The 115,343-nt window shown below is 39.1% G+C and carries 95 protein-coding genes (2 of these 95 cut by a window edge); 55 read left to right on the plus strand and 40 right to left on the minus strand.

All coding sequences use genetic code 11. The annotated features are described in order from the left end of the window. From GSQ84_RS01470 to GSQ84_RS01485, 4 genes are all read left to right on the plus strand, one after another. Positions 1-874 carry the 3' portion of a TlpA disulfide reductase family protein gene (locus GSQ84_RS01470; protein ID WP_158795480.1) on the plus strand. The gene continues 293 nt to the left of window position 1, outside the view, so 874 of the gene's 1,167 nt are visible here — the last part of the coding sequence; its start codon lies beyond the left edge, outside the window; the stop codon is at positions 872-874. Positions 875-892: 18 nt separating this feature from the next. Beyond that, positions 893-1,087: a DUF5808 domain-containing protein gene (locus tag GSQ84_RS01475; protein ID WP_158795481.1), complete on the plus strand. Its 195-nt coding sequence runs from the start codon at positions 893-895 to the stop codon at positions 1,085-1,087. 92 nt (positions 1,088-1,179) lie between these two features. Next, positions 1,180-2,151: a sugar phosphate isomerase/epimerase gene (locus GSQ84_RS01480; RefSeq protein ID WP_158795482.1), complete on the plus strand. Its 972-nt coding sequence runs from the start codon at positions 1,180-1,182 to the stop codon at positions 2,149-2,151. 11 nt (positions 2,152-2,162) lie between these two features. Beyond that, entirely contained in the window at positions 2,163-3,065 is a 903-nt protein-coding gene (locus tag GSQ84_RS01485) for a Nif3-like dinuclear metal center hexameric protein (protein WP_158795483.1), read from the plus strand. A 90-nt stretch (positions 3,066-3,155) separates the two neighbouring features. On the opposite strand, the gene GSQ84_RS01490 is transcribed toward GSQ84_RS01485, so the two are convergent. Next, entirely contained in the window at positions 3,156-4,124 is a 969-nt protein-coding gene (locus tag GSQ84_RS01490) for an alpha/beta fold hydrolase (protein ID WP_158795484.1), read from the minus strand. A 101-nt stretch (positions 4,125-4,225) separates the two neighbouring features. On the opposite strand from GSQ84_RS01490, the gene GSQ84_RS01495 reads away from it, so the two are divergent. Both GSQ84_RS01495 and GSQ84_RS01500 read left to right on the plus strand, forming a co-directional pair. Further along, positions 4,226-5,110, plus strand: coding sequence for a LysR family transcriptional regulator (locus GSQ84_RS01495; RefSeq protein ID WP_158795485.1), 885 nt, complete (start codon positions 4,226-4,228; stop codon positions 5,108-5,110). Positions 5,111-5,178: 68 nt separating this feature from the next. Beyond that, complete coding sequence (locus GSQ84_RS01500) at positions 5,179-5,922, plus strand: SRPBCC family protein (RefSeq protein WP_158795486.1); 744 nt, start codon at positions 5,179-5,181, stop codon at positions 5,920-5,922. A 97-nt stretch (positions 5,923-6,019) separates the two neighbouring features. Here the strand turns inward: GSQ84_RS01500 and GSQ84_RS01505 are convergent, their stop codons facing one another. Further along, a complete protein-coding gene (locus tag GSQ84_RS01505) occupies positions 6,020-6,814 on the minus strand; it encodes an SDR family oxidoreductase (RefSeq protein ID WP_158795487.1) in 795 nt (264 codons plus the stop codon). A gap of 238 nt (positions 6,815-7,052) precedes the next feature. Between GSQ84_RS01505 and GSQ84_RS01510 the strand changes: the two genes are divergently transcribed. The 4 genes from GSQ84_RS01510 to GSQ84_RS01525 all read left to right on the plus strand — a co-directional run bounded on the left by GSQ84_RS01510 (position 7,053) and on the right by GSQ84_RS01525 (position 13,815). After that, entirely contained in the window at positions 7,053-8,177 is a 1,125-nt protein-coding gene (locus GSQ84_RS01510; RefSeq protein WP_158795488.1) for a GAF domain-containing protein, read from the plus strand. A 137-nt stretch (positions 8,178-8,314) separates the two neighbouring features. Continuing rightward, the gene (locus tag GSQ84_RS01515; RefSeq protein ID WP_158795489.1) at positions 8,315-11,242 is read left to right on the plus strand and encodes an ATP-binding protein; all 2,928 of its coding nucleotides are present in this window, start codon (positions 8,315-8,317) and stop codon (positions 11,240-11,242) included. Positions 11,243-11,600: 358 nt separating this feature from the next. Further along, entirely contained in the window at positions 11,601-13,205 is a 1,605-nt protein-coding gene (locus tag GSQ84_RS01520) for a response regulator (RefSeq protein ID WP_254070758.1), read from the plus strand. Positions 13,206-13,338: 133 nt separating this feature from the next. After that, positions 13,339-13,815, plus strand: a complete 477-nt coding sequence (locus tag GSQ84_RS01525) for a BLUF domain-containing protein (protein WP_158795490.1) — start codon at positions 13,339-13,341, stop codon at positions 13,813-13,815. Between the two features lie 76 nt (positions 13,816-13,891). Here the strand turns inward: GSQ84_RS01525 and GSQ84_RS01530 are convergent, their stop codons facing one another. Next, a complete protein-coding gene (locus GSQ84_RS01530) occupies positions 13,892-14,425 on the minus strand; it encodes a DUF1003 domain-containing protein (protein WP_158795491.1) in 534 nt (177 codons plus the stop codon). A gap of 51 nt (positions 14,426-14,476) precedes the next feature. Beyond that, positions 14,477-14,668 (minus strand): hypothetical protein, encoded by a 192-nt coding sequence (locus GSQ84_RS01535; RefSeq protein ID WP_158795492.1) that lies wholly within the window; start codon positions 14,666-14,668, stop codon positions 14,477-14,479. A 347-nt stretch (positions 14,669-15,015) separates the two neighbouring features. Between GSQ84_RS01535 and GSQ84_RS01540 the strand changes: the two genes are divergently transcribed. The 3 genes from GSQ84_RS01540 to GSQ84_RS01550 all read left to right on the plus strand — a co-directional run bounded on the left by GSQ84_RS01540 (position 15,016) and on the right by GSQ84_RS01550 (position 17,663). After that, positions 15,016-15,570, plus strand: coding sequence for an RNA polymerase sigma factor (locus GSQ84_RS01540; RefSeq protein WP_158795493.1), 555 nt, complete (start codon positions 15,016-15,018; stop codon positions 15,568-15,570). 64 nt (positions 15,571-15,634) lie between these two features. Then, entirely contained in the window at positions 15,635-16,054 is a 420-nt protein-coding gene (locus GSQ84_RS01545; protein ID WP_158795494.1) for a DUF1810 domain-containing protein, read from the plus strand. A gap of 154 nt (positions 16,055-16,208) precedes the next feature. Continuing rightward, entirely contained in the window at positions 16,209-17,663 is a 1,455-nt protein-coding gene (locus GSQ84_RS01550; RefSeq protein ID WP_158795495.1) for a PAS domain-containing protein, read from the plus strand. 33 nt (positions 17,664-17,696) lie between these two features. Here the strand turns inward: GSQ84_RS01550 and GSQ84_RS01555 are convergent, their stop codons facing one another. Together GSQ84_RS01555 and GSQ84_RS01560 are read right to left on the minus strand one after the other, a co-directional pair. Next, on the minus strand, positions 17,697-18,773 hold the full coding sequence (locus GSQ84_RS01555; protein WP_158795496.1) for a DUF748 domain-containing protein: 1,077 nt from the start codon (positions 18,771-18,773) through the stop codon (positions 17,697-17,699). 64 nt (positions 18,774-18,837) lie between these two features. After that, positions 18,838-19,452 carry a sugar O-acetyltransferase gene (locus tag GSQ84_RS01560; protein ID WP_158795497.1) on the minus strand — a complete coding sequence of 205 codons (615 nt, stop codon included), beginning with the start codon at positions 19,450-19,452 and terminating at the stop codon, positions 18,838-18,840. Between the two features lie 158 nt (positions 19,453-19,610). On the opposite strand from GSQ84_RS01560, the gene GSQ84_RS01565 reads away from it, so the two are divergent. Beyond that, on the plus strand, positions 19,611-21,131 hold the full coding sequence (locus GSQ84_RS01565; protein ID WP_158796043.1) for a DEAD/DEAH box helicase: 1,521 nt from the start codon (positions 19,611-19,613) through the stop codon (positions 21,129-21,131). Between the two features lie 59 nt (positions 21,132-21,190). Here the strand turns inward: GSQ84_RS01565 and GSQ84_RS01570 are convergent, their stop codons facing one another. The 10 genes from GSQ84_RS01570 to GSQ84_RS01615 all read right to left on the minus strand — a co-directional run bounded on the left by GSQ84_RS01570 (position 21,191) and on the right by GSQ84_RS01615 (position 31,031). Further along, positions 21,191-21,745, minus strand: a complete 555-nt coding sequence (locus GSQ84_RS01570; RefSeq protein WP_158795498.1) for a DUF4142 domain-containing protein — start codon at positions 21,743-21,745, stop codon at positions 21,191-21,193. A 305-nt stretch (positions 21,746-22,050) separates the two neighbouring features. Next, complete coding sequence (locus tag GSQ84_RS01575) at positions 22,051-22,848, minus strand: helix-turn-helix domain-containing protein (RefSeq protein WP_371416345.1); 798 nt, start codon at positions 22,846-22,848, stop codon at positions 22,051-22,053. A gap of 125 nt (positions 22,849-22,973) precedes the next feature. Then, positions 22,974-23,945, minus strand: a complete 972-nt coding sequence (locus tag GSQ84_RS01580; RefSeq protein WP_158795499.1) for an NADP-dependent oxidoreductase — start codon at positions 23,943-23,945, stop codon at positions 22,974-22,976. Positions 23,946-24,128: 183 nt separating this feature from the next. After that, positions 24,129-25,193, minus strand: coding sequence for an oxygenase MpaB family protein (locus GSQ84_RS01585; protein WP_158795500.1), 1,065 nt, complete (start codon positions 25,191-25,193; stop codon positions 24,129-24,131). 52 nt (positions 25,194-25,245) lie between these two features. After that, positions 25,246-25,482 (minus strand): hypothetical protein, encoded by a 237-nt coding sequence (locus GSQ84_RS01590; protein WP_158795501.1) that lies wholly within the window; start codon positions 25,480-25,482, stop codon positions 25,246-25,248. A 131-nt stretch (positions 25,483-25,613) separates the two neighbouring features. Beyond that, positions 25,614-26,510 carry a DUF2797 domain-containing protein gene (locus GSQ84_RS01595; RefSeq protein ID WP_158795502.1) on the minus strand — a complete coding sequence of 299 codons (897 nt, stop codon included), beginning with the start codon at positions 26,508-26,510 and terminating at the stop codon, positions 25,614-25,616. Positions 26,511-26,513: 3 nt separating this feature from the next. Continuing rightward, positions 26,514-26,774, minus strand: a complete 261-nt coding sequence (locus GSQ84_RS01600; protein ID WP_158795503.1) for a hypothetical protein — start codon at positions 26,772-26,774, stop codon at positions 26,514-26,516. 6 nt (positions 26,775-26,780) lie between these two features. Further along, a complete protein-coding gene (locus tag GSQ84_RS01605; protein WP_158795504.1) occupies positions 26,781-27,566 on the minus strand; it encodes a hypothetical protein in 786 nt (261 codons plus the stop codon). A 170-nt stretch (positions 27,567-27,736) separates the two neighbouring features. After that, positions 27,737-28,891, minus strand: a complete 1,155-nt coding sequence (locus GSQ84_RS01610; RefSeq protein WP_158795505.1) for a radical SAM protein — start codon at positions 28,889-28,891, stop codon at positions 27,737-27,739. 1 nt (position 28,892) lies between these two features. Then, entirely contained in the window at positions 28,893-31,031 is a 2,139-nt protein-coding gene (locus tag GSQ84_RS01615) for a radical SAM protein (RefSeq protein WP_158795506.1), read from the minus strand. 169 nt (positions 31,032-31,200) lie between these two features. Between GSQ84_RS01615 and GSQ84_RS01620 the strand changes: the two genes are divergently transcribed. Then, the gene (locus GSQ84_RS01620) at positions 31,201-31,893 is read left to right on the plus strand and encodes a YjjG family noncanonical pyrimidine nucleotidase (protein WP_158795507.1); all 693 of its coding nucleotides are present in this window, start codon (positions 31,201-31,203) and stop codon (positions 31,891-31,893) included. 111 nt (positions 31,894-32,004) lie between these two features. Here the strand turns inward: GSQ84_RS01620 and GSQ84_RS01625 are convergent, their stop codons facing one another. Both GSQ84_RS01625 and GSQ84_RS01630 read right to left on the minus strand, forming a co-directional pair. Then, positions 32,005-33,753 (minus strand): RagB/SusD family nutrient uptake outer membrane protein, encoded by a 1,749-nt coding sequence (locus tag GSQ84_RS01625; protein ID WP_158795508.1) that lies wholly within the window; start codon positions 33,751-33,753, stop codon positions 32,005-32,007. A gap of 18 nt (positions 33,754-33,771) precedes the next feature. Further along, complete coding sequence (locus tag GSQ84_RS01630) at positions 33,772-36,711, minus strand: SusC/RagA family TonB-linked outer membrane protein (protein WP_254070759.1); 2,940 nt, start codon at positions 36,709-36,711, stop codon at positions 33,772-33,774. Between the two features lie 553 nt (positions 36,712-37,264). On the opposite strand from GSQ84_RS01630, the gene GSQ84_RS01635 reads away from it, so the two are divergent. After that, positions 37,265-38,791: a DUF6377 domain-containing protein gene (locus tag GSQ84_RS01635; protein WP_158795510.1), complete on the plus strand. Its 1,527-nt coding sequence runs from the start codon at positions 37,265-37,267 to the stop codon at positions 38,789-38,791. Between the two features lie 126 nt (positions 38,792-38,917). Here the strand turns inward: GSQ84_RS01635 and GSQ84_RS01640 are convergent, their stop codons facing one another. The 5 genes from GSQ84_RS01640 to GSQ84_RS01660 form a co-directional block, all read right to left on the minus strand. Further along, a complete protein-coding gene (locus GSQ84_RS01640; RefSeq protein ID WP_158795511.1) occupies positions 38,918-40,396 on the minus strand; it encodes a serine hydrolase in 1,479 nt (492 codons plus the stop codon). Between the two features lie 865 nt (positions 40,397-41,261). Further along, positions 41,262-42,290, minus strand: a complete 1,029-nt coding sequence (locus GSQ84_RS01645; RefSeq protein WP_158795512.1) for a hypothetical protein — start codon at positions 42,288-42,290, stop codon at positions 41,262-41,264. A gap of 1,169 nt (positions 42,291-43,459) precedes the next feature. Then, the gene (locus GSQ84_RS01650) at positions 43,460-43,819 is read right to left on the minus strand and encodes a hypothetical protein (protein WP_158795513.1); all 360 of its coding nucleotides are present in this window, start codon (positions 43,817-43,819) and stop codon (positions 43,460-43,462) included. A 13-nt stretch (positions 43,820-43,832) separates the two neighbouring features. Then, positions 43,833-44,186 (minus strand): hypothetical protein, encoded by a 354-nt coding sequence (locus GSQ84_RS01655; protein ID WP_158795514.1) that lies wholly within the window; start codon positions 44,184-44,186, stop codon positions 43,833-43,835. Positions 44,187-44,214: 28 nt separating this feature from the next. Further along, a complete protein-coding gene (locus tag GSQ84_RS01660) occupies positions 44,215-44,553 on the minus strand; it encodes a hypothetical protein (protein ID WP_158795515.1) in 339 nt (112 codons plus the stop codon). 309 nt (positions 44,554-44,862) lie between these two features. On the opposite strand from GSQ84_RS01660, the gene GSQ84_RS01665 reads away from it, so the two are divergent. The 5 genes from GSQ84_RS01665 (at position 44,863) to GSQ84_RS01685 (ending at position 49,754) form a co-directional block, all read left to right on the plus strand. Then, a complete protein-coding gene (locus GSQ84_RS01665) occupies positions 44,863-45,678 on the plus strand; it encodes a DUF6597 domain-containing transcriptional factor (RefSeq protein ID WP_158795516.1) in 816 nt (271 codons plus the stop codon). Between the two features lie 62 nt (positions 45,679-45,740). Next, on the plus strand, positions 45,741-46,709 hold the full coding sequence (locus GSQ84_RS01670; protein ID WP_158795517.1) for a nitrilase family protein: 969 nt from the start codon (positions 45,741-45,743) through the stop codon (positions 46,707-46,709). A 181-nt stretch (positions 46,710-46,890) separates the two neighbouring features. Further along, positions 46,891-47,475 (plus strand): hypothetical protein, encoded by a 585-nt coding sequence (locus GSQ84_RS01675; RefSeq protein ID WP_158795518.1) that lies wholly within the window; start codon positions 46,891-46,893, stop codon positions 47,473-47,475. Further along, complete coding sequence (locus GSQ84_RS01680; protein ID WP_158795519.1) at positions 47,472-48,554, plus strand: DUF262 domain-containing protein; 1,083 nt, start codon at positions 47,472-47,474, stop codon at positions 48,552-48,554. Before GSQ84_RS01675 ends, GSQ84_RS01680 begins: the two co-directional genes overlap by 4 nt. A gap of 357 nt (positions 48,555-48,911) precedes the next feature. Continuing rightward, entirely contained in the window at positions 48,912-49,754 is an 843-nt protein-coding gene (locus GSQ84_RS01685; protein WP_158795520.1) for a TdeIII family type II restriction endonuclease, read from the plus strand. On the opposite strand, the gene dcm is transcribed toward GSQ84_RS01685, so the two are convergent. Next, the gene (gene dcm / locus GSQ84_RS01690) at positions 49,735-51,021 is read right to left on the minus strand and encodes a DNA (cytosine-5-)-methyltransferase (RefSeq protein WP_216848845.1); all 1,287 of its coding nucleotides are present in this window, start codon (positions 51,019-51,021) and stop codon (positions 49,735-49,737) included. The two genes, GSQ84_RS01685 and dcm, sit on opposite strands and share 20 nt — an antisense overlap. A 102-nt stretch (positions 51,022-51,123) precedes the next feature. Between dcm and GSQ84_RS01695 the strand changes: the two genes are divergently transcribed. Next, the gene (locus GSQ84_RS01695) at positions 51,124-51,597 is read left to right on the plus strand and encodes a very short patch repair endonuclease (RefSeq protein ID WP_158795521.1); all 474 of its coding nucleotides are present in this window, start codon (positions 51,124-51,126) and stop codon (positions 51,595-51,597) included. Between the two features lie 398 nt (positions 51,598-51,995). On the opposite strand, the gene GSQ84_RS01700 is transcribed toward GSQ84_RS01695, so the two are convergent. Then, positions 51,996-52,154, minus strand: coding sequence for a hypothetical protein (locus GSQ84_RS01700; protein WP_158795522.1), 159 nt, complete (start codon positions 52,152-52,154; stop codon positions 51,996-51,998). Between the two features lie 168 nt (positions 52,155-52,322). Beyond that, complete coding sequence (locus tag GSQ84_RS01705) at positions 52,323-53,927, minus strand: ISL3 family transposase (RefSeq protein WP_158795523.1); 1,605 nt, start codon at positions 53,925-53,927, stop codon at positions 52,323-52,325. Between the two features lie 504 nt (positions 53,928-54,431). On the opposite strand from GSQ84_RS01705, the gene GSQ84_RS01710 reads away from it, so the two are divergent. The 5 genes from GSQ84_RS01710 to GSQ84_RS01730 all read left to right on the plus strand — a co-directional run bounded on the left by GSQ84_RS01710 (position 54,432) and on the right by GSQ84_RS01730 (position 58,518). After that, complete coding sequence (locus tag GSQ84_RS01710) at positions 54,432-54,845, plus strand: response regulator (protein ID WP_158795524.1); 414 nt, start codon at positions 54,432-54,434, stop codon at positions 54,843-54,845. Positions 54,846-55,916: 1,071 nt separating this feature from the next. Beyond that, positions 55,917-56,408, plus strand: a complete 492-nt coding sequence (locus GSQ84_RS01715) for a hypothetical protein (protein ID WP_158795525.1) — start codon at positions 55,917-55,919, stop codon at positions 56,406-56,408. Between the two features lie 37 nt (positions 56,409-56,445). After that, a complete protein-coding gene (locus tag GSQ84_RS01720; RefSeq protein ID WP_158795526.1) occupies positions 56,446-56,883 on the plus strand; it encodes a hypothetical protein in 438 nt (145 codons plus the stop codon). A 172-nt stretch (positions 56,884-57,055) separates the two neighbouring features. Beyond that, positions 57,056-57,442 carry a DUF4870 domain-containing protein gene (locus GSQ84_RS28315; RefSeq protein WP_158795527.1) on the plus strand — a complete coding sequence of 129 codons (387 nt, stop codon included), beginning with the start codon at positions 57,056-57,058 and terminating at the stop codon, positions 57,440-57,442. A gap of 503 nt (positions 57,443-57,945) precedes the next feature. Continuing rightward, positions 57,946-58,518: a Crp/Fnr family transcriptional regulator gene (locus GSQ84_RS01730; RefSeq protein ID WP_158795528.1), complete on the plus strand. Its 573-nt coding sequence runs from the start codon at positions 57,946-57,948 to the stop codon at positions 58,516-58,518. A gap of 207 nt (positions 58,519-58,725) precedes the next feature. Here GSQ84_RS01730 and GSQ84_RS01735 read toward each other — a convergent pair whose 3' ends face one another. After that, positions 58,726-59,427 (minus strand): type 1 glutamine amidotransferase domain-containing protein, encoded by a 702-nt coding sequence (locus tag GSQ84_RS01735; RefSeq protein WP_158795529.1) that lies wholly within the window; start codon positions 59,425-59,427, stop codon positions 58,726-58,728. A 198-nt stretch (positions 59,428-59,625) separates the two neighbouring features. On the opposite strand from GSQ84_RS01735, the gene GSQ84_RS01740 reads away from it, so the two are divergent. The 7 genes from GSQ84_RS01740 (at position 59,626) to GSQ84_RS01770 (ending at position 65,261) form a co-directional block, all read left to right on the plus strand. Then, the gene (locus GSQ84_RS01740; RefSeq protein WP_158795530.1) at positions 59,626-60,555 is read left to right on the plus strand and encodes a GlxA family transcriptional regulator; all 930 of its coding nucleotides are present in this window, start codon (positions 59,626-59,628) and stop codon (positions 60,553-60,555) included. A 155-nt stretch (positions 60,556-60,710) separates the two neighbouring features. After that, the gene (locus tag GSQ84_RS01745; RefSeq protein WP_158795531.1) at positions 60,711-61,283 is read left to right on the plus strand and encodes a cysteine hydrolase family protein; all 573 of its coding nucleotides are present in this window, start codon (positions 60,711-60,713) and stop codon (positions 61,281-61,283) included. A 107-nt stretch (positions 61,284-61,390) separates the two neighbouring features. Next, positions 61,391-61,936 (plus strand): VOC family protein, encoded by a 546-nt coding sequence (locus GSQ84_RS01750; RefSeq protein ID WP_158795532.1) that lies wholly within the window; start codon positions 61,391-61,393, stop codon positions 61,934-61,936. Between the two features lie 345 nt (positions 61,937-62,281). Next, positions 62,282-62,827: an RNA polymerase sigma factor gene (locus tag GSQ84_RS01755; protein WP_158795533.1), complete on the plus strand. Its 546-nt coding sequence runs from the start codon at positions 62,282-62,284 to the stop codon at positions 62,825-62,827. Beyond that, positions 62,817-63,632 carry a HEAT repeat domain-containing protein gene (locus GSQ84_RS01760; protein ID WP_158795534.1) on the plus strand — a complete coding sequence of 272 codons (816 nt, stop codon included), beginning with the start codon at positions 62,817-62,819 and terminating at the stop codon, positions 63,630-63,632. Before GSQ84_RS01755 ends, GSQ84_RS01760 begins: the two co-directional genes overlap by 11 nt. Before the next feature lie 90 nt (positions 63,633-63,722). Then, a complete protein-coding gene (locus tag GSQ84_RS01765) occupies positions 63,723-64,493 on the plus strand; it encodes a hypothetical protein (protein WP_158795535.1) in 771 nt (256 codons plus the stop codon). 48 nt (positions 64,494-64,541) lie between these two features. Next, complete coding sequence (locus GSQ84_RS01770; protein WP_158795536.1) at positions 64,542-65,261, plus strand: hypothetical protein; 720 nt, start codon at positions 64,542-64,544, stop codon at positions 65,259-65,261. Positions 65,262-65,320: 59 nt separating this feature from the next. Here GSQ84_RS01770 and GSQ84_RS01775 read toward each other — a convergent pair whose 3' ends face one another. Continuing rightward, on the minus strand, positions 65,321-67,747 hold the full coding sequence (locus tag GSQ84_RS01775; protein WP_158795537.1) for a TonB-dependent receptor domain-containing protein: 2,427 nt from the start codon (positions 67,745-67,747) through the stop codon (positions 65,321-65,323). Between the two features lie 232 nt (positions 67,748-67,979). Here GSQ84_RS01775 and GSQ84_RS01780 point away from each other — a divergent pair, with 232 nt between their 5' ends. Beyond that, positions 67,980-69,608, plus strand: a complete 1,629-nt coding sequence (locus GSQ84_RS01780) for a S8/S53 family peptidase (protein WP_158795538.1) — start codon at positions 67,980-67,982, stop codon at positions 69,606-69,608. A 102-nt stretch (positions 69,609-69,710) separates the two neighbouring features. On the opposite strand, the gene GSQ84_RS01785 is transcribed toward GSQ84_RS01780, so the two are convergent. Continuing rightward, the gene (locus tag GSQ84_RS01785; protein WP_158795539.1) at positions 69,711-72,185 is read right to left on the minus strand and encodes a glutaminase family protein; all 2,475 of its coding nucleotides are present in this window, start codon (positions 72,183-72,185) and stop codon (positions 69,711-69,713) included. 22 nt (positions 72,186-72,207) lie between these two features. Beyond that, positions 72,208-73,899 carry an arylsulfatase gene (locus GSQ84_RS01790; protein ID WP_158795540.1) on the minus strand — a complete coding sequence of 564 codons (1,692 nt, stop codon included), beginning with the start codon at positions 73,897-73,899 and terminating at the stop codon, positions 72,208-72,210. Between the two features lie 223 nt (positions 73,900-74,122). Between GSQ84_RS01790 and GSQ84_RS01795 the strand changes: the two genes are divergently transcribed. The 3 genes from GSQ84_RS01795 (at position 74,123) to GSQ84_RS01805 (ending at position 81,498) form a co-directional block, all read left to right on the plus strand. Next, a complete protein-coding gene (locus GSQ84_RS01795; RefSeq protein ID WP_158795541.1) occupies positions 74,123-77,290 on the plus strand; it encodes a two-component regulator propeller domain-containing protein in 3,168 nt (1,055 codons plus the stop codon). After that, the gene (locus GSQ84_RS01800) at positions 77,287-78,066 is read left to right on the plus strand and encodes a response regulator (protein WP_158795542.1); all 780 of its coding nucleotides are present in this window, start codon (positions 77,287-77,289) and stop codon (positions 78,064-78,066) included. Before GSQ84_RS01795 ends, GSQ84_RS01800 begins: the two co-directional genes overlap by 4 nt. Positions 78,067-78,459: 393 nt before the next feature. Continuing rightward, on the plus strand, positions 78,460-81,498 hold the full coding sequence (locus tag GSQ84_RS01805; protein WP_158795543.1) for an ATP-binding protein: 3,039 nt from the start codon (positions 78,460-78,462) through the stop codon (positions 81,496-81,498). Between the two features lie 4 nt (positions 81,499-81,502). Here the strand turns inward: GSQ84_RS01805 and GSQ84_RS28180 are convergent, their stop codons facing one another. Further along, positions 81,503-81,628, minus strand: a complete 126-nt coding sequence (locus GSQ84_RS28180) for a hypothetical protein (RefSeq protein ID WP_256377519.1) — start codon at positions 81,626-81,628, stop codon at positions 81,503-81,505. 218 nt (positions 81,629-81,846) lie between these two features. Between GSQ84_RS28180 and GSQ84_RS01810 the strand changes: the two genes are divergently transcribed. Beyond that, entirely contained in the window at positions 81,847-82,047 is a 201-nt protein-coding gene (locus GSQ84_RS01810) for a hypothetical protein (RefSeq protein WP_158795544.1), read from the plus strand. Positions 82,048-82,298: 251 nt separating this feature from the next. Next, positions 82,299-82,589 carry a hypothetical protein gene (locus GSQ84_RS01815; protein ID WP_158795545.1) on the plus strand — a complete coding sequence of 97 codons (291 nt, stop codon included), beginning with the start codon at positions 82,299-82,301 and terminating at the stop codon, positions 82,587-82,589. A 14-nt stretch (positions 82,590-82,603) separates the two neighbouring features. Here the strand turns inward: GSQ84_RS01815 and GSQ84_RS01820 are convergent, their stop codons facing one another. Beyond that, on the minus strand, positions 82,604-83,836 hold the full coding sequence (locus tag GSQ84_RS01820; protein WP_158795546.1) for a RagB/SusD family nutrient uptake outer membrane protein: 1,233 nt from the start codon (positions 83,834-83,836) through the stop codon (positions 82,604-82,606). 196 nt (positions 83,837-84,032) lie between these two features. Next, on the minus strand, positions 84,033-87,092 hold the full coding sequence (locus GSQ84_RS01825; RefSeq protein ID WP_158795547.1) for a TonB-dependent receptor: 3,060 nt from the start codon (positions 87,090-87,092) through the stop codon (positions 84,033-84,035). 196 nt (positions 87,093-87,288) lie between these two features. Between GSQ84_RS01825 and GSQ84_RS01830 the strand changes: the two genes are divergently transcribed. The 4 genes from GSQ84_RS01830 to purL all read left to right on the plus strand — a co-directional run bounded on the left by GSQ84_RS01830 (position 87,289) and on the right by purL (position 93,329). After that, positions 87,289-88,194 carry an AraC family transcriptional regulator gene (locus GSQ84_RS01830; protein WP_158795548.1) on the plus strand — a complete coding sequence of 302 codons (906 nt, stop codon included), beginning with the start codon at positions 87,289-87,291 and terminating at the stop codon, positions 88,192-88,194. A gap of 78 nt (positions 88,195-88,272) precedes the next feature. Next, positions 88,273-88,455 (plus strand): hypothetical protein, encoded by a 183-nt coding sequence (locus GSQ84_RS01835; RefSeq protein ID WP_158795549.1) that lies wholly within the window; start codon positions 88,273-88,275, stop codon positions 88,453-88,455. A 553-nt stretch (positions 88,456-89,008) separates the two neighbouring features. After that, complete coding sequence (locus GSQ84_RS01840) at positions 89,009-89,434, plus strand: hypothetical protein (protein ID WP_158795550.1); 426 nt, start codon at positions 89,009-89,011, stop codon at positions 89,432-89,434. 238 nt (positions 89,435-89,672) lie between these two features. Continuing rightward, positions 89,673-93,329 (plus strand): phosphoribosylformylglycinamidine synthase, encoded by a 3,657-nt coding sequence (gene purL / locus GSQ84_RS01845; RefSeq protein WP_158795551.1) that lies wholly within the window; start codon positions 89,673-89,675, stop codon positions 93,327-93,329. Positions 93,330-93,453: 124 nt separating this feature from the next. On the opposite strand, the gene GSQ84_RS01850 is transcribed toward purL, so the two are convergent. Together GSQ84_RS01850 and GSQ84_RS01855 are read right to left on the minus strand one after the other, a co-directional pair. Next, complete coding sequence (locus GSQ84_RS01850) at positions 93,454-94,254, minus strand: AraC family transcriptional regulator (protein ID WP_158795552.1); 801 nt, start codon at positions 94,252-94,254, stop codon at positions 93,454-93,456. A 171-nt stretch (positions 94,255-94,425) separates the two neighbouring features. After that, complete coding sequence (locus GSQ84_RS01855) at positions 94,426-95,841, minus strand: aldehyde dehydrogenase family protein (RefSeq protein ID WP_158795553.1); 1,416 nt, start codon at positions 95,839-95,841, stop codon at positions 94,426-94,428. 220 nt (positions 95,842-96,061) lie between these two features. Between GSQ84_RS01855 and GSQ84_RS01860 the strand changes: the two genes are divergently transcribed. The 5 genes from GSQ84_RS01860 (at position 96,062) to GSQ84_RS01880 (ending at position 102,021) form a co-directional block, all read left to right on the plus strand. After that, positions 96,062-97,000 carry an NADP-dependent oxidoreductase gene (locus tag GSQ84_RS01860; protein WP_158795554.1) on the plus strand — a complete coding sequence of 313 codons (939 nt, stop codon included), beginning with the start codon at positions 96,062-96,064 and terminating at the stop codon, positions 96,998-97,000. Further along, positions 96,990-99,521 carry an excinuclease ABC subunit UvrA gene (gene uvrA, locus GSQ84_RS01865; RefSeq protein ID WP_158795555.1) on the plus strand — a complete coding sequence of 844 codons (2,532 nt, stop codon included), beginning with the start codon at positions 96,990-96,992 and terminating at the stop codon, positions 99,519-99,521. The genes GSQ84_RS01860 and uvrA overlap by 11 nt, the downstream gene beginning before the upstream one ends. A gap of 24 nt (positions 99,522-99,545) precedes the next feature. Then, positions 99,546-100,058: an FUSC family protein gene (locus GSQ84_RS01870; RefSeq protein ID WP_158795556.1), complete on the plus strand. Its 513-nt coding sequence runs from the start codon at positions 99,546-99,548 to the stop codon at positions 100,056-100,058. Between the two features lie 132 nt (positions 100,059-100,190). Continuing rightward, positions 100,191-100,604, plus strand: coding sequence for an ester cyclase (locus tag GSQ84_RS01875; RefSeq protein ID WP_158795557.1), 414 nt, complete (start codon positions 100,191-100,193; stop codon positions 100,602-100,604). A 160-nt stretch (positions 100,605-100,764) separates the two neighbouring features. Then, entirely contained in the window at positions 100,765-102,021 is a 1,257-nt protein-coding gene (locus GSQ84_RS01880; RefSeq protein ID WP_158795558.1) for an NRAMP family divalent metal transporter, read from the plus strand. Positions 102,022-102,095: 74 nt separating this feature from the next. Here the strand turns inward: GSQ84_RS01880 and GSQ84_RS01885 are convergent, their stop codons facing one another. Beyond that, positions 102,096-104,489: a TonB-dependent receptor gene (locus GSQ84_RS01885; protein WP_158796045.1), complete on the minus strand. Its 2,394-nt coding sequence runs from the start codon at positions 104,487-104,489 to the stop codon at positions 102,096-102,098. 369 nt (positions 104,490-104,858) lie between these two features. Between GSQ84_RS01885 and GSQ84_RS01890 the strand changes: the two genes are divergently transcribed. After that, on the plus strand, positions 104,859-105,659 hold the full coding sequence (locus tag GSQ84_RS01890; RefSeq protein WP_158795559.1) for an alpha/beta hydrolase: 801 nt from the start codon (positions 104,859-104,861) through the stop codon (positions 105,657-105,659). 80 nt (positions 105,660-105,739) lie between these two features. Here the strand turns inward: GSQ84_RS01890 and GSQ84_RS01895 are convergent, their stop codons facing one another. Genes GSQ84_RS01895 through GSQ84_RS01905 form a run of 3 tightly spaced genes read right to left on the minus strand, consistent with a single transcriptional unit; the run spans position 105,740 to position 109,552 of the window. Further along, a complete protein-coding gene (locus tag GSQ84_RS01895) occupies positions 105,740-106,756 on the minus strand; it encodes a Hint domain-containing protein (protein ID WP_158795560.1) in 1,017 nt (338 codons plus the stop codon). 10 nt (positions 106,757-106,766) lie between these two features. After that, positions 106,767-107,939, minus strand: coding sequence for a histidinol-phosphate transaminase (locus tag GSQ84_RS01900; RefSeq protein ID WP_158795561.1), 1,173 nt, complete (start codon positions 107,937-107,939; stop codon positions 106,767-106,769). A gap of 20 nt (positions 107,940-107,959) precedes the next feature. After that, positions 107,960-109,552: a flavin monoamine oxidase family protein gene (locus GSQ84_RS01905; RefSeq protein ID WP_216848847.1), complete on the minus strand. Its 1,593-nt coding sequence runs from the start codon at positions 109,550-109,552 to the stop codon at positions 107,960-107,962. Positions 109,553-110,010: 458 nt separating this feature from the next. Between GSQ84_RS01905 and GSQ84_RS01910 the strand changes: the two genes are divergently transcribed. Continuing rightward, positions 110,011-110,283, plus strand: coding sequence for a UBP-type zinc finger domain-containing protein (locus GSQ84_RS01910; RefSeq protein WP_158795562.1), 273 nt, complete (start codon positions 110,011-110,013; stop codon positions 110,281-110,283). 5 nt (positions 110,284-110,288) lie between these two features. Here GSQ84_RS01910 and GSQ84_RS01915 read toward each other — a convergent pair whose 3' ends face one another. Next, positions 110,289-111,194 carry an MBL fold metallo-hydrolase gene (locus GSQ84_RS01915; protein WP_158795563.1) on the minus strand — a complete coding sequence of 302 codons (906 nt, stop codon included), beginning with the start codon at positions 111,192-111,194 and terminating at the stop codon, positions 110,289-110,291. A gap of 155 nt (positions 111,195-111,349) precedes the next feature. Between GSQ84_RS01915 and GSQ84_RS01920 the strand changes: the two genes are divergently transcribed. The 4 genes from GSQ84_RS01920 to GSQ84_RS01935 all read left to right on the plus strand — a co-directional run. Further along, on the plus strand, positions 111,350-112,252 hold the full coding sequence (locus GSQ84_RS01920; protein ID WP_158795564.1) for a glycerophosphodiester phosphodiesterase family protein: 903 nt from the start codon (positions 111,350-111,352) through the stop codon (positions 112,250-112,252). A gap of 156 nt (positions 112,253-112,408) precedes the next feature. Continuing rightward, positions 112,409-113,803 (plus strand): M28 family metallopeptidase, encoded by a 1,395-nt coding sequence (locus GSQ84_RS01925; protein WP_158795565.1) that lies wholly within the window; start codon positions 112,409-112,411, stop codon positions 113,801-113,803. A gap of 26 nt (positions 113,804-113,829) precedes the next feature. Then, positions 113,830-114,624, plus strand: coding sequence for an NIPSNAP family protein (locus tag GSQ84_RS01930; RefSeq protein WP_158795566.1), 795 nt, complete (start codon positions 113,830-113,832; stop codon positions 114,622-114,624). A 171-nt stretch (positions 114,625-114,795) separates the two neighbouring features. Next, on the plus strand, positions 114,796-115,343 hold the 5' portion of the coding sequence (locus GSQ84_RS01935; RefSeq protein WP_174238625.1) for an endonuclease/exonuclease/phosphatase family protein. The gene runs 292 nt beyond the window's last position; the window shows 548 of its 840 coding nt (coding positions 1-548); its start codon is at positions 114,796-114,798; its stop codon lies beyond the right edge, outside the window.

The following is a 115,343-nucleotide window of genomic DNA, read 5'->3' on the forward strand; positions in this document are numbered from 1 at the left end:
TAAACTATCCGCTTCAGAATGGATAACAACATTTAACCTTAAATTCGCAAAGGAGGTATTAGTCACACATATTCAGCTGCTCAGCATTCTCCAGAAAGATACAGAAGCATTCAATTATTCAATCTTAGCAGAAGACTACCTTCATTACAGTGCGGCAGAGATAAATACGGTATATGCCATATTACTGGATAGATATGGGTATCAGGAACGCCTGAAGGAAGTATTGCTGGAAAGTATGTATCAAAATCAAGGCTCTCCGGAAATCATCGGATTACTGGCAAGGTCCTACCAGGCTGAGCACCGGCCGGATAATGAATTCAGTAATTACCTCCAATCCCTGAAAAACAGATCGGGCAGAAATGAATTAACCGCGGAGATCTTAAAAAAGATCATGAACAATGAAATGCCGCAATGGAACCTGTATGATGTAAATGGCAAACTGGTACAATCAAAAGATCTGTTCGGCAAAACGGTAGTCCTTGATTTTTGGGCCACCTGGAGTTTCACAGCCAAAGCTTCTTTTCCAGGAATGAAGCTCGCTTTGGATAAATATAAAAATGATCCGGATGTTTTATTTCTTTTCGTAGATACAGAAGAAAAAATAGCTAATTATAAAACCATAGCCAAAGACTACCTGAAAGAAAAGGATTATCCTTTCCAGGTTTTATTTGATGAACAGCTTAAACACAGCCAATATACTGGAGAAGTATTTAGTAAAATATGCAAGACCTTTAAAATATCAGAAATCCCGCAAAAACTCATCATCGATCCCAAAGGAAAATTGAGATTTATAACTACAGGCCAGGCAGCAAATCCTGAAGAACTGGCAGATGAAATCTCTGCAATGGTAAACTACGCTAAATCAGGTAAATAAAAATTAAAGGCCAGACTAATGAACGATCTCAACGACCCTATCCAGAACCCGGAAAATTACAAATTCGGGATACTTTACTTTAACCGGAAAGACAGCAGGTATATAGTGCCTAAAAGGACTGCATCGACAGGCTGGACAATAAATTTTGCGCGGCCCAGAACTTATATCGTAATCTTTCTGGTCGCGCTGATCATCATTTATTTTCAAAAATGACATTAACCAAAATGTTGCGAAAATGATCATTTAATATATGTGTACTCATTGATATTATCTGTACATTGTAAGATAGCCAAACTATAATACATATGGACAATAGAAGATCATTTATAAAAAAAGCAGGTTTGCTGGGTACAGCACTGGTAACTGCAAATTCTCAGCTCTCTTCTGCAATGGAGCTTTTTTCACCAGCACAGATACATGAAATTGGATTACAGTTATATACTGTGAGGGATGAGCTAAAAAAAGATGTCCGGTCTACCATCAGTAAAATTTCACGAATAGGTTACAATCACGTAGAAACTTTTTATGCAGCACAAAAAGATGGACCGGTGAAATTATGGGGTTTAAGTGTTAAAGAACTGAAAGCCCTGCTTGTTGAAAACAAGCTAAAAAGTTATAGCGGACATTATCAGCTAAACGATTTCCTTACCCGGGGAAATGGTAATGACAAAGCACTGAAAGAACAAATTGATATTGCTGCCGAATTGGGACAGCACTACCTCGTCGTTCCTGTCCCTCCCCTTTCCCTATGGGATAAAATGACCAGTGCCGATTTTAAATATATGGCGCAGCAACTCAACAAAGCCGGTGAACTTTGTGCAAAATCGGGTCTGAAAGTTGGTTATCACAATCATTTCTGGGAATTTAGAACACTGGAGAACGGCGAAAAAGGTTATGATATCCTGGTAAGAGAAACCAATCCGGCCTTAGTTACTTTTGAGATGGACTTGTTCTGGATAGAAAAATCGGGCATACAGCCTTTGCACTATTTCCAGAAATATCCCGGAAGGTTTACCATGTGGCATGTTAAAGATATGGATAAAGCCAATACGGCAAAAATCACAGGCGGCAGTCTCGACAAAAAACCTTCTATGGAAATACTAAAAACCATCAGTTATACAGAAGTGGGTAAAGGAAATATCGATTTTAAAACGATATTCATTCATCAAAAGGAAGCAGGCTTAAAATACATTTTTGTAGAACAGGATGTGATCAAAATAGATCCTTTTGTAAGTATTACCGAAAGTTATAATGATGTAAAACATAACCTGATTTAACTAATTTCTTTATGGAGAAAAACTCTCGCCGCTACTTTTTAACCCATACATTGAAGGGAATGGGCGCCCTGGCCATCCTTCAAACGCCTTTCACTTCAGCCGCAGCGTCCATTTTGGATAACACAAATATCTACACTGTAGAAATGGTCATGAATATCATTTTAAAAGATATTCCGGGAGCCCCTTTTAAACAAACGGTAGACACCTTAAAAAGCGGAAGTAAAGATATGGTGGTGACAGGTATAATAACCACCATGTTTACCACAGTAACGGTGATAAAGCAGGCTGCAAAATTAAATGCCAATTTTATCATTGCGCATGAACCTACCTTTTACAACCATGAAGACAATATTAACTTTGTAAAAGAAAATTCACTGGTAAAAAAGAAACAGGCTTTACTGGCAAAATATGGTATTACCGTTTGGCGCTTTCATGATCAGTGGCATGCCAACAAACCAGATGGCATACAATATGGCTTTATGAAAAAGATGGGCTGGCTTCCCTGGTTCAAATCACGTGAAGAACCATTGGTATTGCCACAAATTAGCCTGCAAAATATCGTAGACCAGCTGAAACAAAAACTTAATATAGAAAAGTTGCGTGTCATTGGTGACCTTTCTCAGCGATGCAGCCGCATTTCTGTACTGCCTGGTGCCTGGGGTGGTCAAAACCAGATGCACATCCTGGAAACACAAAGCCCCGACGTGATCATCGTTGGAGAATTGCAGGAATGGGAAACGGCAGAATATATCAGGGACGACCGTTTATTTGGCGCAAACATCTCTTTAATTGTGCTGGGCCATGCTGTAAGTGAAGAACCCGGTATGGAATACCTGGTAGAATGGCTTAAGCCTAAATTACCAGGCATGCCAATTACTCATATTGCTTCGGAAAGCCCTTTTAAATGGGTATAATATGGTAAATGAGGATAAGAAATTCCTGAAAAAACCCGCTCAACCCCGATAACTGGCTGAGCGGGTTTATCAATCATTAACCTCTGGCAACTACTTTGGTAATCCGCCTAAAAAAGTCAGTACATCATCGCCAATTTCCTTTGCATGGGTCTCCAGTGCAAAATGTCCGGCATCATAAAACTTAACCGTGGCATCAGGAATATCTTTTTTATAAGCCTCTGCTCCTGCCGGTAAAAAGTACGGATCTTTATTGCCCCAAACCGCCAGTAATTTGGGCTGGTACTCCCTGAAATAAGCCTGGAACTTTGGATACAGCGCTACATTGGTCGCGTAATCTTTCAGCAGGTCCAATTGTATCTCCACGTTTTCAGGACGGTCCAGAAAATGCTGGTCCAGGGTATAGGTCTCCGGTGCTATCAGTGACAGGTCATCCATTCCTTCCTGATACTGGAACTTAGTGGCTTTTACAGCAACAAAATCCCTCAATGCATTCCTGTTTTCATCAGAAGGGTCTTTCCAATATTTTTGTATCGGGTTCCATCCTGTGCTTAGGCCTTCTACATAAGCATTGCCATTTTGTGAAATGATACCGGTGATCTTTTCAGGATTGGCCAACGCTAACCTTAAACCAACCGGGGCACCATAATCGAAAATATAAACGGCAAAGCGTTTTAAGCCTAGTTCGTCAACAAAGCCCTGTATACTGTTCGTCAGGTTATCGAATGTATAAGAAAACTGATCACGACCCGGGGCATCAGAAAAACCAAAGCCGGGCAGATCGGGTGCAATCACATGATAATGTGCACTCAGTTCAGGAATCAGATTCCTGTACATGAATGAGGAAGTAGGATAACCGTGCAGCAACAGAATTACCGGGGCATCAGCCGGTCCGGCTTCACGATAAAATAATTTTAAACCTTTAACTTGAGTAGTGCGGTAATGAACTGGATAATCTTTCATGATCTGTTGTTTTAATTGTTGATGTGATTGCTGTGCCGATACCGGTAAATTAAGCGTCATTGCTCCTGCCAGTACAGCAGTTAATAATATGTGTTTCATTTTGTCGATTTGTTAATATCAAAAATAGACACTATATTTAATCATTAAAAACGATTAATATTGATTCAATGAATCACTATTAATGATTACAAAAGAAGCTTATGAACACCAATGATCTTAAAATATTCGAAGCCGTAGCTGCTAACGGGAGTTTTACTAAAGCTGCCGAAGCCATGTTCACTGTACAATCTAACGTTACCGCACGTATAAAAAGTCTTGAAGATGAGTTTAATATCCATTTGTTTACCAGGACTTCCAGGAAAGTAGAGCTTACCGCAGCCGGCGAAACACTGATGTACTATTGCAAACAGATCAGTCATTTGGTAGAAGAAGCAAAAAAAGACCTTTCAAAAACAACCCAGCTGCTGGGTCAGCTGAAGATTGGCTGTATTGAAACTACAATGGCTTTAAACGTTCCGGGGATGATTAACCAGTTCACCGATGCTTATCCCGATATTGAACTTGAATTCCAGTCGGCAAACTCAGGCGACCTGGTAACTAATGTAATGAATTACAAACTGGATGCTGCTTTTGTGGCCGCCCCTATTACCCTGCCCGGGCTGGAACAACATCAGGTTAAAGAGGATCAGCTGGTGATCGTAACTTCCGAAGCACAAACCAGCCTTAAACATGCTCTGGAAAACAAACCCGTCAAAATCGTTGTGTTTGACCAGGGTTGCATCTACAGATCGCGACTGGAGTCGTGGCTGAGCTCAAAGGGCATTATCAATTACAAAAGCACCGTGCTCAACTCCCTGGAAGGGATCATCAACTTTGTTGAAGCAGGCATCGGTTTCACTATTTTGCCGGCCGGTCTGGTGAATCAGTATTATGCCAGCCGAAAGCTCAAAACCTTTGCAATCAATAAAGAGCTGGGCACCTTAAATACAGTAATCATTTTTCGCAAAAACGTTCCTCAGTCGAGGGCATTAAAGGCCTTTCTGGAAATGTATAGCCCTAAAGAGATAAATCATGAGCTGGTTTAGTTAATGGCAGAAAAAATAAAACATTCATAAAATCCTGCTGTTGCTCCAATACATCTATCAAAAAACACATGAGCAACGAATTAACGAAAGAAATCCTGAGCGGATTAAAACAACTCAACTTCAGCAAGTCTGAAGACCAGAATATTGATGCAGGAGAACGCATGCTTTCACTTGCTTCAGGAACTTACTTATTATATAAAGGCTTAAAAAATATAGGTAGCCATCCTTTCCTGGGATTACAGGGAGCAGCTACAGGTTGTCTTTTACTATATCGGGGTGCCACCGGAGTATGCCCTGTTTACCGGATGATCGGCAAAGACACCACAGATCCGCAGGCCATAAATATCACCGAAAATATTACGGTAAATGCACCACGCGAAAAAGTATATCAATTCTGGAGAGAGCTGGCTAACCTTCCAAAATTCATGACCCACCTTAAAAGTGTTGAAGAACGCGGAAAATATTCACAATGGGTAGCTAATACACCTGGTAATCTGATTGACCTCAGCTGGAATGCGGAGATCACCCGCGAAAAAGAAGGTGAATACCTGGGCTGGCAATCGATGAAAGGTTCCAAAATAGACAATGCTGGTAAAATAGAATTTAGTGATACGCTCAATGAAACCGGAACGGAACTGCATATCGAAATCAATTACTTTCCTCCTGCTGGCAGCATTGGCAGAGGTCTCGTTTCTTTATTCAACGGCGGATTTGAGAAAATGATCAAACAAGATATCCAGAACTTCAAACACTATGTGGAAGAAGCTGATTTTAAACAATACGCAGGACTGGATGTGATGCCGCAAATGTAATACCTGGCTCTAGTAAAAAAAGCAATCATTAGGTAATGCCCGGAAATGTTAGAAAATTATGGCACATTACCCGATGATTGCTTTTTATCATTTAATTTTACTCCTGCACAGGTTTCTGCTGTTCGTAGGTTTGATGGGCTACCACACTATCAGGGATTAAATTACTGATACCTACCTGCACCTTATTTTTGAACCCGGAAACAACTTTATCCTGTCCAGCCATCAGGGCTTCATATCCATCCTTTGCTACATCAGCCGGATCTGCCAGTGCATTTTTATCATGTACAACTTTGCTATCCTGCATTTCAGCCTTATTAAAGAAATCAGTATCTGTAGGGCCAGGCATCAGTGCCGTAATGGTAACGCCTGTATCTTTTACTTCTTCCCTGATCGCTTCTGTAAATGAAAGGACAAATGCTTTTGTACCATGATAAACAGATTGCCATGGTCCCGGAATTTTGCTGGCTACGGAGGCCAGGTTCAGGATTTTGCCAGAATCCCTGCTGAGCATATCTTTAAGGAATAATTTAGTAAGGATCACCAGTGATGAAATGTTCAGATCGATGATAGACAGCTCACGGTCAATATCAGTATCTTTAAACTCCCCGTAAAGCCCTTGTCCTGCGGCGTTAACCAGCACATCGATCTCAATTCCCCTGCTTTTTATTTCTGCATACAGGGAAAAAGCTTCCTCTTTATCAAACAGGTCTTTGCAGAAAGTGGTCACTGCTAAGCCCACCTGGGTAAACTCTATAGCTTTGTTATCAAGCTCCTGCTGGTTACGTCCCACAATAACCAGGTTATACTTGTCTTTGGCAAAAAGTTTTGCCAGCTCATACCCTATCCCGCTTGTTGCGCCAGTGATGAGTACATATTGTTTTGCATTGCTCATGTTTTTTAGGTTTTAATATTAAGATCAAAAATTAACATCCCTGTTTATTTAAAGTTTGCTAAAAATGAAAATAGGGCCATCTGTATTTCTACAAATACACAATCGTTAATCGTACTTCTATAATCAAATAAAATTTATGATAATGTTACCAGTTATAACTGAATAAATTTTTATATTCAATAACTATTATAAAACATTTGATGAGTGATCCATCGGCATGTTACCTAATGTAAAATACATGATAGACGACAGTAAAGAGAAGTTAAGAATTGAAGCCGTAGAGAGATATAAAGGCATTTATTTGTCAAGAGAAAGAGAGCTTCATGACATCGTTGAAATTTTAGCCGAAATTTGTCAGATGCCAATTGCCATGATCACCTTAATAGATAATGATCATCAATTGATAAAACATAAAGTAGGTGCGCTAATTGATAAAACGTCCAGAAAAGAATCTTTTTGCTCCCTCATGGTCCATGAAGGAAAAACGCTCCAGGTAGAAGACACCACTAAAGACGCCCGCTTTAAAAACATGAAATGGGTAAAAGGAAAAAATGGTATTAAATTTTACGCGGGTACACCTCTCACATCCAGAGATGGTTTCCATATTGGGAGTTTATGTGTTTATGACCGCAAGATTAACAAACTTTCAGAAAAGCAGCTTAAGATCATGGAAACGCTTTCCCGGCAGGCATCTCACCTGCTGGAACTAGAACTCAGTTTAGATTTGCTAAACGAACATTTCCTGGAGATACAAAAGCAAAAGGACAAAACGGAAAAAACAGATCTTAAGCTAAGGTCTTTTTTTGAGAGTTTTACTTCCTGTTATGTACTGCTTGATAAACATATGGTTGTGCTTGATTTTAACGAGGCAATGGCCAATTTCATCAGTGACATCGATAAAGGGAATTTGCAGCTGGATAGTGTCTTTTCAGATTTTCTTTCTCCAGCTTACCGGGAGAATTTCTATAAAAATTTCATGGAGGCACTTGATGGGAACAGGATTCAGGAGGAGCTTAGTTTAGAGTACATAAATCTTGGGGAGATCTGGTGGAAAATCACTTTTGCACCTATGCTGGGGAAAGAAAAACAAGTGACAGGCGTATCTGTTAACTGTGTGAATATCAATGAACGTAAAAATCATGAATTAAAAATATTAAAACAAAACCAGTCGCTGTTAAAAATAGCGCATATGCAATCGCACGAATTCAGAAAGCCAGTCGCCTCCATAAAAGGAATCATGCAGCTCATCAAAGCAGATAATTACCTGCCCGATCTGGAATCCCTGTTACAAATGGAGCGAGCTGTGCAAGAGCTCGACGAAAAGATATTAGAGGTGATCATGCTGAGTAAAACCTATGAGTAATCAACGCTTAACAATTAAGCGTTTGCAGCAATAAATTGATTTAAAGGTAGATATTTGAAATATCACGCCAATTTATAACATTTTTTATAAAAAAGCTGTTCTAAATTTTATCTTTAGTCCTGACCAACTGTTTGCCAATGCTTTCATTCGAAGATATCTTTTTCAAAGCTCTTTTTAATAGCCCTGTTCCACGGGTTATTTTAAAGGCAGACGCACCTGATTTTACGATTATCAATTTCAATGATGCTTATAAAGAAGTAACCAATACCAAGCATAAAGATATTACAGGTCTATTTTTATGGCAGGCATTTGATCCAAAGGATGCGGGAGACAACGGCGGGGAGATATTACTGACAGCCCTGGTCAAGGCGACAGAAACCAATCAGACTGTCCACATGCCCCCTTTTCATTACGACATCCCCGCTGCAGATGGAACAGGAATTGTATTAAGCTGGTGGCAGCTGGAAATTGTACCCGTTACAGGAAATGATGGAAAACCGGAATACCTGCTTCTCACAACTAATAATATTACAGAAGAAATCCTTAAACAGCAGTCCATTGAAGAAGCAAAAGTAAGAGAGCACCACCTCAATGAAGAGATACTCACCATCAACGAAGAACTGATGACCGCCAATGAGGAATTACTAACTTCCAATGAAGATCTGCTGGAAGCCCAGGAAAAACTAACCTTGTTGAATAAAGAACTGGAACAAAGGGTAGTGAGACGTACCCGGGAACTGGTGGCAAGTAACTTAAAGCTCAAGAACATCTTTGAACAATCTCCGCTGGGCTTTTATGTACTTACTGGCCCCGACCTCATCATCGACCTGGTTAATGACCACATGTTAAAGCTCTGGAACAAATCCAGGGACATTATCGGCAAACCTTATATTCTTGTAAGACCGGAAGCAAACTCATTTATCAATACCCTGAAAGAGGTTTACCGCTCTGGAAATCCTTTTAAAGAAAATGAGTTGAAAGTCCCGATATATGAGGGCGAAGTACTCACCCACGGATATTTTAACATTATTTATCAGCCCATAAAAAATGAGCAGAACCTGACTACAGGAATTTTAGCTATCATAGAAGACGTAACGGAAAGGATCTTGTCAAAACAAAACATCGATAGGATCAACCGTCAGTTACACCTCGCCGTAAATGCTGCAAAAATGGGGTCCTGGAATATTGATCCCGAAACAAAGGCCCTGCATTACAATACCATGCTGGCTGAATTGTATGGTTATGAAGGCCCTGGCCTGATGACCTACGCTGATGCGATCGGACAGGTTACAGAAGATTACCGCGATCAACTGCTTGATCAGATTGAAGAAGCCATAAGCCATGGAGGAGACTACGATATCACTTACACTCAACGCCGCTTTGATAATAATGAATTGATCTGGTTAAGATCAATGGGTAAAGTCACCCCCGACAGCCATGGCGATTACACTGTTTTTTCTGGTGTAGTCATGGATATCACCGAACAGGTTAAGGCAGGTCAATTACTGGAACAAGGAGCAAAAGAGCAGCAACTGTTAAATGATCAGCTGGCGGCAATCAATGAAAAAATGACTGGTGTAAATGAACAGTTATACCAAACACAGGAAGACCTGGTAAAAACCCTCAGCGAAGTTGCGGAGAGTGAAGCCAGGCTGCGCTACCTGCTGGAAGATGCGCCGATAGCTATTGCAGTGATGAAAGGAAGGGAATTGGTCATCGAAGCGGCAAATAAAAAAATCCTGGAAATCTGGGGCAAATCCAGCAAGATCATTGGCCAGCCTTTGCACCTGGCCCTGCCAGAACTACAGGGACAGGACTTTCTGGCCTGGATGGATAAAGTATATATTACCGGCGAGCCTTTTATTGGCACCGAAGTAATGGCTTTCCTCGAAGTAAAAGGTACCCTCGAAGAAGTTTATTCCAACTTTGTTTATCATCCTATAAAGGGGCCTGATGGACAAACCAACAGTATCATGGTAGTAGTTAACGTAGTAACTGAAGAAGTAAAAGCCAAACAGCGGATTGAAACTGCGCAGCAGCAGTTTCGTCAGGCTATAGATTCCGCCAACCTGGGCACCTGGAGTGTAGATCCGGAACGCAGTCATCTAACCCTTTCCGAACGCTCCAAGCAGCTCTTTGGGGTACCATTAGATAAAGAAGTGTCTTTCTCAGAAGCAATGGAGGCAGTAGACCCCGACTACCATGAGCTGATACATACAACTGTTACCAAAGGCCTGGTTTTATATGAATCCTGCGATATAGAATACCCAATTAACAGCCTGGTATCCAAACAGCGCAAATGGCTAAGGGTCACCGGCAAAATGTTTTTTGATGATGGGAACAAACCGGCGCACTTCTCCGGGATCATCATGGATATCACCGACCGTAAATTAGAAGAACAGCGAAAAGATGATTTTATCAGTGTGGCCAGCCATGAGCTAAAAACACCGATCACCACCCTGAAAGGCTCTATACAGCTACTTAGGCGGATGAAGGACAGGGCACCGAAAGAAGTGTTATCCGATCTGATCGAGCAGGCCAATAAAAGCATGGACAAAGTTAATGGACTGATTGATAACTTCCTCAATGTAAACTTATTATCAGACGGACAAATTCCTTTAAATAAAAAAACATTTACCGTTTCCGAAATGCTGGATGGCTGCTGCAACCATGTGCGGTCGGCGGGGCATTATGAATTGATCTTAGAGGGCGACAGGGAGCTACAGGTATTTGCAGACCAGGACCGTATTGACCAGGTAGTGGTAAATTTTGTAAACAATGCGGTGAAGTATGCCCCTCTGTCTACAAAGATCTACCTCATCATTGAAAAATTTGGCCAGATGGTAAAAATATCCGTAAAAGATACCGGCCCTGGCATCCCGCCAGAAAAAGTGGGCCATTTATTTGGCAGGTATTACCGGGCAGATTACAGTGGTTTTCAATATTCCGGTCTGGGCCTTGGCTTGTACATCAGTGCAGAAATCATTAAACGCCATGATGGAGAGATCGGTGTAGACAGTGAGTTGGGTAAAGGAAGTACTTTTTGGTTTACGCTGCCCTTATAAGTACCACATAATTCATCTGAATTTACAGATTCTGGAAAACATTTAACGATTATTCCTGCTGGCCGGCATTCAATCGAACTGATATTGAAAGTGGCTATTAAAAAACCATCTCATTATTGCCCGGACATTTTCCAGTCTTAACTGTATATTTTACAACAGGTTAAGAAAACTGAAGAACCACAGCCGGATCAGTTGTGCCTTAAAAATGAACAGCATCTATTCATCTAATAGCAAAACTTACCGGCCTCCATGTTGTTATAGCTGAAACCAGTTGATGAAGCACGTAACCGAATTCTGATTGTTAACCATGCACCACAATAAAGATCAGCCTGAAGAAATTGATCAAATAAAAATCTTTATGTCAAGAAATAAAACAATTAACATCCTCCTCGTAGACGACAGTACTGATAATCTAATGGTTCTGGAATCTGCTTTAGAAAAAGACAATATAAAAATATATACGACCAGCGATCCAAAAAATGTAATGGATATCTGTATGAATTCCGATATCTCTATTGCGTTAATTGATATCAAAATGCCCTACATGAGCGGATTTGAGTTACTTGATCTGATAAAAAGCAATTCATTAACAGACAATATCATGGTCATCTTAATGACGGGATATTCAATGAGCACCGAAGATGTGGTAAGGGGCCTCACTAAAGGGGCTGTGGACTATTTATTCAAACCACTCGACCTATATATTACTACAGCAAAAGTAAATTCATTGATAGCTATCGTAAATTACCAGAGGGAAATCCGGGATAAAAATAAAGAATTAGAGACCTATCAGCTAGAGCTATTTAAGGCTGTAGAAGAAGCAGAAGAAAATAAGGTGGTGAAAGAAAACTTCCTCGCTAATATGAGTCATGAAATACGCACCCCGCTCAATGCCATCATTGGCATCACGCATTTGTTAAAAGACTCTCCTATTAATACCGATCAGCAGGAAATGATCAAACTGATGGATTACTCTTCCAAATCATTATTAGGAATCGTTAATGACATATTAGAGAGTTCTCAGATAGATGCCGGCAAGATCAACATCGTCAATGACAAAGTCAACATCGTTAATTTGGTACAAACCATTTCTGATCTGACTACACCTATGGCACTTGAAAAGGGCTTAATTCTAACCTGTTCTATAGATAAAGAAACTCCGGAAATGATCATTGGGGATGCACTGCGTCTCAACCAGATTTTAATCAATTTAATCAACAATTCCATCAAATTCACCACGGCAGGAAACATTGCCATTAGCCTTCAGGTAATCGAAAAAAGCGATCATGATGTGGTTTTGGAAATCCAGGTAAAAGATACGGGTATCGGAATTCCAGCTGTTTCCATTGATCATATATTTGACCGGTTTGAGCAGATAGAAGACAAAACATGGCAAAAATTTGGTGGTACAGGATTAGGGCTATCCATAGTAAAACGATTAATCGAATTGATGGATGGCGAAATTAAGGTTGAAAGCGAAATGGGAAAGGGAACAGCTTTTACCTTTAAAAAACGATTTGAGCTGGCAGCAATTAACAATTCTTTAGCGCAGCCGAAAGATAAAGTGCAAATGCTGTCTAAGTTTAATGATATCTGTATCCTGCTGGCAGAAGACAATCTCATCAACCAATTTGTGGCCATTAACATTCTAAAAAGCTGGAATATCACCGTAGATGTTGCTGAAAATGGTCTCGAAGCTTTTGAAAAATTAAAACTTAAAAATTACAACTTAATTTTGATGGATATTCATATGCCCGTAATGAATGGTAATGAAGCTACCCGGAAGATCAGAAAAGAACTGTTGGATGCTAAAAAAGACATTCCAATTATTTCATTCTCCGCTTCTGTAATCGATCACGAGAAAAAAGAAGCCAGGGATGCCGGAGTAAATGATTTTATTGAAAAACCTTTTGACCCGCAATCCCTTCATGATAAAATCGCTAATCTTACAGATAAAAAATAATTGATCAGGCTAACAGTTCAGATGAGCTGATGACCTGATCAATTTAATGTTCATTTAAACTTCTATAAGATCGGATAGTATCCAGACAAACCTTTTCACCCTGAAAACTGTATAGCTTAACAAATAACCAGCTATGTCATTCTATTTAATTTATATCAGCAAGGCAACAAATCTGCTATCTGACCAGGATCTGGTAAAAATATTAAAAACATCGCGCGACTGGAACCACGATCATGACATCACAGGAATGCTGCTTTATGTCCAGGGATGCTTTTTAAGTTTAGTGGGAGGCCGTACTGCCGAAGAAACTGAGGGACGTTTCATTCAGATCTTAGAAGGGGCAGAAACTGACGTGATGGAAACTTTCAAAGCTATCCGATCAGATGAAAGGCATTATGACCTCATGTTATTAAGAAAAGGAACAGCTGCCAGCAGAAGTTTTGAAAGCTGGGATATGGGCTTCAGGTCGCTGGATCTGGCTGAGTATAAAACTATACCCGGATTCTTTGAACTGGACGATTCCCTCTTGGAAAAGTCAGATATACAACAGTCTAATTTTGCCTTAAATTTTATGAAATCGTTTTATGAAATGAGTAAAAGCAAGTTATAAGAGGTTTATTTTAAAAACAAGAATATTTTAGCAAACGGCCCTTCCTTAATTCGGGTAATCAAATTGGAATAGAAATTTACAGCGAACTGGAAGGATAAGTCTCATCGTCTGTTTCAATTTCATCAACCGCTTTATGAATTTCTTTGATATCCGTCTCTGCTTTCATTTCCTCTAGCTGGCGGTCTAACTTACTTTCCAAACCCATATGCTGGTGGATCTCATGTATCATCGTCAGCATTTTCGTAATCTCCTGCTCTGCCCTTACGTTTACCTCAAAATCCACCCGTTGTCTGATCGTTTCAATCTTTCCCTGTCTGTTCTGGTTGATCAGAACAGAAACCGACAGTACAATGGCAAATAACGATACTGCCATTTCCAAAATGGGAAAGGGAAAGGGATCAAAAGGTTTAAGATGAGGGATAAGATTTAAATTCCACGTTATCCAAACCGAAAAAACAATCAGGCACACTAAAAGGAAAACCATGCTTCCTAATATCTTTATAATAAATAAAGACACGTGGTCTTTAACCGTCTTTGTGAAATCCAGGGAAGACTTGAGCTTTGGATCTGAGGGGGAAAGCGTATCTAACTGTTCTTTGATTAAGCTCATCTTTTTAGAAGTACTTTGGATAACTGATTAAGCTACTATTTAAATAACAGTTTAAGCCTGATCATCTGCGTCTATTTCTGTTCCTTCCTCATCAATTCTCATATGTTCATCGCCGGTATTATGTGCTGTACGCTCTGTCTGATCTGCCTGTTTTTTTTGCTGATCACTACCCGGCAAATTGCCCTGCGCTGGTGATACCTCAGTATGAGCTGTTTTATGGCTGTTTGATTCCTGGTTTTCCATAAGGTGGTTGTATTAAATTATACACTATCAACAACGGAATTTGATTTTAGTTTACCGTAAAAATACGTGATGCAAATGACGCAATACCCTTTTAACAATTAAACGTGCGGGATGCAGGCAACAAGTTAACTGCTAATTTACAGCAAGAGTTGATCTCACTGGCTTTAATTGCTATTAATCGGAATAGAATTTTCACTAGAAAAACTAAATTTTTAGAAATTATCCTTTCGGGAAACCTCAACGTAAAAATACGCTCAAAAGCTTTTAATTGGTATTTATCTTACAGAAATAAATCATTAAGAGTATGGAACGCAGATTGCAACACCTTATTTATAAACCATCTACCTATGATCACTAATTCTATCAATTCACAAATCTGCACACACGAATCATCTCTTTATTCCTTTGCAGTTAAGTTTACCCGTAACCATGAAGACGCAAGCGACCTGGTTCAGGATACCATGCTTAGAGCCATCCGTTATGCCGGTATGTATAAAGAAGGAACTAACCTTCGCGCCTGGTTATATACCATTATGAAAAATACCTTCATCAACAATTATAGGATGAGCGAGGCAAAAAATAAGGTGGTGCAAACCCACGAAGACCTGACCTCATTACATCTGCTGAAAAGTGCACCCCAAAATCTGGCAGAAGATCAGTTTATAGGTGAAGATATCAATAAAGCACTAAAAAATATTAGCCCTGTTTACTCGGCTCCCTTCAACAGGTATGTGGAAGGCTTTAAATACCAGGAAATTGCAGAAGAGTTTCATATACCTATAGGAACCGTGAAAACCAGAATTCATATTGCCAGGCAACTTCTAAAGAAAAGTCTTAAAATATACAATCGGGGAATAGATAAATATGTAGAAGATTTTAGCGGGCTTGAAATAAACAATTAAGCCATAAAGTGGTTATAAACGAGGTTTTGAATTAATGGTACAAAACAGCGGGAGGTAATTCACCATGAAAAAAGAATTGGAAAGGTTTATCAATGCACAGCATACCAATTATCATCAGGCATTGGCAGAAATAAAAAAAGGCAAAAAGCAAAGTCACTGGATGTGGTATATCTTTCCCCAGATCCAGGGGCTTGGCTTTAGTGAAACAGCAAAGTTCTACGCGATAGCAGATCTACAAGAAGCTGCTGCTTATCTGCAGCACCAAATATTAGGCAGCAGGTTACTGGCCATCAGTAATGAACTACTCAAACTTCGAAACAGTGATGCGCATCAGATATTTGGAAGTCCTGACGATCTCAAACTAAAATCATCTTTAACCTTATTTTCATGCTTACCAAATGCCGATCCGGTTTTTCAATTGTTATTGGATAAATTTTTCAACGGAGCAAAAGACAGCAGAACGCTGGAAATATTAAAAAAGTAAATTAAGCTTAAAAGCTGCTAATCAAGCTTTTTAACTGCATTGTTCATTCCGTTCATTATCCAAAATTTTGCGGCAATCACATCAAAAATGTGTTAATTAGACTAAGAAATATAGTATTAATAAGGCCTATAGCCCTAAATAATCCTAAGCAATTATGTTATCGATTGAAAATCTAAGATCTGTTTTTGAGTTTTCTCCCATTCCATCGCTGATAGTTTTCCCGAATACGCCTGTTTATACCATTGCTTACGTCAACCCTGCATTTATTAACCTCACCAAAATTGGTTCTCAGCCTGTTCAGGGGACTGGCCTTTTGAGCTTCCTGAAACACATTGCGCATCCTGTCATCACCAGATTGCCAGAAATAAAACAACCTCCCGAACTTTTTGAATTACCTGCCGATAAAACCCATCCTATTAAAAACGAATTGGAAGAAACGAATTATATCATCTATTATCCGGCAGGATTTACAAATTGCCCCGATGAGCAACCGGAACTAAAACCTTTTGTCACTGCTGAACGGGATGAAAAGCAATTAAGTCTTCATGCTTATGGCATTAACCGGGGCCATTATGCCAATGCCCTTCATCATGAGTTTTTACCTGCTTTGCCACCACGCAGAACAGAACTTGTTACGCTAAGGACTAAGAATCTCCTGGAAAGATTTAGCTTTTTAATCCAGGAAGGGTCTGACCTGATCGCTGTCCTCGACCCCGCAGGTAATTATCTCTATGTAGCACCTTCAACCGCCAATGTACTTTCTCTTTCCCCTAACCACTTCGCCGGAAAAAATGCTTTCAATTTTGTCCATCAGGATGACCGGGAAAGAATAATCCGAGAATTTTCCCTTTTGCCTGCAATGGGCCGCATTAAAATACATCCCTATCGTTTTGCCATAGGGCACGGCGAATTTAGATGGATTGAAACCATTATTACCGATCAAACCCATGATCCTGCCATAGGGGGATTTGTTGCCAATTCAAGGGATGTAACCCATCAAATTGAGCAAAATAATAAAACCAGGGAAAGTATTGAGCGCTTCAATATCTTATCCAAGGCAACAAGCGATGCTGTGTACGACTGGAATTTCCTAAGTGACGAGATGATATGGAATAAGGGAATTGAAGGGATTTTCGGTTATAAACAAAGTAAAGATTTCAAAATAGACTGGTGGTATAACAGGGTTCATCAGGATGATATCCCCAGGGTATGGAAAAGTTTAAATGTGAATATTGCGGCCAAACGATCGCGGTTCACTGCAGAATACAGGTTCAAATGTGCTGACGGGTCGTACAAATATGTGCTCGACCGCTCTTTTCTGGTTTATAATGAACACGGCTCCATTATCCGCATGATGGGTTCAATTCAGGACATTACAGATAAAGTTACCTATGTGAAAAACATCGAATCGCAAAACTGCCGTCTCAAAGAAATTTCCTGGATGCAATCGCACGTGGTAAGGGCACCTTTGGCCAGGTTGATGGCTTTAGCTGAGCTGATCAGACTGGAATTTGATAAAGGGCATGACCTGATGAAACATTTTGAAGACTCTGCCCAGGAGCTTGATAAAATCGTGCGCAGCATTATTAAAAAAGCTGAAGATGTCTGACAATTACTACTGCTCACCAAGCCGTTTTGTTCGTTAATCCTTTTTTGCAGGCTCCTGACTTTTCACTTCATTCCCTATTCTTTCCTGTAAAGCTTTAATAAAAGCATTTTTAAGTATGCCCAAAAAGGTTTGCCATCCACTGGTTTTAGGATCCCTGATATTTCCCTTTATAGGCGCTACCGTAGCGATCTTTTTGGTCTTTGGGTTCTCAACAGCCTTAGCAAACAAACCAACAATTGCTTTTTTTGCCACCCTCAGGATGCCACCTTTTTTCTTGATATCCTTTTTTACGTTGAGTACCTTAAGGTCTTTAATAAAGGGTTTCACATAACCGTCCATCTCGCCATTCGTCAATTTCAGTTTACTGAATACGGATAAGTCGCCCCTCTCTATATCAAATTTCACATTGGCCTCCAGAAAACCGTTCAGACTGATTAAATTGACACCGGTTAACTGCATCCCCATATCAAAATCTGGAATATCTTTCAGCACATTCACTTTCATATGCGCCTGTAGATGTCCGTTACCAATAGATGTACCGCTAAGGGTTACTGTAGAAGGCAGTGGTGAAGCAGCCTTTTGTACATTGGCCAGGTTGATTGCCGTGAGCTGTAAATGATCAATATGCAGGTTCACATTAGGTTTTTTCTGGAAATCGAGATAGGCAAAACGGCCATCATTTACCTGGAGCCTGTTAATCGTGATTGGCATCAGGGCTTTCACCGTTTTTGTCCAGCTGTCTTTTGAAGGTTCTTTCGACAAGTCTTCAGTAGCCAAAATATTGATCACCGGCCTGTCGGCTACAATCTTGCTGGCCAGTCTTCCTTTGAATAAAGCCCTCCATTCAATAGCAAGATCGGCATGGTCGATGGTTAAAAAAGGATACTTTGCAGGATCAACCTTTTTCCTGAGTTCCAAACCTTTGATCACATAAGCTCCACGGATCAGGTGAATATCTATATCTGCTACGTGACCCGTATAACCCGGCAGTTCATTGAGTTTTTTATTTACATAGTTTTTCACGATACCGGGCAGCGCAATCCTGATGATCACGACCAGCATGAGGATAACGATAATAATGATATAGGAAGGTTTCAGAAATTTCTTCATACCGGTTTAACAACAGCTATTTAAGATTGTTTAAATATTGATAAACTGCTTATAAATAAAGTGGTTAGCTATTATAATCCTCTACATCAAACTTTTTATCCTTATGGTAATATTGCCTGTCTGCTTCAGTGATCTCCCGTAATATCCTGCAGGGGTTTCCCACGGCAATTACATTAGCAGGAATATCTTTGGTTACTACACTGCCAGAACCAATTACCGCATTTTCACCAATATGCACACCCGGGTTTACTACCGTATTCCCTCCTATCCACACATTATTCCCGATCGTAATTCCTATACCATATTCATAACCAGAATTTCTGGAATCGGGATGCAGCGGATGCCCGGCGGTGAAAATAGATACATTGGGCCCAAATAGTACGTTATCCCCGATAATCACTTTTGAAACATCTAAAATAACACAGTTATAATTGGCCGTAAAGTTATTTCCCACTTCAATATGTTTACCATAATCACAATGGAAAGGGGCCAGAAAAGTGACATTAGTCCCTGCTTTTCCTAAAATATCGCGGATAGATTTATCTATTTTCTCCGTTTCATCAGGTCGGTACAGATTGTAATTATAGATCTTCATCTTGGTTTTCAGCTGCTCTTCTGCAAGTCCGTCCAGCCATGCTTTGTACGGCAGGCCAGCTAACATTCGTTCCTTTTGGTTCATTGTATCTCTTTTATAATATTGACAGCATATTACACAAAACAGCTAAAGAACGTGCCAGACTTTTATTCCTGGAGAAATCAACTGCCCGGTTTATCAAAATAATTACTTAGTCAAAACTTTCCGTTGACTATTTAGTTAATAGCCGCATGAATAACAATATGGATACAACTGCAGAAACCACCGCAAAAAAATTATATGATTATCAGCAAAATGATATCACTGCTTTATTTGATAAACTGGAGCAAAACCCCGTTCATCACCGGCTGTTGTATCAGTTGCCTACAGGCGGTGGGAAAACGGTGATCTTTTCTGAGATCGCCAACAGGTTTATCCGTAAATACCAGAAGAAAGTTATTGTCCTTACCCACCGGATAGAGTTGTGCAGGCAAACTTCTTCCGCTTTAAAAACAGCAGGCATTAAAAATAAAATTGTTGACAGCAGCATTAAAAAGGTAAGCAGAAAAGATAACCACGATTGTTATGTGGCCATGGTAGAAACACTGAAAAACAGGATTAACGATGGCCAGATCGATATGAACGGCATTGGCCTGGTGATCATTGATGAAGCGCATCATAATTCTTTTCACAAGTTACTGGCAGAATTTGAAAATGCAGCTATCATTGGCGTTACGGCAACACCATTCAGTTCAGACATCGATCTGCCGATGCATAAAAACTATGATGAACTGGTTGTAGGTGAAAGCATCACCTCCCTCATTGAGCAAGGTTATCTGGCTAAACCTACTACCTGGAGATATGACGTAGAGCTGAACACATTAAAAACAGGTTTGAACGGCGATTTCACCGTCAGCACTTCTGATGAACTATACTCCTCACCTGCCATGTTAGATCTGCTGGTACATGCTTATGAAGCACATACTAAAAATAAAAAAACACTGATCTTTAACAACGGAATTTTCACTTCCAAAAAAGTTTGTCAGGTGTTTACAGACCTGGGTTATCCCATCAGGCACCTGGATAATGAAACTCCTGCAGCAGAGCGGATAGAGATCTTAAAATGGCTGAAGAAAACTAAAGGCGCTATACTCACATCCGTATCTATTCTTACCACAGGATTTGATGAACCTTCTATACAAACCGTTATTCTTAACCGGGCCACGAATTCGCTTACTTTATATCACCAGATGATAGGGCGTGGTGCCAGGCGCTTACCACAAAAGAAAACCTTTACCATTATAGACCTGGGGAATAACACAGACCGTTTTGGTGAATGGAATGCCCCGCTCGACTGGCAACATATCTTTGATAACCCAGAAGCTTACCATGAAAGCCTGAGCAGCCATTCCGCTACAGAAACACATAGTATGCCTTCAGAAATGCGTTCTCATTTTCCTAATAGTCTTGAAATCTCTTTTGATGTACAAAAAGCTTATCAGGATGCCCTGGACAGTCAGCAAAAGCCAAGGATTGTTATCCGCGATTCTATACGTCAGCATGCCCTGATGTGTATAGATAACAGTGACACTATTCCTGAAGCTTTAACACTGATGGAAGAACTGTCTAAAGAAATAGACTGGCGGATCAAACAATATGCAAAGTGCCTTGGGAGGGTAACAAAAAATTACACCGAATGGCTAAGAGATGATTATAAAGAGCGGTTAAAAATCATGATCCAGAAACTTATCCACCGCAGGGGATTATTAAAAACAGCGGTTTAAAAACCGGACTGAAAATATATCCGCCTGTTTTCGTGTTGCTGAGAACAGGCGGAAAAAGATTATTTTAACGAAGACTGAATTTCTTTAGCCAGTTTGTAATGGCCATCAATTACAGGTAAAGTATTTTCTGCAAACTCGGTAACATCAATAGAAAGGCTTTTCTCTCCTTTTTCAAAAAGTTCAATGGTTTCGCTGTGGTCTTTCACCATCATATCTATATAGTGTTTATCGAAATCAGCACCAGACATTGCTTTCATTTTAGCCATTTCTTCTTTTTGCTCAGCATTATAAACATCAGGAAGGATAATACCTTTTTGATAAGCCAGTGCTTTTAACTCATTATTGGCTTTGGTATGATCTGTAATCATCTGCTCTGCAAATGCTTTTACTTTCGGGTTTGCCGATTGAACTGCAATTTTTGCCACATCAACTTCCATCATGCCACCAAAAGCTGCTTTATCCATAAAGTTTGCATCTTCAGTAGTTACATGCGCCTGGTTGGTATAACCGCGAAGATCTACTCCATCTGCTTTGCCTGTTGTTTCATCACTACTGTTACAGGCGAACAATGTAGAACATACTCCGAGGGCGATTATAAAAGTCGAATTTTTCATGCTGTATTATTTGTTTATGGTTACACTGCTCAAAATTTATGCCGATGAGCGCGGGTCAAAGTTAATTATCTTATCCGAATAAATAAACAACAAAAAAAATTAGTTAAAATGGCTATTCTGGCAGAATCAGTCCATGTTTACAGCATTTGACAGGTATCATTTCATGTGCAAATCCTGGTGTTTTGAGCCGTACAGATTTTTAATTTTTCATCTATGCGGCTCAATAATTTTGTAACGATATTTTCTTTAGCAACTGCCAGGCAAACATACAGCACAGTTAGCATAGCACTGCGCCCGAGCTAAACTTAATTAAAAGATTGCCTGAACGCTAAGGGAGATTGGTTTGTTTTTGTCTTGAATAATTTACTGAAAGACTGTAAGTGTTTAAAGCCCAACTCATAAGCAATTTCACTGATTGAAAGTTCGGTAACGGATAACTTTTCTTTAGCTTTTTCAATCAGTTTATCATGAATATGTTGCTGGGCAGTCTTTTCTGTCAGCACACGTAATACATCACTTAAATACTTCGGTGAAAGATGTAATTGATCTGCCAGGTATTGAACCGTTGGCAGCCCTTTTGTAATCAGATCATCGCTATTGAAATAATCGTTAAGCAATATTTCCAACCTGTCGAGTATCTGGTGATTGGTTTTTTCGCGGGTGATGAACTGGCGATGATAGAATCTATCAGAATAGCTAAGCAGGCTTTCTATTTGCGCAAGAATGATCTGTTTACTGAACTTATCAATGTTGGAGTGGCATTCCCGCTGAATATTTTCAATGATATTGATCAGGATAGCTTCTTCTTTTTCTGACAAAAATAAAGCTTCATTTACGGAATAATCCCAAAAAGCATATTGCTTTATTGTTTTGGCTAAAGGCGAATTCCACAAAAAATCAGGATGAATAATTAATATCCATCCTGACTGTCTTATTTTTTCAGCTTTATTAATACTGGAAACCCCTATTACCTGATTCGGTGCCACAAAGGACATCATGCCTTCATCAAAATCATAAGATTGTTGCCCGTACTTTAATTTGAAATTCTGGGAATTAGAAATTCGTTTTACGGCAATGGCATAAAAATCATAAACCCAACTCATCGATTATTCCCTATGTGGATTCCCAACAGAATCAACCCTGACCACACTGATCAAAGGATGCTCCGCCTTAGGCAGTTGACTAAACTGCAGAAATTCACTTATCGTTTTGAAACGTTTCATCTGTTTTAATTTTCCTTTCTAACCTCCAGCACCAGTTTACCGCGCACGTGATAGGTTGCGCTTTCGCGATGTGCCTCGGCTACTTCTTCTAAAGGATATACTTTGCTGATAATGGCTTTAACCTTTCCCTCTTCAATCAGTTTGGTAGTTTCATCAAGTGATGAAGTGTAGGCAATGCCGCCGCCACCAACCAAAGTGCTTGTCACATCCTTTTCTGCCGATGCCTTTAGGACTTCATCGCTGATCGGAACATCAAGCTGGGTACACACAAATATACCACCCTTCTTCAATACCTGTACAGAATTTAATCGTGTATGGTTATCCCTAACAGGCGAAGCATTGAATACAAGGTCTATATTGCTCAGCAATTTGTCAAACTGCTGAGTTTTATAATCGATCACTTCATCGGCGCCAAGCTTTTTTAGAAAATCAAAGTTGTTTGCCGATGCTGTTCCAATTACATACGCGCCCTTTGCTTTTGCAAACTGCACCGCCAAATTGCCTACACCACCCGCAGCGCCATGAATAAGCACGCGGTGGCCTGGCTGTACTTTGCCCAGGTCAACGATACCATTCCAGGCGATAAGCGCACATGAAGGAATTGCCCCTGCCTCATTAAAAGATATATTCTCAGGCATTAAAGCAAACTGGCTTGCCTTAGCAGTCAGATATTCTGCGTAAGCGCCATCACCCGGAAAATTGGGCACGCCGTATACTTTATCGCCTTTTTTAAAACTAAGAACCTCGCTGCCAATTTCCTCAACAATACCGGCTGCATCCAGGCCCAAACCCATAGGCAATTTTAAAAAAGACCTTAAAAGATCGTTTCCACCCTGGCGGATGATATAGTCTGCGGGATTTACACTACTGGCATATACCTTAACCAGGATCTCATCAAGTTTAGGAACAGGACATTTTACTTCTTCCAATTTCATTACCTCCGGACCACCAAACTCATTAACTCTTATAGCTTTCATAGACATTTGTTTTTTACTGATACAAATTTCCACAATTGTCCTACAGCAGATTTAGCCTGAATACGGTTTGTTTTAGTCGAAATTACCGGGGATGAAATTCAACGATATCATCTTAGTGAACCAGAAGGTTTCGGTCCTGGTTGTGATCTCACTTAGACGCTGATCAAACAAGTTGACGGAAAGCTAAGGAACTGCTTTAAATGAATTTTGCCTTTTGAAATTAAGATGTGCACTATTATACTTCCCCTTAGTATTCCATACCGGCTGCAAACTTTTAAAAGCATTGCTAAATTGCAGCAATTCCAGTTGGTACGCGGGCAATTCCGATCCTGGAACCCTTAACATATCTGCCACGTCTTTCCCTAACAAATAGCGCATCAATCCGGTTATTTCACCGGCAGCTGCTTTGGAAGCATTTGCTGATGTGATATATTGTACCAATAATTGCGTTAACTCAGCTCCATGAGGAGAAACTTTAAACTGCCTTTTGCTGATCGCTTTTTCCAGTAGTTGAGCTTGCTTGCTGTCCTCGGGTATTAAATCCTGATCAAGTCCCAGCAAGTACCCAATTACATTCCATAGATGTAAGAACCCCTTTTGTTCTGTTTCACTGACAGCAAAACCTAACTTTCTTAACCCGCGGATCACGATGAGCGAAAAGGAGAGATTGGTACCCGCCATATCTTCCTGATTAATGGGCAACCCCCATCCATCCTGCCAATGACCACTTTTTAAGGTGTAAAATCGGGCCGCAGCGTGTGTCAGTCTTATTTTAAGGATACTTGCAAAACCTTTTCCATTGGCTGCAAATGCGTTTGGCGCCATTACATCCCAAACAAAAGTGGCTGTGTCTGTTAATCTTTTAGCGGTTTCATTTCGCATCCTGTCTGACAGGTAAAGAACCATTGCGCCATTGCTGGCGGTATAACAATAAGGAAGTGACAGCAAACCAAGCAGCGTCATGATGTTTTCTGCATGTTTTGCAAAAAACGCGGAACCGATTTCCATCAATAAACGGTTAGCCCATTGAGGTGATTCATTCGCTTTGCTAATAAAAGCCGATTGAGGATAAACAGCAACTAAATTCCGTAGATCAGTATTGTACCTGGTTTGGCTAAGTACATCACGGAAAATAGTTTTTTGCTGTGTATCAGTATCAGCAAAGACAGCTTGAATCAGCAGATCTGCAGGTGCATCAGCAAGCTGTCTTTTAGCCGTTAAAAATTCATTGGAATATCCCTCGTTCATCTATCAATTCATTAACTTGTTTCCTACTGTAAGTTACAAAAACAAACGTGAATTATTCCGAAATACTTTGTTCAGTAGAATTACTGTCAGGCTCTTTAAGAAGATCATTTAGTTTGTTTTTTAGCTGGATAATTTCTTCATTCTTTTGATTGAGAAATTCTTTCATCGCCCTCATCTGCAGCAATTCACTTTTCCTTTGTATGTACAATTCTGACAGTTCATGAGACAAAATATCAAACTTTTCATAAATTACAGAGATACCAAATCTCTTTTTTGGTTTTAATGACATTTCGGGCTGAGGGACGATTGTTGAAAATTATCTTTCGTGATTTATAGATGGACTTCCAAATTCTAAATAAATTCAATTAAATAAAACGGGTTAGAATATTTCAGACTATCAATAGAAAAAAAGTAAATATTTTAAAATAATGAAATTTGAGTTGGAACAAAAGATTGGCTTATTAATGTGTCCTCAAATAAAATCTGCTGTCCAATTATCTTTTTTAAAGAGAACATGAATTGTTGATGTGCATTTTCAAATATCAAAGTATCACCAATAAGCCCTATGCCTTTGCCAGAAATAGATTCAGGCTGTTCATTTGATATGTCTATTATATTAGTTTGTATAACATTATCTTGCAAATAATACTCATCAAGGAAGTTGTAAGATTGCCCCATAATTTGCTGTTCAAAAAGATCATTTATTCTGGCAATCACTCTCTCCAATATCGTCGACGCTTTTTTTAAATCAGTTCTATTTTTTAAATATTGCCTTTTTTGATCACTTCTCAAGGTTTCAGCGAGTTTGAGCTCTTTTGATATCTTTTCTTCAATGTCTCTTGCCTGATAAGCATTGTTACATTCAAATATTACTGTTGCTACTCTTGCCCCCTGTTCCAACCAACGTGTTAGATATCGTTTTTGCTGGGATATACCAACCTTTATCTGATGTTCATCGAATAATGCTAAATATACATTATGTGGCAATAGATTATATTCCCGTTGTTTTAAACTTAACTCCGAAACAGCGACATTATAAAATGAAGGATTAAAGCTATTGAATGTAAAACAGTCGTAACAGATACCTTCCTTTTTATTAGTCATGGAATTAACATGCGGACAAGGAAATGAATCAAACGTTCGTAAATCATAACGCCCGATACAAAATTTTGCTGGTAACGGTTTGATAGTAAAAGTGTGACCAATAATGTTTAAATGATAACGATTCACGAGCGTACCATCTATTTCATCAATAACGAAATATGGGCTGCCCGAATTAAAACCGTAACCTGAAAGCACTTTAATGATGTTTTCCATAAATTATATTACTAAATCCTGTAAAGTTCTGATCATCATCGCAATTACATGAATTCCCTCTGTCTTTAATTTTAACAAATCTCTATCCTGTTCTTTCTTCTTAATCTCGTCCCAAAATTCATCAAATTCTTCGGAAATTATGGCATAGCCTTCGTGTAAGGAATTTAGCTTTGTGGGAAACCTTTCTTTTGCACTTTGCAGCTCACTTTCAATCTCTAATATTAATTGTATATCAAATTCCTTTAACTGTTCTCTAGTAATCATAATATTTTATAAATCAAATTTTAGTATACGGAAATACTTATATCTTTCAATTTTCCTGGCTATAGCATAATTAGTATAGGTGAAGAAAGCGTCGTTTATAATATCAAACACTAAATCAAATCTCTCCACTATTACTTTCTGATTATTCTTCAATACCTTGTTAATATCATCCAGTAATTTTATGACTCGTTGATCTACAAAATACTTATTAAAATTTAAAAGTCGTGTACCATCCGTATTTCTGAAAATAGTCATGTTTTTTACTGCAACATGCATATTTTCAGAGTTGATATTTTTCTGGAGATCATCAGCAAACAGAACATATTGGAATTGGATAAGAAGCTCTTTAACATATTCAGAAAACTGCAAATAAATTAATAAGCTATTTTGTTGAATTTTTTCCTCAAGTATGATTAAATGCGCATAGTTAAAATAAGCTTCAGTATTTTTCATTACTTGAGGTATATCTAATCTGGCTATATCATTGATCACAAATTGTATAGTATTATTTAATCTCTGATCAGCATCATTAATTATTTGTTTTGCACAATCATCTTCAGCATAAATAATTTGAAAAGCATTTAAAACAGCAAATACCCGAGTCAAAGAGCCATAATACATTTCTTTTCTAAAACTTGATATAGTATAAACCTGAATATCCATTGGAAAATTGATCTCCTCACCATTATATTCTACATGGCTGATTAGAAAATGGGCGAGGAAATCTTGTGGATTATTTAGCAACACATCTTCTACAAGTACTACAAGGTCTAAATCAGAGCTCTTTCTCATTGTTGATGGATTAATTGAAGAGCCAATCAATAAAATTGTGTGGAACGATTGTAACGAAATATTCAATTCATCAGCAAATTTCTTGCAAATGAATTGTTGAGCAATTATAGTGAGGTCGTTATCAGTGAACATATTATCTTTAATTTGTGTATTGCGGTAAATATTATCGATTAACTAGTTAGCTGAAAAAGACCTTTATAAGCTTCTGAATCAATAGAGTTTCGTCCACAGTCTTCATAAAATGGTAAAAATCCATACTCAGAATAAATAGTCTGTAATTCTTTCCCCATTAGCAGTATTTGTTCTACGGTAGGTTTTGGAAAATTTTCTAACGGAGTTCCAGGATCCGTATGTAAAACGTTAATTACTGGTGACACCCCCATATCTGCCAAATAAGTAAGTCCGGATTTCAAACTTTCTAAAGGTTCAAGCCCACCAACCAAAATAGAATACACTTTATTTTTTCCTAATACACTTACAGCCTTCTCTAAAGCATCAAAAATATGCTGTCTACCACCAGTTTCAACTTTACCAGGACAATATTGCTCAAATAACTGTATATCAAAGACCTCGGTATTCATGGCAAGCCCTATATCAAGGTCTTTTAACTCTTCAAGTAATTCTAAGTTTTCAGGTGGATATACTATCAGATGGACGTCTATTTTTTTGCCAGAATCTCTCACGGCTCTTAAGATGGACTTTAAAAGTGAAGTATAATGTAGAAAACTTCTATCTCTATCTTTAAAATTCCCGCCGTTCAACATTACTTGTTTTGCTGGACATTCCTCATCTTGAAGAGCTAAAATTACGGACTCATAGATGAGATCTGGATTGATAGTTAATACAAAATCGGTGCCTTTATCTCTGTTCTGGCTTATTGAACAGTAATGACAAGGTTTGTTAATCTCAACCAGATGACATTTTCCATAGGCAAATATTCCTAATGATCCTCCACCATATAAGGTGACTATTTGAGATAGTTTCTGTTTATTTTCCAGAAGTTGTGAGTAGAAAGCGGGCTTTAATGGAAAAGAAACAATATGCTTGAAATAAGTATTTTTATTGATCAGAAAATATATATCATCCATATAATCTAATAACCATTCTGAATCAGTTTCTACATTTATAGAAACAATCAATCTAAGGTTTTCCGGATCAAGGTATAACTCTTGAGGTATTCTGACATGCCTCAACTCGACAGGGTCAGGGTTACCATAAGCTCTTCTCTTTTCTAAATATTTAACGCTAAAATTATTTATAAGATTTTCAGTCAGAGATATTCCTTTGGATAATAACTCTGCTTTAAGTTGGATTGGCGTATACATGCTATTTGCTATTTATAAGTTCCCAATTATGTTTATTTAGCCACAAGGCTACCTGTTTATCAATCAATAAATATTCTTCATCACTAATAACTGTCCGCAGTGATCTTAATTCTATGAGAAATTCCTCCACCAGCGAATCAAAATGATCACTTAATAAATCCACAAATAAAGTGTTTCTAATGGCCAAATCGGCATTTCTCCATTGCAGAGCTAAATTGGCAACTTGCTGTATTTCTGCTTTATCAGGCTCATGCAGAAGTCTTAAGTCGTTGTTTGCAACAGATAGCATTTTTCCTAATAAAGTATAAGAAAACCTTTTTATTTTCCTCCTGAGTTGTACGATCGACTGTCTTACGAATGCATTAGAGAATTTGATAATACTCTTTAGTAGATAATCAAGAGAAAAATTTCTATCCACCCATTTTTGTGCTGATGTGCTGATGATACCAATATCGGGATTGCGATAATGTGCGCTTCGCTTACCCATTGAAAATACATGTTCCTCAGCCAAACCTTCCTCTTCGACTAAACGCAAATATTTAGATCCTATCAGACTTTCCATGGAAACAAGCATATATGATATCTCAGTGAATAATTCAGCATTTGTGGTATGTTCTTCTACATAAGAATCATTAGAAACACAATCCAAAATTTGTTCTTCAGACAGAGAATTATTGGGCTTAAGTATAATGTCCTTTCTACCCTGGAATTTATAAGATAGGATCAACTCCTCCATGCTCATTAGCGGGTCAAATGTTATATATGTCAATCGTAATGGTACGCCAATCGTAGTTAAAATACGAACGGCAATAACATTCTGAAGGCATGTAGATTGTTTATCAAAACGTTTCAGTATACTGTCAACCCCAGACTCTACCCCAAAAAGCATTCTATCCAATCCCGTAGCCAAAAGATTCTTCCAGAAATTGATTTTTTTGATCTGCTTAACTTTATCTTCAGCCACCTTTAATGGTTTGTAAACCTGATCCACTCTCGTACTTGATTCAAACTTAAATCCATTTATAGATAGCAATTTTCCAATATGTAGAGCCCTCTTATGCACATCATCCTCTATAGTATTGTAACCAATAAACTCTTCATCAACTAAAAATATCTTAGGATTAATTTTTGGATATTGGTCAAACACAAGTCTGATGAAAGGCAGTATCTGTTCAATGTCTTGAGCTGCATCACCAGACCAGGCACCCTTATGTGCTCTTGGGCAAAATGAACAATGATAAGTACATCCTCTGCTGGACTCCAATTGCATCACCCCATTAAAGGCAAGTGTATCCTCCAGTAAATCGAGTTCTGGAACAATATATGTATTCTTGTCATCCTTTTTTTTAACCGTGGTAATGGTCTTGTCACCTTCTTTATAACTTATAAAGTTGACAGACTGCTTCTCGATTTGTCCATGCCAAAATGCTACAAGATCTTTCATGGTAGTCTCTCCATAACCTTTGGAGATAAGCGCGTAAGGAAAGTTGTTTAAGATTAAATCTGAGTTCAATGTAGATAGGCTTCCCCCTAAAATTATGAGTGGATTATAACCCGGTAGAATTGATATTTGATCAAGCAAATCATCAATAAGATCCTGCTGGCCGAAAGTTGCAGATATTCCGATAATTTCAGGTTTTTCAGCATTTATCTCATCAATTATTATTTTAATTGACTTATCGAATTGCATATCACATAAGTCAACTCTCCCCACAAAATTACTTCTTATTGCACCAGCAATATCTGAAATACCCAAAGGGAATCTTGGGAGGGGAAAATTATCTTTATGAAATAGAGAGATCAACTTTATATACGGAAATGTGATAAAATATATAAAATTTGAGGAATCCTTTACAGGAAATAGATAATGATCATCTATCTTAACTATGTTATCCAAAAAAACTGAGAAAGAATTTTTAAAATTTAATGGGATATCAATATTTTCAATTGGATAAAGTAGAAAGTCTTTTTCACTAATTTGGAAAATTGCACATCTAGTCAATAGGTCTCCAATAACGGCGAAAAAATATTTTATTGGATAAATCTTCCGAATTTCATCTTCCATCTTAGCCGCACATAAAAAATCTTTGTTTATTTTTTTTAGTGTGCTGTTCGAAATAAAATCTGTAATACAACGCATAATAATGAGAGTTAATTACGGTGAACTGATTACATAAATTTATCTAAATAAAAGATCTTATGCAAAATAAAATCAATATATATTATTGATTAGCAAACACTTATGAGACATTTGTCCTATAGACTTAAAGAGAATAATGTTTAGTATGTTTGTAACTAGAAATTAGAAAATGAAGTACCAGCATGTTTTTTTTGATTTAGATCACACCCTATGGGATTTTGAGAAAAATTCAGAATTGACGTTAAATAGGTTGTATACTGAATTTAAATTATGGGAATATGACATAGACAACTTTTTAGATTTTCATAATTGTTATGCAATTAATAATAATGAATTATGGAAAGAATTCCTGGATGGTCTTATATCACATGAAGATTTTCAGTGGAAAAGAATGTGGTTAACTTTGATGGACTATTACGTTGATGACATCGCTATGGCCTATCAACTGAATAACAGATTTCAAGCCATCCTGCCTACACAACGCGCGCTTATACCTTTTGCAAAGGATATGCTGGATTATTGTCAAGATCGTTATACACTACATTTATTAACTAATGGCACTCACGAGGTTCAATCATTAAAGCTGCAGAATTCCGGTATATTACCTTATTTCACCGAAATTATAACTGCAGATAAATGCAATGCTTTTAAACCTATGGGACAGATCTTTGATTATGCATTGAAAGTTACAAAGGCAACGGCGGAAGGTAGTCTAATGATAGGAGATTCATTAACAATTGACATTATTGGGGCTAAAAATGCAGGCTGGGATCAAGTTCTATATAATCCATTAAAAAAAGTCCATGCCGAGAATCCAACATTTGAAATACATAATTTAATTGAACTAAAAACTATTCTTTAATGCTCTGCCAAATTCATGCATTGGTGTAATTATAAAATGTATCACAGAAACGCACCTATTAAGGTGTGTTTCTGTGATACATTAGTTAGTTGTTCATCGCTGCTATTGCCTTTAAAATCCTGCATAACCGGGATTTTGTTTTAACTGGGGATTTGCTCCGAGTATATCATGTCCGATTGGAAATATAGCCGTATGATTATCACCATCCGGGGTTTTATCCCACCATGTTCCAGAATTGAATACACCCCAGCGAATAAGATCAGTCCTGCGTCTGTTTTCGCCTAAAAATTCGCGGCCCCACTCATCAAGCATTTCCTGATCAGTCAACTGGCTGCCATCTGCCTTGTATAAACTCGGTGAATTAGCGGGGTAGTTTCTTTGACGTACAGCATTTAAAAGTGCTGCAGCCCCCGGCTTGTCACCCGCTCTATATTTACATTCAGCCAGGGAATAATAAATTTCTGACAGCCGGATCTCTGCATAGGCAGAGGTGATCCTATTGGGGTCTGGCGTAGGATAAAGTGGATATTTTAGCATAAAAACACCAGAATTATGGTCTGCGTGATTCATATCAGACTCCTTATCCGCTATTTTACTGCCTGGTTTGGCATCTAAAAACATTCCCACCTGGTCGCGAATATACAAGGGATAATTTCCTTTATTTCCCTGTACAGTATCTGTTTTCATTACCCCGTTAACGTTATGCTGGTAGGGAAGATATCCGAATAAGAACATCCCCTCCCTGGTGCTATTACCCAAGTTTTTATACTTTTTAAGACGTAGATCGTCCGGGTATTTTTGAAACTTGACAAATGGTTTTCCCAACTGAAAAGAATACTCAACGCTGTCTACGTCTCTTCCAGGCTGCAGGGCATATTTAGGATTTGACTGTCCGAAATCGGTAAAGCCACAATAAAGCGGGGCAGCATCATAAGTCAGGCCCCAGAAATACATACCAGCATCATATTGCCAGTGCGTTCTGGCCAAAGTTCCGGGGAAGCCAAATATAGTTTCTGAGGCTAAGGAACTATTGGTATAATCAAATGGTGCATCCCAGCGGTTATCCAAAGTAAAAGCTCCATACTTTCCACTGATAATGTCCTGGCATAGCGTTGCACAATCTGCAAATTTATCTACACCAGTATAAACTTTTGAATTTAAATACAAACGGACAAGCAGCGAAGCAGCCCCTGCTTTTGTCCATCGTCCAATTCCGTTAGCCCCCAGACTTTCCCTTAAAGGCAAATCAGGTATGGATGCTTTTAATTCTGACTCTATGAAATTAAATGTTTCCTGTGGTGTAGACTGTTTACTGCCTGTGGTGGTGGTTTTTACATCCTGTATGATCTCAATATTTCTATAAAAGTCAAATGCCCGCAAGGTAAACCAGCAGCGCATAGTGCGCAACTCTGCCTTAAAATCTGCCAATTCCGTAGGTGTAACATTCAACTTTGCAGGATCACTGATACTTTCCATATCCTGTAAAGAATTGGTAGCATAAACTATACCCTGGTAAAATGCTGTCCAGGCGCCACTGGCAAATGCGTCTGTAGGTGTCCAGGTATGGTAATGCATCCGTTGAAAATAATTTCCATTTTGCCAGTCCCCCTGTCTGTTTACAGTTGCAAACTCATCGCTGCTATCTTCATTTACCGCAAAAATGTCATTACCCTGAATACTCCAGTAGCCATGTTCAAAGGATCTTAAAAAATCCCTGATCACATCATCTCTCCTGGTTAAAAAAGTACTGGCATCTACCTTGTCATAAACATGCTCATCTAACTTTGTACAAGCGCCGGCAACCATCATTAGCACCGCTGCGATGAAGCTGGTATATTTAACTATATTTTTATTTTTCATCTCTGTAATCATTAAAATTTAAAAGGTAGCTTGTAAGCCGAACAGCAACTGAAGCGTAGATGGATAGTAATTCAAACCAGTATTTACACCTGGTGTTAATCCGTTAACCTGCACCAGGTCGGGATCTCCGCCAGTGTATTTAGTGAAAGTATGGAGGTTTTTGCCCGTCACATAAATCCTGATATGATTGATAATCCTGGAAGCTATAGGATGCGAATAGCCTAAAGTAACATTGTCGATTTTCACAAAATCGCCAGGTTCCAAAAAGTAATCTGATGCAATGGAATTGGTTGAAGAATTAGTCAGTTTTGAATATTTGCTTTTACTATCGTAGGCCGACTTTAACACGTTGGCATCGGCCTGTGTACTGGGCGTACCAATATAAAAGGCATAATTGTTAAATATCTTATAATCAAACGCTCCTCTAAAAAAGACACTCAGGTCCCAATGTTTATAAGACAACGTATTCCCTAAAGACCCGGTAAATTTTGGTAACCCGTTGCCCACAATCTGCCTGTCGTCATTAGTAGCAACATTTGCGGGTACAATTTTTCCATCCTTAGTATAAACCAGTAAAGCGCCAGTTGCGTCTACTCCTGCTGATTTTAGCGTATAAAAATTGCCTATACTCTGGCCTTCCTGAATACGCTGAATTGGGCCCGGACTGCCTGGAGCGCTAAGTTCAGCCTGATCGATATATGGAGCCCCCTGGTAAATGGTATTAGAGAAGGATAAAAATTTATTTTTATTATAAGCTCCTGTTAAGGTGATGGTATAACTAAAATTGCTTGTTTTGACAGCGGTAGCGTTTAGCGCAATCTCAAACCCCGAATTTCTCATTGTTCCTACATTTGCAAAAGTTTGCGACTGCGAGTTTGGAGGTAAGGGCACATTATAATAGCCTAATAAGTTTTTGTCGGTTTTTACATAATAATCCAGTGACCCATTAATTCTGCGGTTAAATAACGAAAAATCTATTCCTGCATTAAAATTGACTGCTTTCTCCCAGCTCAGATCTGGATTTACATTTGTTGCAGGCCCATATACCTGATAAACTGTTCCGTTGAAAGGAAAATAACCATATCCGCCATACAATAACAGGGATTGGTAGCTGCCGAAATCCTGATTGCCGGTAACACCATAATCCGCACGCAACTTAAGTTCGCTTAGCCATGAGCTGCTACCTTTAAGAAAATCCTCTTCAGATACCCGCCAGGCGGCTGAGGCGGCAGGGAAATTTCCCCATTTATCATTTAAACCGAATTTAGATGAACCTTCACGCCTTAAACTGGCAGTAAAGAGATATTTATTGTCAAAATCATAATTCATTCTTGAGAAAAAGGAGATCAGCTTGGAGCTGTTTTGGGTTGAACCTACTGCTCCCTGCCCCTGCCCTGCTGCCCCACCATTATAAAGGCCAGAGTTTAAGTTGTTCCAGGTATAGGTATCAAAAGGAAAATCAAAGTTCTGGGCATAAAATTCCTGGTAATTATAGGCGGAAAATGAATAACCTCCCAGAAGTTTAAAATGGTTTTTTCCTATGTTTAAAGCATAGTTACCTGTCCATTCGATGTTTTTCTGATCGGTTTCAACCTGTTCCTGCTCTGCATAATTTGTTTGTGTGGTTTGACCTGAATGCTCAATTGTAGTCCGTATAGACGGACTGAAGTTCAGGTTTTTAACCGACTGGCTTATTTCAGATACCGTTACCGTAGTAGACAGGTTTTTAAGGATGTTTACCTTAAATGAGCCATTGATATCCAGCTCCTTGATTTCCGCTTGTGAGAGATTAACTTTGGCGTTTTCTACAGGGTTATTTGAAAAGAACCCGGTATTAATAAAGTTATATCCTCCAGCAGGTGTATAAATGGGAATTGTTGGATTTAAAGTAAGTGCATTGTTAAAATTCCCCTGGTCTGCGTTACTTGTTTTCATGTATCGCGGTGCCACGGTCAGGCTCGCCTCATATATATTATTTTTATCCTTGTGATTGATATTGACCCGCGTACCATACTCTTGTTTGTGAGCCCTGAGGTCAACTCCATCTGCATTCCTGTAATCTGCACTTGCAAAGTAATTCGTTTGTCCTGATCCTCCACTAAGTTGTAAAGTATGTTTTTGTGTAAAGGCAGGTGATCTGCTTACCGCATCCATCCAATTGGTGTTTCCACCATAATTTTGTCCCTGTTTGTTATCTACCCTGTCTTTGATAAAATCATCAGTAGACAGCACGGGAAGCTGATTGGTTAGGTAATCAAAGCCGGTGTAACCCTCATATAATATATTTGACTGCGATGTACCTTTTTTTGTTGTAATAATAATAACGCCATTGCTTCCCCGGGTGCCATAAATAGCCGATGCAGCCCCACCCTTTAATACGTCAATCGATTCAATATCATTTTGATTGATGTTATCGATGTTCCCACCGGGTACGTTATTGATTACATACAAGGGGCCCAAACCTGCACTTCGGGAAGAAACTCCCCTCAATTGAACCGTAGGTGTAGAATTAGGATCGCCGGTAGCCGTATTGGTGATGGTCAACCCGGCAACTTTGCCCTGTAAGGCCATCAATGGGCTGTTACTCGCAACAGACAGCAGCTCTTTTGATGAAATGTGTGTGATGGCACTAGACACCTCTTTCTGATTTAAGGTACCATAACCCACATTAACAATAACCACTTCACTGAGTGAGTTTGATTGCTGTGTTAATGCTATATTGATAGTTGTTTTGTTTGCTATCTGGATTTGCTGAGCGTTGTAGCCTACAAAGCTAAAAGTAAGCATGGTTACCTTATCAGATAAGCTGATTATAAAGTTTCCGTTAGCATCTGTTGTTGTACCTGTACCTTTACCAGCAATTGATACGCCCGGCAGAGGTTTTCCGGTTAGCGAGTCTATCACCTTCCCTGCAACTGACCGGTTTTGCGCAAGTACGGGTGTTCGGCAAGCGAGCATAAAAATGATAAAGCAAAAAAATAGTAGAATTTTTCTTTTCATATGGATTAAATATTTGGTTAGCAAAGCCAATAAATCGATTTAAGGAACATAGCAGCGATTGCCAAAATTCTACATCCGACCTGACATTTATTGGTAAGTCAAATTAGCGAGGATTTTGTAAGCATTACACCAGAATTTCAGATCTGCCTGTTAAAATCCAACACAAAAAATAATTAACATATTACATATCAAATATTTATATAAAAATTGGCAAGCAAAAATCTAAACTTTTAGACCGGGATTTCAGTAAGACTGAATGGAAACATGGGTTTTAGGATAATTATAATCCATCTAATATCATTTAATTGTTAAACGTATATTTAAATGATTAAACTTTAAAAATATATTGAGCCTGCATTCCCGCTCATCCAGGAGTGGTTACAAGCGCAGAGTCAATATTAAGATAGACCACAAAAACATGATCCGTATATTCTTTTTTTCCTGTTTTATTTTGTTGCTGCATACACAAAATTGTTTGGCAACATGTTCCTCGTCAGACAGTCTGTTAAACGTGTTAAAAACAGAAATTAGCAGAGAGCAGCACTACGACCTACAAAAGCAGAGTCAGATTCTAAAACTAAAACACCGGTTCCTTAACAATGACCATGCTGGTTACAAGAGCAGTTATCAGCAAGATTCCCTCCTATTTGAAGAATACAGGTCATTTAAATACGATTCTGCCTTCATTTATGTAAACAGAATGATCAATCTTTCCGGGTTTTATCAAAGCAAATCTAACGTGATCAAAAGCACAATTGCACTTGGAACTATTTTATTGAACTCCGGGATGTATAAAGAAGCATTTGATCAACTGGAAAAAATAGATACCAATGGGATGACAACCCGCCTCCAATCCGATTATCACATATTCCGGGCCCGATTATATCATGGTATAGCCGAATATGACAATGATGCGGTATATTCAAAAGTTTATCTTGAAAAATCAGAGAGTGATTTTAAAAATGTACAATCCGCTGGTCCGGCTAACCACTTTGAAAAAGTAATTGATCTTGCGTTCAATGCCGACCCGGTTAAACAGAAGAGGTTAACTGCCGATTTTTTCTTTAATTTTTTAACCCATAACAATTTGACTGACCATAATTTAGCTATGGCCTCTACCAGAGTTAGCTTTGCTTTTACTGGTGAAGACAAAATTCGTTTTCTTACACTTGCTGCCATAAATGATATCCGGTCGTCAACAAAGGAAACGACGGCAATTTTGATGCTTGGACAGGAATTATTTAAATCAGGAAATTCTAAGGACGCTTATTTTTGTATCCAGCAAGCGATAAAAGATGCTAAATTTTACGGTGCAAGAGGGCATCAGGTACAAATAGAAGCGATTTTACCAATCATCGCTGGTAAACTCCTGGCTGAAAAGCAATTGGAAAGGGATAAGTTTTTGATTTGTTTTTTACTCATTTCATTTACTGCCGCCGCACTATTTCTTGTACTATTTATTTTCCACAAACAAATTCTTCGTATTAAGGCCCATGAATTGGTTATCAGCAGAAAAAATAATGAATTACAAGAGGTAAATGAGAAACTTTGGGAGTCTTCCCGTATAAAAGAGGAATTTATTGGCCTGTTTTTTAAAAGCTGTTCCACACATATTGAGACCATCGAGAAGATGAAACGTAAAATTCAACACAATATGAAGCTGGAAAATTACCAGCAAGTACATATCCTTTTAAACAACGTTCAAATTGAAAGAGAAAGGGCAAAACTAAATGAAACCCTCGACACTATGTTTTTGACCTTATTCCCGAATTTTATATCTTCATTTAATATGCTGCTGCATGAGAAAGATCAGCTCTGGCCAAAAGCGGGTGAAACACTGAATGCCAGCCTGAGAATATTTGCCCTGATAAGATTGGGAATAAATGAGCTTGAAACCATTGCAAAAATCCTCAATTACAGTGCGAGTACGGTATATACTTACAAAGTGAGAATAAAATCCAAAGCACTTGTGCCCGCAGAAGATTTTGAAAAAAAAATAATGGAAATCAAATTTACTGATGGCAGATATCCGGGATAATTTAAATTCGCCACATCTATATCGCACATAAGCCATAAAAACACAGCGCTAACTCATTATGTGATATCAAAACACTCCAACCGCTTAATTGGGATGTTTTGAATTTGCGTTACACATTAAAATCGGCTATTTTAAAATTTCTTCTAATACCTTTTTACCATTCTGATTCGCCGGGTTTAATAACATTGATTTTTGGTACATTTTAATAGCTTCCTCTTTTCTTCCCATTTTTAAGAGAATTTCTCCGTAGCTATCAAATGTATTCCAGCTAGAAGGGAATAATTCAGAATTCAACTTAAATACATCCAAAGCATAATCATTCTGGTTATTTGCCATAAATTCATAACCGATTAAATTCAATTCATTTTCATCAAAACTATACATCAGCGTGTTCTGTTTAAGCATTGTCAGTTTATTTCTAGCTTCAGCAATCCCTGATTTTAATAGTATGGTGCTATAAGTTCTGGCACCACTCTTTGTCGGTTGAGTTATATTTATCCCATTTAATATTTTTAACACATCATTTGATAGCGGAATCACATTATTCCCTGTATTGTCAATGAGGATGATGGTCTGATGCTGTGTTAAATTTCTTACCAGAATTGACCGCAGGCCGGGTAAACCTCCATCATGCCTGACAATTTTTTCATTTATGGTATCGGCTTTCATTATCCATCCAAGTCCATATTTTTGTATATTATCCTGTCCATTAGTAAGTTTGACAGGTGTAAAAGCCAAATTCATTGATTCTTTACATATTAAAACATCATTTTGTAAAGCCTGGTCATATTTTAGCAAATCAGCTGCAGTACTAATGGCATCACCATGTCCATGAAAATTAAAATGAAGTATTCCCTTATTTCCGTGGAACTCTGCTGTTGTATCAGGTTCTTCCAGTTCATATGAATAGGTATGTTTAAAACTATATAATTTGGAAAGATCCTGATCTTTTCGCTTGAAAAATTCAGACAGAGAGCTGCGAGACATTCCTGCCGGCTGAAAAATATTTTTTTGAAGGTACTCGTTATAAGACAAACCAGAAATTTTCTCAATGACTATAGCCAATATATTAAAGTTTACATTATTGTATTGAAAATCTGAACCTGGCTGAAATGATAGCGGTAATTTAGCACCAATGAGGGTTGGAAGAAGATCTTTATTCGTAAAAACCGTATCAGGATGTCTGCTAATTATCGAAAAAAAAAGATCATCATATATAGGCAAACCCGATGTATGAGATAATAGGTTTTTAAGTGTTAACGTTGGATAGGGAAAATCAGGAAGATATTTGATTACCAAGTCATTTATTTCTAGTTTCCCTTTATCCCTCAATTGCAAAATAGCGGTTGAAGTGATTGTTTTGGTAATCGACGCAATAGGAAAACTTGAATTGCTGTTGTTTAATCTTTTATTTGGAAAATCGGCATAACCAAATGATTTTTCATAAATGATTTTTCCATGGTCAGCGATGAGCACATTTCCATTAAACTGTTGATATTCATACAGTTTTTTGAAATATTGGTTTAATGATTCGATCTTATTTTGAGCGACAGAATTTAGAGCTGATAAAAACAGCCATAGAAAAAAGCAGATTTTTGTTTTCATGATATTGATTAGATATTTCTTATAAGATGATTAATCTCATAATTAGTTGCATCTAATTAGACGCCAATCGGAGAATAAAACATAAACCGCTTGTAATTAACGTATTAGTAATAAACAAATAAATAGATGTTCACTATTGAATATCAGATGACCAAAAACGCACATTTTATTCAATCATTTTAAAATATATTCTTCTTATTATAATATCATTGGACATCTGAGATCAATAAATTACAATTAATATACTAACCTGACTACAGGTTACAGACATTTTGTATCCGCATAGTAACTAGCTACACCCAAATTGATATTTATCCTAATCATTTAATTTGTATATTGAATCATGAAATATTTCTATTTGATTCTTAGCATTCTATTAGTCCTTGTTTGGTTAGTGGAATCGATCAATATCATTGAACTAAATAAAATTACAAAAATCATTCTAGTTGTGGTATTTAGTATCCAATTAGTATTAGGAATTCTTTTATTCAAAAAAAACACACCAAGCCAGTAAAGAACTTCATTTTTAGGCGCTTATCTACCTGATATGAAAATTAAACTTCTAACTATTTTTTTAAACAAGGTCGGTTCTTTCCCGGCAGACCACCGTGCAACTGTTGAGATAAACAGTCAGAGATTTCTAGGTGGTATTTTCAAATTAACTCCTATTACAGATCTATATATCCTAATGTAGGATACAATTGTTTGAAATCTATATGCTTATATACAAACATGCTTTTTCCGCATATTAACTGGCTTAGGATAACGTTGCCTTTAGCTATGATAGGGGTGATATCCCCTGTACTTTACCTGATTTTGAAAAGCAAAAAGTAAACACTCCAACCTCAGAATTGGAGTGTTTGATTTATAAGCTTTTCAATATCTCCTTGAATTCTTTAGTTTTCACTACAGAACGCGCATCAAATAATATCGTTCCATAATCATCATGAAACCTATCTCCATAACATTTAAACAGGGTAATGATCATTTTATCCCGCAAAACTGTATTGTTTACTTTCTTGATCCTTTCATAAACAATCGGATAATTCACAGTAGCAAAATCTATTAAGACCATTGTTCTTATTTTTTCAATCAGAAACAGGGCATATTCCTTTGAATCGCATAACACGCCATCCGGAATATTGCTCACAAAATCGAGTTTATACTTGTCAGAAAAGCTTTTTGCTAAAGCTTTAAAGCCTGCTGTATCTTTTTTTGACAGCTGATCAAACAACTTAACCTGCAGATCTGAAAAGATGTATTTACCTATACTTCCGAGTACATCAGTGTGTAATAAGTGATAAGAATAATCAGACATTTCTGGCTGGTACTTTTCTATGAGATCATAGAGCAGGTTAGTATACCTGAATGACTGGTTGTCCTTGTGATACTGATTGTCTTTTGTGAACTCTGGCGACACTTTTACGGTATCCGTTTCCACCGCATATAAAAATTCATTCTGGCATCTGTACTTTCCAGAAGCACGGCCAGAAAAATCAAGATCATAAATATTTGGGACATCAGTTTTACGTACAGTTATTTTAATATGGTCGCCAGGTTCAAAGTGGAATTCCCTGGCTATTGTTACATCCATTAGGTAACCGGTGAGCAATAAGGAGAAATATAAAGGTTTGGATTGATCTTTCAGTTCGAAGGTGTAAGCATTGCCAGTGTTAAATTTAGGCTGTATTTCTGTTTTTGTGGTATTTGACAAACCATAAGGGTTTATTCCCTTCTCATATACCACTAGAAAAGGTTTGCTGCTTACCCCCTCTTCTAAAACAACTTCAAATACTACATTCTTTTTAACAGGCGATGTAACGATAACCTGATTGGCTTTTGTAATTACACTTAATAAAACCAGTGTAGAAGTTATATTTAATATGGAATTCATCTGTTTTCTTTTTAAGGTTTATTAATCAGCGGTTCATCTTGATATTTTAAGTGAACTTTTGTGTAGGTGACGGCAACGAGCAGCCATGATGATGAGCTTAGCTGTATTTTTCGATTGTGCCATTGCAGGGCGGTTTAAGCAAGAATTACTCAGTAGAATCAGGAAAGCTAATACTCCATTAACAGACGATATCTTTAGGCATAATAAGCCCATTAAGCGGTTTTTTGCTTTCATTTTTTGAGATTTTAAATTTTATTTGGAGGATTTAGAAGGTCTTGTAATAGGTAAGAAATAGTATCAAAATGCACAGCGGCCGGTATGTATTACCAGTAACCAACCTAAATGCCCGGCCGCTTGTGCATTCATCTTCAGTCTGGTGGTTTGATGATGTTTTTAAATGAATGGATCGGGTTAATTTGCATTGTGGTATATATTTAGTTGACCAGAATTGTTAGGGCTGGCTTTCCCCTCTCCTATTTCCTTTTTTTAATTTTTGGACATAGGAAGGCCTTTAGGATAACATCCTTGTTTTTAATTTATTGATGAGTAAAAAATTAGATTAGAAATGAAAGGTTAAGTGGGCGGCTTAAAGTGTAGAGGAGATTTGGTTTTAGTTGAATTGAAAACGCGAAACAACATGGAAAGTCCTGCGTAATACTTTCCGGCATTCAAAACGCTATTAAAAAAGAATACACTGTGAGTTTGATTTTCCATTGCTTTACGTTTTAGGGCATTGAGCAAGGAAACCTGTAAGGGGAGCAAAAATGAAATATGGTCGCTCCCCGTACGCATCAACACCCCGTGAGAGAGGCGAGAACGAATTCTCTTAGCAAGCAGTACGGAGAACGCCCATATCCCTAAACACAAAGGTAAGGAAATTGGGCATTTTATCATCCGTAACTTTGCTTGCTTATAGATTCTCACGTCTGTTGATGCAAAGTTTCTTTGATAGAATACCATCAATAATTATAATGTGCTTCAGTCTCTCAGACTTAATCACTACAATACAAATATACAGATTATTTCGATAAAATATCACAAAACAAAACTTATTTTATTTATAATTATTATTAAAGGTGAGATAAATAATATTATTAGAAATTCAATAATTTGATGCCTTAAAGGTTATTTAAAAAAAAGACGTGAAACCTGCTTAAACGGTTTAATATTTAAATTTCGGCCTTAAAATAATCTTCAACTACTGTTAGCTTTATAAATAACTCCAGTACTTCCAGCATCAGCTCTACATTTTCTCCAGTATACAGATGGTACAATCTTTCTATTTTAGCTTCACTTCTTATTCTGATCATTTTAAAAATAAACCTGCTGACTAATTCTTTATTATTACCAGCTTGGTTGATGAACTCATTAAGGTTTTCCAGAGAAGCAACCCATGAAAGACACTCTGAACAGTTCAAGTTCTTTCTCAGATCACCGTCCTGATATTTAGAGTTCGCAAGAAAAACAAAAATCCCTTCCCTGCTTTCTGTACTATACAAACGATACTTGATGGTATACAAATCTTCCATAAGATCCTTTTCCTTAGTTTAAGTAAGCGTCTATATCAATACAGGTGTAGATGTTAAATTCTATTTTGGAATCCATAAAATCAATTATTTCCTGAAGTTCTTTTACTTTTAAAATTTGCCTGAAGTAATCAATTGTCTCTTCAAATTCTAACCTGTAAACCAATTGATAGCTTTCAACTACCTGGTCAATACCAAATTTTTTTAGATCTTCTGTGATTTTTTCCGGAACAAAATACGATGTAAGGCTTCGTTTTTCATGTTCTGGATTTTTATACTCAAATTTCTCCAGTTCATTATCTTTAATGAATACATAAAGTAAAATGTATTCATTAGAGTATATGATCTCTTTCTCAATAAAATATGCCATTGGATTTAGATTTTTCAAATTGGTTCAATCAATTAAAGTTTTTTAAAATTGCCTGTCTGATAAAGGCTTCTATAGTTTTTAGAATTTCGTTTACTTGCTTTTTGGTACCAATTCTTTTCAACTCCTTCGCCAGCTCCTTAACATTGGATCGAAACTGCTTAATCTCATTTTCCACTACCTGAACGATGGTATATGATAACACCGCCTCTTCAATTTTATCAAGGAACCCAACGTAATACAATTGGGCTGTTCTATGGTGTACGCTTTCTGGGGTGCTGGGGTCATATGCTGAATCAACAAGAAAACCAGCAATTCCAATGATAGAAGGTTTTTCCAATACCTTCATTTCAATAGTATATTCTTTCATAAATAGAGCATTGTTTCCGATGCAATATTAAAAGATGTGCGAAACATAAAGCTGTAAGAATGAGACATTTTAAAGCTAAAACAATTTAAAAACAATCAATTAAATGCATTTTTCTTCTATTAAATTTACCAGAAAATTAACATTAAATTTTATGCCTATAGTAGAAGGTTAACCAACTATTTTTTCAATCATTTTGGTGTTTTTATTTTTGCCCATATCTCAAAAATAATTATCAGATATGTCTTTTTTTTACACCAAATATTTAAAATTGTAGTTTATTTTTGTTTTTGGCATCATAATGAGAAAAATATGCAAGTACTACCCTCTAAGCCACTTTCCCATCTAATTAAGCACTATCTGTTTGTTGAGAGCAATACCAGGAATATTAAAAAATTCCGTCTGTTTCCCGATGGAAACACTGGGATAGTATTTTCATTTCATAATAAGCTTATTTCAGGGTCGAGTACATTCAATCAAGTAGATTATCTGCCTGATTCTTTGGTTTATGGTCAGATCAACAGCTTTAAAGATATCTTTTGCATCAATGAAACCTCTTTACTAATTATTGTATTTCATCCCCACGGCCTGCATCAATTTTTGGGAATACCTGCCAATGAACTCATTGATAAGATTATCGATTTAAAAACGCTTTTTGGATCAGCAGGTAGTGAGGTAACTGAGCAATTACAGGAATCTCAAAGTTTGCAGCAGCGCATTAAAATTATTGAATCGTTTTTAACACAGCTATTGAAGGGACACACCCTTAAAATCCAGCCTATTGTAATCGCATCAGTTGATTTTATAGTTAATCATCAAGGATTGGCTAGTGTTAATCAATTGGTCAGTTACACAGGTTATAGCGGAAAAAGCATTGAACGAAAATTTATGGAAACTATAGGGATTTTTCCAAAGCAATTTTCAAAGATTGTCAGACTGAATATGTACTTGAAAGACCTGAGAGACAACAAAAACAAAAAAATCTTAGATATGGCATATGCAAATGGTTATTATGACCATTCACATGCTTACAAAGACTTTAAAAAGATTACAGGTGTAACCCAGCGTCAATATATTGGGGAATTTAACGCCCTTGCGCTTAATCTACTGGAGTTCCCTCAGCAATAATATTCGAATGTCTCGTTTGTACATTTCTAATTCATTATCAACAGGTAGCTTTGCTATCAGATATGAGAGAACTGAAAATAGCAACGGCACAATTTGAAAATAAAAGCGGGGATAAAAAGTACAATCTTTCTGGCATTGAGCGCCTTTCAAAAGAGGCTGCTTTAAACGGAGCAGATGTTATTGCATTCCACGAATGCAGTTTGACGGGTTATACTTTTGCACGTAATTTATCAAAAGCCCAAATGCTGGATCTTGCAGAATATATCCCTGACGGCGCTAGTATTATTGAACTAACCCAATACGCGGCAAGATACAATATTGCCATTCTTGTAGGTCTATTTGAAAAAGATCATGACAACAATTTGTATAAAGCTTATATCTGCGTTGATAAAACGGGCTTAATTGCAAGACATAGAAAATTACACCCTTTTATAAATCCTAACCTTCTTCCTGGAACTTCATATACCGTTTTTGATTTGTACGGGTGGAAATGTGGAATCCTTATCTGTTATGATAATAACGTTATTGAAAACGTGAGGGCTACAACTTTATTGGGAGCACAGATCATATTTATGCCGCATGTTACCATGTGTACCCCCTCTCCAAGACCAGGCGCCGGTTTTGTTGACCCCCAGCTTTGGGAAAATAGACATCATGACCCTGAGCCGCTGAGAAAAGAGTTTGATGGAATTAAAGGGCGCGACTGGCTGTTAAGATGGTTACCTGCAAGAGCATATGATAATGGTATATATTGCGTATTTGCAAATCCTATTGGAATGGATGACGATCAATTAAAAAACGGATGCGCTATGATCATAGATCCGTATGGTGAAATTATTGCCGAATGCAGAATTCTTGGTGACGGCATTACTGTGGGGACGATCACCGAACAAAAATTAGAAAATGCTGGTGGCAGGCGATATATTAATGCAAGACGACCTGAGCTATATAAAAACATATTAGGCCAGGCACATCATTCATATTTAAATGTGTCCTGGCTTGCTAAAGCTCAAATACGATTGAAGAAATAACTGGAAATATCTATTACAAAAAATCAATACATTAACTGTTTTGATTATCTACCTTAGATACCTTTTCTTTCCATTTTTAAATAAAAAGATTATCTTGTGGACAATACCAATATAACTTATATGAAGTTTAAAACATTGAGTAACATAAGAAGACTTTATTTAAAGTAATTTTTTTTCAAAAATGACGCATGTAGAAGCTATAGATAAAGGGTTATTAGAAAATCTTCCTCATAATGAGATAATAAGAAAGGTCTATCTAACTTATCCAACGATGGCTCTTATTGGCGAAGAAGAAAGACAATTTATAATTGTAGATGAGATAAGTAGATATTTTAAAATTCCGATTAATAATGTGCACGTCGTAGGATCAGCAAAAACAGGACAAAGTTTTCACAAGAACACTCCTTTTGCACCAAAGTATTCTGATTTGGACATAGCAATTATTGACTCTGAACTTTTTAGACGTTATTCAGAGTTAGCCTTTATGCTAAGCGACGGCTTTCGTGATCAAACAGTTTTTCCTATTAGATCTAATCGACCAACATTTAATTCTTACACTCAGTATATAGCAAAAGGAATCTTTAGACCTGATATGATGCCAGTCGGAACGGAAAGAGCTGATTGGTTCAATTTTTTTGGCAGACTCTCCACAAAACACAAAGATCTATTTTCAACAATTAATGCTGGAATTTATTTTTCACAGATCTATTTTGAGCAAAAACAAATTTCAATAATTAACGATCACATTTCAAATAAACCAATATGATTGATTACAGAGTACGGTCAGTATCTTTATTAAACTTAGTTAACGATATAAGAAAAAGGACTTTGATCCCAGATGCCTATTTTCAAAGAAATTTGGTTTGGAGGGAAATACACAATAAAGATTTTATAAAAACTATCCTACTAGGATATCCATTTCCCCAAATCTTTATTTCTAAAGGAAAGGTTAACGTAATTGATATGACCAACGTTTCTTGTATAGTAGACGGGCAACAGCGAAGTAATGCAATTATAAAGTTTATTGAGAACAAATTTGATGTTGATGGTAAGTTCTATCGTGATTTATCGGAGGATGAACAATCTAGTTTTTTAAAATATGATATTGCAGTAATTGAACTTGATTTAGAGAATGACGACCCAAAAGTACAGGAAATATTTCAGAGAATAAATAGGACTTCAAATTCATTAACAACGATTGAAAAACTGGCTTCGGAATTTTCTACTTCTGACTACATGTTAGTTGCAAAATTATTATCAAACCAAATCGATTTGTTTGTAGACGCTAATAACGAAGATTTCAAAGAGGATCCTAATATTCCAGAGAGTTATTTCTTATGGGCAAAGAAACAAAGAGTTTTAAAGTTCCAGAATTTAATTACTGAAAAAGGCGTTTATACTACAAGAGATTTGGCGAAAAAGGCACATCTAATGCATATATTAAATATTATGTCTACAGTATTAACAGATTTTTTTAACAGGAATGAAAAGTCTAACGATTTATTAAATGATTATGCCATAGATTTTCAATTAAAAGACGATCTAGTCATTAATTTGGAGAAAACAGCTGAATTTATTTTGGCACTAAAACTAAAACCAAAATCTTATTGGTATAATAAGTCAAACATTTTCTCGCTAATCGTGGCTCTTGCAAAAAAAATAGATGTAATTTTCAGTATTGATAAAAACACTTTTAGGGAAAACTTAGAACAATTCGCACAAAATATTCCAGAGGATTACAAGCTTGCTGCTACAGAAGCTGTAAATAATAAGAAGGAACGGGAGATTAGAAATGGATATATTAACCATATCATAAATACATCATTTATTCCAGGACTACCGTAATTAGAAAACTGACTTAGTACATTCTTATTTATTATAAATGTACATATTTCATCTTCAACTATAGTAAGGGTATTATTCCTATATCTCTTTCCATATATAAGATGAAATTTACAAATCTATTCTAAAAATTTGTTCACTCCTAATACTTCTAATTTCCGTTTCATTGACTGACACCATGAAATTTACATATTACGAAATTTATTGAATAGCATTTCTTTGCGATCACCGCTTTACACTCTTAACAGTAGGCTACTACCCGAATCTATTACACATTAAATATAATTATATTCAAAATACTATTTTTTATTTGTGCAAAAAAAAATTAAAATACATTTACATAATTTTGTAAATTGCAATATGGATGAAATCATACTTAAATCAATAATAAAAAAAGCAACTATTAAAAGTGTAGTAAATTATTTTGACAAAAATATAAAAGAAGAAAAGGTAAGAAAATTTCAAATTTTAGATCTTTTAATGCCAAAAGAGAGAAAAATTAGATCCATAGTTGGGGGCTTAGAAACAGCAATGGGAAAAACTTTATGGGAGCCTTTAGCTAAAGAAATTGCATCAGGAAATGGTTTCGATGTTATAAATAAGGATTTACAGTCACCGACTAATATGCCTTCAGTTTTAGCTAATACTTTACAAACTATAATAGCGACCAGGGTTGCTAATACTGGAATGTATGATGCGAGATCTAGTCATGATACCATCAAACACTTTTGCCAACAATTTATAGTAACGCCAATTTCTAATTTCGAAAACGCACCTAGAGGCTTTGGAGTAGACATTTGGTTAAAGAAAGACGGTATTAATTATTTTTTTGACACGAAAACAGTTCAGCCGAATGTCGGAAATTATAATAAATTCCTTTCACAAATTCTTAATTGGTATGCATATTTCTATTCTCAAAATCCCCTTGGTAATGCCGAAGCCAGAATTGTATTTCCTTATAACCCACACAACGGCGAGGATTTTTGGAAAAAGACGATGGGCGCCGGAAAGCCATTAGAAAGAGGAAAAGAAGGTTGGGTAGAAAATGAATTCTGGGATTTCTTATCCGGTTATACAAATACATTTCAATTAATCAAGGAATCATTTAATGATATATACATCGAAGGATCTTTGGAAAATCAATTAGATATTGTATTTGATAGGAATAAAGAAATAATTGCCCCTATACCTGATCAAATCTAATTGGATACTCTTCAACAAATTCGCAATCTATAATATCTGAATTAACTTTATTCAAATTAACTTGATTTAAGAAGGTAATCAATGATGAACCTATTTCTTTAGCTAAATTAACGGGAACAGCATTTCCAATTTGCTTATACTGGGCGGACACAGGCCCTGCAAATTTCCATTCATCTGGGAAAGTCTGAATACGCGCATATTCTCTAACAGTAAATGGCCTGGTTTCATCAGGGTGACAGCGCTCAGTTTGTTTTTGTGCCGGACTACAAGTTAATGTAAGCGATGGCTCATCCCAACTTATCCTACGTGCCATTCCTGTTTTTCCGCCACCTAAATAAAAACTTTTTTGCATATATTCCATTTGAAGCTCTACAGGAAGATTCCTCCAATATCCTCCAGGGGGAACTAAATCTAATATTTTCTTTTTAGAAGCAGGATATTTAGTCCCTGGTGAATCTGGAACATCACAGTCAAATAATTCACCTTTTTTTAAAGCATCTTTCAAATTATATATCTTTTTAAAAGGCTTAGGGTATTCAAAATCAATATCAATATCTTTCCTCACTCCTACTAATATCAATCGTTCACGCTTTTGCGGAACATTAAAATTAACTGCTTTAAGAACCTTAGGAGATAAAACACGATAACCAATTTCATCAAGAATGGCTATCATAGTTTCTAAAGTCTTACCTGAATCATGATTTAGCAAGCCCCTAACATTTTCCCCAATACATATAGGAGGGTTTACTTCTTTTACAATCCTTGCGAATTCATAAAATAGAGTTCCCCTAGCATCTTCAAAGCCAAATCTTTTTCCAGCATAACTAAATGATTGACATGGAAACCCCCCGGTAACAACATCAACTTCATCTTTAAGATGGGCAAATGATAATCCTCTTATATCACCTTCAACAACATTCCAATTAGGCCTGTTTTGCCTTAATGTTTCTGCTGCCCAATGATCTATCTCATTTAATGCCTTACATTTTAAACCAGCTTGTTCTAATCCAATTGCTAAGCCTCCAGCTCCTGCAAAAAGTTCTAATACGCTATAATTCTTATTCGGTGAAATCATTTTTTGATTTTGGCCTTCACTGTTATTTAATTCATCTACAAAGATTGAAAGCTGTTCAGATTTGTAATATCGATAATTGCTCATAGGCTCACGAAATGCATATAACTTACCAGTTTTATCCCATCTTCTAAGAGTATCTTTGCTTTTACCAATTAAATTTGCAAATTCATCTATTGTATATTTATCTTTCATAACCACATTAGGCAACATTATACATGGTTACAAATATATATTTACATTGCACAATAACAAGAGTACTAATATTTTTAGTTTTCCACATTTTCATATTTACCTATGGCTAAGGACTATAAAATAGACAGAATTTCCGTTCCTAGGTTCAATGAGGCGAATGGGTTTTATACAACCACAAAAAAAAGCCTGGCAATGGCTAAAATTAAAGGCCAGAACACGAAACCAGAAATCATTTTGAGAAAAGCCTTATGGGCTTTAAATATAAAATATAGAATTAACGTAAAAGCCATTCCTGGCAAACCAGATATTTTAATGCGAAAATATAAACTAGCCATATTTGTAGATGGAGAATTCTGGCATGGTTACAATTGGGGAGAAAAGAAAGGTAAAATAAAAACCAACAGAGCGTTTTGGATCCCAAAAATTGAAAGGAACATGCAGAGAGATGCTGAAAATTTAGAGAAATTAACAGAGCTAGGATTTCATGTACTACGTTTTTGGGAACATGAAATTAAAAAAGACTTGAGCGGTTGCCTCCAAAAAATAGTTTCATATATTGAAACTGCTAACCATTAGAAAATCCTTTCGAAAGGTTCCAATTGTAAATTTAAAAGAAAGCTATCTTTTGAATTTCCTTGATTATCGTTATACCTTTGAATATATGAATGCACTGGTGCTGATTTAGCCAATTCAACAAGTTTTAGAAACTTAATTCGCCAAATCCCTTCCATCGGATCAACTTTGATATTTTCCGACCCTTCGAATCTAATCGATAACCAAGAAACCCAAAAATAGATCTCTAAGTCCGGATAGTAAGCTAGATACCTTTCATAATCTTTGACATTAAAAGTTACAGTATATTGAGGATCTAAATTGTATTTATTTTTGGCTAGAAAAAATGGAGTATTCTGTGTGTCTTCAAATCTCCAAGCATATTGTTAGAATTATTTTTAAGATCAGGAGCAAATTTGTTATTAATTTTTTCTGGATTTATAGTTATTGAAAATATCTCGCCATATTTTTTTTATAAAAACATTTTCAAATCTTTCTCCATCAGCACACCATGGTGCCTTTTCTTGCAAATCCTTATGAAATACTTCTCGATCATTAATATCAAATAATTTATACCCCATACTTGGAAAATATTAAATAAACACTATTTATTAAAAACAGTATAAAATTAATAAACCAAATCTTTGAATTTTAATACAAATAATAATATAACAATAGAAATGTAGTCGGTAACTAATAATGCAGGATTTTTGGCAATTAAGATTGGTTCTTCGCCAATTTTGATGCAATCATCCCATTACTGAAAGACAAACCTTCCGTCTAAGCAATTGAAATCCGCATCTACCATACATCTCACGCTTTTTGTTTTTCAACCTGTTTACACATCCTTCGACTAACCCGTTAGTCCAGTTGTGAATAATGGCATTTTTCACGGCTAGAATGTCTTTCTTCAATCCATTGCAAAAGCGATCTATTTTTTTCCTACCGATTAATTGAACTTCTTTTATCCACACATCTAATTGTTCGGGGCATCCTCCTTTCAAAACTGTCCTAAAGTCGATGTAAGCTCTACGAAGGCTGGCCAGAATAGGAACTTTATTTACTACTTCATCCACAATTTCTTTTTCCTTTGAGCACTCGCCCGTCTCTTTTGAAACGCCATAACCCGGATTCGTTATAAATATCGTTAGCTTTTTTAAAGGAGGAATATAATTGATCCAAATGCTAGGTTTTTTATTTTCTAATGGTTGAAGCCATGCCCTGTTCCATTTGTGCTGGTAAGCAGGGAACTTTATTGTAAACCACCTGGTAAAAGAGCGCTCACAACAATTCAAGCCGAGATCCTTAAGCGACTTAAACATGGCTGTAGGATTGATTTCCAAATTGACCATGTGGTTGACTTGGTTCATATATTTATTATAATTTACACGTGTTTCCCTTTTGATCGATGGTAGTGATGATGTCAAATATTTTTTCACCGAACGCCAGTTCATTTGCATTCTCCGGGCAATGTCAGTTAGATTATGTCCATCATTTTTTAACTTTACCATTAACTGAAACTTCTCTTGTCTTTCAGCTATGTATAAAGAAATACCCGGCTCACTAATTGGACCAACGTCATCATGAGCATCCACACCTGCTGTGTTGGACGACATTATCTTTGCATCAGCGGAAAGATTTTTGGCAATCTGCTTCAAATGGCCGTATTCGAGTCTGATTTCTTCATGGATAGCATCACCAAGATTCTTTACTAAATGAAATCTATCTGCGATTTGTTTTGCTGCAGGTATTGATTTTGTAATTGCACTTGCATAAGATGTCGCTCTATCCCTGGTTACATATTTAATCTCTTGATGAGCTGAAAACCAATCTATAACATCGTTCGAATCCCTACTATTTAGAAGATCAATGGTGCGCCCAGTTTCTGCATTAACGAGGATCGATCCATAGTTCATTCCTTTTCGTTTTGCCCAATCATCTATGCCCACACACAACAGATTATCATATACCGGCATAATCATAGATTTAATTAATCTGAGGCAAGTATTGTTACTGACTGGAATTTGCATCAGTTTAGAAAAGTAAGCGCCTTTGTTTGATGATATTTCAATAAGGATCTGCCTTAAATACCCTGTGGCTCTTTCAGTCCGTCTAGAATATGGCTTAGTAATATCATTGCACTGTTCTGAAAATATCAACTTAAGGCATTTCAGGTTTTTACATGCGAAGCGGCGTATCTTAAGGATGATAAAAACCTTATTACCGACCATAGGAAGGTCTATTAGAGTTCTGAAATAGAATGATCGTACAGTGTGGCTATTCTTCAAGCACATAGGACATTGGGCATGCTTTCCGGGTCTTTGGGCAAATAGCCTAATTATCGATTTTTCCATTTCTGACCGGTATATTTTGATCTTGCAGTCAGCATAACACAAAGCTGCAAGATTTTGGTGGAATGTGTGAGGTAGAATCAAGGTTAAATATCTGTTATTCAATCCTTTAAGTTACGGAAAAATGAGATGTAAAACAAGAGAAAATGACAATAAACATGCTGATTGACAAGTATTTATCTTTGAATCCAAAATTCATGTCATTGCATCAAAATTGACGAAGAACCAGTTTTAATTACCGATTACAAGAAATAGTATATATAGTTATTAGTTAAACATTCTAAATGTTTAACTATAGAGATTTTAAAATGTGCGCTTCATTCTAATTTAATTACTAATTATAGTTTCATATAATCTTGTGACGTATATTTTAAGACTTTCGGTATAGCAGTGAAAGGGTAATAGAGAAAAGCTCAGCTGTTCGAGTAAACATATGGCGTTTACGAATTGCAAAAACAAATGGTATTTTCCATTGTTATACAAATTCGTTTTAATAATCCGTATCCAATGAGTACTAAAATTGAATTGTTAGTAATTGACGATGATGATATTAATATATTTATAATCAAGAAAATAGTTGAAAAAACTGGTTATGAAACAAATATGACTTCAAAAACAAATGGCCAGCTTGCTATAGATCATTTGAAACAATTCATTGATAAAAATCAAAATCTTCCAGATCTTATTCTTATCGATATAAATATGCCCATATTAAATGGTTGGGAATTTCTAGATTCCTATGCAAATTTAAATATCCAAAAGAATATCGACATGTACATGCTTTCTTCTTCTGTTTATGAAAATGATATAGAAAGGGCAAAAACCTATAAAGCAGTTAAAGGGTTTATTTCTAAACCACTTTCAATTGATCACCTTGTTCAATTGTTCGAAAATATTAATTCCCAAACAGTGGAACCATAACAGTTTATTATTTCACGTTTAATCTACTAGTTAACAGTTAATCGAATAATCCTAAATTAGCGATTACTAGTTCTCCGCATCAAGTCAGCAACTAAATATTGGCAATAAATTCTTTCATCCATCTTTTACTGTTTAAAGGAATGCCATAACTAGCGGCAATTCCCTCTAATATTACTAAAAAAGATATTTAAAAATAAAATATGTTTAAATTGATTAAATTTAGATATTTAATTCACTTAAACAACATATATTTACAATATACAATTCAATTAATGCTATACAACATTCGCATAGACTTGAATAACATATTATAATACCACTCTGATGACAACAATAGAAAAAAATCCACAAAATGTTATAAGACTATCTAAGTCAGATAGAAGAATTTTAAACTCAATCAAGATGACCGGAAAGGACCTGTTTCCAGAACAGACCAAACTCGCCAAAGAGTTAATCAAAAACATCAAATCCTGGCCTGAAGACTTCGGAAAGTTATAATTCGTCCTATAGAATCTGTTAATCAATGATTTTAAAACTAAAAAATTAGATCTTGCCGTAGGATAAAAGCATCATATGGTCATCCACCTAAGTTATCTTTCACCCCTTTAAACGCAAAATTTTCAATTTCAAAAATCTCTTTTTAAGATCATCTGGCCCCACTCGTGATAAATATTTGTTAAACTAATTTACAAACATTAACATATTTAGATGTGGACATCAGCACCAATTCTATCAATCGAAATTTTATTTAGAAAATAATACTCCGAAGCTAATACGTTTTAAAAATAAAAATTCTGATAATATCATTATTTGACACATCATCATGTGACAAAGCTTAATGCCTAAAGTTATCGAAAAAGGCATGAAATTAGTAGGGTATCCGCAAACTAACTGATTTATAAATGTGACAAATGTCGTTGTATATCAGATTATTATAAACTAAATTTACTATTAAATTTAATTTATCAAAACCTAATATTGTAAGGTATTTAAAGTTTCCTGACTTCGGTAAATCAGGATAAGGAATTGCCAAACCTGAATAAATGATGCAAAAACCATATATATATTACAATGAAAAATCAACGAGTTTATCCAGTAAGAAACAAAACACATATCATCTTGTTCGGCGCTATCACTGATCCCGGTGGTGGCGGTGGCGGTGGAGGAACAGGTGGTGGTGGTACCGGTGGAGGCGGTACTAGTCCAACTTCACCTGGTACTGGTAGCGGAGGTGGTGAAAGTACTGGTGATGGATCTGGCGGCACTTTACCACATGGCACATTATCGGCTAACGACCAGTATCAAGTTGGTACTACTTTTTTTGCTCCGCCTATTACGAGTTTTGTGAGGTTTAGATATGAATCTAGCGCAGCATTAAGACCGCAATGGACAGTTCAGACAAAAGCGCTTGGAGATTGGGTTTCCAGATCTGGCGGTTCAACACCAGTAGCCTACGCAACACTTGATGTTCCTATTGACGCTTCTAATATTACAGTAAATATCACTTTTCAAACCTCCGACTCAAATGGAGGAAGCTGTATTTGGCAAGCAATGCATACATAATTCAATTACTCTTTTTAACACCCAATAATTTAAACATATGAAAATAATAATTTTAGTTGGATTATATATTCTAACTATAAGTTCTTGCAAAAATAATGATGGCAAAAAAATAACAAATAACGGCGTCACATACACGAGTTATAACGCTAAAATGAAAGATACAACATATCTGGATATAGAAGGCAATGAGTACAAATTCTTCGGTAGAATTCCAGATAGCCTTCGTACTCCCGAACAAAAAAAATTGGCAAAAGTAATAGTTGATGTATTAACTAACGGCGTAGTTGTTAAAAACAACCGTCAAATACTCAAATTGACAAAGCAAGAGTGCCTGGCAAAAGGATTACCAGCTGAATATTATGAAACTTTGAAAAACAACATTCGCACCAATAATTCTTATAATGAAGCATATGGAATTAAGAATGTTGATAAAATGGAGGAAAAATTAGATTCAAACTTAAATACTTTAAAATAATGATTTAAAACAAGAGAGGCAGTAGAAGAAAATTTGAAATCGTAATTTCTGATGAACAAAATAATTATTGTCAAATCATTTTACTCTCTATTAAAATCTGCTAGAGATTTTTATTTATTAATTCCGCATAATAGTTTTGATCGGTCTTTCTTAACGGCAGACCAATCAAAAAATGAAGTGGTCTAATCAGGAAAAAAAAGAGATTTGGATATTGGTATTAATCAATATTTCTGCGTTATGTTATTTTCAATTCGTTTGGTTAGGAATTATAGTGCCACTGGCCATATGGATCTTTACCAGAGACAACTACAGAGAAGTCAATGAAGTAGGAAAAAGGCTGTTGAACTTTCAAATAACTTGGTGCTTACTGATCTGTTACTTATTATCCATGACCTACGTAATCCCTACCTTACATCTTTCATATAATAATCCCGCCATGGAAATAATAACCTGTATACAGGTGCTTTACGCAGTCAATTTCCTTTTCATTATCTTGAATACCATAAGATGTTATATGGGTAAACAGGTATTTTATCCTGCTTTGAGGTTAATTCCATAAAGCCAAGGCCTATACCAAATAAGTCAGATCTACAATATTGGCCTAACAATTTATTAAGGAGTGTAATCTTCACATATTCAAATGAATAACTAATTATTTATTAAGCCGGCAGGTTCATTTTTCACATCAACGCTAATTTATTCTCACGCAGCGTGAGCCGATTAGATCTCCTAATCGGCTCATATTTCCCCGATATTTGAGCCGATTAGAGAATTTAATCGGCTCATCGCAATTATTCAAATTGCCAAAATTGTTCTATTTTAGAATGATTCATTTAAAAAAGCCAGAAATTCAATCTTCTTCCCTGTTAGCTTTGTGCCATGTAAAACATAATACAACTATAGGCGTCTCTAAAAGGTTAAGCTTGACATTGGCAAAAAACATAGAACGGCCTAAAACAGGAAAAATAGCTTGCAACCTGGATCACCTTCAAAATGATCTCTTACCTATTGTGATGCATGCCGCAGTTGTCTATCTTAGTTTTTTTCTAATCTTTTCATTATATGAAGCCGCAGGATATTTTAAAAGCACATCTCGCTAAAACCATAACCTTGACAGACGACGAGTTTGATTACTTCTATTCACACCTCAAACCTTTATCATTTAAAAAAGGACAAACTATAATCAGTGCAGGTGATCAGGTAAACGTAGAGTATTTCGTGCTGGATGGCTGCCTGAAAACCTATTACCTGAACGACGACCAAAAAATGTTTATCCTTCAGTTTGCCATGTCTACCTGGTGGGCATCTGACTATGGTGCGCTATATAGCGGAGATCTGGCAACCGTAAACCTGGATTGCATTACCGATACTGAAGTATTGGTCATGTGTGCTGAGGATAGGGAAAAACTTTGCCGTGAAATTTATCAGCTAGAATACTTCTTTCGCTGGCGCGTAAATAAAGGTTACGTGGCCTCGCAAAAAAGGCTGTTATCATTTATGAACAACAATGCCCGGCACCGTTATGAAGAATTGTTAAGCATGTATCCTCAATTGTATAACATTGTCCCAAAAAAGCTGATTGCAGCCTACCTGGGCGTTTCGAGGGAAACGCTAAGCCGTTTATACAACGATTGATGAAGTCTCACATTCGGGTAAACAAAAAAAGCCGCAAATGTATTGCACATCACGCGGCTTTGATATAAAAAATATTACAGTTTTACATTATCAAATACGAAATGGTAACGCCCCAACCACCAGGTTACGCCCACAGGCTTCGTTAATTCGATCAATGTTCATCACTTCAACATCCGGCTAATGTTATGGCTGCCTACAGCAACTGACCTAATTTTTGCTTTTTAATAATTCAATTAGTTTTTCTGCCGCAGCAGCAGATGAACCCGGGTTCTGGCCAGTGATCAGGTTGCCGTCTTGCAGTACATGACTTTGCCAGTCAGCCGCCTTACTATAAATTCCTCCTTGTATTTTCAACTCATTTTCTAACAAAAAGGGAACTACATCAGTTAACTGAACTGCTTCTTCTTCTGTATTGGAAAATCCCGTTACCTCTTTATTTTTAACCACCGGTTCGCCTTTTGGAGTTTTGGCATACAGCAATGCCGATGACGCGTGACATACCGTAGCTACAGGTTTACCCTCCACCAGGAATTTTTCAATTAAAGCAATAGAGCGTTTATCATAGGTTAGATCCCATAACGGTCCGTGACCACCAGGATAAAAGATGGCGTCATAGTCTTCTTCTTTCACTACATCCAGCGGAAGGGTATGTGCTAATATTTCATGCAGGCTTTTATCTGCATCAAAACGTTTAGTCTGTTCAGTTTGAAAATCAGGCATTTGACTTTTAGGGTCTATTGGAGGTTTGCCACCATTAGGTGATGCAAGGGAGATCTCGATGCCAGCGTCAGAAAGTGCATAATATGGAGCTGCAAATTCTTCCGACCAAAAGCCTGTTTTTTCTCCGGTATCACCTAATTCGTCGTGAGAAGTAAGTACAATGAGTACCTTAAACTTGGAATTTTCCATTGTTTTTCTATTTAATTATTCGTGTTAAAAAAAGATCCTCTGTTTGATTTCATTACAAATTTGCAGCTAATGAAGAAGAAATGTGGGTGACCTACATCACATTTAAAACAGGCAGGTGATAATGTGATAAAGATCATATTTTATCTACACCAGAATTTTGAGCTGATAAATTAGTATTGTTTAATACATTTATATATTATGGCAAATCGTGTTCTTTTTTACATCAATCAGGAGGTGAATTTGTTAGATCTGGCCGGTGCCGGCCAGGTTTTTCATGAAGCCAACCTATTGGGCTGCAACTATGAATTGGTTTATATCGGCCCCATGCCTGCCATTAAAAGTTCTACCGGTTTAGGAATCAATCTGATCATGGATTTCAGCCAGATAATGCCTGAAAAAAGCGATATTATCATGATTCCGGGATTTCAAACCAAACAAGCATTTGTGAACGACTATAGTAAGTTCTTTTCCTGGCTGCATCTGGCAAATAAAGAACAGGCAACTATTTGTTCTATCTGCACCGGTGCTTTTTTACTAGCGAAATCGGGATTGTTAGATGATAAAAAATGCACTACACACTGGGACTGTACAGAGCGTTTGCAAAATGAATTTCCCAGATTAAGGGTAGTAGAAAATCAGCTTTACGTAATTGATGGCAATATTTACTCCAGTGCCGGTGTAGTTTCGGGTATTGATCTCGCTTTGCATTTATTGGAAAAAGAACACGGCATTATTATAGCGACTACAGTAGCCAGGGAATTAGTAGTATATATGCGGCGCGACGGCTCCTCGGCGCAGGAAAGTGCCTATTTACAATTGAGAAATCATTCGGAAAACATAATCCATCTGGTGCAGGACAGAATAGCGAATTACCTGGATAAGCCATTGTCCCTGGATATCCTGGCCATAGAAGCCAATTGCAGTAAAAGAAATCTGACCCGTTTATTTAAACAGCATACCGGTTTAACCATCAGCAGTTATATCACCAAACTGAGAGTTGAAAAAGCTAAACAGCTTTTATCAAAGAGTGATTATAAGTTTGATTATATAGCCCGCATTTGCGGATTAAAAGCAAAACAATTGAGAAATATCATGGCCTCACATCCGGGCACCGGATTAACCGTTTAACCTGACCGCCCGATTTTACCCTATTTTGTCCTTCGGACGATTGTCAAAGCATGTATCATTGTAACATAAAAAATAAGGTAAAGATCATGAAGTCAAAACGAAAGTTTTTCATAGTCAGAAAAGCCATTAAAACAACATAGCTAAAAATTAAAAAGATGAGCCTTACAAAAGAAGATTTGCCCGCATTGATCCTGATAGATATTCAAAAAGCATTTGATGATGAAGAATATTGGGGAGGAACCAGAAACAATCCAGAAGCGGAAGAAAATGCACGGAAATTACTGGACTATTGGAGAGCTAACCAATTGCCATTATTTCATATACAGCATATCTCGGTTAATCCGGATGCAAAACATGGCATAAACAGTCCCGGTCACGAATTCAAAGATCTCGTTAAACCCTTACCCGGAGAAATCATCATACAAAAATCTGTGAACAGTTCTTTTATAGGAACCAATTTAAAGGAGCAGCTTGATGATAAAGGAATCCGTAACGTTGTCATCGCAGGTTTAACTACAGATCATTGCGTATCTACCACTACAAGGATGGCCGGGAATTATGGATATGAAACCTATATCGTAGCAGATGCAACGGCCACCTTCGGAAAAAAGGGAATCCACGGGGAATATTATAATGGAGAAACAATGCATCTAACAGCATTGGCACAATTAAACGAAGAATTCGCCACTGTTGTTTACACGCAGGCACTGATCCACTCAATGAAATAAGCGTATCATGTTGTTATTTGCTGAACGTGAATTCATATGATTTTAACAATCCTCCTGACATAGGGCTGTCACCCAGCACCAGTAGTTTTGTGTAAATAAAAGATTTCATGAAAAATAACGAAGCACAAAAAATCAAAACTGTACCTGAGAATTACACATCGGTAACGCCGTGGATCATATCTGCGTCATCAGCAAAACTCATCGAATTTTTGACATCTGCATTTGATGCCGAAGAAATTCCCAATAGCAGGATCACCAACGAAGAAGGAGTAATTATCCACGTAGTGGTGAAAATAGGAAATGCGATGGTCATGCTTTTTGATTCAAGAGAAGACTGGGCCCCTACTCCGGCCTTTCTGAATTTGTATGTAGAAGATATCGAAAAAACTCACCAGAAATCAATACAATTAGGGGCTACATCAGTCACCAATATCACCACGCTTTATTTCGGAGAAAAGGTTTGCAGAATACTGGACCCCTTTGGCAACCTGTGGTGGATAAATCAGCGCATTGAAGAGATTGATTTTACGAAACCTGAAGAAATAGGACAAAGGGCGTCTGCGCCGGAAGCAGTAAAGGCCATAACATATATTCAAACTTCACTGGACGAAGCCTTAAAAGCCCAAAAACGCTTTTTTGAAAATAAGGATTGATGGGAGAAATAAAAGAGCGGGTAACCGACCGCTCTTTTTAATTATACCTAAACTAAGACCTGCTCATCTTTGCAGCAGATAATTGATATTTCTCCCAATTGTTTTTATCTCCCCCTAATAACAATCGCGAATTTTCACCGCAACCACTATAAACATGTGACTTAAAATACCTCTTTTTTACGGTATGTAAATGCCAGTAAAATGAGGTATTGAAACTATAGGCGATGATTATCCAGTGCTTTTTGAAAATAATAAAAAAAAGTCACGTATTTCCTGTAACATTATTCCAGTCTTTACGATTAGAAAGTAAAGAAACAAATAATAGTAGATGATGGGCTCTCGCAAATGATCCAACAGGAAGAATTAATAACGATGTGCAAGCGTGGCGACCCTGCGGCCTATACCGGGCTGTATGATCAGCATGCGGCAGCTGTTTATAGTTCCATCCTACGGTTAATTGAACATACAGCCGAAGCGGAAGATATTTTGCAGGAAAGTTTTGTGGCGGCATTTCAAAGCATTGAAAAGTATAAAAACAATGGAACGTTCAGGGCCTGGGTGAGAAGAATCGCAATCAACAAATCTATAGACCAGATCAGGAAAAGAAAACTGCGGTTTGTAGAACTGGAAGCTGATAGGATTTTAGAAGACGATGAAGAAAAGATCGATGAGGTAGCCTTTGAATATACGATGGATGCAGTAAACGAAGCAATTATGGCTTTACCTGATGGCTACCGAACGATATTCAACTTGTTTGCCATTGAAAATATATCCCATTTGGAAATAGCGGAAATGCTGGGCCTAGAATATACAACGGTAAGAACCCAGTACCACCGTGCAAAATTAAAAATATTAAATACCCTTAAACAAGGAGGTTATCATGGAAGATGATTTAGAGAAATTTATACAGCATAACAGGGATGCGTTTGACCATAAAACGCCGCCACCTGTGGTATTGAACCGCATACTGGAACAGATGAAGCCAAACGTTGAGAAAAAGCCGGCCGGCATACTGATCTCGTTCCAAATGATCCGATGGGCTGTGGCATGCCTGATCCTTGTCGCCTGCGGTATTACATTTCTCACTTTGCATAACAAACCGGACAATACAGTCCTGGTGAGTACAAAAGCACCTATCCGCCAGCGGGAAAACCCAACTGAAAATTCCGTGCAAAAACCAGAAGTTACTGCGACTTCCCCAACCAAACCGGTGCAAAAAAGCATTGACGCTATTGAACAGGACCTGGCTACACGAAAACAGGCGCTGGTTGCTAAATTAAAAGCACAAAATTCAACATCAAAAAAATTAGTCGTGTTTGAAGGATTACACAACATGGAGTCTTCAGCCAGCCGGATTACTGCTACGGAAGCAGTTAGACAACTCAAAAACCAGGGCAATGATGTGGTAGACGCACTGGTGCAAACCTTAAACAGTGATCCTAATGCCAATGTCAGACTGGCAGCACTTGATGGCCTGACCCGGTTTTACCAGGACAATTATGTGAGACAGCAACTGATTGCCTCTCTAAAAAAACAGCACGACCCGATGGTACAGATCACGATGATCAATCTGCTCACACGAATGCAGGAATCGGGTATCCTGACAGAATTGGAAAAAATAGTTAATGATCAGAATACCCAGAAAGCAGTTAAGGATTGTGCTTATTCCGGCATCCTCCAGCTTCAATCTTCTTAAAAAATTAAAACACAGCAGTTGCGCTAACCGGTCATGCATGACGGAAAGCCGCATAACTGCACAAATAAGCTCACCTCTAAATCAATTAAAATGAAAAAGTATATATCTATAATTTTACTAAGTCTGTCGGTAATCAGCTTTGCCCATGCGCAGGAATACAAGGTTAAGAAAAGCAGTGGAAAAGTACTGCTTAACCTCCCTTCGGTAACTGTAGAGGGCTATAACGGAAATGAAATCATCTTTAGCACCACTAAAAAAGAGATAGAAACAGATCCCCGCGCCAAAGGTCTAAGGGCCATTGACGGCTCTGGCCACACAGATAACACTGGCCTGGGTATAAGTGTTGAAGAAAATGGCTCTACCCTGGAAGTTAATCAGGTTGGTTATGCAAATGAGGCCATTAAAATATTGGTTCCCAAAAATGTTATCCTTTCTTTGGTATGCCATAAGCTGGCCAATGCAGGGAATATCATATTCAGAAACCTGGAAAATGAAATTGAAATTTCAACGGATTATAACAAGATAGAGCTCGTAAACATAACCGGTCCGGTTAGCGTGAGGGCACTTTACGGATCAGTTGATGCCACTTTCAGCGAACATCTCAAAGGGCCTGTTTCTATTGCATCTATCTATTCTACAGTGGATGTCACCATTCCGCCAACTACCAGGGCCAATGTTAAACTCAGCAGTTCACATGGTGAAATAATGGCCTCATCGGGGCTCAAAATTGTACTCGAAAAAAATGGCTCCGGTGATATGATCAGCTACGGGAATGTAGTTAATGGTAAAATCAACGGCGGTGGTGCAGACTTTAAATTGAGCTCCGAATACAGCAAAATTTACCTGCGGGAAACTAAATAAGCCACACCAGCAAAAAAAATAATCAACTCATTTATTTAAACTTTTGATATGAAAAATTTCCTCGTAGGCATTTGCTGTGCCTTAACATTCAGCGCACACGCCCAAACTATTTTAACAAAGTCTTATCCTTTACAACCTGGTCAGCAGGTTAAGCTTAATTTTGATTATCCGGGTGTCAAAATCAGTACCTGGGCAAAAGCCGAAGTGTCTGTTATTGCACATGTGAAGATCAATGACGGCGAGAATGACAATGCGTTTACGCTTGACGGACAAGTTATAAACGGGATACTGGTAATTAGTGACCACATTAAAGATATGGATAAGTTACCGCACCGGTATACCATCGTCCGCAACGGGAAAAAGACGGTCTTCAAATCAAAAGAGGAGTTTCTGGAAGACAGAAAAAAGGGTGGTGCAGAAAAATCATATTCAGAGGGTTCGGATATGGAAATTACGGTAGAAGTTAAAGTACCGGAGCGTTCCATAACAAGTATTAAATCTATTTATGGCTTAGTTGAAATGAACGGTTTCAATGCACCGGTTACGATTGATGCAACCTATGGCGGGATAGATGCTTCAATACCAACCGACCGTACCGGAAAATTACAGGCAACCACCAATTATGGACAGATCCTCACCAACCTTAACCTAAAGGTGACCGACCATACCGACCGTGATTTTTTTCACTCTATAACTGCTGAGCCAGGAAAAGGCCCTGCTTATAATTTTACCTCCACTTACGGCAAAATTTACCTTCGAAAATTATAAAACCTATTTCAAACCTGATATCATCATTCATGGTATCAGGTTTCATTACGCTGGCTACCCTACTGCCTCCCTCCAGAACTCACATCATCATTACTGATCTGCTTTTGACTTTTCTTAATCTCCCCGTTCAGCTTTCCAAACTTATAATTGAAACTGATATTAAAACTCCGGGAATAAATCTGATTGTAATTACTTTGCCTGAACTCATTTGTATTGCTATAAAAATCTACCTTTTTATACTTTCTGAAAGGCATATTCGCACCGAATGAAATTGTACCTTTTTTATTCAGGACCTCTTTGGAAGCACTGCCAGAATAAAAGAAAAAATCGTTATCCCTGCCCTGCAGCATCACATAACGGCTATCATAACCAACATTTATACCTGCTGTATATCCTTTATCAAACTTGTAACTCGTATAAGTAAATGCATGTCCTTGAAATCCCTTGCTGTCATAGAGCTCTCCTAAATACGTTCCGGTTAACCACACCCGCAGCAATTCAAGGTTTAGATTTACATTCAGCTTTTTAGTTAATGGATAATTGGCATTGATATCTGTTCCAAAGCGTTTACTCTTGCCTACGTTCGCGTAAGTGGTTGTCGTTACCGTATCAGGGCTTACATTCACCACACTCTCTATCGTATTGTTAGAATAAGCATAGTTTAACCCAACAGTTAAAGATCCCTTTTTAAACGTACTGTAATTTAGTTCAAAGGAATGACTGGTTACCGGAGTCAGATCAGGATTACCGGTAGTTACATACTTAGGATTGGTTCTGTTAACAAAAGGATTTAGCTGATAGATGCCAGGGCGCTGTATACGGTCGGTAAACCCAAAAGTGATGTTATTGGTAGGGTTAAGTACACGCTGTACAGAAACGGAAGGAACAAAATTATTGTAATGCTGATCTAAAGGTTTATCCTCAAAATTAGCGTCAACAGTGGTATGCTCTACGCGAAGCCCTCCCTTCATTACCCAGTCTTTCAGTTTTAACTGGTAAGAATTATAAATGCTAAACACATCCTGATCATAATTCAGCACGTTTGTTTGTGTTGGATCGATCACATAGTTATCAGTGCCTGGCTGCTGGTTGTAATTTTCGAAATCACTGTAATTTTTCCTGATGATTCCCTTGGCACCGGCCTCAATGGTTAAAGACTTTAGTGGATGAGTATAATCCAGCTGAATGGTATGCTCTTTACTGCCCGAATTATTGTATTGCTTGTAATTGCTGGCCACGGCATCAGGATAATTGTAATTCATATCCATCAGATAAGCAGAAGCATTATTCTGCGTAGCAGATGAAAGGCTGTATTTATAAGAAAGCGTTAACAACTGTTCTCTATTACGCTTAAACCCGTGCTGGAAATTCACTCCTATGTCCGTTCCCTTATATAAAGCCCGTTCATTATTCTGCAGTGAATAGAGTCTTGAAGGTGAGCTGTCTCCATTGAGTTCCGAAGACAATAGGTTGCCATCTGTAGTATTTTTACTGAAACTATGCATGTACGATCCTGTGATCAGATTTAGCGAATCGGCTTCATAACTTAATTCCGCATTGCCGTAACTACTATTTCCACTACTTGTATTAGCTCCCTGCTGTGACAAAAAAGATGCTACCGGACTAATAATATCATTCTGGCTGCCATAACCAGTGGTACGTTTACCCCGAACATTGGTACCGATATAACCATTTAACCCAAACTTACCCTGTTTTACCGTTCCATTAACATTAATCCCAGGACCAAATACTGTATTATACCGTGTGTTCACCCCGCCGCTATAACCTTGTGCAATGTCCTTTTTGGTAATGATATTGATGATCCCTGCTAAACCTTCAGCATCATACTTGGCCGGAGGCGTGGTGATCACCTCTATCCTTTCGATATTACTGGCTGGCATCGATTTAAATACATCGGACGGATTTTTAGCTACTAAAGACGACTCCCTGCCATTGATCAGGATCTTATAATTACCGGTCCCTTTAAGTTTAATATTATCTGTGGCATCAACCGAAACCATGGGCACTTTACGCAGCATATCCAGTACTGTCAGTACTTTACTTTCAGCATCGCTTTGCACATCGTAACTGATACGGTCTACTTCCTGCCTGATAATAGGTTTGGTAGCAGATACAGTGACTTCGTTAAGCTGTTTGGAATTGGATTTAAGCCTGATGTTCCCCAGATTATGCTTAGTTAAAAGAATTGGCTGAATCGTTTTATTATCATAACCTACGGAAGCAATAACTAATTTAAACCCTTCTCCGGCTGGCAGGGCCAATTCAAATGAACCGTCATCTTTGGTCAGTGTACTTTTAAGCTGCTGACCAGTCTTGGCGTCCTGCAAGCTAATGGTAACATAACTTACGGGCTGGCTTTTTAAGGAGTCGATGACAATACCTTTTATAACGTTTGATTGCTGGGCTTCTGCAGAATGGATATAGAGGGAGAACAGACACAAAAAGAGAAGTAACACTTTCTTCATAAATAGGGCGATTAATCCCTATTTAGAGAAATAGCTTACAATAATGTTACAGTTGATTTAAAATAAAAATTATTTTTTGCACTTTACGGTAAAAATCTGATCCAAAATCAATTCCAAAATCTTAATAATTGATATGAATTATTACAATCACTTTTTCCCTGTAAATAAGAACAGCAAAGTATTTTTACATTAAACAACTACAAGCAGATAAAAATTAAATCATCATAGCATTATGGAAAAACAATTTTTTTATGTTAATAAAAAACAGGGTGGATCATCTTATCAAAGTATAGCAGTAAACTCAGGTAATTTTGAAAGTGTTGCCAAAGGCCAGCACAGTCCAGATAACCTCTGGGATAAGGCACATGAGATCAAAAAGAATAATCCTGACCTGGGTTATGTAGAACCTGATCTTGAAAAGCAAAATCCGCAGGCTGAAAGCGTTAAAAATATAAGTCGGCCGGAAACTACCTTTGAAAGCAAAATAGCAATTGCTGAAGACGAATATGATCCCAACTGGCCCTTTCCAGAAAAAGAAGGAAAGCCGGATAAAATGATATGGCATGTTAATGACGACCATGCAGGGTTAAGATCTGCCTGGTTGTCACTGGATAAAAGTTCAAATACCGTGAGGATTGCACACTTTGATACCGGCTACGACCCTGAGCACAGTACCTTTCCAAAAGCTAACATAGAATTTGGCTTACAAAAGAATTTTGTAGAGGATAATGGTTCTGCAGAAGATATAGGATCAGAAGGCTGGCTCAATCAGCCCGGCCACGGTGTAGGTACTTTATCTATACTGGCAGGTGCTTTAGTAGATCTGCCAGAATATCATTATCATGATTTTCTGGGTATTCATCACCAAATTAAGATTCTCCCGGTCAGGATGTCCAGAAGCGTGATACTCTGGAAAAACAAGGCTTTTGTAGAGGCGCTGGAATATGTGATCAGCCTGTACGACAATCCTGAAACCAGATGTCATGTTGTAACGATGAGCATGGGCGGGATGCCCTCTAAAGCATGGGCTGATGTAATTAATCGTGCTTATGATAAAGGCATATTCATTGTCGCCGCCTCAGGAGATAACTTTGGGAGGCTAACACCCTCTACCTTGGTTTATCCTGCCAGGTTTAACCGGGTAGTTGCGGCCTGCGGCGTGTGTTATGATTTTAGTCCCTATGTAAAAAATGTAACCCTGGGCAACGTCAAAATAATGGAGGGCAATTTTGGCCCAGGAAAAGCAATGGACTTTTCCATAGCAGCTTTTACACCCAATGTATCCTGGGCGGTGATCAATACCGGCAATATAGTAAGTATAAACGGTGCGGGTACGTCTTCAGCCACCCCGCAGATTGCTGCCGCGGCCGCACTTTATTACCAGAAGTATTTTGATGAATTGGAGAAGATGGAGGGTTGGCAAAAGATAGAAACCATTCGCGCAGCAATGTTTACATCTGCTTCAAAAACTATAAAAAAAGGTTATAGTGACAAGGATAGAGAGCTATATTTTGGTAATGGCATTTTGCAGGCCAGGAAAATGCTGGATGTGCGTCCAAATAGCGTAACCATCAAAAAGCAGGATATTTCAGTACTTCGTTGGCCATTTCTAAAGCTCATTACCGGTACCGCGGTATTTGAAGCAGTGCAGGATAATGAGGATGAGATGGCGATGTTTGAAATGGAAATTCTACAGCTCATTGCTAAATCGGCAGCGCTGCAAAAATTATTAGATCATGAAGAAACCCCGTTCAACGAGTTAACAGACAAAGATCAAAAACAATTTTATGGTATCCTACTGGAAATGCCGGATGCTTCTAATAGTCTTAAAAAGCTGATTATGGATAATCACCTGTTTTAGGAGGACAGTAGAAGTTCTAAGTTAAAATCATTCAAATAGGAACGCCTAAGTCCAATAAAGGCTTAGGCGTATCCAGTAGCAACGAGAGAATAATTCGGAATTTTATTTTTCAGCTTTATCGGCCAGTACTTTCATAAAATACCCGCCCACTACACTGCGCGCCTGGAAACCAACCATTTTACCGGTGGTGGCCTCATACCAGTCGCTCATAGGAACACGTGAGCTTGTAGTTGAAGCGTAGTGATAAACAGGGTCAACTAAAGCTTTAAAATCGGCCATATTGCTGGTCATTGAAGCTGTCCACACAATCCAGTCAGATTTAGTATAGGTTTTACGGCTGTCCAGTGGCAATCCATAAGCTTTCTGATGTGTTAGATAAAATTTGATCTCTTTATCATATACTGCCTGCGGAAACAACTTTAATCCCAATACTTTATCCCAAACCATATTGTATTTCTGGCTCCAGGTTTCTTTATTATCAAAAACCAGTGCAAAGTGATCACCCGCATCAGCTTTGGCTATCCAGTTGGCCGCCATTTCTTCGGCTATCTTTCTATACTTCGCCGCAGTTTCTTTTTCACCTATCATATCTGCCATCTGCGCGTAAGCACCAATTGCAACAATAGCTTTTACAGATAAATTGGTATTGTGTGCCAAATGCCCGGCAAAATCATCCGTACACAACTGGTTTCCAGGATCAAAACCAGCCTTAGCCAGGTAATTGCTCCATATGGTTAACGTTTTCCAATGTTTTTTGGCGTATTCAGGGCTCCTTTCTGCATTGGCAATAGCAGCAGTCAGGATGATCATATTACCACTTTCTTCTACAGGCATATCTTCACCGTAAGTTTGTCCGTTAGCCAGAGGATAAGTACCTAAGTCATGCGAAGCATAAGGTTTATCCCATTTTCCAGTTTCACTGAAATAGAAAATACCGTTCAGCATTCCTTCCATTAATTTAGGATTGTATAACAGGTACAAAGGTGCAGACGGATAAGTTACATCCACCGTATTGATAGATCCGTTGCTGAAATTCTCTTTAGATAAGAACAACAACTCTCCTTCAGGACTTTTAACCAGCTGATGGGCAGCTATGCTTTGGCGATAAGCCAGGATACATAATTTAGCATAATCGGCTCCGCCAGCTTTACGTGCATCACCTTCAACCTGTGCGTCTGTATGGGCACATTTAGCCAATACTTCTGTATAGTTTTTAGTGGCTTTACTTAAAACCCCTTCCATTGTTGCGCCGGGAACATCACGCCATAGCGGTTTTAAGTCTTTGTGAAAATATTGAATGGAATACAGATCGTCATAACCGATTACCATGAATTTACTGATATCTTCAGCACCCACCATACCGAAAGGTAAAACCGTATTCAGCATCAGCGATTTACCTGTTAACTTCGTAGCTTGTTTTGCCCCCCTTTTGAAAGACGACAAAGCATCGTCATTGCCGGAAATATATTGTTTCGCTTTACTATCAGCCGAAGCGGAAACATATACATATCCCCAATCGATACGCAGGTCGTCACCCTTCTTTTTCAGTACAGGCTGTTCTGTGGTACCTGCTTTTGCGATCATCAATCCATTGCTGCTATAAGCAGAAGCCTGAACTTCCTGCGATGGCAGGTTTACGGCCAGCCCTGATGAAACACTGGTAAAAACAGAAACATCATGTTTGCTTTTATCATTTGATTTTACTTCATAAGTGATATAAGATGCCGGATTAGTTAGTAAAGCCAGGTCTTGCAGGATCAGTGGCGAAGTAAAAGTTACTTTTAAGTCGGTAGGGCCGCATTTAAATTTGTAAGTAGTTTGTGTAGCAGTGATCTGCACATCAGTTTGTTTAGCTGCCTGAACAGCATCCGTAGGCAATTCAGGAAGTTCTTCTGAGATACCAGCATCCAGCCATGCGCCGCCTCCGGTATTTAAACAATGAATGGCCAGCACATTAACACCCATTTTTATGGCCGATTTAGCAGCACCGGTTAGCGGGATCATTACATAATTGCCTGTTGCGCCTGTAACGTTTGCTATTTCTTTTCCGTTGAGGTAAACCTGTGCATCATCATCCTGATACAACTTTAAAAACAGTTTTCCTTTTGGCAAAGCCGATACCTGAAACTGCTTGCGTATAAAGAGGTCTTTACCTGTCCATTTGGTTCCAGCCGGGGCACGGTCATCCCCGAAAGGAGAATATCCCATTTTCCAGGCCTGGCCCGCAGCACCTGGCTGCTCCCATCCTTTTGCAGGTTCTTCTTCTTTATATTGCCAGGTTGACGGTTTATCATCGCCTGTGGCAACAAGTGATTTATACCGCGCAGAGGCATTGCCCATAAAACGATAGTATTGCTGGTCTACTTTGATCACACCAATCAGCGACTGGTCTTTGCCTGTCCAATGTTTGGTAGTGGAAGCGTTCAGCTGATCTGTAGTAGACCACACGCTGAAATAGGCATTGTGTGTAATTAATGGATAAGCTGGTGCACGGTCTTCCTGTGCAAAGGTTTGCTGCCCGCTTAAGGTGAGTAAGGATGCAAATAATGCGATTGGTAGCCTGTTTAAAAACTTCATAAAATGTTATTGGTTAGATTGATTAATTCTTTTTTGAGGGTTTAGGAAAAACTTTATGTGTGTTGGCCCACTGGTTCCATAAGCTGTCCAGCTGCTGCACCTTTTGCGGATATTGCGCCGCCAGATCTTTGGTTTCTGTTTTGTCTACCGCCAGATTGTACAAATGCCAGGTTTGATCGCCACTTAAACCCACCAGTTTCCAGTTATCCTGCCTGGCATACCGGGCACCGAAATGTTCATTGAACAATGTTTCATGTCCTTCAGATTCGTTTCCTTTAAAGGAGGATACCAGGCTTACCCCTGTTGTGGGTGTGATCTGATGGCCATGGTAAACTTTAGGATAAGTGGCACCGACCAGCTCAACAAAAGTAGACATGAAGTCCATCACATGCCCTACCTGATCATTATACCCTCCTTTAGGCGCACTGATACCCTTTGGCCAGAAAGCGATCATTGGCGTGTGAATGCCACCTTCGTAAGACTGGGCTTTCCAATATTCGTAAGGCGTATTCGCTACATTGGCCCAATTGGAGCCGATAGAAGAATAGGTAGTTTCAGGGCCTGGCACAGCTTCCTTTTTTGTTGCATAAACAATCTTTCTTCCATCCCTTGTTTCATCCGGACGGTCGAAACCTGGTCCGTAAGCTGCGCAGTTTTCGTTACTGGCACCGTTATCACTTAAGAATACAATTAAAGTATTGTCCAGCTGGCCGTTTTTCTTCAGCGCTTCGATAATCCGCCCTATGCCCTGGTCCATCCTGTCGATCATCGCCGCGTGGACAGCCATGGCCTGTGCATCCCAGTCTTTGCTTGGGTTATCTTCCCACTTTTCCTGACCGTTCCAGCGGGCAGAAAGTTTAGTGTTTGTGGTATCTATCAATCCCAGTTTAACCATGCGCTGGTACCTTGCTTCGCGGATAGCTTCCCATCCTCCTTTATACGTGTCTTTATATTTTGCTATTTCTTCTGGTGGAGCCATCAGCGGCCAGTGCGGTGCATTTTCGGCCACATATAAAAAGAATGGCGCGGCCGATTTTGCATAAGTGTTGATATAGGAAACCGCTGTATCATTGATGGCATCGGTATGGTAATAATGATCGGGAACTGAAGTGATAGGTGTGGTGCCGCTCACCAGGCTAAAGGGGTCAAAATAATCTACTACACCCCAAATAGTACCAAAAAATTTATCGAACCCGCGGCTGGTTGGATATTGACTGAGCGGTGAAAATTCCGCATGCTGCTGATGGTGGTTTAACCAGTCCATCTGATCTTTTGCTGAAGGCTGCCCATCAGTATTGGACACATGCCACTTACCAGACATGGCTGTTTGATAACCTGCCGTTTTTAACACTTCCGCCATTGTAACGGTATTATTAGATAAGTGACCAAGGTAACCTGGTTCATCTTCGGCATCCGTCATTTTGCCTATCCCTGCCTGCTGGTTATATAAACCGGTGAGCAGTGAAGCCCTTGTAGGGCAGCAGCGGGAAGTATTATAAAACTGCTTGTACCGGATTCCATTTTTTGCCAGGTAATCCAGATTAGGCGTATGTATCTCCCCTCCGTAACTGCCAATATCCGAAAAGCCCATATCATCAGCCAGAATAACAATAATATTAGGACGTTTTGCTTTAGGTTTTACCGGATCTGATTTGAAGCAGATAAACAAACTCGTTACGGCAAGTGCAAAAATAGACAAGTACGTTTTCTTCATGGTTTTATTTTAAGGATGTGTCTGATAAATGATCTTCGCTGTTACCCTTAAAGATAACAGCTGAGACCAGAAACACACCCTTTTTTAGCTTGCTTTGGCAAATAATTTATATCTCACCTATTTGGTTTCTCAAATTAAATTATTCTTTTTCATATAGATTGTTCAATATTTAGTTAGTTTGTCTCATATTTTAAGCCGGTCTGAAATCAGAATGACCTGAACTATGTTTCGAATTCATCTAAAGATCCTCTTCTGCTGCATCTTGCTGCTACCCCTTACAGGCAGCGCACAGTCTTATTATTTTAAACAGTATCAAACTGAAGACGGGCTGGCACACAATACCGTGATCAGCATGATCCAGGACAGGAACGGCTTTATGTGGATCGGCACAAAGGAAGGCTTAAACCGCTTTGACGGTTATACATTTAAGTCTTTTAAAGATCATCACACCCGTTTTGGCAGTATAGGAAACAATGTAATTGCTTCTCTGTGTGAGGATAACAATGGGATGATCTGGGTGGGTACCAATCATGGGATGTTCAGGTTTGATCCTTATAGCGAAACGTTTACGCCGCTGTCTATTGCCCCTTCTTTTATCAGTAATATTCTTGTCGATAAAAAAGGCCGGCTGTGGTTTCTTTCGAATAGTAACCTGATGTCATACGATCCGGCCAAACACCGTCTAACTGATCATCATGTATTGGGCTCCTGCATCGCCTTCGACCCGGCAATGAACTTATGGCTGGGAACAGCAGACGGTTATATCAAAAGATATGCTCCTGCTGAAAAAGAAATCAATATTGTGGGTGATGTCCATTCCACTTCCAGGGAAATCAGTAAACTGCTATGGATTTCCAGCAATCAGGCACTGATTGGCACGGTAAAACAGGGATTAAAATCTTACGATCTGCAAACCGGGCAAGTGAGGTCTTTGCTGATGAGGAACAAGGATCATACGGAGATCTACGTGCGGGATATTATTCCCTATGACCCACATACCTACTGGATAGCTTCTGAATCAGGCATATACACCTATAACCAGCAAACTGATCAACTGGAGAACATCAGGAAACGCATTGGAGATAATTATTCGCTGTCTGATAATGCAGTATATTGTTTGTACCAGGATCACAGCGGAGGGCTTTGGGCAGGCACCTATTTTGGAGGCTTAAATTATTTATCCAGGGAAACGGTTAAGTTTAAAAAATACTATCCGGTAAATGTTTCCAATTCTATTTCCGGAAATGCTGTCCGCGAAATCTGTGCCGGCCAGAATGGTCATATCTGGATTGGAACCGAAGATGCAGGAATCAACCAGTTGGATCTTAAAAACGATCAGTTCTCTCATTATACTTCTGAAGGTAATTCTTCCAGTATCTCTTATCCTAATATTCATGGTTTATTGGCTGTGGCCGATAAACTCTATATCGGTCCTTTTAAACATGGATTGGAGGTGATGGATACAAAAACAGGTCGTGTTATCCGCAAATTCAGCCAGGTTAAAGCCGCAGATGGCAGGGCAAGCGATTTCGTAATGTGTATTTATCTAACATCAGACAATACTTTGCTGATCGGCACTACCGGTGCGGGTTTGTTTACCATCGACCAGAAAAAGTATACGTTTAAAAGGGTAGCGCAAATTCCCGCAAGTTCTTCTGTATATGCATTGCTGGAAGATCATGAGGGTACCATCTGGACGGGAAGCCTCCAGAATGGTGTTTATTATTACAACCCTAAAACCGGTAAAAAGGGAAATATCAGGTTTAATGCATCAACACATGGCCTCCCTGCAGAAGATGAACTGGTGCAGGGTATTTATGAAGATAAACGGCATTTCATATGGGTAACTACAGAAGGGGGGGGATTGATCAGGCTGCATCCCGACCGTCATTCCTTTGACCGGATGACTACCGAGAACGGATTGCCAAGTAATAACTTGTTCAGGACGCTGGAAGATCAATCCGGAAACCTCTGGATCAGTTCGCTAAAAGGATTGATCTGTTTGAATCCCCAGACTAAAAAACTGAAGGTATATACCAAGGAAAACGGCTTAATTACAGATCAGTTCAACTATAATTCGGCATTTAAGGATAAAGATGGAAGGATGTTCTTTGGCTCTGTAAAAGGCATGATCTCCTTTAAGCCCGAAGGTTTGGGACATACCATTCAAACCCCTCCTACTTATATCACCGATTTTCAGGTGAACAACACAGAGGTCATTCCCGGAGGTGCGCATAGTCCTTTGAAACGGTCGGTCATTTATACGGATACGATTGTATTGCAGCACGACCAGTCGAGCTTTAACATCGGCTTTGCTACCCTGTCTTATTCCTCTCCGGGAGTTACAGGATATAAGTATATGATGAAAGGACTGGATAAAGACTGGAATTATTTAAGCACCAACCGCAAAGCTTATTTCACCAACCTCAGTGCCGGAAATTATACTTTCCTTGTGAAATCTTCAAGTAATGTAGGTAACTGGAACGGAAAAGAAAGGGTATTATTTATACAGGTGCTTCCCCCTTTCTGGAAAAGCACCCTGGCCTATGTCATTTATCTGCTGCTATTTTGCCTGTCGGTTTACCTGTTGATACAGTATTACAAAGGGTATTTGAATAAAAAGAACCAAGCCAGGTTACAGTTGTTTGAGCTGGAAAAGGAAAAGGAAATTTACCAGGCTAAAATTGAGTTCTTTACCCACATTGCCCATGAAATACAAACCCCTTTAACCTTAATCATTGGCCCTGTAGAAAGGGTGTTAAAGAAAATTGAGGAGGTGCCTTTACTGCGCAAAAGCCTGCTGATGATTGAAAAGAATGCCAACCGCCTCCTGGAGCTGACTACCCAACTGCTGGATTTCAGGAAAACGGAAATGAATGAGTTTGGGCTGAGTTTTGTGAACACCAATATCAACGACCTGCTGCACGATCAGGCAGAGACCTTCAGGGCCGAAGCGGAAAAGAAAAATATCGTTTTAACCCTGGAATTGCCTGATGAACCCATCATCGCTTTTGTAGATGCCGAAGCTTTTATAAAGATCACCAGCAACCTGATCTCCAATGCCATCAAATATGGATCATCTGTGATATGGATACGTATGCCTGCTTTTACAGCTGGCGACAAAAATTTCATCATTAGCATGAGCAATGATGGAAAATCCATTCCAAAAGAATTCAGGGAAAAGATATTCGAACCCTTTTTCAGAATCAGCGGTCACACACAGCCAGGAACAGGAATAGGCCTTTCGCTGGCCAGATCTTTAGCAGAACTGCACAATGGAAGTTTAAACTTAGTTGATGATAAAACAAATCTGATTATTTTTGAGCTAACTTTACCTGTACGCCAAAACTTCGAATTTAAACTCAGTAAATGGAAAAACATTAACTCATGAAAACTGCGATTTTATTGATTGACGACAATGAAGATATCCTTGAATTTCTTTCTGAAGTGCTCGGGGAAAGTTACCACCTGCACCTGGCCGGTGATGGGGAAAAGGCATTGGCACTGCTGGAAAAAAATATGATCGACTTAATTATCAGTGATATCATGATGCCCGGTATGGATGGTTTCGAGCTTTGCCAGCTGATTAAGTCGAAGGTAGAATACTGCCATATCCCCGTTATCCTCTTAACTTCAAAGAATACGTATAAGGCTAAAATCGCTGGTTTGGAGGTGGGTGCCGATGCTTATATCCAAAAACCTTTCTCCCCTGAGTTCTTACAATTACAGGTAGCTAACCTGCTCAAAAACAGATCGAAGATCAGGGATCATTTCGCAAACGCCCCCTTTGAAGATGTACGCGTAATGGCCCATTCCAAAACGGATGAGTTGTTTTTAAAGAAACTGAATGAGTACATCTGCAAAAACATTAAAGATATTGGCCTGAATATGGACAAGCTCTCTGAGCATATGAATATGAGCAGGCCTACCTTTTACCGAAAGATCAAATCCATTTCTTCCCTTTCCCCAAAGGAGCTGGTTGATATTACCCGGCTAAAAAAGGCTACTGAACTGATTTCCCAAAACGAATACACCTTGTTTGAAATTACAAAACTTACCGGTTACAGTTCACAAACCGTGTTTGGTAAGAGCTTCCAGAAACATTATAAGATGTCGCCAATGGAATACCAGTCCTCCCTTCAGCGGAAATCTTCCGCAGACCTTTAAGCGTGTCTTTTAAAGACTTTATCTACGCTTTTAATAAATGGAAAACAGAGGATAAGAACCAATAACGCGCAGTAATAAACAGCGTGTTCATTGCCGGATAATTGGATGATATCGAATACTTGGCCCAGGGATACCATTAATAGTATAACTGAGAGGATGATTAACAGGTCTTTCATGAGAGCGAATTAGATAAGAAGCCGTATTACAAAATTATTGTTATTACAGTGGGTAAAGAAGTTTTTTACGTGAACGGCTGTTTTACAGTGGCTAACACACTTATTCGTCTATCTAATTGATATATTCAACGTTGGCACCGCCGCTTTATTACCCCTACAAAAGAAGAATTCCTTACTAAATTATTATTAAATTTACGAACCGGATAATTCTAATCTATTGAAACAGCAAAAAGCAATTCTTACGTTCTGGAGGGATATTGAGATATTTAATCTCCCGGACCTTCCTGCAGATGCCAAATTATTTAAATCAGGCAGCACCCTGCCCTGGCATATCCCTCACGAGCCGGAAAAGGACCTGATCTGGCAGCATATCGTGTATTTTGGCAAACTGACTAAGAAGGAAGTAACGGACAGCATTGAAGAGGCGATCAATTACAGCCCCGACAAAGATGATAACTGGACAGAAAAGGTAAGCGGAAATACTTGTATGGCAGCCATGATCATTGATGAATATGGCCATAGCAATCAGGATAACGGTTACATCCAGGCGGCATATGTTCATGGATTAAAGTGTTTGCAAAACAAACTTTCCCTATCTACCATTGAAGCAGAGCTGGAAAAAGAACAGGAGTTATTCAAAGACAGGTTTCCTGTCAATGAAGATGCACCGAACAAAAAGGAAATGCAGACCACCATTATCAACTGGTCGCACCTGATCAAAGAAATCCGGGTACTCAATTCCCTTTCTGTAGAAGGATTAGTGGCAGGGCAGGATATACTGATCAAATCATTTAGAATTTCAAAGCATGCCAAACCAGACATCGCTTTTCTGAATAGTTTTTACCAGAAAGATTTAAACAAACTGATTGACGCGCAGGGCAAATGGGGCAAAGGACTACAGCAGTTCTTATCCATCAACACGGCGGCTATCCCAAAAATTGACCTATTAAATGATGCCGCAGCATTCTGGGATGCAATTGACCCTAAATACCTACCGGCAGGAAGATGGCCATCCAATCCGCAATTTGGCTTGTATAGTGCACAGTTCGGTGCAGTGAACACCTGCTTAGCTGAGTTTAAAAACAAAAACGGGATCATTGGCGTAAATGGCCCACCCGGAACGGGCAAAACAACTTTACTCTCGGATATCGTTGCCGAGGTGATCGTTAACCGGGCCAGCAAATTGATGAGAGGTAATATCCAGACTATTTTTGGTAAGGGTGTTAAAATAGACAAGGGTGAGGATTTTGCTTATTACTATCCCCCTGATGCCAAATTATTTGAAAATGCGGGCATTGTAGTTGCCAGCAACAACAATACCGCTGTAGAGAATATCTCTAAAGAGTTACCTTCGGTAAAAAAGATCGACTTGGATAGCTTTCCCAAAGCCGATTATTTTGGTGAGCTGGCCACAGAACTCATTCCTGGAGAAAGCTGGGGCGTGTTGGCCGCTGCTTTAGGAAATGCAGAAAATAAAAATGCATTTAAAAATAAATTCTGGTATGCGGGCGAAAAAAGAGATGGCTTTGCAAAATTATTAGTAGCGGCTTATGCCAAAAATAATGATCAAACACCCCGTTATCTGGGGCTGTATGAGCAGGCAGCAGCAGAACTCAAAGAACTGCACCTACAGTTCGATACCTTTAAACTTAAAGCAGAAAAGTTTCATTTTTCCTTTCCCCGTTATTTACAGGACCAGGTATTGCTGAGCGAAGAAGAAACCAACCTTTCCCTTCAGCAGACTGCCTTTAGTTCGCTGAATGAAGAAAAGTTAATTGCAGAATCTTTAGTCCGCACCATCAATACCCGCATTTTCTCCCTGCAGGAAAGTATTAAATTGCACAGCTCTATAAAACCGTCCTGGTTTGCATTTCAGCAGCTTTTTAAAACTGTATCCTTTAAATCCTGGAAAGCAGCAGAAGAACTATATTTTTCTGAACTGGCCAGTCAGACAAAAGAATTAATTGAAGCACAGCAATCATTCGACAGCGTTTTAAAACGAATAAAAAAGGCCGAAAAAGAGATCGAAGATACCACACAGCGTTTACAGCAGGTGAATAACCGCTTAGCTGCTTACCAGCGGCTAAAGGAAGAATTGCACCGGGAATATGGGATAGATTTTGCAAATATTCCTGATGAGGAGCTGTTAGATCAGTACCATTCGGATAAGGCTAAATTTCACAAAGCCAGTCCCTGGTCTTCTGTCAAAATTAACACCCTGCGTTCTAATATCTTCTTACTAAGTCTTAAACTGCATGAATATGCTATTTTAAGTAATGCCAAGCCATTTTATAATAACCTGAAGTTGTTTATGGACTACCTGGACGGGAAAATCCAGATCAGTGAAGTGCTGGCAGAGATCTTGTGGAAAACGTTTTTCTTCTGTATTCCTGTAGTTTCCACTACCCTTGCCTCAGTTTCTAAACTCTTTGGTGCTTTAGGAAAGGAGAGTATAGGATGGCTTTTAATTGATGAAGCCGGGCAGGCTGTTCCCCTTTCTGCCGCAGGATTAATCAACAGGGCCCAAAAGAGTGTCATCATTGGTGATCCTTTCCAAATTGAACCTGTGGTAACACTAAACCACCAGCTGATTAAAATGCTGGGTGCCGGACATAAAACCGATCCGCTTTGGTCGCCCCTTCATAATTCTGCGCAAACGCTGGCAGACCGCGTTACCAGTAAAGGTGCTTATATTTCTAATAGTTTGGGCGAGCAATCATGGACAGGGTTTCCCCTACGCACTCACCGCCGTTGTAACAACCCGATGTTTGCTATTGCCAATCAGATTGCCTACAGCAAGCAGATGGTTAAAGCAGAAGCTGATGTAGAATTTGAATGTGCTTTAGGAAATTCCGCCTGGTTTGATGTAGCCGGAACTACCATAGAAAACAGACATGTGATTGTAGAAGAGATTGATTTTCTAAAAGAGAAGATCGCTTTACTAAAAGATCATCCTTCTGATATATTTGTCATTTCCCCATTTAAATCAGTTGCCGATCAATGCAGCGCAGCTTTCCGTTATTCCCCGAAAGTGAAGTGCGGTACCATCCACACTTTTCAGGGTAAAGAAGCCGATATTGTATTTTTGATCCTGGGCAGTGACCCGGCAAAACCAGGTGCGCGCACTTGGGCATCCAGAAAACCTAATATGCTCAATGTGGCGTTAACCAGGGCAAAGAGACGGTTCTATGTGATTGGCAATAAGAAGTTATGGAAGGGAAATAACTTTTTTAGTATACTGGCTATGGAACTCTAACAGGTTATTTCTTTTTTTCTGCAGCTTTCTTTGGAACACAATTAGGTACTTTCTTACCAGCTTTTGTTTTGGTCCCTATCTGTTCATAGTTTTTCCAGCAGGGATCTTTGGTTTCTTTTTTATCGGCCATATCTATCAGGTTTTAGTTAAGGTCAACAAAGGATTTGCCTATATGTTTGATGATAATCATTCCTGAAAGCACTAAACCCCTAAAAACTTCTTTCTGTATTTATTTTCGCTAAATACTAGATTTATTTTCTTATTAAGAATATATATTATATATTTGTAGTGTAAATAAAGGATCTAAATTTCCTTAATAGCAACTAAAGTTTAATTAAATCTATTGTTATGTCTAAATACAATTCACACCACACAAAGGCTCACAAAAACACACCATCAGTGAACGAACTAACTTATGCGTATTCCAGGATTTCAAAAAATGTCAGTACTGGTTCACAAAAAAACAACTTAAAGCATCAATGGATCGTAAGATCAGATGACGAAGTTAAACAAAGCCGGGTTTCTGCTTATCAATACCTGGTTCCATAATGTTTGACAGCGCGTATAATTTTAATTGTGTAGGTTATACCCGTTCAGCAAAAAACGAACTCATTTTAGGTATTCGGCATTATTCTTTTAGCACTCCTAAACACAGGTACTTAGTAGAAGTAGAACAATACATCAGTCATATTTATGTGGTTCAGTATTATCCTGCAAAGCATAAAAAACACCAAAAAAAATATATGCTTTTAACTCACGAGTTCAAGTGTATGCCAATTATCGGAACATGCATCAAAATAATGTTAAACATTTTAGAAAAGGACAAGCTAGCCACCTTCAGTTTTATTGGAGCTAATACTTATGATCCTGTCTCGGATACTGAAGAAGAAATTGATCGAAATCAGCGCTGGAAAGTATACAAATATGCAATGGAAGCAAGGATGGGCACGGAAATCTTCACACATGCAATGGTTCCTGGTTTGAGCAAATATGTGATGATTAATAAGCAACAGGATATCAATTTTATGTTATATGAAATTGACCGGATATTTAATTTAGTGTATGAAAAGGAATTGTATTTAAATTTCTAAGCTGAGCAGTGTAATCATACTTCAGCTCTTTCCCTTAAAGAAAGAGCTGAAGTATGATAAATATCCGCAAAACGTAAAGCCCTCTCATTGTTATCTGAGGTATCATCACTTGCTCCGCTTGAGCCTGTAAGTTCTGTAGTCTGCCAGTAATTCTGATATTTTTTAAGCAGGGAACTGTAGCCAAACACGAGCTTAAAACTTTTAAAAGGTAAAGTGTAAAAAACTGACCCGGGATAATCCCAGGATAAAGTGGCGTACATGCGCGGATCAAAGTCGCCCGTAGTTGTTTTTTCTTTTTGGAACTCGTTAAAGAGTTTATCTGTAGGGCTGATCTCAAACCACCCACCCACTTCAGAAGGCGCAAACTCCTGTGCTGTGGTTACGCCCAATGCTTCTCCTGCATTTTCGCCCGACCAGGGATTTGTTCCTCCAACATCTGCCAGCTGTATTTCAAACACCGATTCAGCATTATTCTCTGTCGTGGTCAGGAAATTATCGCCATATGCAGGCATCAGATGATAAATGAAGGGAGCAGTAGTTAACTGTTGCAAAGTAGCAGTTGCATTTGCCCAATCCTTGGTATATACATAAGACTTTCCCAGGTAACCCAATGCAGATCCTTTGGTAGCACGACCAACCCATTGTGAAGCATAACTAAGCGGCAGATCTGCTGCTGCCTCAGTAAAATCCTGTATCACCTGCTTCCAAACCGTAGCCTCAGGAGATTTTACAGCATAATAATCCTGTGTGGTTACAGGCACTTTTAGCCTTAAAGGTACATCGCCGAAATTCACTACCAGATTGAAATAATTCAGCCCTCTTAAAAACTTAGCTTCTGCAATGTATGCCTTCTGCTGGTCGGCCGTTAAAGTAGTTACTTTAGCAATATTTTCAAGAATCTGGTTAGCCCTGAAGATGCCACGATAAGAGATATTCCAGAAATCATTTACCGGTCCGTCATCCGGTGTATTCGTAAATGTAGCGAGTTTGTACAGATCGGCCACATCGTTCCTGATCACAAAATCATCTCCCCTGCCATTAGCGATCTCCGTTCCCCTCACTCCCCAATATCCTCCGTTTACATCTCTTAATAAGCCGTAAGTAGCAGCCAGGGAAGAAAGCACATCATTCTCCGTTTTCCAATAGGTAGCTGAAGTGATCTGATTTGGATTCTGCAATTCGAGCGTACTTTTCTTGCATCCCTCAACTGATAAAACAACGAGCAAAAGTATATATATCTTTTTCATTAGAATATAATTGTTTTTAAAGGTTATGAAGCTGTCATCAGCATGTTCATTACAGTTTGTAAAAAGTATGCCGATGACGGATTCATCTGAATGTTATTGTCTTTTAATGGTTATGAAGCTTACATATGCTTTTATTCACTTCTGCAGGTGAGCGGTAAGCTCATGTAGGTTTCATTAGATTATTTTGTTTTAATCGTTAAAAAGTCACCTGCAAACCAATGGAAATAGTTTTGGCCAGCGGATAACTCACTTCTCCAAAATCTACCCCGCGATCGAAAATACTTCCCGACCTGCCGATATCTGGGTTATAACCTGTATAGTCGGTAACGGTGAATAAGTTATCTGCGCTGACGTAGGCACGTAAAGCAGACACCCCAATTTTTTTACATACTTTTTCCTGCAGCTTATAACCCAGCTGTAAAGTTTTTAGCCGGAGGTAAGAACCGCTTTCTAAAAAGCGGGTGGAAGTCCTGTCGTTGAAATTAGGATCATTGATCACTGCACGGGGGAAATCAGTGTGGTTGGCTGGTGTCCATGCATTTAATGTAGTAGCCGCATAATTAAACTCCAGACTCATACTTTCCAGGTCCTGGCGGTTACCATTATAGATCTTGTTTCCCTGCGTTCCCTGGAAAAATGCGCTGATATCAAAATTAAAAATAGAAGCATTAAATCCCCCTCCATACTCAAACTTGGGGAACGGACTGCCACTGTAAACTTTATCCTGGTCGTTGATCTGCCCATCACCATTGGCATCCAGGAATTTAATATCCCCCGGAGACGCATTAGGCTGAATAAGCACCCCGTTTTTCTTATACGCATTGATCTCTGCCTGTGAATTGAAAATACCTATCGCTTTGATGAGATAAAATGCACTGATTGGGCCTCCCTCTTCTGTCACAGTAGTGGTAGCACCATGATGGGTAGGCTGCCCGCCATAAATTTGCTGGGAACCCGAACCTAGTTGCAACACTTTATTCTTTATCGAACTCAGCGTACCGAACACACTGTAAGACAACTTACCTATTTTATTGCTGTAGTTCAATCCCAACTCAACACCTTTATTTTGCAGCTTTCCAGCATTCACTACCGGATCTGAAACGGCGCCGGCAGATCCGGGGATCGGCACATTCAATAAAACATCATTGGTTTTTTTGATAAAATAATCGGCGGTAACGCCCAGCTTATTGTTAAAAAACCCGATATCCATTCCCCAGTTCAGCGTTTGCGTATTCTCCCATTTGATGAACGGGGAAGCATAGGCTGTCTGGATAGCACCGTACCATTTCTGCTGCGTTGTACCCGATACATAATTGACGTTGGAAGCTATAGACGCACTGTATTGATAATCACCTATTTCCTGGTTCCCCAGCACACCATAGCTAGCCCTTAGTTTTAGCGAACTGATGGTATTTAGCAACGGTTCGAAAAATTTCTCATTAGAAATATTCCATCCTAAAGCTACCGATGGAAAATCACCGTATCTGTTGCTGGAAGCAAAACGTGAAGAACCATCTCTTCTGAAACTCGCCGTAAGCAGGTACTTATCATCATAGGAATAGATGGCCCGACCCAAAAAGGAAACCAGGTCACTCTCTGTGCTGTTGCCAGTATTGGTAGAAATACCTGCGCCGGCATCGATGGCCTGTATGCCATCCGGCAGATCTGTTCTGGCGGCCGACAAGTAATTGTAACTATTCCGCTGAAAAGTATAACCTGCCAATGCCTGTATACTGCTCTTACCTATCTTTTTATCATAATTCAATGTATTTTCTAACAACAGCAATGTATTCTGATCTTTATAGATCGAGATGTCATTAGTTGGGTGCGAAAACAAAGTTCCTACTGCATATCTCCGGTCGTAATCATTTCCGGTATTTTCTACCTGGGTATATCCCACATTTAATCTGTATTTCAATCCCGGAAGAATGATATACTCGCCATAGGCATTCAGCAGCGCACTGGTAGTGATCTTATCAATGCTTTCCAGATAAAGCATGGCTATAGGATTTGGTATGTTCACTACCGGTCCGTAGGCACCTCCAAACCCACCCACTGCTGCCGGGTCATTGATCTGGAAAACCGGGATCATTTTAGTGGAAGAGCCGACTGCGTTTCCACCTTGCCCGCCCCATCCACTGGGCATTGTAACCGTCTTTTCCCTGCTTAACAGGATCGTTTCCCCAAATTTGAATTTGCCTTTGGTAGTTTCTGAACGCGCCCTAAGATTGTAGCGGTTATAACCTGTTACCTTAACAATTCCATCCTGATCGGTATAACCACCAGAAACACTGTATTTGGTGCTTTCACTGCCGCCACTGATGGATAAATCATATTGCTGTACAGCCGCAGTTCTGAAGATTGCATCCTGCCAGTTCGTACCAGCACCCAGTGATGCAGGATTCGCAGCAATATCAAGTGTAGGTAATCCTGCAGCTGTGTGTGCGGCATTACTTACCGTAGCCCATTGTTCTGCATTGAGTACATCCAATTTTTTAGCCACATGCTGAACACCGCCATTTACATTGAGCTGAACAACGGGAGCACCCGACTTCCCAGATTTAGTAGTCACGATGACCACTCCGTTAGCCGCCCGCGAACCATAGATTGCCGCTGCTGAGGCATCTTTTAATACATCTATAGATTCTATATCCCCTGAAGAGAGGTTATTGATACCGGCAACCTGCACCCCATCTACAATGTAAAGCGGGGCAGCATTGCCTAAAGTACCTACACCTCTGATCAGTATCCTTGTACCTGATCCGGGATCCCCGCCAGCAGACTCGATGGTTACCCCAGGCATCTTTCCCTGTAAGGAACGTGTAATGTCACTTACACCCTGTGATTTGATATCACCACCTTTAATACCAGCAACAGCACCGGTAAGGTCTTTCTTTTGCACTGTTCCATAACCGATAACCACCAATTCATTTAAGTTATTTTGCTGTGAAACCAGCTTTATATTAATGACAGTCACGGAAGCACTTATCTCCTGATCCTCATAGCCTACTGCTTTAAAAATCAACTGTGCCCCAAAACTAACATTTAGGGTAAACTTTCCATTCTGATCTGTAGAAGTGCCCCCTTTACCATTTTTCACCACTACATTTGCTCCCGGAATGGGCAAGCCGTCGTCTTTCCCGGTTACGGTACCGCTAACGTTATGGTTTTGCTGGGAGAAGAGGGTCTGGCTGGTAAATAAAAGAAGGAATAAGGCGGAAAATCTCCACCAGTAAGAGGTAGTAATTTTTTGCATAGTGATGGGTTTAATTTGGTCAAGCTAATTTATAAGTAAACCCATTTAGCTAAAATGGATCAATATCAATAAAAGATGGATTATTCGATCATTTTTGTTTTATCAATAATTTATTTCCAATAAATTCATATTTAAGTGGAAATAAATTGTTATATTGAACATTCAGTAGATTAATTGCGCTCAACCTTATACTACGATGAACGATACGCTCATGTCTTTAGATTATAAAAAAATCAAAGAAGGATTCGCAGGTCAGGAGATGGTAATACTTCCGCCAAGTATCAGAAAAACCATTATCAGGAATGAACTGATAAAAAGGCTGTATGTGACAGCGATAGGTTATTATCCACATGCCCGTTTTCATTACAGGACAAGGAAATCGGGATGCAATCAATATATCCTGCTGTATTGTACAAAAGGCCGGGGAACGGTTCTTGTCCGGGATAAAGAGATTACGCTGAGCCCGAATACTTTTTTTATTCTCCCTAAGCAGGAACCTCACCACTACAAAAGTTCTGCTGCTGATCCATGGAGTATTTATTGGGCGCATTTTATGGGTGATCATGCAGATCTGCTCTATAAACGCTATCTGGAAAATGACGGAGGAAATGAAGCGCATATCCCCTACCTCGAAAAACGCATTCAGCTATTTAATGAAATCCTATCCATCATGGACCGTAGTTTCCAAATGCAGGAAATGGAGATTGCCAATATCAAATTTTTTGAATTGCTGAGCTCAATGATCTACCCCAAAGAGATTCATTCTCCAATACAGGAAGGCGATTTGATCAGCAGTTCCATCCAATTTATGAAAGAAAACTTGAACTGCATGTATTCTGTAGAGGAGCTTGCCAGTAAGCAGCACAGCTCAGTCTCTCATTATTCCAGGCTGTTCCACAAAAAAATTGGCAGTTCCCCGATTCGCTATTTTAACCAGCTCAAAATACATCAATCGTGTTTGTACCTGTATTTAACAGACAAAACGATTAAGGAGATCTGCAAAGAACTGGGATTTAACGATCCTTATTATTTTTCCAGGCTATTTAAAAAACTCATGGGTATTTCGCCGGCAAAGTATAAAATGAAATATAAGAATAGCTGAAATTAGCTACCAGAGATGATTACAAATCTTTCTATAATTGATTAATCACTACATTTACATCTTAATTTCTATACCACCATGATCAGATTAAATAATGATACCCCTACTGATATTTTACAGAATGTAAAAGAAGGGGATATGGTAACCGATACTTTTAGTAAAACCGGATTAGTAGAAACTATTGAATCTAATGATGATGGATTTAACAGGATCTATACTTTTCATTTGGTAACCGGCAGAACAATTACGGTTAAAAAGTAAGTTTAAAACCACTAAAAACTTCATTCCCCCCCCTTTTATAAAACGGAGAGAAACTGGCAGAATAACGATTCTAAATCTACCAGACATTCACCCTTGTTTAGCATGGGTTTAACCTGAGTTTGGGACGGCATTGTAACGATTTTCCGACGGATATGGAACGGGAAAAAGTCGTTCCGGACCCGTTCCAAACCCGTTCCAAACCCGTTCCGTACCCGTCCCAAACTCAGGCCAAACCCAGGTCAAAGTTCCGTTAAATTTTGTTAAAGGCAGACCTGTCTCATACCTTGTTTCGTCCGTCTATCGCTATACACTATTGATTGGTCATCCCGGGATTGGTTATCCCCCCATAAGCTTCAAAAAAAACAAACATATTTTAGGATTAATTTCACAACAATAATTTATCCTTACGGATTTAGCTTTACAATGCAACAAAGCAGTACAGATTAAACTTCACGTTGTAAATATTTTTCTCCTTTACTTTGTATTTATTTAAAATTGACATTATATTTATCTTAACATTACCCTATTCATTTTAAATATAATTTTAAAAGATATGGAAGACCCTTTTGATCAACATGACTATTCAAGAGTAATTATGTCTAATCAGGAAGCTGAACAGTATTGCGGTGCATATTGGAGAAAACCTACAACTGAAGAATTGGATGAACTGGCTTTTTTTTTCGCAACAGATCTTGTAAATACAGAAATGAGGATGAAAGGTGAAGAACCAGATAGTATTGAATATTTGATTGAATTGAATAAAGAAAAAGAAAAGACCAATGATGAACTGCAGGCACTCACTATGGTTCTTGATCTCCCAAAACTGGATACCCAGGTCTTTTATACCTACAGTTTGATGTTTAGTGCTACCCAGAAAACAAATTGCCTGTCTTTTGAAGAAGGGATGTGTAAAGTGCTTAAAAGGGAAGGAAAACTTAAATCGATCAACAATCAAGACGACGTTTTGTTTGATTTCTAGTCCCGGATGTAAAATATTGAATAACCTATATACGGCACAAAATACAGATCAATTCAGCCTGGAAGCTTAACAGATTGTGCTCAAAATAATAAAGATAAGCCTTTCTTATATCCAAATCACCTTTACAAAGTGATATCCGGGCCTATTTTCAAATGACACCTATTTATTGCTAATTCTAATCGGCTTACACAGTGAAAATTTGCATTTTTAGCTTACCTTTGCGCCATAAAATAAAACCATGATTTATTTCTTCTCCAACGAAGTCAATACTGTTTTTGCTGTACAGTTAGAAAGAACACTTACCTCCTCTGATATTTCAAAATTAAGCTGGCTTTTTGGTGGTGCCCAGCTCAAACATGAGACTGTCTTAACGGCTTTCTACACAGGCCCCCGGGCTACGATGATCACTCCATGGAGTACCAATGCGGTAGAGATCACCCAGAATATGGATATCCATGGTATTATCAGGATTGAAGAATTCACGCCAGTGAGTGCTGATTTTAACGGTTTTGACCCGATGCTGTTTCAGAAATACAAAAAACTGGATCAGCACCTGTATACCATTAGCCTGCAGCCGGAATCTATCCTCGAGATCGATGATATTGCTGCTTATAATAAACAGGAAGGCCTTTCGCTCAGCGAAGAAGAAGTAAATTATTTAAATAAATTATCAGAGAAACTGGACCGTAAATTAACGGATTCGGAAGTATTTGGTTTTTCACAGGTTAATTCAGAACACTGTCGCCATAAGATCTTCAATGGGACATTTGTAATTGATGGTGAAGAACAACCCGTATCCTTATTCAAACTGATCCGCAAAACTTCGGAAGCTAATCCTAACGGCATTGTTTCTGCTTATAAAGATAACGTAGCCTTTGTAAAAGGCCCCATCGTACAACAGTTTGCACCTAAACGTGCCGATGTACCTGAATTTTATGAAATAAAAGATTTCGAATCCGTGATTTCGCTGAAAGCGGAAACACATAATTTCCCTACTACGGTAGAGCCCTTTAACGGCGCTGCTACAGGATCGGGAGGGGAAATCAGGGATAGGCTTGCTGGCGGACAGGGCTCACTGCCCCTGGCTGGTACAGCTGTATATATGACTTCTTTTTCCCGCCTGAATGAAGATCGTCCATGGGAAAAAGCAATGGAAGAAAGAAACTGGTTATACCAGACACCGATGGATATCCTGATCAAAGCTTCTAACGGAGCATCTGATTTTGGAAATAAATTCGGACAGCCACTGATCACAGGTTCCCTGCTTACTTTTGAACACGAAGAAGATGCGAGAAAGCTGGGTTATGATAAAGTGATCATGCAGGCCGGCGGTATAGGTTATGGCAAGGCCGATCAGGCAAAGAAAGAAAAACCGCAGCTCAATGATAAAATTGTTGTGCTGGGCGGAGAAAATTATAGAATCGGAATGGGCGGTGCTGCTGTTTCTTCGGCAGATACCGGTGCAATGGGTTCAGGTATCGAACTGAATGCTATTCAGCGCTCTAATCCTGAAATGCAGAAAAGAGTTGCCAATGCCGTTCGCGGTATGGTAGAAAGCGATCACAATACCATAGTATCTATTCATGATCACGGTGCAGGCGGTCACCTGAACTGTTTATCAGAACTGGTGGAAGAAACAGGCGGAAAGATCGATCTGGATAAATTGCCGGTTGGCGATCCTACCCTTTCAGCCAAAGAAATTATAGGTAATGAATCTCAGGAACGTATGGGACTGGTAATTGGCCAGGAGCATATCGAAACCTTACAGAAAATTGCCGACCGTGAAAGGGCACCGATGTACACTGTAGGCGAGGTAACCGAAGATCATCGTTTTACATTTGAATCTGCTACTACTGGCGCTAAACCTATGGACCTGAAAATGGACGATATGTTTGGCAGCTCACCAAAGGTAATCATGCAGGATAAAACGGTAAACAGAAAATATTCACCGGTAACGTATGATACCACAAAAATTAACACCTATTTAGAGCAACTGCTTCAACTGGAAGCTGTGGCCAGTAAAGATTGGTTAACCAATAAGGTCGACCGTTGTGTGGGTGGTAAAGTAGCCAAACAGCAATGTGCCGGCCCACTGCAATTGCCTTTAAACAATTGTGGGGTTATGGCTCTGGATTATCAGGGAAAAGATGGTATCGCTACCTCTATTGGTCATGCGCCGCTTTCGGCCTTAATTGATCCTGCAGCAGGAAGCCGCAATGCGATTGCTGAATCTCTATCCAACATTATATGGGCACCTTTAAAAGATGGATTGAAAAGCGTTTCGCTTTCTGCCAACTGGATGTGGGCCTGCAAAAATGAAGGTGAAGATGCCCGTTTATATGCGGCGGTAAAAGCTTGTTCTGAATTTGCCATTGAATTGGGAATCAACATCCCTACAGGGAAAGATTCACTGTCCATGAAACAGAAATACAAAAACGAAGAGGTGATCTCTCCGGGTACGGTTATTATTTCTGCTGGTGGCCATTGTGATGATATTACTGCGGTGATTGAACCTGTTCTAAAGAAAAATGGTGGTTCAATTTATTACATTAACTTATCGGGAGATCAGTATAAATTAGGAGGCTCTTCTTTTGCACAGATCCTGAATAAAATTGGTGATGAAACACCTGATGTGCTTGATGCAGCTCAATTTGCAAATACCTTTAATACCCTTCAGCAATTAATTAAAGAAGGAAAAATACAGGCTGGTCATGATATAGGCAGCGGAGGTTTGATCACTACCCTGCTTGAACTTTGTTTTGCCGATCGTAACCTGGGCGCAACAATAGACCTTTCTTCACTTGGTGAACAGGACATCATTGCAAAACTTTTTGCAGAGAACATTGGTATCGTATTCCAGGCTGACGCTGCTGCAGAAGCTGTCTTAAAAGCTAATGGCGTAACGTATCATCAAATCGGAACGGTATCTTCTACAGCAGAATTAACGGTTAAAGATGCAACAGGAAACTGGAGCTTTGCTATCGATCATCTTCGTGATGTCTGGTTCAAAACCTCATACCTGCTAGACCAGAAACAAAGTGGTGCGGTCAAAGCGAAAGAACGTTATGACAATTACAAAAATCATGTACTGGAATATAAGTTCCCGCTAACTTTCGACGGAAAAAAACCAGTGGTTGACCCATCTAAACCACGGCCTAAAGCAGCAGTGATCCGTGAAAAAGGAAGTAACTCCGAAAGAGAGCTGGCTAACGCGATGTACCTTGCTGGTTTTGATGTGAAAGATGTACACATGACTGATTTGATCTCTGGCAGGGAAACACTGGAAGATATCCAGTTTATCGGTGCCGTTGGCGGATTCTCCAACTCTGATGTATTAGGTTCTGCTAAAGGATGGGCTGGTGCCTTCCTTTACAATGAAAAAGCCAAAATCGCATTGGAAAACTTCTTTAAACGTGAAGATACCTTGTCTATAGGGATCTGTAACGGATGCCAGTTATTTGTAGAATTAGGATTGATCAATCCTGATCATGAAGAAAAACCTAAGATGCTGCATAACGATAGTAAAAAACACGAAAGTGGTTTTACTTCTTTAACCATACAGGAAAACAATTCAGTGATGCTTTCCACTTTAGCAGGAAGTACGCTGGGTGTTTGGATTTCGCATGGCGAAGGTAAATTCCAGTTGCCTTATGCAGAAGATCAGTATGATATCGTAGCAAAATATGCTTATGAAAGTTATCCTGCTAATCCAAATGGATCTGATTACAATACAGCAATGATGTGTGATACTAGCGGAAGACACCTGGTGATCATGCCCCATATTGAGCGTTCAGTTTTCCAGTGGAACTGGGCTAATTATCCTGAAGGCCGTAAGGATGAAGTAACCCCATGGATGGAAGCTTTTGTGAATGCCAGAAAATGGCTGGAAGCTTAGATCTTCAGAAGATATAGCCTCAACGGCAAATTATACAAAAGGGCATTGATGTGAATCAGATGCCCTTTTTCTTTGATATAAAATAAGATCTCTTGAGCTATTGATATCTATACATATAGATACATTAAACCATTGACGGAGCAACTCCAAATTGCTTTTTAAAGGCAAAGGAAAAATGTGAAAAGTCTTCGAAGCCCAGTTCCAGATAGATATCAGAGGCCGTTTGTCTTTTTTCTTTGATCATATAATAAGCTTCCTGCAATCTTTTTTGCAGCAGCCAGCGGCTCGGTGTTAGCTTAAATATCTTTTCAAAATCACGTTTAAAAGTTGAAAGGCTTCTTCCCGTTAAATAAGCGAATCTTGGCAATTCTATGTTAAAGTGATAGTTTTTGTTCATAAAACCCTCCAGGTCAATTTTACCAGGTTCAGAGAAATCAAACAAAATATCTTTGAGCTCCGGGTTAAACTGCAATAGAATTAAAATCGCTTCTTTCTGCTTCACCGCCAGTAGTTCTTCTGCACCTGTCTGACTAAAAACATGCTCATAGTTTTTCAGGGATTCCATATAGTTGGCCAGAATACCTTCAGTGGCCAATTTTTTGAAGGGTAGCGAATTTACGTGTGCTGCCGACAGATAACCGTATTCCAGGCTAAAATTACGCAGGGTTTTCTGCTCAAAGAAAATAGAAATAGACCTGAATTCACCACCCTCAGGAGGATATTTGGTAAATTTAGCGAGCTTGTTCCTTCGGCAAAAATAAAGCTCGCCTTTGTTAAAAGTTGCTGTATTAGGGCCATCACTCATCACCATAGTTCCTGAAACTATGTATCCCAAAGCATGCTCAGGAACCAATTGTTCTCCTGCCCTGCTCTTCGAATAATAGCAGGAATATTGAACAGGAAGTTTTCTGGTATCTGTTTTCATTAGAAAATATTTGTTCTTAATGGTGATGAAGCTATCATAAGCTTATTCATTACTGTTTTTAATTGGTAAGCTTATGATGGCTTCATTTTTTATACTGATGTAAGTTAACAAAAATTAATTTTTACTCTTTTGTTAAATACTATTCTACCACAAATATAGCGGGGCTGATGATTAAATAATAATCGCTTTTGGTTCCAGATAAGCTTCTAAACCATAAACACCATATTCTCTCCCAATACCAGATTGTTTAAACCCACCGAAAGGTGCAAAAGGATCGTGATTTAAACCATTAATCACTACCCTGCCGGCATTAATCTTTGATGCCACACGTTTCGCCCTTTCCACATCTGCTGAGCTTACATAAGCCTGTAAACCATATGATGTATCATTGGCAATAGCAATCGCTTCTTCTTCTGTCTGATAGGTGATAATGGAAAGCACAGGACCAAATATCTCCTCCCTGGCTATTCTCATATCATTTGTTACCCCGGTAAAAACTGTTGGTTTCACAAAATTTCCTGCTTCAAGCCCTTCAGGATGTCCTTCCCCGCCAACCAGCAGTTCGGCTCCTTCTTCTACTCCCAGTTTAATGTATTGTTGTACGCGGTCATATTGTTTTTTACTAACCAATGGTCCTAAAGCTGTTGCCGCTTCTGCAGGATCACCCACTTTAAATTGAGGAACGATTGCTTTTACCAATGCCTTTACTTCTTCTAACCGGTTTTCCGGTACCAGCAGTCGTGTGCCTGCAATACAAGCCTGACCAGTATTACCGAAAGCCGCTATAATGGCCTGCGGTATAGCCTGGTTAAAATCGGCATCATCCAAAAGAATGTTGGGAGACTTTCCGCCCAATTCCAGTGTAACGCGTTTCATCGTGTCTACAGCACCGCGGGCAATCATTTTTCCCACTACCGTAGAGCCCGTGAAGGAAATTTTAGCGATGTCAGGATGACTGGTTATTTCTGCCCCTACTACTTCGCCAAGGCCATTGACGATATTAAATACACCAGCAGGCAGCCCCGCCTCATGTAAACATTCTGTAATGATCTGCGTTTGCATCGCACTCATTTCACTGGGTTTGATCACTGCAGTACAGCCAGCCGAAATAGCCGTTGCCAGTTTACCGCAAATAAAAGTATAACTTGCATTCCAGGGGGTAATAATACCGGCTACACCCAATGGTTCCAGAATAACTGTAGAGCTGCCGACCTTTCTAACAAACTCAAATGTTTTTAAGGTTTCTATCGCGTTCGAAAAGGACTTGGCGGCATAGTCTGTAATCAGGCCGGCAAATTGCTGTGGTGCACCATATTCCAGTGTCATTACCGCTGTAAGCTCATCGCTTCTTTTAACCACGGCATCATATAAACGCTGTAAATAGCCAATCCGTTCTTCTACTGTTGTTATAGAAAAAGCTGGAAAAGCAGCCTTCGCACTTGCGATGGCTTTTCGGGTATCTTCCTCATCACCAAGGGTAACCTGTCCAATCAGTTCATTGGTTGTTGGGTTAATCAGGTCAAAGATTTCTGTACCATGAGGAGTAATAAATTCTCCGTTCACGTAGATTTTATCAATTATTTTCATATCAGTTATTTTTAAATTTCAGCTTTAAATGATGTCAACAAAATTGTGCAATACGGGTCGTATTCATTTTGTTAAAAAGTTCAATCTTCTTTGTTAAAACGTTCAGCCTATCGGTCGGCACGACACATTAGAAATGTCACAATGCTATAACAGTGGCCTTTCATTCTAAGAATCTTAAATCAATAAAGCATTCTTTCTGTTATTCAGAAAAACAATTACCATGAAAGCAGTTACAATTCACCAATATGGCAGCGCAGATGAACTCATCTATGAAGATGCGCAGCAACCAGAGTTAAAACCTAATGATGTACTGGTTAAAATATATGCAACAAGTATCAACCCGATCGACTGGAAAGTTCGCGGAGGAGGTTATCCAGGTTCAGACCAAAGACAATTCCCTTTGATCTTAGGCTGGGACGTTTCCGGAGTGATAGAAAAATTAGGTACAGAAGTTACAGGATTTATGATCGGCGACGAGGTATTTGGTAGGCCCGATACGAAAAGACAGGGAACCTATGCAGAATATGTTGCTGTTAATTTCCAGGAGATAGCCCGCAAGCCAAAATCAATAGATCATACCCATACAGCGGCAGTGCCCCTGGCCGGTCTAACTGCATGGCAGGGTATTTTTGACCATGGAAAGCTGGAAGCAGGACAAAAAATATTGATCCATGCTGCTGCAGGCGGGGTAGGTACCTATGCCGTTCAATTGGCCAAATGGAAAGGCGCTTATGTGATCGGCACCGCCTCTGAAAGCAATACCGCGTTTTTAATGGAGCTGGGTGCAGATGAAGTAATCGATTATAAAAATGAAGACTTTTCCAAAAAGCTGAAAGATATTGATGTTGTATTTGATTTGATTGGCGGAGAGGTACAAACAAAATCGCTGGATGTATTAAAAACCGGAGGCATCCTGGTAAGTACAGTTGGTATAAAAGATGAAGAAGCCGTTAAAGCAAAGGGAATGATTGGCGTTAAATACATGGCCGAATCACGTCCTGAAAATTTAAAACAGCTGGCAGATCTAATAGATGAAGGTAAACTGAGACCTGTTATTGCTGAAGTATTACCTTTGGAGCAGGCGAAGGAAGCCCATAAAAAAAGTGAAAAAGGACATACAAAAGGCAAGATCGTTTTGCAGGTAGTGAATGACAAATAAGAAAAAACAGGATTTCACTGGTTTTGTAAGGGTACGCGGTGCCCGTGAGCATAACCTCAAAAATGTAGATCTCGATATCCCACGTGATGCGCTGGTAGTTTTTACCGGCGTATCAGGGTCGGGTAAATCGTCATTGGCCTTTGGCACCTTATATGCCGAAGCGCAGCGCCGCTACCTGGAGTCAGTTTCTCCTTATGCAAGGAGGCTTTTTAACCAGATGGCGATACCGGAAGTAGATGAAATTGAAGGACTGCCCCCGGCTATTGCTTTACAGCAGCAACGTGGTTCGGGGACTACCCGTTCTTCTGTGGGCAGTGTAACCACCCTGTCTAATCTGTTAAGAATGCTGTATTCCAGAGCAGGAGATTACCCCGCCGGGCAACCTATTATTTATGCAGAATCTTTTTCCCCCAATACGCCCGAAGGCGCCTGTACTGAATGTCATGGATTGGGAAGGGTATATGAAATAACGGAAAAATCAATGGTTCCGGATGATTCTTTAACCATTCGCGAGCGCGCGATAGCAGCCTGGCCCACGGCATGGCAGGGACAAAATCTGCGGGAAATACTGATGATGCTGGGTTATGATGTTGACATCCCCTGGCGCGACCTGCCAAAAAAAGAGCGCGACTGGATCCTGTTTACAGATGAACAGCCCAGCGTTCCGGTGTACTCTGGTTTGAGTGCCCAGCAAATGAAGCAGGCATTAAAGAATAAAATGGAACCCAGTTATATGGGTACATTTACAGGTGCAAAACGATATGTCCAGCAAACTTTTGCCAATACGCAGAGCCAGCTGATGAAAAAAAGGGTATCTAAATATATGCTCAGCAGTGAATGCCCGCTATGTCATGGCAAGCGGTTACGCAGGGAATCGCTATCTGTAAAATTTGCAGGTTTAGATATTGCTGATATTTCAAGACTTACCTTATCCAGGCTGAATGCTATTTTCAGCAGTTATGCAGCTGCTAAAACAACCCAACCTACCCAAGCGGAAAAAGATCATCCCGAAAAAACCATCGTAGCAAAACGTATTGCCGAAGATCTGATCGCCAGGCTCCATGTAATGCTGGACTTGGGATTGGGTTACCTGACACTAGAAAGAAGTACGCCTACCCTGTCGCCAGGTGAACTGCAGCGGTTAAGACTGGCCACACAAGTACGTTCCAACCTTTTTGGTGTGGTATATGTACTGGATGAACCTTCGGCGGGTTTACATCCGGCAGATACCGAGGCCTTATTAAGGGCGCTGGACAGGTTAAAGGCTGCCGGAAATTCTCTTTTTGTAGTGGAACATGAGGTAGATGTAATTCGTCATGCCGACTGGATTGTAGATGTAGGGCCTGCCGCTGGTGAAATGGGAGGACATGTTTTATACAGCGGACCTCCTGAAGGCCTTCATGCAGTACAGGCGTCAGTAACCAGACATTATATTGAGCAAAAAGAGATTCATCAGCACCGGCCGATAAGGTCTCCAAAAGGATGGCTTCGCCTGGAAGGTATTACCAGAAATAACTTACGGCAGCTCGATGCCTCTTTTCCTTTAGGTGTATTCACCAGTGTAACCGGTGTCTCTGGATCAGGAAAAAGCAGTCTGGTAAGCCAGGTATTGGTAGAACTGGTCGCCGATCAGCTGGGCCAGGAAATAGAATCTACCGAAGAAGAAACAGAATCACTGGAAACGGCCAAAGTAATTACCGAAGGCGGAAAGATCGTCTCTGGAATGGAAGCCGTTAAACGTTTGGTTCGCGTAGATCAGAAACCCATAGGAAGAACTCCCCGCTCTAACCTCGCCACCTATACCGGCCTGTTTGATCATATCAGGAAACTTTTTGCAGCAACGGAGCTGGCAAAAAAACATCATTTTGATGCAGGGCGTTTTTCGTTTAACGTAGCCAAAGGAAGATGTCCGCATTGTGAAGGTGAAGGTTTTGTAATGGTGGAGCTGCTGTTTTTACCCAGCGTTTATGCACCATGTCCCACCTGTAAAGGCACACGTTATAACCCAAAGACATTGGAAATAAAGTACAGGGGCAGCAATATTGCTGAAGTGCTCGGAATGACAGTAGATACAGCTTGTGAGTTTTTTGCTAATGAAACCCAGGTATTTCGTGCGCTGGATGTGGTAAAACAAGTGGGATTAGGCTACCTGAGACTGGGACAACCAGCAACAGAACTGTCAGGCGGCGAAGCACAGCGGATTAAACTGGCCACAGAACTGCAGCGGACACAGCATGGCAATACATTGTATATCCTCGATGAACCGACAACGGGACTGCATCCCGCTGATGTAGAAAAATTAATGGTGCAGCTGGATAAACTGGTGGAACAGGGAAACACGGTTATTGTTGTGGAACATGATATGCACGTTATTGCGGCGAGCGATTGGGTGATTGACATTGGCCCCGATGCAGGTGAAGGCGGAGGAAAGATCGTTGCTTCAGGTCCCCCGGCAGAAGTAGCCAAAGTTAATGAAAGCCGTACTGCGCCCTACCTGAAAAAACACTTGAAAAAGATATAACGTTTATATGATACCTTCGAAAAAATGGATTCACTAAACATCACCAACTTACTTTATTTACTGAAGTGCATAGCCGGACTTATCCTCTGTTATGTGCTTTATAAAGCATTTCCACAGTATCCGTTTTACTGGTCGCTGGTATCGGTAGTGATCACCATGGCGCCAGACAGCAGTAATAAACTGGCATATGACAGAATAACCGCCAATACGCTGGGCTGTGCCGTAGCACTTGCTCTTTACCCTATTCATATTTCCCCTTTAATCATGTTATGTGCAGGTGTTGCACTGATTATCATTATCGGTACATTACTTCAACTCAATACAGCCTTACGCAGTGCCATGGCAGCGTTGATCATTGTGATCCTCAATGAACAGGAACACCGAAACTGGATAGTGGCTTTGCAGCGTGTGGGATGCGTGATTGCCGGCTGCCTGATTGCCTTAGGCGTTGCGCTGGTTTTTAATACGGTCATGCATTTACGCCATAAACGCGTTTACGGAACCGACCATCCGGATGCGCCGGCAGTTAAACCATAACCTCGTTTGCCCAGTTATTACACCGCCACCATTCAAAACTCCAGGTTGTGTCAATTGACCAGATTCATAAAACACTTTAGCTTATAAAACCCTTGTAACAAGACTACCCTATGAAATTAAAAATACAAAATTATGAGTAAGCAAGATAATATAAGTGCGCAAACCAAATTTGGCGAAGCAGTAAACACCGGTAAACTTGATCAGATGCACGACCTCGTTTCCCCGCATTGTATAGAACATGATCCGGCACCAGGACAGGCTGCAGGACCTGAAGGATATATACAGTTTTTCAACATGATGAGAACCGCCTTTCCTGATTTCAAATTAGAGGTTGAACACTTAGTAGCTGATGAAGAATGTGTTGCCTTTGCTTATACCGCTACAGGCACACATCAGGGCGACTTTATGGGTATACCCGCAACAAACCGTGCGATAAAAGCACGAGGATTGCAGATCAGCAGATTTGAAGAGGGGAAAATGGTAGAACGCTGGGGAAGCTCTGATGAACTTGGGATACTAAAACAGATAGGTGCATCCTTAAAATAAGTTTAAAAGATAAAGCCAGTCGTAATGACTGGCTTTATCTTTTAAACGTTATGCTGTCACCTTTAGAATTTCCATGATTTGAATTACACGGTGAAGCCGAATGCCTGTCTCCCGGTGCAAAAAAAACAATATCTTTAAAGCAGATATTTAAATGCAGGTCATGGGTAAGGCTAAACAAAATAAGGTTGTTAAATTTTTTAAAAAACTAGGGCCGGGCTTGATTACCGGTGCCAGTGATGATGACCCTTCAGGCATTGCCACTTATTCACAGGCAGGTGCACAATTTGGCCTGTCTACCTTATGGACAGCGCTGCTCACCTATCCTTTAATGGCTGCCATTCAGGGCATGTGTGCAAGAATTGGCCTGGTAACGGGCAAAGGACTTACTGTTACGCTGAAAGAGCATTATTCCAAACCATTGCTCTATCTGATGTTGTTCTTTAGCTTTCCGGCTATCACCTTAAACATCGGCGCAGATATCCAGGGAATGGGTGCAGTTTCTTATATGATCTGTCCGAAGGTTCCAGTTTCCATTTTTTGTATCCTGATTACTGGAATCCTGATGTACATTATTGTAACGTTTCCTTACCAGAAGATTGCTATGATCTTAAAATGGCTTTGTATTTCCCTGTTGTTATATGTTATTGTCCCATTTATGGTTAAACAGGACTGGCTGATGATTGCAAGAAATACATTCTTTCCCGCCATTAAGTTAAATAAAGATTTTCTGTCTATACTGGTTGCTATTTTAGGTACAACGATATCTCCTTACCTTTTCTTTTGGCAAACTACCATGGAAGCCGAAGATCAGGAGCATAAACATAAACGGATCATGGTAGATAAGAGAGCTTTGAGCGATATGAAAACGGACGTAAACTCAGGCATGTTATTTTCTAACCTGGTGATGTTTTTCATGATCCTCACTGCGGGTAGTGTACTGTTTCCGGCAGGTATTCACCAGATCGATACGGTAGACCAGGCTGCAAAAGCTTTAGAACCACTGGCAGGAAAACTCACCTATTATATCTTTGCCATTGGGGTATTGAGTACAGGCATGCTGGCTATTCCTGTACTGGCCGGATCACAATCCTACATGCTGGCAGAAACATTTGGCTGGTCGGCGGGACTGGACAAAAAATTCGGAGAAGCCAAACCTTTTTATATCTCCATTATCTTTTCTTTAATGGTAGGTCTTTCGCTTGATTTCAGCGGCGTAAGTCCTATCAAAGCGTTATTGTATACGGCTATTGCCTATGGCTTAACAGCACCTGTGATGATTGCCGTGATCATGCATATTGGCAACAATAAAAAGATCATGAAAAAACACACCAACTCTAAACTATCTAATTTTTTGGGTGGTTTAACTTTGTTGCTCATGACCACTGCCGCTGTGGCAATGATCTACTTTCTCTTTTAATAAAAAAACAGCCACACCATTAAAGATGTGGCTGCAAGAATTGTAATGATGAGAGAGAAAATAATTAACAGCGCTTAGAACCTGTATCCTATACTGCCCGCAACAGTACGCGGAGCCATGGGCTCTAAGGTAGACCAACCTTTGTAGTATTCTTTATCTGTCAGGTTGTTCACCTTAAGGGCAAAGGTAAAAGGGCCTGTTGCATAGGAAACTGAAGCGTTGAGCACAGTGTAAGATGGCAGGGCAAATACGCCTGTAGTAGCCCTGTTAAGGATCATATTTTTGCCGGCATAATTTCCACCAAAACCAAAACCTAACCCTTTTACTGATCCTGTCATAATTCTATAATTTAGCCATAGGTTCACCAGGTCTGCAGGCCCGGCGCTTTCTGGTCTTCTGCCTTCGTAATCTGCGCTTGAATTGGTTAACTTACTTGTATTTTTAGTGTATCCGGCAATAATGTCAAAACCAGTAAAAGGACTTGCATTTACCTGAAATTCAAAACCTTTACTTAGGTTATTACCACCCTGGGTATAGGTATTCGGTAAAGCACCGGTTAAAATCACATTAGATACTTTGATATCATAATAACTTAACGAAGCACTTAACTTTCCATCAAAAAGGTCTGTTTTAATACCAGTTTCCCACTGATTAGCTTCTTCTGGTTTAAATGTAATGGTTTTAGATATCCCGTTATCATCGTAATTTACAGGGGCAGAATTGGTGAACCCATTCATGTAATTACCAAATACGGATAACTTATCTTTAAGTAGCTGATAAACCAATCCGAATTTAGGAGATAAGGCAGTCTGACCATATTTGTCTGCTGCTGCAATAGTTAATCCGCTATTCTGAAACCTGTCGATACGTAAACTTGCCATTGCTGATAGGCTTGACGTAATGTTCAATACATCTGATACATAAGCGCTATAAGTTTGCTGATTGGTATTGCTATTGTTTGCAGTTCCGCTTTTGGCGATCAATGCATCTACACCCTGACTGGTTAGCACACCCGTATCTTTTCCTCCGGGGCCTAAAGTTACAATCCCATCAGCTACATAATTAGAACTGTTGTCAATAGAAGTTCTGTTAAAATAATCCAGACCAGCAACTACACGGTTACGCAAACCGCCGATCTTAAAATCGCCATTAAAATTCTGCTGAATATCAGTAGTCTCTGTAGTCGTATTCTGATAGTTCAAAGAACGTGTGAAACTTGAAGGCACATTGGGATAGCCAGCGATGAAAGCTTTGGTGCTATCCCGGTACGAGTTTTCATATAAATAAGAATAATAACCTTTTGATTTAGCAGATCCTCTTGAGATAACGGTTTGTGAAGTCCACTCATCAGAGATTTTATACACCATCTGTGCCTGCATACTTGAAACCGGGTTACTGATACCCAGGCTATTGCTGGTATAGGATTTTTTAGGATTATAGCCTAAACCACCCAGGTTATCGGTTTTTACAACATCTGCGCGGTTGAAAAACAGCATGGTAGGATTCGTATTTTCTGAACTTAAGAACTGAGTATTTAAGCTAAGGGTAAGCCTGTCATTTACTTTGTAAGTTAACGAAGGGGCAACAAATCTTGTTTTCTTAAACCCTGCATCCTGCCAGCTGTTCTCGTCCTGGTAGGCGGCATTCATTCTAAATAGTACTTTGTGATCTTTATCTAATGGCGTATTGATATCTGCTGTAATCCGGTTCAGTCCATAACTGCCAGCGGTGTAATTGACTTCAACAGCTGTTGCATCAAAGGGTTGTTTGGTGACTACGTTGATCAATCCTCCGTAAGAAACCAGGCTACTGCCATATAATGTTCCTGAAGGACCTTTTACCACTTCAATACGTTCGATATTGGAAATATCCAAACTTCCATTGGTTAAACCCGGTAAACCGTTAACCAAAGTAGGCTGAACGGCAAAACCTCTTAAAGAGAAGTAACCTGCACCATCTCCTCCGCGGCCTGTTGACGACCATAATTTGTCTACTCCAGGAGCATTTTTCAAGGCATCATCAAAATTCGTAATCACCTGATCGGCCATCAGTTCTTTGGAAACCACGGAGTATACCTGCGGATTTTCCAAATCTTTCAATGGCATTTTTGATACAAACTGACTTTGCTTAACGGAATACTTATTCGTTTTAGCTCCATTTACTGTTACTTCATTGAGCTGCTCGCTGGTGGCGTGGAGCGTGATATCTGTGATTAAGGTTTCACCAGCTGTAACTGTAACTTCCTGTGATACCGGATTAATACCTACCAGACGGGCGGTAAGGGTATAATTTCCGGCTGGAATATTTTTTAACGAGTAATGACCGTGCTGGTCGGCCATAACACTCCCAACTCCTTTAATAGATAAAGTAACCAGGTCGGCAGGTACGCCATCCGAGGTCTTCACGGTTCCTTTAACGCTTCCGTTTTTTGTTTGTCCGATGGCGTTTATGGCCAGGAATAGCAGCATCACAGCTGTAAAGTAAATTTTTGAATTGATAAACATGTTGTCGATAAGTTGCTTATTTAGATTAATTATCGACAAACATACAATAAATCGGCTAGCGTTAACACTCTATTTAGAACGATTACTACATAAGACAATAAAATGACAATTAACCTGATTGAGCTTAATTATGTCCGGCTGTAATCTGGAGCAGATATAATTTAAAGTTCAAATGCTTACTCCTATCCCCCGAAGTTGTAACCCGGATGTAATTAATTCAGTTAAAAAAAACAAATCGGGAGGGTAATTGCTATATAAGCATCTATAAAATTAATCCTGTGGCAGCTTAGATTCAACCGGCTACTGCGGGGCAATTACCTTAAAGATTGAATTATGAAAAACACGATTGTATTTATTCACGGAATGTTCCAGAATCCAAAAAGCTGGGAAAAATGGATGGACTTCTTTGTAGCCAAAGGATATAACTGCCTGGCACCGGCCTGGCCATTACATGAAGGTGATCCGGCATTTCTGCGGGAAAACCCATCTGAAGAACTAGGAAAGCTAAGTTTGGAAGAGGTGGTTGCCAAAATAGAAACACTGGTTTATTCGCTGCCAGAAAAGCCTATCGTTATAGGCCATTCAGTTGGAGGTTTGATTGTTCAGCGACTGGCAAATCTAGATATGATAAAAGCTGGTATTGCCATTAGCTCAGTTGCCCCAAATGGAATGATCGACTTTAGCTGGCCATTTATCAAAAATGCAGCTACTATCGCGAACCCCATTAAAGGTAATGATCCTATTTATATGGACCTGGAAACTTTCCAGGGATCATTTGCGAATACGTTAAGTGATGAGGAAGCACCCGCTGCCTTTGCAGAAACTGCTGTACATGACAGCAGGAATATATTCCGCGACTGTATGGGTGAATTCGGTAAACTTGATATCGACATCCCTCACCCTCCTTTATTATTTGTTGCAGGAGAAAAGGATCAGATCTGCCCGGCCGACCTGGTAGAGAAAAATGCAAAAGCTTATACTGATGGAAACAGCACTGTTGCTTATGAGGTATTTCCTGAACGCAGCCATTATATCTGCAATGAACCAGGCTGGGAAGAAGTAGCTTCTTCTATTGAAGGCTGGCTTCAAACACAGCAGGAGGTGGTAGTAGAAGAACCACAAAAATTCCTTTAATCTTTAATAAGGATGATACAATAAAGCCTCAACTGATATAAACAGAAGAGGCTTTATTGTTTATTAATATTTTACGATCATCATTTTTGCATCACCATTACCCCGTTCATTACAAAAGTACTTCCTCCATCGGCCACTATATTATATACTTTTTGTGTGCCTCCTGCATGTTCATCTTTTTTCCAGACTGTATAGACATCATACTTACCGGTAGCTTCATTCAGGCACAATACTTCTTGTCCTTCTTTTACTTCACCAATTTTCAGGTTGCCTTCTTTGGTTCGCATTGGGTGATTTGGAGTGGCTTTTAAAACCCTCGTGCTTAAGTGTATCTCTTTTCCGGCTAGTGTATTCCTGTTTTTAACGGCAATGAGTACCAGATTGGTTAAAGCATAATTCTTAGCATCATGTACAGTGAGTTCTTTCACTTTAACTGCAGATGCCAGTTTAGTTTTCGGATCAACGGTAATGATCTCGTCGCCTGCTTTGATATCCTTCAATAGTTTTGTGGTTCCGCCGTTCATTGTTACTTCTTCATCCCCGGGAAAGCAAATATCATTTCCGTAAGTAGCTTCCTCTTCAGAAGTATTTTTGCCATTGTTCAGCACCTTGTATTGCTGATAGCTTAGTTCTCTTGAAAGAATATAGGACAATTTTAAGATATAGTTCTTTTCCTCCTTATTGATGTTGTCAATATCCTGGAAATACTTGTCCCACACTTTTCCATCGGCAGTATAATCTGGCACCAGGGCTTCGTATACCCTACCTTTTTCTGTGGTATAAAAAACCAGCAGACCAATTTCCTGCATACCATCTTTGGCAATTAGCTTATACAGATCGATCCTTTTTTTCAGTCCGTCGTCTCCGGTGATAAAAAATGGCTTACGTGCCTGGTAACGATCAAGAATATAAGTATTATCAAATTTCACATAACTGTCCTTATCCAGGTCTGCGATGGCAAAAGTTTTGGCTTTATCATACTCCGCCATGGTTAAAGGACGTGGATTAACAGTTTTTGTTTGTGCCTGCGCGGTATTCAGGGCAGCGGCAAACGATAAAATAAATAGGAATTTTTTATACATATATCTTTTAATCATTAAATCAATTTTAGGAAAGCTGCTTAAAAGCATCGGCAAAAGCCTGCATTTCATCCATACGGCCAATACTTACACGGCACCAGTCTTTGTCGTTAAACTTCCAGGTACGGATACCCACACCACGGTTTGACATTTCCTGTGCAAAACGTGCGCCTGCCATTTTTATGGGGAACATCACAAAGTTGGCCGAAGAGGGGATATAATCATATCCTTCCTTTTTCAATACGCCGTACAAATATTCCTTTGAAGCCAGTGTTTTCTTTAGAGCCTCCTGCAGGAAATCCTTTTCCTGATAACCGGCTATGGCAGCAGCTACAGTTGGCGCAGACATGCTCATAGAACCAACAGCATATTTTGCAATTGCTTTTAAGGTATCAGGCTGCGCAATAACATAACCGCAGCGCAAACCTGCAAACCCATAAAGTTTAGAGAAAGTACGGGCAACAATGATGTTGCTGCCGCTTTTTACCATGCTGATCATGCTTGCTCCCTGCGGATCCGGCAAATAATCAATATAGGCTTCATCAACAAATACAGGGACTTTTTTACTTATACGTTCGCAAAAAGCTTTTAATTTTGCGGTATCCAGTACCGTTCCGGTAGGGTTATTTGGGTTACAGATATAAACCAACCCGGTGTTGCTGGTAATCTTTGCTTCCATCGCATCCAGATCCAGCTTGTAATCAGCTGTCAGAGGTACTTTTATCCATTTGGCACCTAAATGTTCAGCATCCGAAGGAAGGCTGTTGTAAGAAGGATCTCCTGTAATAATTTCAGCACCGTTCTTTCCATAGAACATTCCCGCTGCCAGTAATAAGGGAGATGAACCGGCATCCATCAGGATATTACCTTCACTAATTCCTTCATAAGCTGCAATTTTTCCTGTAAGCTCATGCATACGCATAAACGGATATTGATAGCTCATATCCAGTGCGTCCTGCATTGCTTTTTTCACTTCGGGAGAAGGCCCGAAAGGGTTTTCATTAGCTAGTAACCTGGCTTTCATTAAAGGTGGGGATTCCAAAATAGCGGTCTGTTCTGCTATCCTGTCGTTAAAAACCACCTGCTGTATCCTTTTAGGCATTGCAGCTAGTTTACCTATGGTACCTGAAAGGAAAGCTGTGCCTCCTGCAAGTAAGGCGGTTGATTTAATCCAATTTCTGCGGTTTATTGAGTTTGCCATAATTGAGAGTTTTAGTTGATTTATCCTTGAGTTGATTTTGCGGGGTAAGCTACCCTGGCTTCGGTTACCCTGCTATGTACAGAAGCCACTACACTTCTGGCCGATTCAAATGCCCCGGCCATCCATGCGTTTAAATAAGTGAGGTGCTCCCCTGCGAAATAAACATTCCCGTCTGGTTTTAATAAAACAGGATATGCGTTTTTCCGGGTATCGGCGTTGTATACTGCCCAGCCCCCCATATTGTATTTTGTTTTATGCCAGCTCACTGAAAAAGAACTTTCAAACTCGTGATCATATTGCGGATGAATGAGCCTCCCTTTCTGCAAGGCCAGCTTTTCCCGGTCGGCATAACTTAACTCACCTACCTGCTGTGCTTTTTCATTAAAATTATAATACCCTATCAGGATCCCCTTTTTGTCGAGATAATCATAAGAAGGATAAAATATTTGTGTCAACTGATTATTGGTATGGGTAATCCCTCCGTAAATATGTTCATCCTCTTCCCAAAAGCGGCGTTTAAACTGTAAGCCAATTTTTCCAGTCTGGTTATAACCGATATAGTCTATCGCACGGTTTACATCAGAAGAAAAATTAGTACTGACATTACTTAATACGGGTAAAGGCAAGGTACAGATACAAAGATCTGCACTTATTTCATGGTTACCGAGATGATCTTTATATACGATCTTAACCCCATCCGTCACATTATTGATAGCGGTTACTTCAGCACCCATTTTAAGCATAGGGCTGATTTTTTTCTCCAGCGCTTTAGCGATCCTGTCCATACCGCCTACGGCCTGGAACATCGTCATCTGCAATTCATAAGTATATTCAGCTACGTTATAAAAGTCGGGGTCCATCAAGCCTGAATGTAAAATATCGGCCAGTTTATGCGGATCGGCAATACGTCCTGGTTTATTTCCCGCCCCAGGAGACTCAATATATCCCCTGCGTGCGGATGCTTTATATAACTTATCAGCATCCAGCCCTCCTTCTGCCATCAGGTATTCAATTATTTTTTGCCCGTCTTCTTTGGTCAGCGGGCTATCCAGGCTGGCATGGTCCATACTTTTAGCAAGCAGCTCTGCCATGTATCCCCTTACATCATTATGCACTTCCCTGTTACGTACTTTTTTATTGGATAAAGGCCCGTTTCCTTCAGCAAAATAATAGGCACTTTCGTTTACATTGTTATATACCTGGATGGGCACGCCCAATTCTTTACAATAATGAAGTGTAAGCTCGTGGTTATGCGGAATGCGGGAAGGCCCTGCATTAAAATACTGTCCGTCATCAAATTTAGCGGTTACCAATGGTTTGTCGGCCTCCGTATGGGTACTGCCATTTCTTATGCTCCAGCAACGGCCGCCCGCTCTTTCCCTTGCTTCCAGTACAGTACATTGGTAGCCCAGCTTATTGAGTTCATAAGCCGCAGTCATACCAGCAAGGCCTGCACCCAGAATAATTACTTTTTTACCATTAGCATTACCCTCCAAATCAAAAGCATAAGCTGGCGCTGGTTTGATTAAGCCTAAAGCCATTATTGCAGGATAAGCACTGCCTGCTAACAGGCTGCTTTTACTGAGAAAGTCACGTCTGGAAATAGATTTCAAAATAGTAGAGAGGTTTTTACTATAAATTTAACATAAAAATCAATATCATATAACAAACAACCTAATTATAAGACATTTTTCATGTAAAAATATTATATCACACCGCAATTCAAATAAAATACAACATAAAACACATACAATAAACAATTTCAGTAGCAATAATCATATATAAATACTCATAAAAATAATAAATCGAACATTATAACATCAATATTATTGAAATAAACATATAAATCGTAAATAAATCTAATTAATACAACTAATCTAACCTCAATCTGTTGGATAAAGTTCTAAGATTTAAAATTTCAGTCATTGGGTAGCAGATGATCACCGTTTAAAATGAACAAATTGAATAAGGAAGAAATCAAAATCTTAATGAGCAATGATTAACTTTATAAGACATACAGTTGCAACAGTACCTCACTACACTAGCTATCAACCATTTAAAAACCTGAAATATGAAAGTACAGGAACTATGTCCCCATTTAACAACACTAACCGAAGTAACAATAGAAAATGGATATGTCTGTGAAGAATGTATGAAACAAAACAGGCAATGGGTTCATCTTCGCACCTGTCAAACCTGCGGAATAACTTTATGCTGTGATGATTCTCCTCAAGCCCATATGAGTTTGCATATCAAAAAAAGTCACCATGCAGTGATTGCATCTGCCGAACCGGGTGAACGCTGGTTATGGTGTTATACGGATAATAGTTTTTCAGAGTATTGAATTCATTATCTGTTTCGTCCGGACGGACTATAGGCAACAGGCAACCATTCATAACCGCTTCCTTTAGCTCTAAGCCTGCCAAATCCGGGAAAGGAAAGATGATTACCTGCCACCAGATATCCTTTTTCGGCAGCATCCTTATAAGCACCTATTCTTTGCGCGAGCCCTTGTTTTGGGTCTACATCGTATCCATCCAACACTGTTGGATCTTCAAACTGAATACCACTCAAATGAACAAGATCTGCCCAGATCGTTAGCTGATCATCTCCGCTCTTGATCACAAATAAAGTATGGCCAGGTGTATGTCCGGGGCATTCCTTTGAAGTTATTCCCGGGAACAATTCAATATTTCCCTTAAAAGTTTTGACCCTGCCGGCATCCAGATAAGGTTTAAATACATTGATTGCATTGATAAAAGATTTTTGATTTGGTGCCATCACATTCGGATCAGCGTTTTTCATTCTCTCTTCATCCAGCCAAAAATCAGCGTCATGCTGGTGCACATGCACAGTTGCATGAGGAAAAACCGCTTTTCCCTGGATGGTAAGCCCACCAGAATGATCGTTATGAATATGGGTAAGCAGCACATCTGTAACCTGTTCCGGCGTATAACCGGCCTCCTGTAAACTGTTTAACAAATTACCTCCAGCATCTGGCCCAAATAATTCACCTGCTCCCGTATCGATAAGGATTAGCCGCGAACCGATCTGAACCAGATAAGTGTTAATGGAAAGTTCTGCGGGGTTATCCAAATGGGCTGCTGCTAGTAACTCCAATATCTTTCCCGGTTCTGGCGACTGCAATAGTTTATCGGCTTCTACCAAAGCTACGCCATCGGATAGTGCTGTAACTATCAGGTCGCCTATTTGCAGATGGTAATAGGAAGGATTATTTTGGGCTGGCTTGGTCATATTTACGGCTTAAACTTACAAGACATCAATATCCATACCATAGTATGGATGAATAAATGAACGGCAAAACGATTAAAAAAATATAGATTTGCCATAAATGATATCATAACAGCTTCAAAAGCGTTCAATAACAGAAATGCACCCATATACATAAAATGAAACAACTCCTTAAAATTGCAGCAGTTTTGCTGATCCCATTTTGTGCTTCAAATGCACATGCCCAGGTGAATGACATCATCAAACAAATGCATGACCCTTCTACGAAGCAGGTATTGGTGGCTGCCCATCGTGGCGACTGGCGCGATGCACCCGAAAATTCCCTTCAAGCCTATCAGCATGCCATCCTTATGGGTGTGGATATGATTGAAATTGACCTCCATAAAACCAGCGATGGCGTGATTGTCATCATGCACGACGGCACGATTGACAGAACTACTGATGGTAAAGGAAAAGTTTCCGATTATACTTATGAGCAGATTGAGAAATTTCATCTGAAAAATGGCCTTGGCAGGGTCACAAGAAATACGATTCCAACACTGGAAGAAGTCATGCTGCTGGCTAAAGGAAAAGTGATGGTTAACCTTGATAAAAGCCTGCCCTATTACCAGGAAGCTTATGAGATCTTAAAGAAAACAGGAACCCTGAAACAGGCACTCTTTAAATCTGAATCTCCTTATGAAGAAGTAAAAAAACGTTATCCTGAATTAATTGACAGCATCACTTATATGGCGGTGGTTGACCTGGATAAACCTGATGCAAAACAGGTCATTGAGGATTATCAGAAAGCGATTAAACCAGTAGCTTTTGAAGTGATCTTTAAAAAAGATACCTCTGCCTTATTAACAAACAACCAATGGATCAATGCACATGGCTCAAAAATATGGATCAACTCTTTATGGGCCAGCTTAAACGGAGGTCATGAAGATGATCTTGCTTTTGAAGATAACAATACAAAAGACAGCTGGGACTGGATCATCAATCATGGGGCTACAGTTATCCAAACTGATCATCCACGAGAACTATTAGCCTATCTGAGAAAAAAACACCTGCACAAATAGTATATCAGGTTTTCTATACCACGGGGAAAAGGTTGTCATCAGCCTTTTCCCTTTTTTTATTTTAATCACCTTCATGTTACGCAAAGTATGATCTTCAAAGAACAGATTTAATTAACTTACATCCATCTAATTAAACTAACGCCAGATTCGTTAATAATGAAAAAACTACTACTCATCGCTATTTTAAATATAGGAACTTATTGTACCACCCAGGCACAATCGACTGTTATTATTCAGAAAGACCCGCAAATTGAAAAAATGGTGACCGAAGTATCGGCAGACTCCATGAAGAATTATATCACTAAACTGGTGAGTTACGGCACAAGGAATACGCTGAGCAGTGTAACAGATTCTAAAAGAGGCATTGGTGCCGCCAGGAATTGGGTATTGAGTAAATTCCAGTGCTTTGCTAAGTCATCTGGCGGCAGGTTAACAGCAAAACTGGATACCAGCAGTTACCAGCCTGATGGTAAAAGAATTGATGTTCCGGTTATTTTAACCAATGTAGTGGCCACCCTGAAAGGTACCGATCCAAATGATCACCGTGTATTTGTGATCAGCGGGCATATGGATAACATGAGAACCAGTGTAATGGACCGCGAAGGTGATGCACCCGGGGCAAACGATGATGGCAGTGGATCTGCAGCTGTTTTAGAATGCGCAAGGATCATGAGCAAAGAATCTTTTCCCGCTACCATCATATTTGTTACCGTTTGCGGCGAAGAGCAGGGATTATTAGGATCTACCTTTATGGCTGAAAATGCAAAGAAAAATAAAATGGAGATTGCCGCTGTATTAAACAATGATATTATGGGCAGCAACAATAGTAACGAAACCAATATCATCGAAAATACCAAAATCAGGGTATTTAGCGAAGGGCTGCCCGCTACGGAAATGGACAGTAAACAACTTACAGCCATGCGCGCCATGGGACTGGAAAATGATGGCCCTTCACGTCAGCTGGCCCGTTATATTAAAGAAGTAGGCGAACGTTATGTAGAAAACCTGGAAGTATTTATGGTATACCGCCCGGATAGGTTCTTACGCGGAGGTGATCAGCTGCCTTATCAGCAAAGAGGATTTACGGCAGTACGGATTACCGAGATGAACGAAAATTTTTATCATCAGCACCAGGACGTGCGCGTAGAAAACGGGATTGCCTATGGCGATGTCATTGCCAATATGGACTTTGAATACCTTAGAAAAAATACCGCCTTAAATTTATCTAACCTGGCTAACCTGGCCAAGTCGCCATCAGTACCCCAGGAAGTATCAATTACAGTCGCCGGACTGGGTAATTCCAGCTCCCTGAACTGGAAACCTGCTGCTAACGGCAAAACAAAAGGTTATTATGTGATGATGCGCGAAACCACCAGCCCGGTATGGCAGAAGAAATTTTACACCACCGCCACCGAAATGAAACTCCCTTATTCCAAAGACAACTACTTTTTTGCTGTACAATCTGTTAGTACAGACGGTAATGAAGGTTTAGTGGTGGTTCCTTCAGTAGTTAGGGAAACCAAAACCACCACACCACCAGCTAAAAGATAATTGATTTAATTTTTAACCTTACAACAATGAAAATCTTAAAATTCAGCCTCACCCTATTCATCTTTGTTTTATCCCTAACCATTTCATCTCTTGCTTCCACTAAAAAAATTCCTTCAAGACAATTTTATCAGCTGGTTGTCTATCACCTTAAAAGTAAAGAACAGGTAGAGCGCACAAATCAATACCTGCGTGATGCTTATTTGCCGGCAGTTCACCGCGCGGGTATTAAAACAGCAGGTGTGTTTAAAAACGAGAATATTGACACCGCTACCGACAAAAAGATATATGTATTACTCACGTTTGTTTCACTGAATCAGTTTCAACAGCTCACACAATCACTTAACAAGGATCACGAACTGGCCGCTAAAGGCAGCAGCTTTCTGAATGCAGCTTTCGACCATGCACCCTTCACCAGAAAAGAAACGATACTGATGGAAGCCTTCCCGGCAATGCCTGTGTTAAAAAAACCCGGTTTCACTAATCCCCAAAGCCACCGTATCTATGAATTGCGCAGTTATGAAGGGCCTACAGAAAACTTATACCGCAATAAGGTTCACATGTTTAACGAAGGTAAAGAAACAGACATTTTTAAACGTATAGGAAGCCAGGCCGTATTTTATGCAGAAGTATTGGCAGGAAGCCGTATGCCCAACCTGATGTACATGACCAGTTATAGTGATATGAAATCGAGAGAAGATCACTGGAAAACATTTGGAAACGATCCGGAATGGAAAAGATTATCAGGATTACCCGAATATCAGCACAATGTATCAAAAGCGGATATTGATTTTCTTACTCCCACAGATTATTCTGATCTCTAATTGGTCATCATTCATGAAAAGAGGATTGCCAATTCAGTTTAATCACATTAAACCGAATTAGCAATTCACACTGGTTTAATATTTTCTTTACACAGAAAGTCTACTTTTGAGTTTAACGCAAAGAAGCAAGCAGAAAACACCAAAGCTGTCGATGCGGATCAATTAAAAATCATGATAAAAAAAATCAGCATTACTACACTTTTAATTTTACTTTTCTGTCTCCGTATTTTCGCGCAACAGATGATCATAGGAACATACAACTTACGTTTTGACAATAAAGCAGATACTGGTAATCTATGGGTACAAAGAGCCCCGGTAATTGCCAGCCTGATCCGCTTTCATCAATATGACATCTTTGGAACACAGGAAGGATACCTCAACCAGCTGAATGATCTTAGCAGTGCTTTACCAGAATATGCACGTTACGGAATAGGCCGCGATGATGGTAAAGACGGAGGCGAACATTCTGCTATCTTTTATCGGAAAGATAAATTCAAACTATTGAAAAAAGGAGATTTCTGGCTGTCTGAAACACCGGATAAACCAGGGCTGGGATGGGACGTAACCTGCTGCAACCGTATCTGTTCATGGGTATACCTGCAAGATCAGAAAAGCGGCAGGAAGTTCTATTATTTTAACGCTCACTATGACTATCAGGGAAATGCCAGGCTGGAAAGCAGCAAGCTGATCCTGCGTAAGATCAAAGAAATTGCCGGAAC

Origin of the sequence: Pedobacter sp. L105, assembly GCF_009765875.1 — a bacterium.
Taxonomy (GTDB): Bacteria; Bacteroidota; Bacteroidia; order Sphingobacteriales; family Sphingobacteriaceae; genus Pedobacter.

Coding starts and splice junctions, on each gene's coding strand:
- GSQ84_RS01565 (WP_158796043.1), top strand. CDS start 19,611: ATGGATACAACTGCAGAAACCACCGCAAAAAAATTATATGATTATCAG.
- GSQ84_RS01830 (WP_158795548.1), top strand. CDS start 87,289: ATGAACGATACGCTCATGTCTTTAGATTATAAAAAAATCAAAGAAGGA.
- GSQ84_RS01835 (WP_158795549.1), top strand. CDS start 88,273: ATGATCAGATTAAATAATGATACCCCTACTGATATTTTACAGAATGTA.
- GSQ84_RS01860 (WP_158795554.1), top strand. CDS start 96,062: ATGAAAGCAGTTACAATTCACCAATATGGCAGCGCAGATGAACTCATC.
- GSQ84_RS01545 (WP_158795494.1), top strand. CDS start 15,635: ATGAAAAAAGAATTGGAAAGGTTTATCAATGCACAGCATACCAATTAT.
- GSQ84_RS01880 (WP_158795558.1), top strand. CDS start 100,765: ATGGGTAAGGCTAAACAAAATAAGGTTGTTAAATTTTTTAAAAAACTA.
- GSQ84_RS01915 (WP_158795563.1), bottom strand. CDS start 111,194: ATGACCAAGCCAGCCCAAAATAATCCTTCCTATTACCATCTGCAAATA.
- GSQ84_RS01560 (WP_158795497.1), bottom strand. CDS start 19,452: ATGAACCAAAAGGAACGAATGTTAGCTGGCCTGCCGTACAAAGCATGG.
- GSQ84_RS01665 (WP_158795516.1), top strand. CDS start 44,863: ATGCAAGTACTACCCTCTAAGCCACTTTCCCATCTAATTAAGCACTAT.
- GSQ84_RS01680 (WP_158795519.1), top strand. CDS start 47,472: ATGATTGATTACAGAGTACGGTCAGTATCTTTATTAAACTTAGTTAAC.
- GSQ84_RS01775 (WP_158795537.1), bottom strand. CDS start 67,747: ATGAAGAAAGTGTTACTTCTCTTTTTGTGTCTGTTCTCCCTCTATATC.
- GSQ84_RS28180 (WP_256377519.1), bottom strand. CDS start 81,628: ATGGCCGATAAAAAAGAAACCAAAGATCCCTGCTGGAAAAACTATGAA.
- GSQ84_RS01550 (WP_158795495.1), top strand. CDS start 16,209: ATGTTATCGATTGAAAATCTAAGATCTGTTTTTGAGTTTTCTCCCATT.
- GSQ84_RS01760 (WP_158795534.1), top strand. CDS start 62,817: ATGGAAGATGATTTAGAGAAATTTATACAGCATAACAGGGATGCGTTT.
- GSQ84_RS01700 (WP_158795522.1), bottom strand. CDS start 52,154: ATGGGGTATAAATTATTTGATATTAATGATCGAGAAGTATTTCATAAG.
- GSQ84_RS01535 (WP_158795492.1), bottom strand. CDS start 14,668: ATGGAAAACCAGGAATCAAACAGCCATAAAACAGCTCATACTGAGGTA.
- GSQ84_RS01740 (WP_158795530.1), top strand. CDS start 59,626: ATGGCAAATCGTGTTCTTTTTTACATCAATCAGGAGGTGAATTTGTTA.
- GSQ84_RS01800 (WP_158795542.1), top strand. CDS start 77,287: ATGAAAACTGCGATTTTATTGATTGACGACAATGAAGATATCCTTGAA.
- GSQ84_RS01685 (WP_158795520.1), top strand. CDS start 48,912: ATGGATGAAATCATACTTAAATCAATAATAAAAAAAGCAACTATTAAA.
- GSQ84_RS01600 (WP_158795503.1), bottom strand. CDS start 26,774: ATGATTACTAGAGAACAGTTAAAGGAATTTGATATACAATTAATATTA.
- GSQ84_RS01525 (WP_158795490.1), top strand. CDS start 13,339: ATGTCATTCTATTTAATTTATATCAGCAAGGCAACAAATCTGCTATCT.
- GSQ84_RS01900 (WP_158795561.1), bottom strand. CDS start 107,939: ATGGCAAACTCAATAAACCGCAGAAATTGGATTAAATCAACCGCCTTA.
- GSQ84_RS01825 (WP_158795547.1), bottom strand. CDS start 87,092: ATGCAAAAAATTACTACCTCTTACTGGTGGAGATTTTCCGCCTTATTC.
- GSQ84_RS01575 (WP_371416345.1), bottom strand. CDS start 22,848: ATGAGTTGGGTTTATGATTTTTATGCCATTGCCGTAAAACGAATTTCT.
- GSQ84_RS01485 (WP_158795483.1), top strand. CDS start 2,163: ATGGAGAAAAACTCTCGCCGCTACTTTTTAACCCATACATTGAAGGGA.
- GSQ84_RS01640 (WP_158795511.1), bottom strand. CDS start 40,396: ATGAAAACAAAAATCTGCTTTTTTCTATGGCTGTTTTTATCAGCTCTA.
- GSQ84_RS01755 (WP_158795533.1), top strand. CDS start 62,282: ATGATCCAACAGGAAGAATTAATAACGATGTGCAAGCGTGGCGACCCT.
- GSQ84_RS01615 (WP_158795506.1), bottom strand. CDS start 31,031: ATGCGTTGTATTACAGATTTTATTTCGAACAGCACACTAAAAAAAATA.
- GSQ84_RS01555 (WP_158795496.1), bottom strand. CDS start 18,773: ATGAAGAAATTTCTGAAACCTTCCTATATCATTATTATCGTTATCCTC.
- GSQ84_RS01590 (WP_158795501.1), bottom strand. CDS start 25,482: ATGTCATTAAAACCAAAAAAGAGATTTGGTATCTCTGTAATTTATGAA.
- GSQ84_RS01630 (WP_254070759.1), bottom strand. CDS start 36,711: ATGCTCGCTTGCCGAACACCCGTACTTGCGCAAAACCGGTCAGTTGCA.
- GSQ84_RS01520 (WP_254070758.1), top strand. CDS start 11,601: ATGTCAAGAAATAAAACAATTAACATCCTCCTCGTAGACGACAGTACT.
- GSQ84_RS01530 (WP_158795491.1), bottom strand. CDS start 14,425: ATGAGCTTAATCAAAGAACAGTTAGATACGCTTTCCCCCTCAGATCCA.
- GSQ84_RS01820 (WP_158795546.1), bottom strand. CDS start 83,836: ATGAAAAAGATATATATACTTTTGCTCGTTGTTTTATCAGTTGAGGGA.
- GSQ84_RS01715 (WP_158795525.1), top strand. CDS start 55,917: ATGAAAAATCAACGAGTTTATCCAGTAAGAAACAAAACACATATCATC.
- GSQ84_RS01540 (WP_158795493.1), top strand. CDS start 15,016: ATGATCACTAATTCTATCAATTCACAAATCTGCACACACGAATCATCT.
- GSQ84_RS01595 (WP_158795502.1), bottom strand. CDS start 26,510: ATGGAAAACATCATTAAAGTGCTTTCAGGTTACGGTTTTAATTCGGGC.
- GSQ84_RS01495 (WP_158795485.1), top strand. CDS start 4,226: ATGAACACCAATGATCTTAAAATATTCGAAGCCGTAGCTGCTAACGGG.
- GSQ84_RS01515 (WP_158795489.1), top strand. CDS start 8,315: ATGCTTTCATTCGAAGATATCTTTTTCAAAGCTCTTTTTAATAGCCCT.
- GSQ84_RS01770 (WP_158795536.1), top strand. CDS start 64,542: ATGAAAAATTTCCTCGTAGGCATTTGCTGTGCCTTAACATTCAGCGCA.
- GSQ84_RS01490 (WP_158795484.1), bottom strand. CDS start 4,124: ATGAAACACATATTATTAACTGCTGTACTGGCAGGAGCAATGACGCTT.
- GSQ84_RS01505 (WP_158795487.1), bottom strand. CDS start 6,814: ATGAGCAATGCAAAACAATATGTACTCATCACTGGCGCAACAAGCGGG.
- GSQ84_RS01510 (WP_158795488.1), top strand. CDS start 7,053: ATGATAGACGACAGTAAAGAGAAGTTAAGAATTGAAGCCGTAGAGAGA.
- GSQ84_RS01795 (WP_158795541.1), top strand. CDS start 74,123: ATGTTTCGAATTCATCTAAAGATCCTCTTCTGCTGCATCTTGCTGCTA.
- GSQ84_RS01785 (WP_158795539.1), bottom strand. CDS start 72,185: ATGAAGTTTTTAAACAGGCTACCAATCGCATTATTTGCATCCTTACTC.
- GSQ84_RS01660 (WP_158795515.1), bottom strand. CDS start 44,553: ATGAAAGAATATACTATTGAAATGAAGGTATTGGAAAAACCTTCTATC.
- GSQ84_RS01580 (WP_158795499.1), bottom strand. CDS start 23,945: ATGAAAGCTATAAGAGTTAATGAGTTTGGTGGTCCGGAGGTAATGAAA.
- GSQ84_RS01610 (WP_158795505.1), bottom strand. CDS start 28,891: ATGTATACGCCAATCCAACTTAAAGCAGAGTTATTATCCAAAGGAATA.
- GSQ84_RS01645 (WP_158795512.1), bottom strand. CDS start 42,290: ATGAATTCCATATTAAATATAACTTCTACACTGGTTTTATTAAGTGTA.
- GSQ84_RS01670 (WP_158795517.1), top strand. CDS start 45,741: ATGAGAGAACTGAAAATAGCAACGGCACAATTTGAAAATAAAAGCGGG.
- GSQ84_RS01695 (WP_158795521.1), top strand. CDS start 51,124: ATGGCTAAGGACTATAAAATAGACAGAATTTCCGTTCCTAGGTTCAAT.
- GSQ84_RS01930 (WP_158795566.1), top strand. CDS start 113,830: ATGAAAATCTTAAAATTCAGCCTCACCCTATTCATCTTTGTTTTATCC.
- GSQ84_RS01870 (WP_158795556.1), top strand. CDS start 99,546: ATGGATTCACTAAACATCACCAACTTACTTTATTTACTGAAGTGCATA.
- uvrA (WP_158795555.1), top strand. CDS start 96,990: ATGACAAATAAGAAAAAACAGGATTTCACTGGTTTTGTAAGGGTACGC.
- GSQ84_RS01475 (WP_158795481.1), top strand. CDS start 893: ATGAACGATCTCAACGACCCTATCCAGAACCCGGAAAATTACAAATTC.
- GSQ84_RS28315 (WP_158795527.1), top strand. CDS start 57,056: ATGAAGTGGTCTAATCAGGAAAAAAAAGAGATTTGGATATTGGTATTA.
- GSQ84_RS01710 (WP_158795524.1), top strand. CDS start 54,432: ATGAGTACTAAAATTGAATTGTTAGTAATTGACGATGATGATATTAAT.
- GSQ84_RS01480 (WP_158795482.1), top strand. CDS start 1,180: ATGGACAATAGAAGATCATTTATAAAAAAAGCAGGTTTGCTGGGTACA.
- GSQ84_RS01890 (WP_158795559.1), top strand. CDS start 104,859: ATGAAAAACACGATTGTATTTATTCACGGAATGTTCCAGAATCCAAAA.
- GSQ84_RS01925 (WP_158795565.1), top strand. CDS start 112,409: ATGAAAAAACTACTACTCATCGCTATTTTAAATATAGGAACTTATTGT.
- GSQ84_RS01910 (WP_158795562.1), top strand. CDS start 110,011: ATGAAAGTACAGGAACTATGTCCCCATTTAACAACACTAACCGAAGTA.
- GSQ84_RS01850 (WP_158795552.1), bottom strand. CDS start 94,254: ATGAAAACAGATACCAGAAAACTTCCTGTTCAATATTCCTGCTATTAT.
- GSQ84_RS01920 (WP_158795564.1), top strand. CDS start 111,350: ATGAAACAACTCCTTAAAATTGCAGCAGTTTTGCTGATCCCATTTTGT.
- GSQ84_RS01855 (WP_158795553.1), bottom strand. CDS start 95,841: ATGAAAATAATTGATAAAATCTACGTGAACGGAGAATTTATTACTCCT.
- GSQ84_RS01720 (WP_158795526.1), top strand. CDS start 56,446: ATGAAAATAATAATTTTAGTTGGATTATATATTCTAACTATAAGTTCT.
- GSQ84_RS01730 (WP_158795528.1), top strand. CDS start 57,946: ATGAAGCCGCAGGATATTTTAAAAGCACATCTCGCTAAAACCATAACC.
- GSQ84_RS01705 (WP_158795523.1), bottom strand. CDS start 53,927: ATGGAAAAATCGATAATTAGGCTATTTGCCCAAAGACCCGGAAAGCAT.
- GSQ84_RS01620 (WP_158795507.1), top strand. CDS start 31,201: ATGAAGTACCAGCATGTTTTTTTTGATTTAGATCACACCCTATGGGAT.
- GSQ84_RS01875 (WP_158795557.1), top strand. CDS start 100,191: ATGAGTAAGCAAGATAATATAAGTGCGCAAACCAAATTTGGCGAAGCA.
- GSQ84_RS01745 (WP_158795531.1), top strand. CDS start 60,711: ATGAGCCTTACAAAAGAAGATTTGCCCGCATTGATCCTGATAGATATT.
- GSQ84_RS01655 (WP_158795514.1), bottom strand. CDS start 44,186: ATGGCATATTTTATTGAGAAAGAGATCATATACTCTAATGAATACATT.
- GSQ84_RS01570 (WP_158795498.1), bottom strand. CDS start 21,745: ATGAAAAATTCGACTTTTATAATCGCCCTCGGAGTATGTTCTACATTG.
- GSQ84_RS01815 (WP_158795545.1), top strand. CDS start 82,299: ATGTTAAACATTTTAGAAAAGGACAAGCTAGCCACCTTCAGTTTTATT.
- GSQ84_RS01790 (WP_158795540.1), bottom strand. CDS start 73,899: ATGAAGAAAACGTACTTGTCTATTTTTGCACTTGCCGTAACGAGTTTG.
- GSQ84_RS01735 (WP_158795529.1), bottom strand. CDS start 59,427: ATGGAAAATTCCAAGTTTAAGGTACTCATTGTACTTACTTCTCACGAC.
- dcm (WP_216848845.1), bottom strand. CDS start 51,021: ATGAAAGATAAATATACAATAGATGAATTTGCAAATTTAATTGGTAAA.
- GSQ84_RS01675 (WP_158795518.1), top strand. CDS start 46,891: ATGACGCATGTAGAAGCTATAGATAAAGGGTTATTAGAAAATCTTCCT.
- GSQ84_RS01650 (WP_158795513.1), bottom strand. CDS start 43,819: ATGGAAGATTTGTATACCATCAAGTATCGTTTGTATAGTACAGAAAGC.
- GSQ84_RS01765 (WP_158795535.1), top strand. CDS start 63,723: ATGAAAAAGTATATATCTATAATTTTACTAAGTCTGTCGGTAATCAGC.
- GSQ84_RS01810 (WP_158795544.1), top strand. CDS start 81,847: ATGTCTAAATACAATTCACACCACACAAAGGCTCACAAAAACACACCA.
- GSQ84_RS01885 (WP_158796045.1), bottom strand. CDS start 104,489: ATGCTGCTATTCCTGGCCATAAACGCCATCGGACAAACAAAAAACGGA.
- GSQ84_RS01605 (WP_158795504.1), bottom strand. CDS start 27,566: ATGAGAAAGAGCTCTGATTTAGACCTTGTAGTACTTGTAGAAGATGTG.
- GSQ84_RS01585 (WP_158795500.1), bottom strand. CDS start 25,193: ATGAACGAGGGATATTCCAATGAATTTTTAACGGCTAAAAGACAGCTT.
- GSQ84_RS01895 (WP_158795560.1), bottom strand. CDS start 106,756: ATGATTAAAAGATATATGTATAAAAAATTCCTATTTATTTTATCGTTT.
- GSQ84_RS01625 (WP_158795508.1), bottom strand. CDS start 33,753: ATGAAAAATAAAAATATAGTTAAATATACCAGCTTCATCGCAGCGGTG.
- GSQ84_RS01750 (WP_158795532.1), top strand. CDS start 61,391: ATGAAAAATAACGAAGCACAAAAAATCAAAACTGTACCTGAGAATTAC.
- GSQ84_RS01780 (WP_158795538.1), top strand. CDS start 67,980: ATGGAAAAACAATTTTTTTATGTTAATAAAAAACAGGGTGGATCATCT.
- GSQ84_RS01840 (WP_158795550.1), top strand. CDS start 89,009: ATGGAAGACCCTTTTGATCAACATGACTATTCAAGAGTAATTATGTCT.
- GSQ84_RS01500 (WP_158795486.1), top strand. CDS start 5,179: ATGAGCAACGAATTAACGAAAGAAATCCTGAGCGGATTAAAACAACTC.
- purL (WP_158795551.1), top strand. CDS start 89,673: ATGATTTATTTCTTCTCCAACGAAGTCAATACTGTTTTTGCTGTACAG.